The following is a 110,595-nucleotide window of genomic DNA, read 5'->3' on the forward strand; positions in this document are numbered from 1 at the left end:
AGTGCGATGAAAGCATCCTGGCGGAACAGATCGCGGAAGAAGGTGACCTCCAGCAGCTGGAACAGCGCCGCCCACAGCCACAGCAGCAGCCAGGTCAGCCCGGTGAACAGCGCCGCCAGGGCCAGGGTCAAGCCGTTCTGCCAGGCGCGCTCGAACAGCTCGGGGTAGCTGGCGCGCCACTGACCGTGCTGCAGCTGGAACTGCCACCATGGCAGGGCCACGAACACCGCCACCACCATTCCCAGGGTCAACGGAAGCTGCAACGCGCCCGATTCCAGTGCGGCCTCGCCATTGAGGTTCCAGCCGATCCAGGCGGCCAGTGCCAGCACCACCACCGAGCCGAGCGCCGCCTGCAGCCACAGGCGGCGTTGGCCCAGCTCGACCAGGCTCAGCGCCACCGCGCTGGGAATGGCCAGCACCCAGGCGTACCAGCAGTAGCGCCAGCCGATATCGCGGAACGGCCACGCATCGGACAATTCCTGCGCGGCATACAGCATCAGACCCTGCAGCAGGGCGATCAGGACGATGGCGCTGCGTGCCGGCAGGGTCAGGGGCGATGAAGACTGCATCGATGACCTTCCATGGCAAAGCACCATCCTAGCCCATCGCGGTTCGGCGCCATCGCGCGACCATCCCGCCCCCAGCAGGTAGAATGGACCCATGCCTGTAATGCCGACCTCCCTTGCCGATCACCTGCTCGTCGCGCTGCCGTCGCTGCTCGACGCGACCTTTGCCCGCAGCGTCGCGCTGATCTGCCAGCACGACGAGAACGGGGCGATGGGGGTGCTGGTCAACCAGCCGTCCGAGTACACCCTGGGCGAAGTGCTCGCGCAGATGGACATCGCCACCGGCGATGGCGAGCTGCAGGCGCGCATGGTGCTCAACGGTGGCCCGGTGCATCCCGAACGCGGCTTCGTCATCCATGACGACGCGCGGGCGTGGGATTCCAGCCTGACCGTGGGCGACGGCCTGTACCTGACCACCTCGCGCGACATCCTCGAAGCGATGGCGCGCGGCGAAGGCCCGGCCAATGCCGTGGTCACCCTTGGCTGTGCCGGTTGGGGTGCGGGGCAGCTGGAAACCGAGCTGTCCGAGAACAGCTGGCTGACCGTGCCGGCCGATGCCGAGCTGGTTTTCCAGCTGCCGCTGGAGCAGCGCTGGCAGGGCGCGGCTGCGCGCATCGGCGTGGATCTGTTCCGGCTGACCGACTACAGCGGCCATGTCTGAGCCGGCCGCGCCCGCACCGGTTCCTGCTGCCCCGGCGATCCGCCGTGACGGCACCGTTCTGGGTTTCGATGTCGGCTCGCGACGCATCGGCGTGGCCATCGGCAGTGCTTTCGCCGCCCATGCGCGCGCGGTGGCCGTGGTCGATGTGCACGGCAACGGCCCGGACTGGACCGCGATCGAGCGCCTGCTCAAGGAATGGAAGCCCGACGGCCTGGTGGTCGGCGATCCGCTTACGCTGGACGGCCAGGACCAGCCCAACCGCAAGCGCGCGCAGGGCTTCGCCCGCCAGCTGCGGGAACGTTTCAAGCTGCCCGTGGTGATGATCGACGAGCGTTCCAGCTCGGTCGAGGCCGCACGCCGCTTCGCCGTCGAGCGCGCCGAAGGACGCAAGCGCCGCCGCGATGCGGCCGCCCTCGATGCTGTGGCCGCGGCGGTGATCATCGACCGCTGGCTGTCCTCCCCCGACGACGCCACCCCCATTCCCTGACTGCACGACTCCCGCCATGACTGCCCAGCAAATCGATGCCTCCGGACGCCTGCGCCACCTGCTGACCCTGGAGGGCCTGCCGCGCGAAACACTGCTGCAGTTGCTGGACCGGGCAGGGCAGATCCGTGACGCCGCAGTCGGCCGTGTCGGCAACAAGCGCCACGTGCTGGCCGGTTCTGCGGTATGCACGCTGTTCTTCGAACCGTCCACGCGCACCCGCAGCTCGTTCCAGCTGGCCGCGCAGCGCCTGGGCGCCGATGTGCTGAACTTCGACGCGTCGACCTCGTCCACGCGCAAGGGCGAAACGGCCTGCGACACGTTGCGCAACCTGGAAGCAATGGGCGTGCGCGGCTTCGTGGTGCGTCACCCCGATGACGGCGCCGTGGCCGCGCTGGCCGAGGCGGCGGGCGAGGGCACCGCACTGATCAACGCCGGCGACGGCCGCAGTGCGCACCCGACCCAGGGCCTGCTGGACATGCTGACCCTGCGCCAGGCCAAGGGCCCGGATTTCTCGAAGCTGAAGGTGGTGATCGTCGGCGACGTGAAGCACTCGCGCGTGGCGCGCACCGACCTGCATGCGCTGCGCACGCTGGGGGTGGGCGAGATCCGCGTGTGCGGCCCGCAGTCACTGCTGCCGGACGACGAGACCCTGAAGGGCTGCGTGGTCGGCGATGATTTCGATGCGATGCTGGAAGGCGCCGACGCGCTGATGATGCTGCGCCTGCAGCGCGAGCGCATGGAAGAAGGCCTGGTGCCGTCGCTGGAGCAGTACCACGCCCAGTACGGCCTGACCAACGAACGCCTGGCCCGTGCCGGCAAGGACGCTGCGGTGCTGCATCCGGGCCCGATCAACCGTGGCGTGGAAATCACCGATGACGTGGCCGACGGCCCGCAGTCGTGGGTGCTGCGCCAGGTCGCCAACGGCGTCGCGGTGCGCATGGCCGTGCTGGAAACCTTGCTGGGCTGACCACTTTGGTGGGTGCCGACCGTTGGTCGGCACGGCTGATCTGTCCTCATCCGACCCGGTGGGTGCCGACCGTTGGTCGGCACGGCTGATCTGTTCTCAGCCGATCCGGTGGGTGCCGACCGTTGGTCGGCACCGAACCATCAGTGCGGTGAAGTGCGGGCCTGGCCATTGAATGGTTCCGGGCCTACCTGTACTGACGTGGTTGCCCGATAGAAGAGGGATACCGGCAGGCGCACGCTTGGGCCCATGAACCGCGCACGCCTACGCCTTGGCCGTCATTCCCGGATCGGGCAATCCTACATCCTGACCACCGTCACCCAGGAACGTCGACGCTACTTCGATGATGCCACTGCGGCACAGGAGGTGATGGATGTGTTCCGTCGCATTGATGATGATGGCCTGACGCACTCACTTGCCTATGTGGTCATGCCGGACCACATCCATTGGCTTGTGGAGATCCGTGCGTTCTCGCTGGACTACATCATGCAACGCTTCAAATCGAGCAGTGCATTGCGGATCAACCGCATGCTGGGTAAGACAGGACCATTTTGGCAATCGAGCTATCACGATCACGCCATGCGTTCTGAAGAATCACTGTTTCGCCATGCGATGTACATCGTCGCCAACCCGGTCAGGGCGAACTTGGCGAGCTGCGTGGGAGAGTATCCGTATGCCTGGTGCCGATGGGAGATCGATGGGAGGTACCAAGCAATGGATTACCCCGAAGCGGAGAGATAGTGCCGACCAACGGTCGGCACCCACCAATACCCAAGCCGACCAACGGTCGGCACCCACCAATACCCAAGCCGACCAACGGTTGGCATCCACCAATACCCAAGCCGACCAACGGTTGGCATCCACCCACAGATGTTTCCCAGCAGAAGCTATGGCTCAGCGCTTCTGCGCGAACATCCATTCCCACATCGCCGGGTCGGCGTAGGTGGCGTCCCAGGCATTGTGGTTGCCTTCCGGGTATTCGGTGTAGCGCACGTCACGCGCGTTGGCGTTCTGGAATGCGGCGTGCAGCCGGCGGTCGTCATTCGGCGGCACCACGTCATCCAGCGCGCCATGGAAGATCCAGATCGGCGTCTGCCGCAGGCGCTGGGCAATGGCCGCATACGGGTCGGTTTCACCGGCCACCTGTTCGACGAACAGGGTCGGACGTACCGCGCGCGGGGCCAGCACCGCGCCGCACACCGGCACGATCGCAGCAAATCGGTGCGGGTTGTCCAAGGCGATATTCCAGCTGCCGTAGCCACCCATCGACATGCCGGTCAGGTATTGCCGCGCCGGATCGGCACCGAACTCGGCGATCGCTGCATCCAGCGCGGCCAGGGCCACACGGTTGTTGCGCCCGCTCCATTCCCCGCGTCCCGGCGCCTGCGGAAATACGGCCAACGCAGGGAAATCGGCGGCCTGCTCGCGCAGGTACGGTCCCAGCCCCGCGTGGGTCTGCTTCACGCCATCGGCGCCGCGCTCGCCCGAACCGTGCAGGAACAGCACGACCGGCAGTGAGCCCGGTGTACGCGCCGATGCGGCCGGAATGAATACCTGGTAGTAGGCCGTCTCGCCATCCACCTTCACGGCGCGGGCTTCGAAGCGACCCCGCGCGCCATCCGGCAGCGACGTGCAGCCGCTCATCAACAGAAGGGCCAGCAGTGGCAGCCAGCGCGACAGCAAACGGACCATGGGGTTTCCCGAAGTGGCGAGATCGCCTGCATCGTAGTCCGCTGTCGCCAGCGCGGCATCGTGCGCCGCGTCACTGCGGGCGCGGGAAGCTGGCAATGATGTCCAGTTGTTCCTGCGCTTCGGCATTGCCTGCCGCCGCCGCAGCCTGCACCTGCGCCATATCCGGGTGCAGGACCACCAGCAGCGGGTTCTCGCAGACCGGGCAGTCATACTCGGTGGCGTCCTCGTCCAGTTCCATCTCCATGGCGCGCGAGCTGCCCTTCCACTCGCAGGCCGGGCAGGTGTGCTGCTGGTCGCGCCAGCCGGGCTGGAAATAGTTTTCGATCGTTGTTGCCATGGGTGTTCCGGTTGGGTGGAGTCAACGACCCGCGTGGCGGGGGCCGATCCTCGATGCGGTCAGTGCAGCAGCACCAGCGTGGCCAGGCCGAGGAAAGTGAAGAAGCCCATCGAGTCGGTCACTGCGGTCAGGAAGATACCGCTGGCCAGCGCTGGATCGAAGCCGAAGCGTTTCAGTGTGAGCGGCACCAGCACGCCGGCCAGCGCTGCGAACAGCAGGTTGCAGGTCAGTGCGATGGCGATCACCGCAGACAGCCCGGGTGAATGGAACCAGGCCAATACGATCAGGCCCAGCACCGAGCCGAGCATCACGCCGTTCAGCAGCGCAACACGCACTTCCTTCCACAGCAGGGTGCGCGCGTTGGAGGCGCCCACCTGGCCCAGCGCCAGGCCGCGCACCATCAGCGCCAGCACCTGGGTGCCGGCGTTGCCACCGAGGCCGGCCACGATCGGCATCAGCACCGCCAGCGCCACCAGCTTGTCGATGGTGCCCTCGAAGTGACCGACCACGCTGGAGGCCAGGAAGGCCGTGCACAGGTTGATCGACAGCCACATCAGGCGGCGGCGCATGGCGCGCCAGACCGGGCTGAACAGGTCCTCGTCCTCGTCCAGGCCGGCGGCGCCCAGCGCCTGGTGCTCGGCCTGGCCACGGATGATGTCGACCACGTCATCGATGGTGATGCGACCAACGAGGATGTTGTTCTCGTCCACCACCGGTGCGGAGATCCAGTCATGGTCGGAGAACTGCCGCGCGACTTCCTGGTCGCTCTCGCCGACGTCGATGGCCGGCTGCTCGTCGTCGATCAGGCGGTTGATCGGGGTGGTGTCCTCGTGGGTCACCAGTGCCGCCAGCGACACCCGGCCAAGGTACTGATGGCGCCGGCTGACCACGAACAGGTGGTCGGTGTGGTCCGGCAGTTCGCCGCGCAGGCGCAGGTAGCGCAGCACCACGTCCACGTTGACGTCGGCGCGCACGGTCACCACGTCCGGGTTCATCAGGCGGCCGGCACTGTCCTCGGGATAGGACAGCACCTGTTCCAGGCGCTCGCGGTTCTCGCGGTCCATCGACTTGAGGACTTCGTCGATGACCGTATCGGGCAGGTCTTCGACCAGGTCGGCCAGGTCGTCGATGTCCAGGTCTTCGACCGCGGCGATGATTTCGTCCGGGTCCATGTCCGCGAGCAGGCTCTCGCGCACGTCGTCGCCGACGTGGACCAGCACCTCGCCGTCATCTTCCGGATCGACCAGGCCCCACACCACCTCGCGCTTGCCCGGCGGCAGCGATTCAAGCAGGTTGCCGATCTCGGCCGGGGCCAGGGTGTTGACCAGGCGACGCACCGGGCCCAGCCGACCGCTGTCCAGTGCGTCGGACAGCATCCGCAGTTGGCGCGCAGTCTTGTCGTGGCGTACGGCTTCAGCCATCGCAGCTCCCGCGGGATAAGAAAAGCCGCGATCCCGGCAAGGATGCGGCAACAGGGGTGTTCAGCGCGTCATTATCGCAAGGGGATGTTTCAACGCATAGCCGAGGGCGGTGGTTGCGCCGGCCGCTGGCCCGCAATCGTCCCCATCGAAGTCCACGAGATTGCCGGCCAGCGACCAGCACTACCCTCGGCAGTCAGGCCGTTTCGGCCACCAGCGCCAGCCAGCGCTCGATCGCGCGGCGGTCGCGTGCGGCCAGCAGCTTCGGCGCGCGCGCGCGCAATGCGGCCAGATCGGCATCGCGGATCGCACGGCGCACTTCCAGCAGCGTGCCGGGGTGCAGGCTGAACTCGGTCAGGCCCAGCGCCAGCAGCAGCGGGGTCATCCGTGCGTCGCCGGCCATCTCGCCGCAGACCGCCACCGGGATGCGGTGACGCGCGCCCGTCTCGATCACCATCTGCAGCAGTCGCAGCACGGCCGGATGCAGTGGCGAATACAGTTCGCCCAGTGCCTCGTTGTTGCGGTCGGCGGCCAGCAGGTACTGCACCAGGTCATTGGTGCCGATCGACAGGAAGTCGACCAGGTCGATGAAGCTCTCCAGCGCCAGTGCTGCCGCAGGAACTTCGATCATCGCGCCCAGCGGCACGTGGTCGGACACCATGTGGCCCTCGCCGCGCAGCTGTTCGGTCAGCTTGAGCATGCGCCGGCGCACCGCCAGCAGTTCCTCGCGGGTGCTGACCATCGGCACCAGCACGCGCAGCTTGCCGTAGGCGGAGGCGCGCAGGATCGCGCGCAGCTGGGTATCGGCCACCTTCGGCCGTGCCAGCGACAGGCGTACGCCGCGCAGACCCAGGGCGGGGTTCTCTTCATTGCTGAGGGTCAGGCCGGTGCGGTCGGCCTTGTCCGCGCCCAGATCGAGCGTGCGGATGGTGACCGGTCGCCCGCTCATGCCCAACGCGGCATCCCGGTAGGTCTGGAACTGTTCTTCTTCATCCGGCAGCTCGTTGCGCTGCAGGAACAGGAACTCGGTGCGGTACAGGCCCAGTCCCTGCGCGCCCAGCGCGTGCGCTTGGGTGACGTCTTCCAGCGATTCGGCATTGGCCAGCAGGGCGATGTCGACCTGGTCGCGGGTGCGGCTGGGCTTGCTGCGCAGGCGGCCGAGCTCGCGCTGCTCGCGCGCATGCTCCTTCAGGCGCGCGCGATAGTCACGCAGGTTGTCGGCCTGCGGGTTGGCGGTGATGCTGCCGTCGGCGCCATCGATGATCAGCACGTCGCCATCGGCGATGCGGCTGAGCAGCTGCGGAACGTTCACGATCAACGGCAGATGCAGGCTGCGCGCCAGGATCGCGCTGTGCGACAGCGCGCTGCCGGCGGCGGTGACGATGCCAACCACGCCCTGGGCCTGCAGCTGGGCCAGTTCGGACGGGGCGATGTTGTCGCAGACCAGGATCTCGCCGGCCAGGCCCTTCATCACCGGCGCGCGTTCAGGCTGCAGGAACGCGTGGATGCGGCCGATGACATGGTCCAGGTCGTCCATGCGGCTCTTCAGGTAGGCATCGTCCATGCCATCGAAGACCTTGGCCAGGCGGTCACGCTGCAGGCGCAATGCGTAGCCGGCACTGTAGGGACCGCTGCGGATCAGCTCGTCCAGCCCGAACAACAGCTCGGGATCGTCCAGCAGCAGCGCGTGCAGGTCCAGGAACTCGCCCACTTCCTGGTTCAATGCGCCATGCAGGCGCTGGCGCAGTTCGTGCATTTCCGTGCGCGCGGCATCCACCGCACGATGCAGGCGGGCCAGCTCGGCCTCGACCTGGTGGGCGCCGATGCGTTGCTCGGCCACCTCCAGCGCATGCGGCAGGCGTACCCGTGCGCGGCCCATCGCCGCGCCACGGGCAGCACCGTGCCCAGCCAGCAGCTGGACCGGCCGCTGGCCGGAAGGAACCTGGCCGGCGCGCGCGCGCGGCACGCTCAGCTGTCCTCGTCGAAGCGGCGCTCGAACAGACCGACCACCGCTTCCATCGCGGCGGCTTCGTCCTCGCCGTTGATGCGCACCGTGACCGGAGTGCCCTGGCCGGCGGCCAGCAGCATCACGCCCATGATGCTCTTGGCGTTGATCTCACGGCCCTTGGCGGCCATGGTCACGTTGCAGCGGAACGGCGCCAGGGTCTGCACCAGCTTGGCGGTGGCCCGGGCGTGCAGGCCCAGGCGGTTGCTCACGGTGAGTTCTCGTTCAAGCATCGTCGACTATCGCTCCATTACGGGTGCCCGCCGCGGCTGTGGCGGGCAGTTGATCCAGTCCCTGTTCCGGATAATTCATCACCCGCAGCAACATCGGCAGGCTCAGCGCCGATACCCGGCGAACCGGGGTCCCCAACCGGGCCAGCTGCCCGGCTAGGTTGGCGGGGCTGGCGCCGTACAGGTCGGTCAGGATCAGCACGCCATCCCCTGCATCGACCCGCCGCAGGGCGGCCGAGGCGAGCGGGAGCAGGGCGTCCAGGTCTGCGTCGAACGGTACTTCGAAAGCTTCGGTTTTCAGCGGCAATTGCCGCAGGAGCCGGGTCGCCACCTCAAGCAGGGCGGGCCCGACCCCCGGATGTGTTACGAGGAGAATGCCACAGGTCATTACTGCACGTTAACAGGTCAAGGTGAATTGGCGATAGCAGCAGATGGGGGGCACTGTGTCCCGTATTCAGCGTTGCTCGCAAGGGGAGCCTTTCCGTTGAGAAAGAGATCCGACCCCATCCGTTTTTCGATGCCTGACAGCGATTCATCCACGCACGCGTGGATCCATCGTGTCGACCAGGGTCGACACCCACCAGCAGCAGAAATCTGTCAGAGGTGGGGCGGTGTGGGTCTGCAGGACCGTTGGCGCCATGGATGGCGCCATCGAGCCCCCAGGGGTGAGGGCGCTTTGCTTGCGAAGCACTGCTTCGCAAGCGCCCGAACGCCCAGCCGCCAGCGGCTGGGCCGGACCGCGGAGCGGGGTTTACGGCGTGTCCTGCAGATCCACACCGCCCCGTCATCCCACGGAATGCCGCTTCTGCTGTTGCTGTTGCTGTTGCCGGCCAGCGGCCGGCACTACCGGCGGGTGCCGGGCGCAGCCCGGCCGACTCTCTCAATCCTGTTCGCGGTGATACGTGGCCACATCTTCCCAGCCCATCTCGCGGGCATGCCGGGCCAGGCGCTCGGCCAGGAACACCGAGCGGTGCTTGCCGCCGGTGCAGCCGAACGCCACCGTCACGTAGCTGCGGGTGCCATCCCCCAGTTTCGGCAGCCACGTATCGAGGAAATCCATCAGCTGGGCCAGGTAACGCTGCACGTCCGGCTGTGCTTCCAGATAGTCGCGTACGCCCGGTTCGCGGCCGCTCAGCGCACGCAGATCGGGGTCCCAGTGTGGATTGGGCAGCACCCGCGCATCGAATACGAAGTCCGCCTCGGCCGGCACGCCGCGCTTGTACGCGAACGATTCGAACAGCAGGGACAGTCCGGTGGCATGGTCCAGCGTGAACTCGGTGATGATCCGCCGCCGCAGCTGATGCACGTTGAGGTTGCTGGTATCGATCACCGCATCGGCCTCGCGGCGCAGCGGTGCCGTCAATTCACGTTCGCGTGCGATCGCTTCGGGCAGCGACAGGCCCAGCTGGCTCAGCGGATGACGGCGCCGGGTGTCGGCGTAGCGCTTGAGCACAGCCTCATCGCTGGCCTCGAAGAACAGTACCTTCACTTCCACGCCGGCGTCAGTGGCCAGCTGCCGCCAGTTGCCCAGCTGGCTCAGATCGGCCTGTCCGCGAACGTCGATGCCCACGGCCAGGCGGCGCGGCGCGCTGCCGTCATGGTTGGCCAGCAGGCTGCGCACGAAGTCGGGCAGCAGATTGATCGGCAGGTTGTCCGAGCAGTAGTAGTCCTGGTCCTCGAAGGTCTTCAGGGCGACGGATTTACCCGAGCCGGACAGGCCGCTGACGATGATCAGGGTCGGGGCGGAGGGGGTGACGGTGCTCATGGACAGGCTCTTCGAGGGGCAGGGAAATCAGGGTGTTCGCCGTTCCAGCAGGTTGCTGTGGCGGGCGATGAACATAGCCGCCGGGTCGATGCCCTTGGTGCGCAGGATGTGCAGGCGGGTCGCGGCTTCGGTCAGTACGGCCAGGTTGCGGCCGGGCATCACCGGCAGGGTGATCAGCGGAACGTCCAGGTCCAGCACATGGCGGGTGCCCGAATCGCCGGTCAGGCGTTCGTAGCCATGTGGGGTGGGTTCGGTCATCGGCTTGGTCAGGTGGACGATCAGCCGAAGGTACTTGTTCTTCTTTACAGCCGTGTCGCCGAACATCTCGCGCACGTTGAGCACGCCCAGGCCGCGCACTTCCAGCAGGTCCTGCAGCAGTTCGGGGCAGGTGCCGTCGAGTACGTCCGGGGCGATCTGGGTGAACTCGGGGGCATCGTCGGCGACCAGGCGATGGCCGCGGGTGAGCAGCTCCAGCGCCAGCTCGCTCTTGCCCGATCCGGCCTCGCCGGTGATCAGCACGCCGATGGAATAGATCTCCATGAACACGCCGTGCAGGATCACCCGCGGCGCCAGCGTACGCGCCAGATGGTAGGACAGGTGGTTGAGCAGTTCGTGGCCGCGCTTGGGCGAGAGCCACAGCGGCGTGCCGGATTCGTCAGCAGCGGCGCGGAGGTCTTCCGGGCAGGGCTGGTTGCGCGTCAGCACCAGCGCCAGCGGGTGCGACTGCATGATCTTTTCGATGGTCTCCCAGCGCTGGCGTGGTTCCAGTGCATCCAGCCAGGACAGTTCCTCGGTGCCCAGGATCTGCACCTTGTTGGGATAGATCGCGTTGAGGTAGCCGGCCAGCGAGGGACGCCGCGAGACGGTATTGCCGGCCTCCAGCTCGCGCTTCTCACCGGACTTGCCGGCGGCCCAGCGCAACCCCAGCCGCTCGCGCTGCTGTTCGAACAGTTCACGGGCGGTGATGCTGGTATTCATGCGGCACTCGCAGGAGGGGTCATGTCCAGCGCCTCGCGCAGCGCCCGGGCATCGCCCGCTTCGCGCAGGGCCTGGCGGATGTCCGGCGCGGAAAACAGTTCGGCCAGCTCGGACAACAGCATCAGGTGCTGGTGGGTGTAGTGGGCGGGGACGGCCATGGCGAACACCAGGTCCACCGGTTCGTCGCCGCCGAAATCGACCGGGGCGGCCAATCGCAGCAGGGCGCCACGGGGGCGATCAAGGGTAGGCGCGCGGCCGTGGGGGATGGCGATGCCGTGGCCGATCGCGGTGCTGCCCAGGGCTTCGCGCTGGCACAGGTTCAGGTAGATCTGTTCGGCATTGGCCTGGCGGCAGGCCAGCAACCCGGCGGCGGCCTGCAGGACGCTGTCACGGTCGGTGGCCGTGCAGAGCTGGGTCTGCACGGCCGCCAGGAGGTCAGTCAGGGGCATGTCTGCGGGGAACGGTGGCGATCAGCCACCATTGTCGCCCACCGGCAGCGGCGCGTGCTGCTGTTTTTTCTCCTTGTGCTTGATCACCAGGCGGTCAAGCTTGTCCGCAAGCAGGTCGATCGCGGCATACATGGTCTGGGCATTGGCCTCCGCGTGCAGGGTCTGGCCCGGGATGTTGAGGCTGGCGTCGACATGGTGTTCGGTCTTCTGCAGCTTGAGGGTCACCCGCGCTTCGCAGTGCTGGTCGAAGTGCTTTCCGATCCGGGCCAGCTTTTCCTCCACATAGGACTGCAGGGCCGGGGTGACTTCGACATCTTTGCCAAACGTTTCGATGCGCATCGGGTTTCTCCTGTGTTCGGATGTGCCAATGAACCTCTCCGCCGGGCGCGGCGGCGCGTCAAGCGATTCTGACCCTTTCGTGCGAGGCGGAAATGTTCATGGCTTCACGATACTTCGCCACGGTGCGCCGCGCTACTGGGATTCCCGACGATTTGAGCAGGTCAGCCAGCTTGGCGTCAGAAAGCGGCTTGCGCGGATTCTCATCGTCGATCAGGCGCCGGATCATCGCCTGGATGGCGGTGCTGGACGCCTCGCCGCCGCCGTCGGTATCGATGCCGGAGGCGAAGAAGGCCCGCAGTGGCAGGGTGCCGCGAGGGGTGCGCACGTGCTTGCGGGCGATCGCACGCGACACCGTGGATTCGTGCAGGCCCAGTTCGGTGGCAATCTCGCGCAGGGTCAGTGGGCGCAGCGCCTGCTCGCCGAATTCAAGGAAGCCGGCCTGCTGCAGGATCAGGCTGCGCACGACGCGCAACAGCGTTTCGCCGCGCTGCTGCAGGCCTTTCAGCAGCCAGCGTGCTTCCTGCAGCTGGGCACGCAGGTAGCCGGCATCGGCGTCGCCGCAACGCCGGATAAGCTGTTCGTAGCCGCGGTGGATCACCACCTTCGGCCCGGCATGCGCGGCCAGTGCAGCGCGCCACACGCCGTTCTGCCGCCATACCACCACGTCCGGCACCACGTAAGTGTCCTGCGACAGCGGTGCGATCTGCGTGCCCGGGCGCGGGTCCAGCGAGCGCAGCAGCGCGACGGCAGTCTCGACCTCGTCCATCGGTTGCTTCAACTCATGAGCAAGCCCGGCGACGCCACTGCGTGGCAGCCGTTCCAGCGGGCCTGCGGCAATCTGTCGCGCCAGCGCCAGCCCGGGCGTTTCGCCGGGCAGCACATCCAGCTGCAGCAGCAGGCATTCGCCCAGCGTGCGTGCAGCCACACCCACCGGATCGAAGCGCTGGATGCGATGCAGCACGGCGAGGATCTCGTCCTCGCCGGCGTGGATCGCCGGCAACAGGGTGTCGGCGATGGTGCCCAGCGGTTCGCGCAGATAACCGTCATCGTCCAGTGCATCGATGAGCGCGGCACCGATGCTGCGATCACGTGGGGACAGATGCGACAGATGCAGCTGCCACAGCAGATGGTCGGCCAGCGTTTCGGTTTCGGCTACGCGCTCGGCGGCGCTGCCATTGTCGTCGTCATCGTCGAAGCTGCCGCCGCTGCCGGACGCGTTCCAGTCCAGTTCCGCCGGCGCCCAGTCGTCGCCGGCATCGGCGCGTTCTGCGGGCGCATCGTTGCCGTTGTCGTCGCCTTCGCCGGCAGGACTGCTGCTGTCACTGCTGTCGGCCCAGTCCAGCAGCGGATTGCTTTCCACCGCCTGCGCGATTTCCAGCTCCAGCTCGGTGGTGGACATCTGCAGCAGCTTGATCGCCTGCTGCAACTGGGGCGTAAGCACCAGTTGCTGTCCCAACGATGTCTGCAGCCGAGTCTTCATGCCTGTGCCGAAAGGAAGGAAAGGGACCCGGCGACTGCTTCACAGCTTGAAGGAATCCCCGAGGTAGACGCGGCGTACATCGGCGTTGTCCAGGATCGCTTCCGGCGAACCCTGGGCCAGCACGCTGCCCTCGGCGAGGATATACGCGCGGTCGCAGATACCCAAGGTCTCGCGCACGTTGTGGTCGGTGATCAGCACGCCGATGCCACGCTGCTTGAGATGGGTGACGATGCGCTGGATCTCGCCGACCGAAATCGGATCGACACCGGCGAACGGCTCGTCAAGCAGGATCAGGCGCGGCTGCGCTGCCAGGGCGCGGGCGATCTCGCAGCGGCGGCGTTCGCCACCGGACAGGCTGGCGCCAAGCTGGTCGGCAACATGGCCCAGCTGCAGTTCGTCGAGCAGGCTGTTCAATTCGCGCTCGCGGCCGGCCGCATCCAGGTCTTCGCGCAGCTCCAGCACCAGGCGGATGTTGTCGGCCACGGTCAGCTTGCGGAATACCGACGGTTCCTGCGGCAGATAGCCCACGCCCTGCTTGGCGCGGGTATACATCGGGTCGCCGGTGATGTCCTTGCCGTCGAGCACGATGCTGCCAGCGTCAGCCGCAACCAGGCCGACGATCATGTAGAAGCAGGTGGTCTTGCCGGCACCGTTGGGGCCCAGCAGGCCGACCACTTCGCCGGCGTCGAGGGTCAGCCCGAAATCCTTGACGACTTCGCGCTGCTTGTACTTCTTGCGCAGGCCCTTGGCGACGAGCATTACTTCCTGCTCCCGGCCGGCTGCGCCGGCGTGGTGGCCTTGGGCTGTGCCGCAGGCGCGGCCGGGGTCTTGTTCTTCGGCGGGATGACGGTACGCACACGGCTGCCGTCACCACCGGAGTTCATTTCGCCGGTGCGGGTGTTGTAGACCATGCGCTGGCCGGCATTGGTGCCGCGCGCGCTGGTGACCTTGTAGTTGCCGGTCAGGGTAATGATCTCGGTCTTGATGTCGTAGTCGATGCGGTCGGCAACGGCATCCATCCAGGTGCCGTCATCGAGCTGCTGCTTCATCTTGGCCTGCTTGCCAGTGAACACCGCGCGCACGGCTTCGCCATCCTTGAGGTAGATCTCGGCCTCGGACGAGCGCAGGTCCAGCGTGCCCTGGGTGATGATCACGCCCTGCGACAGCACGGTCTTGCCGTCGCCGGTGAGCGTGCCGGACTGGGCGCCGGAATCGATGTGCATGTCTTCGTTGCGGTCGGTGGACTTGGCGAAGGCGGCGCTGGGGACAAGAAGACCGAGCGCGAGTACGGCGGCAAAGGAAATCTTCATCGGGGTCCGTTCTACCGGTGGGGGCCTCCCGGGCGGGCCGGGGGCGGAGGGTGGGGCTGCCGGCCCTGCGCCTGTCCGGAGACGTCGCGGGCTGGCGGCGGAATCAGCGTTTGGGCGTGTAACGGCCCTTGGACTGGCTGAGGAAATGATACGTGTTGTTCTTCGAATCCACTTCGAAGCCGACGCCGGACTGTTCCATGCCCGGGCGGGTCATGGTCACCAGGGCGTCGGTGCGGGCGCGGTTCTCCTTCGGGAACACGTCCAGATGGTCGGTGCGGAAGGTGGTCGGCACCACGCCCGGATCGGCCGGGCTGTCGCCGGCCACATTGCCGCGCAGCTTCATCTGGTCGCCCTTGGCGCTGAGCCAGCCGGTCTCGGCACGCAGGGTCCAGTGCTTGCCATCCTTGTCCGGCATCTCGAACAGCGGTGTGGCGATGTTGATGGTCTGGTCGCCACGCTGGCGCTCCAGCCGCGGCGCACGCAGGGTGGTCGACTCCTTGCCGTGCTCATCCAGGGCCACGATCTGGAAGTCGTGCAGAACGTAGTCCACACCCGGCTCCTGGCTGTCGTTGGCCGGGCCCTTGTCGCGGTTGCGCAGGGCGGCCCAGCTGCTGAGCAGCGCCGCCAGCAGCAGGCCGACGCCCAGCAGGGTGCGCCAGTTCAGTGTCGGCAGGCTCATGCGCCGAACCTCGCCAGCACCGCATCTACGTGGCCCTGTGCGGCCAGCAGGATGTCGCACAGTTCGCGGGCGGCGCCACGTCCGCCGTCGGCGCGGGTCTGCCAGTGCACGCGCTCGGCGATCCACGGGTGGGCGTTGGCCGGGGCCACTGCCAGGCCGACCGCGCCCAGCGGCGCCAGGTCCGGCAGGTCGTCGCCCATGAAGGCCACCTGCTCCAGGCCGACGCCGTGCTGCGCGCACAGCGCCTGCACGCTGGCCAGCTTGTCGCCCACGGCGATCTGGGTGTCGATGCCGAGGTCGGCGCCGCGCTTGAGCGCGGACTGGCTGTTGCGCGCGGTGATCAGCACGGGGTGGATACCGTGCTGCTGCAGCAGTTTCAGGCCCAGGCCATCCTGCACGAAGTACGCCTTGCTCTCGTTCCCTTCCTTGTCGTAGTACAGCCGACCGTCAGTGAGGGTGCCGTCCACGTCGAAGCAGGCCAGGCGGACGCGGGCCGCAGCGGCATGCAGGTGGGCAGGGAAGGCGGGCAGCGGGGACCAGGGCATCAGGGCAGCAGGCTCGGTGGGGTCGGGTGGGGCATTACAGACTGAATGGGGTCTACGGACTGTCGGTTAAACCACCCGGGCCCGCAACAGGTCATGAATGTTCAGGGCGCCTACCGCACGGCCCTGGTCATCGACCACGATCAGGCCGTTGATTTTCTGGGTTTCCATCTGCCGCGCGGCCTCTACGGCCAGCTGGTCGGCCCCGATGGTGCGCGGGTTGCGGGTCATCACGTCGGCGATCTTCGCGGTGCGCACGTCCAGCGCGCTGTCCAGCGCGCGGCGCAGGTCGCCGTCGGTGAACAGGCCGATCAGCACGCCATCGGCGTCGACCACGGCGGTCATCCCGAGTCGCTTGCGGCTCATTTCCACCAGCGCCTCGCTGAGGCTGGCGTCGGCACCCACGCTGGGCAGGTCCTCGCCGCTATGCATGACGTCGGTGATGTGCAGCAGCAGGCGGCGGCCGAGGCTGCCGGCCGGGTGCGAGCGGGCGAAATCGTCGGCGGTGAAGCCGCGTGCGTCGAGCAGGGCCACGGCCAGCGCATCGCCCATCGCCAGCGAGGCGGTGGTGCTGGAGGTCGGCGCCAGCGCCAGCGGGCAGGCCTCGGCCGGCACGCTGACGTCCAGGTGGATATCGGCGGCGGTGGCCAGGCTGGACTGCGGGCGGCCGGTCATGGAGATCAGCAGGTTGCCCTGGCGCTTGAGCACCGGCAACAGCATGAGCAGCTCGTCCGACTCCCCCGAATAGGAAAGCGCCAGCACCACATCGTCCTCGGTGATCATGCCCAGGTCACCGTGTCCGGCCTCGCCAGGGTGCACGTAGAACGCCGGGGTGCCGGTGGAGGCGAGGGTGGCGGCGATCTTGCGGGCGATGTGCCCGGACTTTCCCATGCCGGTGGCGACCACACGCCCGCGGCTGGCCAGGATCGCCTGGCAGGCCTGCTGGAAGGCCTCGCCAAGGCGGTCGGCCACGGCATCCAGCGCCTGCCGCTCGATCTCGAACACGCGGCGGCCGCTGGCGACCAGGCCGGCAGGGTCGCCAGAACGGGGGGGCAACAGGGATTCGGCCATGCGGACGCCACGCAGCGGAAGTAGAATGGATGCACATTTTATTAGGAAAGCCCGTTGGACGCCGACACCATCCGCAATCTGATCGAAACCGGCCTGCCTGGCGCCCGCGCCGACGTGCAGGGCGACGATGGCGTGCATTTCGAAGCGACCGTGGTCTGCGAGGCCTTTGCCGGCAAGATGCCGCTGGCCCGCCACCGGATGGTCTATGCCACCCTCGGCGACCTGATGGGCGGCGCGATCCACGCGCTGGCGCTGAAAACCGTGACCCCGGCCGAAGCCGGCTGAACCGCAGAAGATCCCGAATACATGGCCAAGATCGTTGTGACCGGCGGCGCTGCGCTGCACGGTGAAGTGAGCATCTCCGGCGCCAAGAACGCCGTCCTCCCCATTCTCTGCGCGACCCTGCTGGCCGATGCGCCGGTGGAGATCACCAACGTGCCGCACCTGCACGACGTGGTCACCACGGTGAAGCTGCTGGGCGAACTGGGTGCCAAGGTCACCATCGACCAGGGCACGCTGTCGCGCGGCAGCGCGATCGTGGTCGACCCGCGTTCGGTCAACCAGCATGTTGCACCTTACGAGCTGGTCAAGACCATGCGCGCCTCGATCCTGGTGCTGGGCCCGCTGCTGGCCCGCTTCGGCGCGGCCGAAGTGTCGCTGCCGGGCGGCTGCGCGATCGGTTCGCGTCCGGTCGACCAGCACATCAAGGGCCTGCAGGCACTGGGTGCCGAGATCGTGGTCGAGAACGGCTTCATCAAGGCCAGCGCCAAGCGCCTGAAGGGCGGCCACTTCACCTTCGACATGGTCAGTGTCACCGGCACCGAGAACGTGCTGATGGGCGCGGTGCTGGCCGAAGGCACCACCATCCTCGACAACTGTGCGATGGAGCCGGAAGTGACCGATCTGGCGCATTGCCTGATCGCGCTGGGCGCGAAGATCGAAGGACTGGGCACCGCCCGCCTGGTGATCGAAGGCGTCGAGCGCCTGTCCGGTGGCCGCCACGAAGTGCTGCCCGACCGCATCGAGACCGGTACCTTCCTGGTCGCTGCGGCGATGACCGGCGGCAAGGTCACGGTCAACCGTGCGCGCCCGAACACCATGGACGCGGTGCTGTCCAAGCTGGTCGAGGCCGGTGCGAAGATCGAGACCACCGACGACACCATCACCCTGGACATGCAGGGCAAGCGGCCGAAGGCGGTCAACCTGACCACCGCGCCGTACCCGGCATTCCCGACCGACATGCAGGCCCAGTTCATGGCGCTCAACTGCGTGGCTGAGGGCGTGGGCGTGATCAACGAAACGATCTTCGAGAACCGTTTCATGCACGTCAACGAACTGCTGCGCCTGGGCGCGGACATCCAGGTTGAAGGCCACACCGCCATCGTGCGTGGCAGCGAGCACCTGAGCGGTGCGCCGGTGATGGCCACCGACCTGCGTGCGTCGGCCTCGCTGATCCTGGCCGGCCTGATGGCCAGCGGCGAGACCACCATCGACCGCATCTACCACCTTGATCGTGGCTACGAGAACATCGAAGAGAAGCTGTCTTCGCTCGGCGCCACCATCCGGCGCGTGCCATGATCCTGCGTGGCAAGTTCAGCCCGCGTCGCAAGGCACTGCTGGCTCTGGTGCTGATCGTGCTGGCGTGGCTGGGCTATGCCTGGTACGCCAACATCGCCATTACCCAGGGCATCGAGCAGAGGGACATGGACTGGAACGGCGATGGCACGGTCTCGCGCGACGAGATCATCGAGTCGTTCTACGCGGTCGCGGTGAACGACAGCCAGGACGGCAACCGTCATTGCCGCACCTTCGTCTGGCGCAGCACCGGCGAGCAGATCCGCGTGGACTGCCGCACCGAGTTCAAGCCCGCTGCGGCCGAGGAAAAGAAGTAAGAAAAACGCCCGCGAAAGCGGGCGTTTTTCCCGGGGCGTCCATCCACGCATGGCGTGGATCTACTCCAGGTTTCCAGTAGATCCACGCCATGCGTGGATGACGTGGATCTCCGGTCAGTTCAGCGCCTTGATGGTCAGGTCCAGCGCATCGCGTCCGCCCTCACGCTGCAGCATGCGCGCCGGCACCGGGAACTCCGGCACGATCCAGGCGATCAGCTCCTTGTTGCCGTCGGCGCGCGAGACCTTGGTGGCCTCGTAGCTCTTGCCGCCCACGGTGATCGATTCCTTGCCGACCACGCGGTAGGTCATGTTCTTGATGCGGCCTTCGTCGACCATGCGATAGGTCAGGGGCTTGCCGGCGGCCAGGTCACGGGTGATCGCCAGGTTGATCAGCAGCGCATCCATGTCACCGGCCTTCAGCGCGATGGGGCCGGCACGGTCCGGCTTGATGTCGCCGGTCCAGGTGGCCTGGTTGCTGGTCCAGTTGTAATTGGCCTGCACGTTGCGCTTCTTCACCAGCAGCGCCGAGCGGTCCTGGCTGCTCAGCGGGCGCAGTTGCCCACGCACTTCCTCGAACACGGTGCTCTGGCTCAGGTCGGCCAGCTGGTTCTTCACCTGCAGGCTGTAGCGCCACTTGTTGCTGCCTTCGTTGGACAGGGTCATCGTGCCGTTGGCCTGCATGCCCATGTAGCTGGCCAGGTAATCCGCCTTGAAAGGTTGCAGGGCCATGGCCGGCAGGCTGGCCACGGACAGGGCAGCGGCCGCGATCCAGGCGAGGGGGCGGGTCGGGATGCTCATGCTCAGACTCCTTGGTATTCGATCAGGCGCAGATCGACGCGGTCTTCGCCGTCTTCGCGTTGCAGGATGCGCACCGGGGTGGGGACCCCGTTGGCGATCCAGAGGATGGTTTCATTTTTGCCGCCGTTGGTCCGGTAGACCCGCAGCGCGTTGTAGGACAGGTCGCCGACCTCGACGTTCTCGGTCTGCGGCGCGGCCTGGTAGTCATGCTGGCGGACCTTGCCCATGTCCACGTAGCGGTAGTGCATCGCGGCGCCTGGGCGGGCGTCGCGCATGATTGCCAGATTGATCAGCAGCGCACTCTGGTCGCCCGGCTGCAGCGGAATCGGCTGTGCGCGCTTCTTCTCGACATCGCCGCTCCACTGCGCGGTACCGGCCTGCCAGTTGTACGTGCCGACCGCCTTCTTGCCGAGAAACAGGCCCTTGCGCACCGTGCTCTGGCTCAGCGGTGCATAGGTGCCAGCGCGCTCCTCGAAGACCGTGCTCTGCTCGATGTTCAGTCCCAGCACGCTGGCGAACCCGCGGCGGCCGACCACCTGCATGTCCACCCGCCACTGGTTGCCGCCGGTGTGGGTGACCTGCATGCTGGCGTCGCCGGCCTCCTTGCCCTTGTAGAAGGCCTGGTAGGTGGCGCTGAACGGCTGCAGCGGCGGCGGTTCCCACGCCAATGCCGGCAGGCCCGGGGCCGTCGTTTCGGCCGGCGGCTGCACCGCTGGCGCCGGAACCGGCGAGGCAGGCGCCTGTGCCTGGCCCCAACCCACGCCGGGAAGCACGACAAGCGACAGCAGCAATGAAGTGGACAGCAGGGTCGTGGTCTTCATGGAGGACAGGAGCTGCAGGAGGGGGGCAGGATGCCAGCCCCGCAGTCAGCGGGGCGTGTGCGTGGGCGTTACCGGTTCAGGTTCCCGGCGGAATCTAGGACCAGTGGGCTAAACAGGGGGTGACCATCCAGCAGTGGCTGGCCCTCCCGTTCAGCCAGGCGGCCGGCGCACAGCAGCTGCAGGGTGGCGATCAGCAGCGGATGCTCCACCGCCAGCACACGCGCCGCCAGGCTGTCGGCGTCATCGCCGCGCATTACCGGCACCCGCGCCTGGGCCAGCACGGCGCCGGCATCCAGCTCGGGCACCACCAGGTGCACGCTGGCCCCATGCTCCGCATCGCCGGCGTGCAGCGCCCGCGCATGCGTGTCCAGCCCCTTGTGCAGCGGTAGCAAGGAGGGGTGGATGTTGACCAGCCGGCCATTGAAGCGCTGCACGAAGTCGGCGCCGAGAATGCGCATGTAGCCGGCGCAGACGATCAGATCCGGCGCGACCGCGGCCAGTGCATCGCCCAAGGCCTGCTCGTAGGCGGCGCGGTCACCGAATTCTTTCGGTGCATGCGCCCAGCGCAGGCTGTCGCCGACCCGTTGCAGCGCGGCTGCGGCTGGGCGGTCGGAGAACACGCCGACAACCTCGGCGGGCAGGCGGCCGTCAGCAATTGCGTCAAGGATGGCCTGCAGGTTGCTGCCGCGGCCGGAGGCGAGCACGGCAATGCGGGTGGGCGTGCTCATTGCCGGGCACTCCGGCGGATCAACGGCCAGGTCAGCAGACTGCCCAAGGTCGCCAGCAGCATGTCGGCATGAGCGTCCCACATGTCGCCCTGCTGCCCGTTGTAGGCCTCGGCGGCGTCGGGCGACAGGGCAAGCGCGATGGCCCACTCGAACCACTCGTAGACCAGGCTGGCGCACATCACCGTCATCACCGCCAGGCTGAAGGCCTGGCCCAGGCGCAGCGCCGGCCAGGCATGCCGGGCCAGCTGCAGCAGCGCGGGGGTGAAGCAGACGCCGAACAACAAGTGGATGAGACGGTCGAAGTGGTTGCGCTGCCAGCCGAAGGCGGCATTCGGCGACCAGCCGGCCAGCGCCTGTGCCCAAGCGTCGTAGGGCACGTTGGAGTACAGCCAGCGCGCGCCCACGCAATGCAGTGCGATGAAGCCACAGATCGCGATGAAGGCGCCATTGCCCAGCCAGCCACGCCGGTCCACCCAGAGCAGGGCAGCCAGGCCGACGACGGTCAGCGAGCTGTGCAGGGCCTGTTCGACGGGCCACAGCGGATCGATCCAGCTGACCAGGAACACGGCCAGTACGGCGGCGAAGGCCAGCTTCTTGGGCAGTGAAACACGATAGCCGCGGGCAGTGGCGTTTGCGGCGGTGGCGGGCGCGGACATGTCGGATCGGTCAGGAGGGAGCGATGGGTTGCCTGCGGGCTCAGGCACTGAGGTGGTCGCCGCGGTCGAACAATGCGGCCATGTCAGGCTTGGACAGGAACACCCGGGCATAGGCCGTCAGCGCCATGCCCAACGGGCCGGCAAGCACTGCCAGCCATGCCGCGCGCTGGCACCAGGCCAGCCCGGTGCGGCGCGACAGCAGGCGCGCGGTGTGCAGCTGTAAGAAGCCAAGCGCCGCCGCCAACAACGAAATGACCCCGTAGACCGTGGCCAGCGCCGTGCCTTCGTCCACCCCCCGGGAACTGGCGACCAGGCCGATGAAACCGAGGAAGGCCAACGCGGCCAGCCAGTGGAAACCTGCCAGCGCGTAGAACAGCACCTTCAGCGTCTGCAGGTGGCTGGCCAACTGCAGCTGCGCCAGGGTCTGCTGTGGCAATGGCGGAGGCGCGCCCGGCATCGTCATGCAGCCGTGCCAGCTGCATCGAAGGCGGCCTTCACCTGCGGGCGCAGCAGTGTGACCAGGGTGAAAACCCCTAGAACGGTGCCCAGCGGCGCGAACAGGCAGAGCAGGCCGGCCACGATCAGGCACAGCAGGTAACGACGCCGCCGGGCCACGCAGCGGCCGGCATGGATGACGAATGCGGCCATGCCCAGGCCGCCGGCGACGAACACGGTCCCCAGGACCGTGAACACCCAGCCGAACAGGCGCTGTTCGGCCGGCGACGAGGGCTGGCCCCCGGAGTTCATCGGCAGATGGCCGCTCAGCGCACTGATGCCGAGCACGATGTACAGAATGAAAAACAGCGAGAGCAGCGCAATCAGGCCACCGAACACATAGTGGGCGATGGACAGCGCGCGCAGGTGGTCAGCGTCCTGCCTGCTGAAGACCGGCACCGCCGCCAACGGCGGTGGTACCGGGGTGGGTGCCAGGGGGGGCGTTGCGTCCATGCGGGCTCCTGGTTGCCGGGCTCAGCCGATGTGGACGCGCTCGGCGCCTTCGGCGGTGACCACCTGGCCGATGGTCCAGTGCTCCAGGCCCTGCGCCCTGACCGCCTCGGACACGGCAGCCTCCTGGTCCGGCGCGACGATCAGCACGAAGCCGATGCCGCAGTTGAAGGTGCGCCACATCTCGCTGTCGGCAACGGCGCCTTCCTTCTGCAGCCACTGGAATACCGGCGGCAGGGTCCAGGACGAGGCCTGGATGTCCAGGCCGAGGCCGTCGGGCACCACGCGGATGATGTTCTCGGTCAGCCCGCCACCGGTGATGTGGGCCATGCCGTGAATGGCCTCGCCGTGTGACTTCAGCAGCGCCAGGATCGGCTTGACGTACAGGCGGGTCGGCGCCATCAGCGCATCGACCAGCTTCACGCCGCCTTCCAGCTCCAGCTCGGCCGGGCGGCCGGCACGGTCGTAGATGCGGCGCACCAGCGAGTAGCCGTTGGAGTGCGGGCCGGACGAGGCGATGCCGATCAGCACGTCGCCGGCAGCCACGCTGGCGCCGTCCTTCAGCTCGCTCTTCTCGACCGCGGCCACCGTGAAGCCGGCCAGGTCGTATTCGCCCGGGGCATACATGTCGGGCATTTCAGCGGTTTCACCACCGATCAGCGCGCAGCCGGCCTCGGTGCAGCCGTTGGCGATGCCGCCCACGACCGCCGCGGCGGTGTCGATGTCCAGCTTGCCGGTCGCGAAGTAGTCCAGGAAGAACAGCGGCTCGGCACCCTGTACCAGCACGTCGTTCACGCACATGGCGACCAGGTCGATGCCGATCGTATCGTGGCGGTTCAGCTGGTGCGCCAGCTTCAGCTTGGTGCCCACGCCGTCGGTACCCGACACCAGCACCGGCTCGCGGTACTTGTTGGACAGGTCGAACAGGGCGCCGAAGCCGCCCAGGCCGCCCATCACTTCCGGCCGGAAGCTGCGCTTGACCAGGGGCTTGATCCGCTCGACCAGCTCGTTGCCGGCGTCGATGTCGACACCCGCGTCACGATAGGTAAGGGGGGAGGGGGCGGAAGACGGGGTGTTGGTCACGGGCGTCGGCGCTGGCAGGGGTTGAACGGGCGATTTTAACAGGCCGCATTGGCGCAAAGGCCGTATTCGGGCAACAATTCCCCCGGATACGTCGAGCCAATGGATGTCCTGATGCGCCGCAGCCTGATTCTGACCCTGCTCCTTGCGCTGAGCCTGCCGGTGGCCACGATGGCCCAGAGCGGCCTTCGCACCGAGGGTGATGTCGCCACCGCCAGTGGCGCGTACGAGGCCGAAGTGCCCGTCAACAGCCAAGCCGAAGCCGATCGCAACGGCGCCCTGGCCCGCGCCCTGAGCGTGGTACTGGGCAAGCTGTCCGGTGATCGCAACGTGATGTCGCGCCCGGGTGTGGTGCAGGCACTGCGCAATGCCAAGGACTACGTGGCCAGCTACGACTACAAGCAGGACCAGAGCGTAGGTGCCAGCGGCGCGCCGAGCTTCCGGACCCTGCTGGTGGCCCGTTTTCGCGAGGACGACGTCGATTCGCTGGTCTCGGCGCTGGGCCTGCCGCTGTGGCCGCAGCCGCGACCGAAGCCGGTGGTGTGGCTGGCCGTGGATGACGGCAGCGGCCCGCGCCTGGTCAGCGTGCAGCAGGCCAATGCCGCCCGCCCACTGCTGAACCGCGCCATCGAGCGCGGCTACAAGCTCGGCCTGCCCAGCGGTGGTGCCGCCGAGCAGGCGCTGGCCGGTGCCATCTGGCGCCAGGACAGTGCCGCCGTGGCCCGCGCCTCCTCGCGCTACTCACCGCCGATGCAGCTGATCGGCAAGCTCTACCGCGCCAACGGCGGCTGGCAGGCGGACTGGGTGTTCGTCGACAACGGCCGTGAGCTGAACAAGTGGACCAGCAAGGACGCCAACGCCATGCGGGCGATGGCGGCCGGCGCCGATGGCGCCGCCGATGCGCTGGTCAGGCGCTATGCGAAGGCCGGCGCCGCCGTCGGCCAGGCCGGAACCTACCGCGTGGTGGTCACCGGCATCAACAGTGCCGACGACTACCTGCGCCTTGCCGCCGGCCTGCGCGAGGTGCCGGTGGTGCGCAACGTCACCCCGCTGCATGCTTCGGCCGGCCAGCTGGAGCTGAGCCTGGAGATGACCACCGGCCTGGCCGGCTTCAACCGCATGCTGGGCGACAACGGTGTACTGGTGCCGAGCGCGCCGCTGCCGGCCCTGCCGACGCCGATCGACGACACCACCGGTGCCCCGGTCGCAGCACCGGTCAGCAATGAGTACCGCCTGCGATGACCCTGACCCCGGAAGCGGAAATCGCGCAGTTCCTGCGCCGGCTGAAGTACATCCTGTTCGCCGGCCTGGTCGGCTGGGTGGTGTGGCTGCTGGCCCCGATCCTGACCCCGTTCGTGCTGGCGCTGGCGCTGGCCTGGCTGGGCGACCCGCTGGTGGACCGCATCGAGGCCACCGGCCGCTCGCGCATGACCGGCGTGGTGCTGGTGTTCGCGGCGATGGTGCTGGTGATCGTGGCGCTGCTGCTGGTGCTGGTGCCGATGATCGAGCGCCAGATCACCACCCTGATCGCGGTCGCGCCGCAGGCGCAGGCGTGGCTGATGGAAAAGGGGATTCCCTGGTTCGAGCAGAAGACCGGCCTGGAAGTGATGCAGTGGCTGGATCCGGACCGCCTGATCGAGTGGGTGCGCAGCCACTGGCAGCAGGCCGGCGGCGTCGCCACCACGTTCATGGGCTACGTCTCGCGTTCGGGTTTTGCGATGGTGACCTGGGTGGTCAACATCCTGCTGCTGCCGATCCTGGCGTTCTACTTCCTGCGCGACTGGGACAAGCTGGTCGAGCGGGTGGCCTCGGTGATTCCGCGCAACCACATCGGCACCATCACTGCGCTGGCGCGTGAGTCCAACGAGGTGCTGGGGGCGTTCATCCGCGGCCAGTTCCTGGTGATGCTGGCGTTGGGCGTGATCTACGCCGGCGGCCTGTCGCTGGTAGGCCTCAAGCTGGGCCTGCTGATTGGCCTGATTGCCGGCCTGATCAGCTTCATCCCCTACCTGGGCGCGACCACCGGCGTGCTGATGGCGGTGATTGCCGCGCTGGTGCAGGCACAGGGCTTCGACCTGAAGCTGCTGATCCTGGTCGGCGTGGTGTTCACCGTGGGCCAGCTGCTGGAGAGCTACGTACTGACCCCGCGCATTGTCGGCGACAAGATCGGCCTGCATCCGGTGGCGGTGATCTTCGCGGTGATGGCCGGCGGCCAGCTGTTCGGCTTCCTCGGCATGCTGCTGGCGCTGCCGGTGGCGGCGGTGACGAACGTGCTGCTGCGCTATGCCCACCAGCGTTACCGCCAGAGCGAGCTGTACGTGGGCGAGAAGCCGGCGATCGTGCTTGATGGCGTGGTCGACGCCCCCCATATCATCGTTCCGACCGACAAGGGCCCCGACCTGAAGTGATGGGCGTGCCGCAACTGCCGCTGGCCCTGCATTACCCGCGGGACCAGCGCCTGGAGACCTTCATCGGCGCGCCGGATGGCGCGCTGGCGCAGCTGCGTGCGATCGCGGTCGGCGCCAGCCACGATTGGGTCTACCTGGAAGGCGCGGCGGGCACCGGCAAGACCCACCAGGCGCTGGCGACGTGCTCCAGCGCCGAGCAGGCCGGGCGCCTGCCGACGTACGTGCCACTGGCCAGCGCCGCCGGCCGCGTTCGTGCAGCGCTCGACGGGCTGGACGCACGTGAACTGGTGGCGCTGGACGGGCTGGACGAGGTTGCCGGCAACCGCGAGGACGAGATCGCGCTGTTTGATTTCCACAACCGCGCGCGTGCAGCAGGCGTGACCGTGCTCTACACCGCGCAGAAGGCACCGGGCGAGCTGGGCCTGGTGCTGCCGGACCTGCGTTCGCGGCTGGGCCAGTGCGTGCGCGTGCTGCTGCAGCCGCTGGATGAGGAAGGTCGTGCTGCGGTGCTGCGCGAGCGCGCGCTGCGACGCGGCCTGGCCATCGACGAAGCGGCCATCGAGTGGCTGCTGTCGCACACCGGGCGCGAGCTGGGTGGGTTGATCACGCTGCTGGACTGGCTGGACCGCGAATCGCTGGCGGCGAAGCGGCGGATCACCGTGCCGTTCCTGCGCCAGGTGCTGGAAGAAGGCCGGCCTCGTTACTGAGGGTGGGGTTTGTTTGCAGGGCTGCGCCCTGCACCCGCCGAAGCCGAAGCAACGTCAACGTCAACTTCAAAGGCTGGCTTCCTGAGGGGAGGCGGGGTGGCTCAGGTTGCGGGGGACGGCGCAAGTACGTCCATGTAGCCTCGATCGCGCCATCCATGGCGCTCACGCCCCCGCAACCGGACCCACCCCGCCTTCGACAGGTTCCCGCGATCTGCCGGGACTGCGCACTGCACTCCTGACTACTGACTGCTGTTGGTGGGTGACGACCGTTGGCCGTCACCAGAGCGAGCGCAGCGAAGCGATCCGCTTTTGATTTTCTTTTTCTTTTCCGTGGCTGGACGCGCACGGAAACTGTCAGAGGCCGGTCGGCGTGGGCTGCGCAGGGGCGTGAGCCGCATGGATGCGGCGACCGAGCTTACATGGACGTACTTGCAGCGTCCCCTGCGCAGCCCACCCCGACCGGCCAAGCACGGCTTCTGCTTTCAATGAGTCCAGCCACGAGGGGCTCAGCCGTTCGCCGCCAACTCAGCATCCAGCGCGCGCAGCCGATCCACGGTCCCGACATCGGTCCAGCGCCCGCGATGGTGCTGCCCGGTCATCAACCCCCGCGCCATGAAATGCTTCTGCAGCGGCACCACCGAGAACTTCGGCGGCAGCCGCTCGCTGCCCGGCGCATCGCCGATCACCGCGCGCCAGTCGGCCACGATGGAGGGGCGATACACGCCGATGCCGGCATAGGTCAGGCACGGCCCTGCGCGGTCGTGGTGCAGCAGGCCCTGCGCATCGAGTCGGTAGTCACCGTCGGGGTGTTGCGCCGGATTGTCGACCAGCACCAGGTGTGCCTGGCCCTGCGGCTCGCGCGGCAGCGTGGCGAAATCGAAATCGGTCCAGATATCGCCGTTCACCACCAGGAACGGGGCATCGCCCAGCACCGGCAATGCGTTGAGGATGCCGCCGCCGGTTTCCAGCGGGGTCTGCCCTTCGTAAAGGAAATGCAGGCGCAGGCCCCATTGGCTGCCATCGCCCAGCGTTGCAGGGAACTGCTCGGCCAGCCACGCGGTGTTGACCACCACCTCGCGCACGCCGAGTGCGGCCAGGCGTTCCAGGTGCCAGACGATCAGCGGCTTGCCAGCCACTTCCAGCAGCGGCTTGGGCGTGTGCAGGGTCAGCGGGCGCATGCGCTCGCCGAGGCCGGCGGCAAAGACCAGCGCCTTCATCGGGCCACGCGCATCGGTGCACCCAGCTCGGCCAGCGCCGGCTTGATGCGCTCGTCCAGCAGCTGCTGCAGCGGTGCCAGCTCGCGGTAGCGCGGCAGTACTTCATCCAGGTAGCCGATGAAGCGCGGCGCGTCGTCCAGGTAATGGCCCTTGTTGTCGCGGTAGCGCAGGCGGCAGAACAGGCCAAGGATCTTCACGTGGCGCTGGATACCCATCCAGTCGGCATCGCGCAGGAAGGTGGCGCGGTCGGGTACCGGCAGGCCGGCGTCGCGTGCGCGCTCGTGGTACTGCGCCAGCCACTCGTCCACGCGCTGCAGCGGCCAGCTCAGGAAGGCGTCCTTGAACAGGCTCACCGCATCGTAGGCGATCGGGCCACGCACCAGGTCCTGGAAATCCAGCACCGCGGGGCCGTCGTCGACCGGCATCAGGTTGCGCGGCATGTAGTCGCGGTGGGTCATCAGCTGGGCCTGGCCCAATGCGTTGTCCATCAACCGGCGGTGTACCAGCTGCAGCCCTTCGATCTCGCCGCAGTCCAGTTCCAGCTGCAGGTGGCGTTGCAGGAACCATTCGTCGAACAGGCCGGCATCGCGCTGCAGCAGCGCTTCGCCGAACTGGCCGAAGTCGGCCGGTACCGGGATCGCCTGCAGGCGCAGCAGCTGTTCGATCGAACGGCCGAACCATTCATCGGCGTTGCGCTCGTCGAGGATCCTGGCCAGGGTCGGGCCGCCGAGATCTTCCAGCAGCAGGAAGCCGGCTTCCAGGTCCTGCGCCAGCAATGCAGGCACGCGCAGGCCGTTGTCGTGCAGCAGGCCGCGCATGCGCAGCCACGGCCGCGGATCTTCCAGCCCCGGCGGAGCGTCCATCACGATGTGGCTGCCGCGCGTGCTGGTGGTACGCCAGTAGCTGCGCATGCCGGCATCCACCGAAGCGCGTTCGACTACCGCGTTGGCGTCATCGAGCTGGGTACGGGCCCACTGCAGGCGCTGCGCGCTGCGCTGGGGATCGGAGGCGGGTTCGGTCATGCGGGCATATCCGGGCGCGCCGGGCGCGCCAACGTCGGGAGCAGGGGGAAGGAGGGACGGGGTCAGCGGCGGCCGCTGAACAGGCGCAGGACGGCCAGCACGGCCACCGCGCCCACTACCGCACCGAGGAAACCGGCCGGTTCGCCGGGAGCGTACCAGCCCATGTACTGGCCGAACCAACCGGCCACCAGCGCGCCAATGATGCCCAGCACGATGGTCAGCAGGCAGCCCATGCGGTTGTTGCCGGGCATGAAGAAGCGCCCGAGTAGGCCGACGACGAAGCCGACCAGCAGGATGTACAGCCAGCTGCTGCTGCCGAACAGACCATTCATGTGCATGTGTTCCGCTTTGGGTGGACGCAGCCTAGCAAGGCCAGGCTGCGTCCGTCACGGTGTGCCGTAATCAGCAGCAGCCGTGGTCGCCGTGGCGGGTGCCGCTGTCGGCAGCCACCGGCGAACCGCTGGTCTCGCCGCGCAGGCTGGCGGCATAGTGCTCGCTGATCACCTTGGACACGCAGGCGGTGACCTTCTTGCCCATCGGGATGTGCAGGAACTCGTTGGGGCCATGTGCATTGGAATGCGGGCCGAGCACGCCGGTGATCATGAACTGCGCGCCCGGGAACTTCTCGCCCAGCATGCCCATGAACGGGATCGAGCCGCCTTCGCCCATGTACATCGCCGGCTTGCCGAAGAAAGCCTGGCTGGCGTCGTCAATGGCCTGGGTCAGCCACGGCGCCATGGCCGGTGCGTTCCAGCCGGTGGAGGCCTTTTCCAGGTCCAGGGTGACCTGCGCGCCGTTCGGCGGGTCGCGCAGCAGTGCTTCCTTCAACAGTTCGCCGCAGGTCTTGCCATCGGCAGTCGGCGGCAGGCGCAGCGAGAGCTTCACCGAGGTCTGCGGACGCAGCACGTTGCCGGCCGATTCCAGCGGCGGCATGCCACCGACGCCGGTGACCGACAGCGCCGGGCGCCAGGTGCGATTGAGCACCAGCTCGGTCAGGTCCTCGTTCATGGGGCGCAGGCCGTCGACCATCGGGAACTTCTCGAAGATCTCGGTATCCACCACTTCGGCCGCGCGCTTGGCCTGTTCCAGGCGTTCGGCCGGGATTTCCACGTTCATGCCGTCGATCAGGATGCGGCCGGTGTCCTGGTCCTCGATGCGCGACAGCAGCTGGCGCAGCAGGCGGAAGCTGGACGGCACCACGCCGGAGGCATCGCCGGAATGCACGCCTTCGTTGAGCACCTTCACGGTGAAGTTGCCGCCGGTCAGGCCGCGCAGCGAGGTGGTGCACCACAGCTGGTCGTAGTTGGCGCAGCCCGAATCCAGGCAGACCACCAGCGACGGCTTGCCGATGCGGTCGGCCAGGTGGTCGACGTAGGCCGGCAGGTCGTAGCTGCCCGATTCTTCACAGGCTTCGATCAGCACCACGCAGCGGGCGTGCGGCAGGCCCTGGGCCTGCAGCGCCAGCACCGCGGCCAGCGAGCCGAAGATGGCGTAGCCGTCATCCGCACCGCCGCGGCCATACAGTTTGTCGCCGCGCAGGACCGGGGTCCACGGGCCGAGATCGTCGTCCCAGCCGGTCATTTCCGGCTGCTTGTCCAGATGGCCGTACAGCAGGATGGTGTCGTCGCCGGTTTCCGGGCCGGAGGCCGGAATTTCCAGGAAGATCAGCGGGGTGCGGCCTTCCAGGCGCACCACTTCAACCTTCAGGCCGGGCAGCTGCTGGGCCTTGGCCCAGTTCTCCATCAGCGTGACCGCCTGTTCCATGTAGCCGTTCTGCACCCAATTGGCGTCGAACATCGGCGACTTGTTGGGAATGCGGATGTAGTCGACCAACTGCGGGACGATTTCACTGTCCCACTTGTCATTGACGAATTGGCCGAGCTTGGCGCTGTCCATCTGAAACTCCGGTTGCATGGGCTGATCCCGCCATTCTACGCCTGTGCCACGGGTAGGGTTTTTCCTACATCACGTCGGGTATTTGGCTGGCTTTTAGAAATCCAGGAAACCGATAGGCTGTGTGCATGTGGTGACGGACACTGTTCCTACCGACGGGATTGCCGGTCGGGACGTCCAGAATCACAAGGAGATACACGTCGTGCCTTGGAGTGTCGTGTTGAGGGCACTGGTGCTGGTCGTGTGGATCGCTGGGGCGCATGCCGCCGAACCGATCGACATCAACCGCGCCGATGCCCAGGCGCTGCAGCAGGGATTGACGATGGTCGGAGCCGCCAAGGCCGAGGCGATCGTCGAGCACCGGCGCAGACACGGCCCGTTTCATCGCGTCGAGGACTTGGCGCAGGTGAAGGGGATAGGGAAAGCCATCGTCGAACGGAATCGACAGCGGATCACCGTAGGCAACAGGTTGTTGCCGGCGGATCCGGTACCTGGATCGGTACCGGTGCGAACCGTACCGAGGCGCTGACAGCAGGAATCGTCGGAACCGGCAGGACGCTGGTTCACCGGTCACGGACAGGACGCCCGTGACCACCGACCGCCGCAGGACGCGGCACCACTCACCAGGATGGTGGCATCACAGACCTGTGGAAGGGGCTGAGATACAAACAGGACAGACGCGGCCGCGTGCAGGATGCAACGCTACCCCCACAGCGCAGGATGCGAGGGGGCGGCAGCAGGCCGACAAGGACGTAACGATTGCCCGGTACGACACATGGCTGTGTCGCCGGGCAGTTTCATTTCCGGCGCCTGGTTTTGCCGCGGCCACCACGGGCCGATGGTGTACGGTGGCCGCTCCGCATGGAAAGGACCCCGCTGGATGCTTGTGCACCGCCCCACCACCCTGATGCTCGCCTTGGCACTGACCCTGCCACTGCAGGCCCACGCCGCTGCGCCTACGCCGGCCGCCAAGCCTGCAGCTGCCGCTGCGGCCACCGCCGAGGTACGCGGACCGACCGACCTCAAGCCGGGCGAATACCTGTGGCATCCGGAAATCTCGCCGACCGGCCCGATCGTGCTGGTGGTCAGCCTCGATGAGCAGCGCGCCTATGTCTACCGCAACGGTATTGCCATCGGCCTGACCACGATCAGCTCGGGCAAGGCCGGGCACGAGACGCCGACCGGCGTGTTCACCATCCTGCAGAAGGACAAGGACCACAGGTCCAACCTCTACAACAGCGCGCCGATGCCGTACATGCAGCGGCTGACCTGGGACGGTATCGCTCTGCATGGCGGCAGCCTGCCCGGGCATCCCGCCTCGCACGGCTGCGTGCGCCTGCCGCAGGCCTTCGCGCAGAAGCTGTTCAGCGAAACCCAGCGTGGCGATACCGTGGTCGTGGCCGATGCCAAGAGCTCGCCGATGACCCTGGCCTATCCGTCGGTACTGGCACCCGTGAATGCGCGTGGGCAGGCCCTGCCGGAGGCAGAGGGCGGAGCGCCGGCGCAGGCGTGGTGGAACGACAGCGCAGCCCCGGCCGGGCAGGTCGGCATCCTGGTCAGCCTGCACGACCAGCGCCTGTACGTGCTGCGCGATGGGGTGATGATCGGCGAGTCGCCGTTGAAGGCGGACGCGCTGCCGGCCTTCCAGGGGACCACGCTGTTCGTGATGGGGCAGGGTTACAGCGACACCCCCAGCCCGCTGGACGTGAACCAGCGCCTGCACCAGTGGACGGCCTACCCGTTGCTGGGCCAGGACCGCGCCCAGGCCACGCCGGACCTGCTGGCCACGCCCTCGCTGCCGATGGCGCTGCCGGCCGATTTCGCCCGCCAGCTGTACCAGGTGCTGGTGCCGGGCACGACCCTGCTGGTGACCTCGCTGCCGGCGGTCCGCCCAAGCCCGGCTGAATCCGGAATGCAGCCGGTCTTGGAATCCGAGCCGCCAGGGTCCACCCTCAAGGGCAACTGAGACCCCTCGTTGTGCCCATGACTGCATCCCGCCTGTGCCGGCTGGCCGCGTTCGGCCTGCTGGCGACCTCGGCCAGCGCCCCGGCGCTGGCACAGACGCCCGCCCTCGCCACCTCTGCCGATGATCTGGCTGCCCTGCTGTCGCGCAGTGCGCCCAAGGCCGACCGCCACGTGTTGCAGCTGGCGGCGCGCGCCATGCGCTGCGCGCTGCAGCGGCCGGAGCTGGGCATCAACGGTGATCGGCTCAGCGTGATCGATTACTCGCGCCCGTCCACCGAGCCGCGCCTGTGGGTGTTCGACCTGGCCCACCAGCGCCTGCTGTTCGAGGAATGGGTGGCACATGGCCGCAACAGCGGCGAGAACCGCACCGAGCACTTCTCCAACCGCGATGGCAGTTTCATGTCCAGCCTCGGCGCGTTCACCGCGCAGGAAACCTACATGGGCGGCAACGGCTATTCGCTGCGCCTGGCCGGGCTGGAACCGGGCTTCAATGACCGCGCGCGCGATCGCGCGATCGTCATCCACGGCGCACCGTATGTGAACCCGGCCACCGCTCAGCTGCAGGGGCGCTTGGGTCGCAGCCTGGGTTGCCCGGCGGTGCGCCTGTCGGTGGCCAAGCCTCTCATCGACGCATTGCGCGGCGGCACGATGGTGTTTGCTTACTACCCCGACCAGGATTGGCTGAAGCACTCGCAGCTGCTGGCCGGCGGGTGCGGTGGCCAGGGCACGCTCGCCACGCGGTGATGCACGACGGCGCGCGGCATGATGCAATGCGCCGATGAACATCGACTCCCTGCTGCACACTCCGAGCCAGTTGATCTCCAGCCTGGACTACCGCCGCGAACGTTGGCGCAACGGCCTGGGCTGGACCCGCGAGATCCTGCGCCTGCCCGCGCAGGGGGATGACTGGGCGCTGCGCCTGTCCGTGGCCGAAATCGAACAGGACGCCGCGTTCTCCGCCTTCCCCGGCGTGGAGCGCGAACTGGTACTGCTGCAGGGCAATGGCGTGCGTCTTCGCTTCGAGGATGGCCGTGTGGCCCAGGTGCTGCCGCCGCACGGGCGCGTGCGCTTTGCGGGAGAGGAAAGGCTGCACGGCGAACTGGTGGATGGCACCACCCACGATTTCAACCTGATGTGGAAACGCGATCTGCTGCAGGCGGAACTGCTGCATCGGCCGCTGGTGGGCGCGATGTTCTTCTTCTGCGAACCGGGCGTGGCCTGGGCGTTGCATCTGTTGGCCGGTCAGGCGGCGTTCGGTGCCGACAGTGGCCTGCCGCAGCTGCAGGCCGGCGATACCGCGTGGTTGTCAGCGGGTGAACGGCAGCGGCACGCTTTGCAGGGCGGGGGCGAGTTGTTGGTGATCCGGGTCAGTGCGGCGGCGGGATGATGCCTCGGCGCCGGTGGGCGCTATCCACGCCATGCGTGGATGCGGCGACCTCAATACACATCGCGCCGGTAACGACCGGCCAGCAGCAGCGCTTCCTTGTCCGCAGTCCCCAGCACCTGCTCGATCACCGCATCCACCGCCGGGGCCATGCCCTGCAGGCTGCCGCAGACCAGGATCGTGGCGCCCTCATCCACCCACCGCCGCAGTGTTGCCGCTTCGGCCAGCAACCGGTCCTGCACGTAGCGATGCGCGCCGCCGTCGCGGCTGAACACGGCATCCAACCGCGCCAGTGAGCCGTCGGCCAGCATTGCCTGCAGTTCTTCACCGAAGTGGAAGTCGTGCGCGGCGGTGCGCTCACCGAACAGCAGCCAGGTCCGTCGTGCGCCACTGCGGATACGTTCGAGCAGATGCGCGCGCAGGCCGGCGATGCCGGTGCCGTTGCCGATCAGCAGCAGCGGTACATCGGCGGGCACGCCATGGAAATTGTCGTTGCGGCGCAGGCGCAGCTGCACCGGTTCGCCGATGGCCGCGTGGTCGCACAGCCAGCCGCTGCCGATGCCAGGCGTGCCGTCCGCGCGCAGCTGTCGGCGCAGCAGCAGCTCGACCGCACCGTCGGCCATCACCGAGGCGATCGAGTACTCGCGATGCGGGAGCGGTTGCAGGGTCGCCAGCAATGCGGGCAGATCACCCGGAGCAACCAATGAGGGCAGGTGTGAGCGCGCAACGCGTGCCAGCAACGTCTGCCCGTCATCAAGCGCGATGTCCGCATCAAAGCCTTGTGCGTCCAGCCAGGCACGCACGGTGTGCGGTGCATGCTGCGGGCCGATTTCGGCGATGTCACCGGCCTGCCACTGCGCATCTGCATCGGCCGGGGGCTGCAGGCGCAGCCAATACACCGCGCCGCCGGGGCTGCCCGGGTTCAGATGCTCACGTTGCAGCAGCGTCCACGGCTGGTATTCGGCCGGGCTCCAGTCGGGCAGTTCGCTGGCGTCGCCGCTGAGCTGGCCCAGCAATTGCTGCCAATGGCGCAGCGCGGCCGGATCGGCGTTGTCGACCTCGATCGCATCGAACAGCGGATGCGCACCGTGCTGGCGCAGCCATTGGTCGAGCTGGTGGCCGAATCCGCAGAAGTGGCCGTAACTGCGGTCGCCCAGTGCGAGCACGCCGTACTGCAGGTGCTGCAGCGCAGGCGGTGAGGTCATCACGCCGCGCAGGAACGGCAGCGCATGATCGGGTGGGTCGCCTTCGCCAGTGGTGCTGGCGATGAACAATGCACGCTGGCTGACGGCCAGCAGTGTGGCGTCGACCTCATGCAGGCCGCGCACACGCACCGGCACGCCGGCACCGCGCAATGCCTCGGCACTGCGTTCGGCCAGTTCGCGGGCAAAACCGGTCTGGCTGGACCAGACCATCAGGATCGGTGCGACGTCGCCAGAGGCAGCATCGTCGCGCGGTCGCCCACGCCACCGCAGTGCGGCGCAGGCCAGCGCATACAGTGCGGTGGCGATGATCGCGATCTGCGTTTGCCGTGCCGGCGGCGCGCCCTGCCACCAGGCTTCGCCGAGATGCAGTCGCAGCAGCGCCCAGGCGATCAGCGCCAGCAGGAGCAGGACCAGTGCGTTGCCAAGCCACGCGCGCGATGGACGTGCGCTCATGCGTCCTGCTCGTCGAGCAGGCGCTGGAAGGCGCTGCTGAGAAATTCCCGCGGGCCGTCTGCTGCACGCTGCAGGTAGCGTGCAGCCAAGCCTTCGCGTTCGGCCAGCGCCATGCCCTGTTCGTGGCCGAGCACGGTCAGTGCGGTAGCCCAGGCATCGGCGTGCATGGCATCGTCGGCGACCACGGTGACCGCTGCGGCGACCTGGCGTACCGGCATGCCGGTGCGCGGGTCGAGACTATGGCTGAAGGCCTGGCCATCGGCCTGGTACTGGTGCCAGCGATCACCGGAGGTGGCCACCGCCTTGTCCTCCAGCGCCAGCACCCGCGGTGGTGTTTCGGTGTGCGCGTCTTCTTCCGGTGCGGATTCCACCAGTACGCGCCAGGGGTGGCCGTCCGGTTTTCGGCCGTAGCCGGCCAGTTCGCCACCGACCTCGATCAGTGCAGCAGCGATACCCTGATCGCGCAGCCAGGCGGCCACGTGATCGACGCCGAACCCCTTGGCGATCGCAGAGAGATCCAGTTCCAGTCCGCCCGGTTGCAGCAGCGCATCGCTGCGCCATTGCAGGCGCTGCCAACCGCAGCGCTCGCGCGTGGCCTGCACGGTGGCGGCGTCGGGTTGGCGGCGTTCGCCGGCATGTGCACCGAAACCCCACAGTGCCACCAACGGGCCGACGGTGGGATCGAATGCACCATCGCTGGCGGCGGCGATGGCCTGTGCGCAGGCCAGCACCTGGCGGGTTTCAGCCGGCAGCACGCACCATTGGCCCGCGTCGGCGCGGTTGTAGCGACTCAGGTCCGAGCCGGGCTCCCAGGTGCTCATCTGCGCGACCACCGCATCCAGCCGCGCCTGGATGCCGGCATGCAGCGGGTGCAGGTCGCGCTGGTGCGGCGCGACCAGCGACACGCTCCAGGTGGTGCCCATGGTAGTGCCACCGAGGCGGGCGATGTCGAGCAGGGGATCGGTCATGGTGGTGTGCTGCAGATGCGATGCCGGGGCTGCCCGGCATCGCGGTCCACATTACTGCGGCAGCACTTCCAGCGTGGCCACGTAGCTGAGGCGGCGCTTGGCGGCCTGCTTCACCGAGGTCTTGTTGTCCTCGGTGCCGGTCTCCAGCCAGTACATGCCGGCTTCCGGCCAGGTCACCTTGATCTCGCCCTTGGCATCGCTGGTCAACTTCAGTTCGTCCTGTGCGTTGCGGTAGCGGGTGGCACCACGCACGATCTCGAATTCCAGGCCGGCGGCCGGCTTGCCATCGACCAGCACGCGGAAGGTGGCTTCCTCGCCGGCGAACAGGTCATTCGGGTGGCCGACGGCGACCAGCTCGATGCCGCGGTTGGTCGGCTTCAGCGCGGTGTCGTTCGGCGCACCGTTGGTGACGAAGGTCTCCACGCGGCCGACCGACTGGCTCACTTCCAGCTTCTTCGCATCCTTCGGCAGTTCACCGAAAGTGGCAACGCTGCCACGCCAGCGCTTGCGCTCGCCGTTCTGCTCGTAGGTGGCGAACAGGCCGTCATTGACCGACGCGATGCGGTAGGTGCCGGGCTGCTTCAGTTCGATGTCGAACACGCTGCGGTACTTGCCGGTGGAGGCGTTCTGCGGCTGCACGGTGCTGCCGTCCGGCGCGGTGATCACCAGCGATTCCAGGCGCAGCGGCACGTGGTTGAAATAGAACAGGTCGTTGGAGACCGCACCGTCGACAGTGATCCACGGCGCGTTGCCGGCGATCACGGTCTGCGAGGGCAGCAGCCAGGCCTTGTGGGCCAGGGCGGAGAAGGGAAGGGCAGCGGCCAGGGCGGCGGCGAGGACGAGCGTGCGCTTCATGCGGAGGACTCCAGTGGATGCGGGTGATGCGGCAAGGAAGAGGGGGCTACGACTTGATCCCCTCCGTCCCCTCTCAGGGTTTGACGGACAGGGTGACCTGGCCCAGTTCGGTGGCGCCCTGCGCCTTGCCGTTCTGCGCGGCGGTGGCCGGCCAGGTAAAGGGGATCTTCAGCAGTTCACGGCCGCCGACTTCGCGCACCGCCTCGACCACCAGGGTGTAGTTGCCGGGGGCCAGCTGCTTCAGTGCCGGCTGCTTGTCGTTGAACGACAGCGCGTGCTTGCCGGCCGGGCGGGTCGGGCCGGTCACGCCGTCCACCGGCACCTGCAGGGTGCGGCCGCTCTTGCGCCACCACTGGCGCAGGTCGGGCAGCCACTTGGTGCCGTGGCCTTCGCTGTTGCTGGTCTGCTGGTACCAGACCGACAGATTGGCCGCGACCTTCTGGTCGGCGCCTTCCAGCCACACTGCCACGTACGGGCGGTGGTACTCGGCCACGTTGAGCTTGGGCACTTCGACGTTGATGTCGAGGGTGGTGGCATAGGCCGGCGAGGTGGCCAGCAGGCCGCTGAGGGCGATGGTCAGGGTGACGCGCATGGGGCGGCTCCGGAAACGAAGGAAAGTCAGTGGATCAGCAGCAGGGCGATCAGCAGCGGGATCATCAGACCGAGGCCGACCAGCGGCCAGGTCATGCGCCGCTGCCGCGCATGCAGGTGCAGCAGGAACAGGCCGGTGATGCAGAACACCAGGCAGGCCACGGCGAACAGGTCCAGGAACCAGCCCCACGCCGGGCCCGCGTTACGGCCCTTGTGCAGGTCGTTGAGGTAGGACACCGCGCCGCGCGAGGTCGATTCGTATTCCACCGCGCCGGTCTCGCGGTCGATGCTCAGCCAGGCGTCGCCACCGGGGCGCGGCAGCGACAGGTAGATCTCCTCGGTCGACCACTCGGCCGGGCGTCCACCAATGGCGATGCCCAGCTGCGTGTCCAGCCATTGCCGGGCCGGGCGCGGAATCGGTGCGTTGCCGTCCTCGCGCGTGCCCAGTTGGCCCAGCAGTTCGGCCGGCAGCTCCAGATGCTGGTTCTGCACCTCGGGCTTGGCCTCGATCTTCGCTGCATGGTTGAGGGTCAGGCCGGTCACCGCGAACAGCAGCATGCCGATCAGGCACACCGCCGAGCTGATCCAGTGCCACTGGTGCAGCGTCCGCAGCCAGAAGCCACGGTTCTGTTGCTGCTGCACGGTGGAAGTGGCAGGACGGCTCACGGCACGGTTCGAGGCGGACGGGGACTGCCCATTACATCATTGATGAGAATAGCTCGCAATTGCGTGTCGTTCTGTATCCCTGGAGGGCGATTGCCGGCCAGCGGCCGGCACTACCGGTGCGTGGCGGTCAGAACTTCGCGTTCAACGAAATCCAGTAGCTGCGGCGCTGGTCCTTGGTCGCGTAGTCGTCCACGCAGTTGAATTCGCTCTGGCTGATCAACAGGCACGACTGCGAGACGAAATCCTTGTCGAGCAGGTTGTTGACCCGTGCGTTCACCGTCAGCCAGGGCGTGGCCTTCCAGCTGCCACCGAGATGGAAGATGGTGTAGTCCTCGTAGTAGCGGGTGTGGCTGGCGCCGTTGGCGTCCAGCAGCGTGTCGCGGTAGCGGTCGTAGCGGCCCTCGCCGATCAGCGACAGGCTGAGCGCTTCGTTGATCTGCCAGTTGAGGCTGGCGTTGGCCATGTGTTTTGCCGGCATGGTGCCGCTGATCGGCAGCCCCTTCTGTGCGCCACTGGTCTGCTCGCTCCTGGTCCAGGTGTAGTTGCCGCGCAGCTGCAGGGTGTCGAGCAGGTCGACGTGGGCGGCCAGTTCGGCACCCCGCGTTTCAGCCTTGTCGATGTTCACGCTCTGGGTGAAGGTGCTGTAGCCCAGCGCGGCCCAACCCGGACCGATGTCCACGCAGTAACCGCTGCCGGCCGGCGCCACTTCGCAGTTGGGGAAGGTGCCGCCGCTGGCGATCTTGTCCTCGAATTTGTTGAAGAAGCCGGTCACGTTGAAGCCCCAGCGCTGGCCCTCGTAGTAGGCGGCCAACTCGTAGTTGGTGCTGGTTTCAGGCTTCAGGTTCGGCGAACCCACCAGCGGCAGCACGCCCTGGCCACCGAAGCCGGTGATGCCCGGGAACAGCTGGTCCGGACGCGGGGTCTTGTAGCCGGTGCTGACGCCGCCCTTGAAGGTCCACGCGTCGCTGGCGTTCCACACAAGGTAGCCGCGCGGGCTGACATGGCTGCCGAACACGTTGTGGTCGTCGTAGCGCAGGCCGAAGGTAGCGGTGAGGGTATCGGTCAGCGCCCAGTTGTCCTCGGCGAACAGCGCCCACATGCGGTGCTTCTGCTTGGTGTTGCTGCGGTAGCCGGCGCCATCCATGCCGAACACGCCATCGATCATGTCGGTGTCGTTGTACTGGCCGCCAACGGTCAGCGTGTGCGCGCCGAAGTCCAGGTCGAGCATCGTGTCAAGCACGTAGCCTTCCAGTTCCATGGTGCGCAGCGGACGCGGCAGGAACGCCTGCAGGCGCGCCATCTCGCTGGGATTGAGCGCAGTCAGCGCATTGCCACGGCCGGCCGCGCAGTTGTTGGCGGCACCGGTACGACGGCAGACGTCATTCCACAGCGTCTGCAGGTTGGCGCGCTCGTCCAGGGTCAGCGGCAGCGAACGACCCAGGTTGCTGCTCTTGCTGTGGGTCAGTGAGGTCTGCCAGGTGCCGAAGCTGTAGCGGCCCTGGTGGGTCAGCGATACCTGGTCACGCTCATAGCGCTGGTAGGCGGTGTAGCCCACGCGCGGCTGCACCACGCGGCGGGTGACGGTGCCGCTGCCGTTCGGGTTGGGGATGACCGCATTGCCGACGCGCCACAGGCTGGCCAGGCTGTCCAGCGTGCCGGTCTGGCCTTCGCTGTTGTCGTACTTCTGCCGCGACACGTCGTATTCCAGCCACAGTTCGTGGTCATCGTTGACCCGGAAGTCCAGGCGCACGCCAGTATTCCAGTTGGTGTTGGCCACCGACTTGCCACCGCCGCCGAAGCCGATGCTGCGCTCCCACAGGCTGCCGTCGGGCAGGGTCAGTGCATCCCACTCCGGGTTGGAGGCCTTGGCGTCGTAGTAGCTGCCGCGCACCGCCAGGCTGAGGCGGTCCTTCAGCAGCGGGCCGCTCAAGTAAAGGTCGGTGGTGCGCGCATCACCGAACTGGTCATCCTGCTGCACGGTGAAGCCCTGGGTCACGGCGCCGTGCCAGCGGTCCTGGTTGCGTCGGGTGATGATGTTGATCACGCCGCCCATCGCGTCCGAGCCGTACAGCGTGGACATCGGGCCGCGCACCACTTCGATGCGTTCGATCGCGTCCAGCGGCGGCAGGTAGGCGAACTGGCCGCCACCGAAGTTGTTCGGGTACAGCTGGCCGACATTGCTCTGGCGGCGGCCGTCGATCAGCACCAGGGTGTATTCGGACGGCAGGCCGCGCATGGAGATGGTGGCGCGGCCGTTCTTGTCGGTGGCCTCCAGGCCGACGTCGATGCCTTCGACGTCGCGCAGCGCGTCGACCAGGTTGGTGTAGGGGCGCTTGCTGAGTTCCTCGCGGCTGACCACGCTGATGCTGGCCGGTGCATCGACCACCTTCTGCTCGAAGCCGGAGGCGGTGACCACCACCTTGTCCAGCGTCTGTGGCGTGCCGGAAGCGTCACCGTGGGCGAAGGCAGGGGCGGTCATGGCCACCAGCACGGCGCTGGTCAGCAGGGTACGGGACAGGGACGAACGGACACGATGGCGCTGGGCCATGGCAGTAACCTCGAAGGATGCAGGGTGGTGCGATGCCAGGCGCGAACGGTCGGCATGCACGGGGAGGCCCGGTCAGGGGCGGCAGGGATGAAGCAGGCAGCGGCGCGCTGACGCGACCGTGCAGGTGGTCACGCGGGGCCGTGAATCAGGCGAGCGGCGGCGCCTGGCCGCGTTGCTGGCGGCGTCCGGGCGCGTCGGCCCAGGGCGTGTCCGGAGCGGCCAGCGGCCAGTCCGGGCGCACGCCGGGCATGGCCGGCGTAGCGGGTACGAGTTCAAGCTCGGTGCGCAGCCATTGGCTGGCCAGCAGCAACGGCGGGCGTGCCTTCTCGGCTGATTTCACCGGGGCGGCAGCACAGCGGCGCAGCTTGGCCGGTGCCTCTTCCAGCAGGGGGGCTTCGCCACCGCGCTCTTCCAGCGGCGGCTGCACTGCCTGCGCGGCGTTGCCGGCGTGGGCCTGGGGGAGCAGCGGCAGAGTACCCATCAGCAGTACCAGCATCGCCACCCACGCCAGCAGGCTGGCCAGCGCAGGACGCTGGCCGCGCATGGCGGTGCCCATCTTGCGATGGATGAGTGGGCGAGGGCGAAGCGGGCGCAGCAAGCAGGGGTCCCCAAGGGTCTGCCGGCAGTGGCCGGCATCAACGGGGCGTGATTGTAATGAGAGCTGTTAGCTGTTGCAAATGAGAATGATTGCCAAAATGTCGCAGACTGGTCGGATGGGGCTCAGACTTCGCTCCAGCGCCGCAGCAGGTTGTGGTACACGCCGGTCAGCTGCAGCACCGCTTCGGCGTCGCCGCCGGTCTGCCGCAGGCGCTCGATCGAACCGTCCATTTCCCACAGCAGGCGGCGCTGCACATCGTCGCGGACCATGCTCTGCACCCAGAAGAACGAGGCCACGCGCGCACCTCGGGTCACCGGCCGCACCTGGTGCAGGCTGCTGGACGGATACACGATCAGGTCGCCCGCCGGCAGCTTCACTTCATGCTCGCCGTAGGTGTCGCTGATGATCAGTTCGCCGCCCTCGTACTCGTCCGGCGCCGAGAGGAACAGGGTGCAGGAGATGTCCGAACGCAGCTGTTCGCCGTTGGCCAGGTTCATCACCGCGCCGTCGACGTGGAAACCATAGGTGCCGCCGCCGCTGTAGCGATTGAAGCGCGGTGGCAGGTACTTCAGTGGCAGCGCGGCGCTGAAGAACAGCGGGTGCCGGGCCAGTGCGACGAGGATGATCTCGCCCAGTTCGCGGCGCAGCGGTGAGGCCTCGGGCAGCTGCTGGTTGTGCTTGGCCTGTGCGCCCAGATGGCCGACGGTCTCGCGGCCATCGGTCCAGTCGGCGGCATCCAGCCGGCGGCGGAAGTCGGCCACTTGGTCGGCGCTGAGAATGTCGGGGATGTGCAGCAGCATGCGGGACTCCTCAGAGGGACGGCGGTGCGACCAGGGCGCGCACCTGTGGATGCGGCGATGCGGCCAGTTCCGGCACGAGGTGCGCCATGAACGCCGGGCTGCCGTGGGCCAGTGCAAGCCGCAGCCAGTGCACGGCCTGCTCGACCTGGCCGGCCTGCAGCAGGATCGAGGCGTAGTTGGCCTGGCCGCGGAAATCACCGGCCTCGGCCGCGCGCTGGTACCAGTCCAGCGCCGCCTGCGGATCGCGCTCGATCTCCAGTCCGTCTTCGAGGTGGCGGGCCAGCAGGTTCATCGATTTGGCGTGGCCCAGGTGCGCGGCGCGCGTGTACAGCACCAGCGCCTGCGCGCGGTCCAGCGGCACGCCGCGGCCGGTGGCCAGCAGGTTGGCCAGGTTGTACAGGCCCCAGTCCAGCCCGGTGTCGGCCGCGCGGCGGTACCACACTGCGGCCAGTGCCGGATTGGCCGTGGTGCCTTGGCCCAGCTCATGGCAGCGGCCAAGCATGTTCATCGCCATCGGCGCGCCGTTGTTGGCGGCGGTTTCGTACCAGAGTAGCGCGGCCGAGGCGTCCTGCGCGGTGCCTTTGCCTTCCATGTGCATCTGCGCGAGCAGCAGTTGTGCGTCGACCTGGCCGGCCTGCGCAGCGTCGCGCACGCGTGCGAACGCGGCTGCCGGGTCGTGCTGCAGCAGTTCGGCCAGGGCGTCGCTGTCGATGGGGGTAAGGGTCGCCATGGGGTGAGTATCGCCGGAAACAAAAACGGCGGCAGGAGAGCCTGCCGCCGTGGTGGAGCGAAGTTACATCAGAACTTCACGTTCAGTGCCAGGGTGGCCGAGCGACCCGGGGCGATGCTCGCGTAGTGCGAGGCATAGGCCTTGGTGAAGTAGGTCTTGTCGGTCAGGTTCTGCACGTTGAGCTGCAGGCTGATGTTGTCCTGGATCGCGTAGCTGGCCATCGCGTCGAAGCGGGTGTAGCTGGCAATCCACTTGGTGTTGGCCACATCACCGTACTGCTTGTCCGAGTAGAACGCGCCAGCGCCGATGGTCAGGCCGATCGGGAAGCGGTAGGTGGTCCACAGGTTGGCGCTGTGCTTGGCGGTGTTCGGGAACACGTTGCCGTTGTTCGGCGACGGCACGTAGACGTTGGACGGGCAGGTGCGGCCCACCGGTGCGCCACAGACAAAGCCGTTGTCCTTCAGTTCCGAGTCCAGGTAGGTGTAGCCGCCGTACAGGCTCCAGGCATCGGTCAGCTGGCCGTTGAAGCCCAGCTCGAAACCGTTGATCTCTTTCTTGCCGGCGTTCTGGCTGGTGCCGTTGTCGACGGTCACGCGCGCGTTGTTCATCACGGTGTGGAAGATCGCAGCAGTCAGGTTCAGGCGGTTGTCCAGCAGGTCCCACTTGGTGCCCAGTTCGAGGTTCTTCGTGTCCTGCGGCTTGAGGTCGGCAACGGCCGCGCTCAGGCCGTCCGAACCGTCACCACCGTCCATGCCCGGCGGGGTCGAGGAGGTGCCCCAGGACAGGTAGATGCTGCCGTTGGTGGCCGGCTTGAACACGACGCCGGCCTGGTAGTTCAGGAAGTCGTTGCTGTTGCGCACGCGGGTCGGTGCCTTGCCGGCCACCGGCGTGGTCAGGGTGGTACGGAAGTCGTCGTAGCGCAGGCCGAGGTTGATCATCCACTGCTCATTGAGCTCGATGGTGTCGAACACGTAGGCCGAGGTGGTCCTGGTGCGCTGCTCGACGTCCAGCGCCTTGTCGCTGCGATAGACGATCTGACCGGCCGCCCACGGATCGTTCGGGTTCGGATTGTTGAAGTCGGTGCAGTTGTAGCCGGTGGCCGCGCCGGACACCTGGCAGCGAGTGCTGTTGGCGCTGTTTTCAAGGGGATTGGCGGTGCCCGGCGACATCAGGTAGCTGCCACGGGTCATCTTCTCGTCGCTGTACTCCAGGCCCGCGCTGTAGCTGTGCTTGAGCGCGCCGGTCTGGAACGCACCGGTCAGGCCCAGCTGGTCGGCGAAGCTCTTGACGTCGACCGCACGGGTGTTGGTGCGACGCCACAAGGTGCCGTACAGGTTGGGGTTGCCCTTGCTGTCGTCCGGCTGGGTCCACAGGTAGTCGTTGCTGGTGTTGCCCAGGCGCGCGATGTTGCGCAGCTTGTGGCCGCCGAAATCGTAGCTGGCGTCCAGGGTGCTGATATCGGCGCGGGTACGCTGGAAATCACGGTCGACCAGGCCGTAGTAGTTGTTGCGGTCCGGCACCATCGGGCGGCCGTCGCCGTTCTTGGCCACGTTCGGGCCGCTGGTGAACGGGTTGTTGTACGGGAAACCACCCGCGTCCGGCAGGTCATCGCTCTGCATGTGGTAGTGGCTGGCGATCAGCTGCGCCGGGCCGTTCAGGCCGAACGCGATCGACGGCGCGATGCCCCAACGGCTGACATTGGCCGCATCACGACCGGCGATGTCCGACGCGTGCTTCATCAGGTTCAGGCGGGCGGCGATGCCGTCGCCCAGCACGTAGTTGGCGTCCACGGTGCCGCGTGCGTAGCTGTCGGTACCGATGCCCATGCTGGCGCTGGTCTCGTTCTTCAGCTTCGGCGTCTTGCTCACCAGGTTCAGGCTGCCACCACCGGAGTCACGGCCGCCGTAGGCCGAACTCGGTCCCTTGACCACTTCCACCTGCTCCAGGTCGAAGATCTCGCGGGTCTGCGAGCCGACGTCGCGCAGGCCGTCGACGAAGACGTTGCTCTGCGAATCGAAGCCACGGATGAAGGGGCGGTCACCGGTCGGGTTGCCGCCTTCGCCGGCACCGAAGGTGATACCCGGGACCATGCGCAGCGCATCCTGCAGGTTGGTCGCACCGGTTTCGGCGATCAGCTTTTCCGACACGATCGACACCGACTTCGGGGTGTCCAGCAGCTCGGCGGTGAACTTCGGCGAGGACGGATTGAACCAGCTGCCGCGCACCTGCACCTTGTCCAGGTCGGTGGCGTTGCGGGAGCTGGCATCGGCGCTGTCGGCGGCCTGTGCGGCCAGCGGTGCGAAGCCGGCGGCCAGGGTGGCGGTAGCGAGCAGGGAAACGCGCGGGGCGTGCTTGCGGGACGTGATGTGGGTCATGGTCTGGGTGGCGGTGGCTTGGATCAGAAAAGGGCGCGGGCCGAAGCGCAGGCAGCGCGACGGCATGTAGAAGGCGGTATCTGTAGAGCCGAGCCGACGCTCGGCTGGCAGGAAACGTAAACAGGCGCACGGCAAAAGCCGCAGGGCGCCTCAGCTGGCGTGCGGTGCGGGCGGTGCGTGGCCGGGGTTCAACCGCAGTGCGGGATCGTGCAGCTGCCAGCGCAGGGCGTTGGAGCGCCATAGCGGAACATGCGCGACCAGGACGGCGCGCGGGGGAGCCAGTCCGGTACAGGGCGTGGTGCCCTCGCCATCCAGCGGCGGCTCCGGTGCTGGCGCGGCATGGTGCGGGCACTCGTCCGCCGGCGGGGCCGGCATCGGCATGACCTGCTGCAGATCTTCAGCGTGTGCCTGCCAGCCGTAGGCAGCAGGGCCGTTGCCGCGCCCTTCGTGCAATGCCGACCAGCCCAGCAGCAGCGTCAGCAGCGCGGCCACGAGCAGCGGCCACCCTTGACGGGCAAGCTGGCATAGCGTGGCGGTGGGCGCGGGCGAAGCCATGGCGCGGGAGCGGAGTCGTTACGAAGATGTTACGTAGAATAACATCAACGATAATGATTCGCATGTACGGGCGTCGCGGGCCGCTGGGTCGGCCCCGGAACGGCCTGGGAAGGCCCTCATGGCCTTCCGATACATCCACCCCATGGGGTGTGAATGCTCTCTGGCGGGGCGCTCCGTGGATGATCTCTCCGGGCGGAGCGCAGACTCAATCCCGGTCGTCGCGCGTCCAGACCGCGTCATGTTCCCGCTTCACCGGGAACTTGGGCACCGGGCTGTAGGCCGGGGCGCACAGGGCGCGCCCGTCACGCACGTCGAAGCGCGCGCCGTGCAGTACGCACTCCACACTGCCCTCGGTGGTGTTGAACTCGCCCGAGGACAGCTCGAACTCTTCATGCGTGCACTGGTCTTCCAGGGCGTACAGCTCGCCGTCGAGGTTGAACACCACGATCGGCGTGCCGGTCACCTCGTCGAACACACTCTTCATTTCACCCGGCAACAGCTCGGCGCCGGCACAGACAAAGGTCCAGGCCTCGCTCACGCTGCGGCTCCGGCCAGCTGCTTTTCCAGGATCTCGAAGCGCAGGTCGTCGCGCTTGGGAATGCCGAAACGCTCGTCGCCATACGGGAACGGCTTCTTGATGCCGGTGCGGCTGTAGCCGCGACGCTCGTAGAAGGCGATCAGCTCGTCGCGCACGTCGATCACCGTCATCTGCATCACCGGCACGTTCCATTCGCGTGCGGCGTGCGCTTCGGCAGCGTCCATCAGCTGCTTGCCAACGCCGCCACCCTGCTGGGCCGGGTCGACCGAGAACATGCCGAAGTAGCCCTTGCCGTCGACATCGGCGACGTGGGCGCAGGCCACCAGCTGGTCCCCGCGCTCGGCCAGCAGGATGGTGGAGCGCGGGCGGTCCAGGTCGGCCTGGATGCCCTCGGCGTCGATGCGGGCACCGTCCAGCAGGTCGGCTTCGGTGGTCCAGCCGACGCGGCTGGCGTCACCCCGGTAGGCCGAGGTGACGAGGGCAATGAGGGCGGGGATGTCGGCCGGCGTGGCGGCGCGGTAGGTCAGGGTGGTCATGGGGACATTCTATGTGGGGCGGGGAAGGGCGCGGGAGGCTGCTGGTTGACGTGATTTTGCCGAGTTTGGCCAATACGTGGACTTGACGCCATCTTCATTATTCGTTCATATCTGTGACCAGCACCCGCCCACCGTGAAGCAACGCGTGGCTGTCTGCCGGCGTGGGTGCCGCCTGGTCGAAGGCCAACTGCCGTTCGGCGCAGGTGGGGCACACAGGGACGTCGATCCAGGGAGGATCTGCATGCAGTCTGGCCTCATTTCTCATCCGCGCGCCGCAATGGCTGCCAAGGGTCTGCTTCTCGGTGTCGTTGCCCTGTGCGTGCTGGCACCGGTCGGCGTTTCCGCCCAGATCGTTCCCACCTGGCGGCAGGAGTACGACAAGCGACTGAAGTACGGGGACCTTGTCGAGCCGCTGAAGGGCGAGATCTTCGGCGAGCAGGTCAACCTCTATGACGGTTCGATCAGCTTCAAGGCCACGGATGTTTCGATTCCGGGCAATGGCAGCCTGGCGATGACCTTGGGCCGCAGCTACCGCGATGGCGATGGTAGTAGTGAGAGCCCATTCTCGGATTGGGATCTTGATATTCCGTCCATGTCCGGCGTCTATGGTGATCTGCCGGAGACCGCTGCTGTCGGCTACTGGGCGCCTGCTGCGCGCTGCAGTACGGTGGCGGCGCCCCCAGCGCTGGAGGTCTGGAACCGTCGCCAAACCCAGACCGTCAATTTCAGTCCCACTACATTCTGGGATGGCGTGCGCCTTTCCCTGCCAGGCGGTGGCGGTGAGCCGGTGCTGGGAGGCAGCGGTGATGCGCGCCAGCCGCAGCCACAGTTTGGCGAACCGGCGCCTTGGAATACCAAGGGCGGCTGGACGTTCAGTTGCCTGACCGCCCTGAAGAGCGGACAGCCGGGACAAGGCTTCCTTGGTCATGCGCCCGACGGTACCAAGTACTACTTCGACTGGATGGTCGCCAAGCCCCACAACGGTGCAACGCTGCAACCCTACGGGCCAGAAAGCAATGCACTGCTGAATCGAAAGCGTGTGTTCCTGTACCCATCGCAGGTTGTGGATCGCTTCGGCAACTGGGTGCGCTACGAGTGGAGTGGCGACCGGCTGTTGCGCATGGTTGCCAACGATGGCCGCGAGATCAGCCTGGGCTACAACGCGAAAGGACTGATCGCGTCCGCAACCGCTGCAGGGCGCACCTGGACTTATGGGTACACGGAGGCCGATATCCTGCGGACAGTGACGCTGCCGGACGGAACCCAATGGGTCTACAACCTGCCGCCGCTGTCAGTCACCCACAAGTATGCCGACTACATCGGGCAGAGCATCTGGGAGTACATGGACTACCCGGCCACATGCTCGCGCGTCAACAAGATCGTGCCCAGCGAGATCACCCTGAGCATCCAGCATCCGTCGGGCGCGCTGGGAACGTTCCTGTTCCGTCCGTTCCGCCACGGGCGCAAGAATGTAAAGCTGGATTGCCAGACTTCTGGCGACAATCACCTGTTTGCCGATGGCTGGAACTACACGCCGGTCTACCGTGACGCAATGTCGCTGGTGACCAAGACCATCAGCGGTCCGGGCATGCCCACTGCACAGTGGACTTATCAATACACCAATCTCAATGGTGCTTTCGCCCAGGACCTTGGCGGTCCAGTAATCCCCGTAGGCCAGGCGGAACCGAAGATCACCACCGAGACCTTGCCCGACGGTGTCGTTCGCGTCTACGAGTTCGGCAAGGAGGTTGCCTACAACGACGGCCTGTTGCTGTCCACGACAACGCGATCGGGTGGCTCGGTCGTGCGCGTTGACCGCAACAACTACTATCCGGATGCCCAGCTGGATGCGGCGCCCTTCCCGAAGGAGGCCGGCAAGGACTTCAAGTACGGTGCGAACGATCTCAAGGCCCATTACAACCGCCCCGTCCAATCCACCGTTGTGGAACAGGATGGCGTGCAGTTCACCCGCACCGTGCAGGCCTTTGATGCATTTGCGCGCGAAGTCACCGTCCTCGAAGCGAATTCCGCTGGCCAGAGTCGCACCAGCAGCACCAGCTACTACGACAATCCCGCGCTATGGGTGAACGGCCAGGTGGCGCGCAGTGTGCTCAATGGCATCGAGCAGTCGCGCACCGAATTCGATACGGCCAAAGCACTGCCGTTACGCGCCTATGCATTCGGCCGCCTGGCGCAGCAGGTGACCTACGCAGCCGACGGCACGGTTGCCTCGGTGGCCGATGGCCGCGGCAATACCAGCCATCTGTCGGGATGGAAGCGTGGCGTTCCGCAGCAGCTGCGCATGCCGGCCACGCCCGAAGCGCCCAATGGCGCGGTGCGCACGGTTGCCGTCGACGACAACGGTTGGATCACCTCGCTGACCGACGAAACCGGCGCAACCACCAGCTTCAGCTACGACAGCATGGGCAGGCTGCGCAGCCAGCAGTTCCCTGGCGGCGACAGCGTGAACTGGAATGGCGTAACCATGGACCTGCAGCGGCTGGGTGGCGCGCAGCTGGGGGTGCCCGCCGGTGCGTGGAAGCACTCCCGCACGCAGGGCGGGCGGCGCACGGATACCTACCTGGATGCGATGTTCCGCCCGGTGCTGGTGACCGAAAACGCCAACAACGTGCTGGACAGCGCCGTGGTGACCCGCTACGACACCAGCGGCAAGACCGTGTTTGCCTCGTATCCCACGCGGCAGCTCTCCGATATCAATGCCGCCCTGACCGGCACCACGACGCAGTACGACGCGTTGGGCCGCCCCACCGTGGTCAGTCAATCGTCCGAGCTGGGGGCACTGGTTACCCGCACCGAGTACGTGGGCAATCTGTCGGTGAAGGTGACCAACCCGCGAGGCCAGGCGACGACGACACGCCATCTTGCCTACGACCAGCCCAGCTACGAGATGCCGCTGACGCTGCAGCACCCGGAAGGCGTGGTGACCGAGATCCAGCGAGATACGCTGGGCAAGCCGCTGGCGATCACCCGCCGCAGTGCAGACGGCAGCCAGTCGCTCACCCGCCGCTACGTCTATGACGGCTACCAGCAGCTGTGCAAGACCATCGAACCGGAAACCGGTGCGACCGTGCAGGACTACGACGCGGCAGGCAACGTGCTGTGGTCGGCGGCCGGCACGGGTTTGACCAGCACCACCGACTGCAACCGCAGTGACGCCCTGGCCAGCGGACGTGCGGTGAAGCGCAGTTACGATGCCGCCAACCGCTTGTCGACCCTGATCTTCCCGGATGGGCGTGGAAATCAGAACTGGTCCTACGCGCCTGATGGTCTGCCTGCCGAGATCAGTACGCAGAACGACCCGGCCCGGCCGATGGTCGTCAACCGCTACCAGTACAACCGCCGCCGCCTGCTCAGCGGCGAAACCCTGCAGCATCCGGATCTGGGAAGCCTGAGCCTGGCCTACGGCTACGATGCCAACGGCACACTGGCCAGCAATACCTATCCGGGTGGGCGTGTCGTCAGCTATACGCCGGACGCACTGGGTCGGGCGACGACGGTCGGCGGCTATGCGAAAGAGGCCAGTTACTTTGCCAACGGCGCATTGGCCCGCTTCGTCTATGGCAACGGGATCGTGCACACGTTGACCCAGAATGCCCGCGGGCTGCCCGACCGCAGCCGCGATGCCACCGCAGCGGCCGCAGTGCTGGATGACAGCTACGACTACGATGCCGGCGGCAATGTGATGGCCATTTCCGATGGCCTGCCCGGGGCGCCCGGTAACCGGGACATGACCTATGACGGCCTGGACCGGTTGCGGACGGTCACTGCACCGGGCTTCGGCAACGCATTGTATGAGTATGATGCGCTGGACAACCTGCGCCGTGCCAAGGTCGGCAGCCGCGATCGTACGCACTATTTCGATCCGACCAATCGGCTGGTCAACGTGATCGAAACCGGAACCGGGGCAACCGTGACCGGTCTTGGCTATGACGTGCAGGGCAATCTTTCGGTGCGCAATGGCCAGGCTTTCGCGTTTGATTACGGCAACCGACTGCGTGCGGCGGGTACAGCAGAGAGCTACGAGTACGACGCTCACGGTCGCCGGGTGAAGGCCAGCGCCAGTGGCAAGGGGGCGATCTATTCGTTCTACGACAACGGCGGTGTGCTGCGATTCCAGCGCAACGAACGTACCGGCAAGCAGACCGACTATCTCTACCTGTCAGGCAGCCTGGTGTCCCAGGTGCATGGTGAAGCCGCACCCGGCGTTCCCGCGCTGAGTGCGCCGGGCTACATCACACAGGGCAGCGTGAACCTGACCTGGAGCCCGGCCGGTGGTGCCAACCGCTATGAGCTGCAGCGTGCCCTTGCGGGCACCTGGAGCACGGTCTTTGATGGCGCGGCGCAATCGTTCACCAGCACCGGCCTGATCACGGGAACCTATCAGTTCCGCGTGCGCGGCTGCCGGGCGGTGTGCGGCGGATGGAGCAATGTCGCATCAGTGGCCGTGGCATTGGCGCCATCCACCGTGCCGACCTTGAACGTGCCTGCCACGGCCTTCAATGGCAGCTACAGCGTGGGCTGGTCTGCGTCCTCCGGTGCCGAGCGCTATGAGTTGGAGGAAAGCGCCAACGGTGGCGCTTGGGCCCAGGTGCACAACGCCATCAGTCAATCCAAGGCCTTCAGTGGCAAGGCAGCGGGAAGCTACAACTACCGGGTTCGCGCATGCAATCCGGTGGGATGCACGGGATACAGCGCCACGGCTGCAGTGACGGTGGTGTATCCGCCTGCTACTGCGCCAGGTCTCTCTGCGCCGGCACGCGCTGCGCCGGGCAGTATCGGCATTGGCTGGAACGGGGTGGCTGGTGCCACGCGCTACACCCTGCAGGAAAGCAGCAATGGTGGCGGATGGGTCACGCTGTTCGACGGCAACGCGGGTTCCTATGCCACCGCTGCGCGCGGTGTGGGCAGCTATGGCTATCGGGTTGCCGCCTGCAATGGTGCAGGCTGCGGACCGTGGTCGGCCACGGTGACGGTAGCGGTGATCGGGCCGCCGACGATCGAGCCGGTGATTAGCGCGCCGAGCCTGGTGAACGTGCCGCAGTACAGCCTGAGCTGGTCGGTGCCGGCCAACAGCGAGAGCTTCGTGCTGGAGGAGAGTGCCAACGGTGGTGGCTGGACGGTGGTGCATAACGGCGGCGGGAACAGCTTTGGTGCCAGCCGTGGCAATGGCAGCTACGCCTATCGCGTGAGGGCATGCAATTTCGCGGGGTGCAGTCCCTACTCGGGCATCGCCAATGTCTCCGTGGTGCTTCCTCCCGCGGCCACTCAGATCTACGTGGCCGAGTGGCTCAGCACGCGCAAGGCGCCTTATCAGGTGCAATGCAGCGTCGGCTGGCGCGCGGTTCCGGGGGCAACGGAGTATCAGCTTGAGCCTTCCGGAGCTGGACGGCGCCTGTACACCGGCCCCAATACCTACGTGCAGTCGAGCGGCGGGACCTACTGCGCCAGTCTCTACATTGTCAGGGCCTGCAACGCCGGTGGCTGTTCGGCATGGTCCGCAGACTTCCCCGTCACCCGCGGCGTATTGAATTGGGACTAAGCCATGAATGGACTCTGTTCGCTGTTGATTCGGGCGGTGCTCACGCTGGTGGTGCTGGCGGCCTGTGTGGCTCCGGCGGTCGCACAGGAAGTCGTCGAGTACATCCACACTGATGCACTGGGTTCACCGGTGGCGATCACCGATGCCAGCGGAAACGTCATCGAGCGTACGGTGTATGAGCCGTATGGGGCGGTGGTGAATCGGCCGTTGAAGGATGGGCCGGGATATACGGGACATGTGACGGACTCGGGGACCGGGCTGAGTTATATGCAGCAGCGGTACTATGATGTGGAGACTGGGGCATTTCTATCCGCCGATCCAATAGCTTCATCAGTGGCTGCTTTTGGGCGCTACGCGTATGCGCTGGGGAACCCGTATCGGTTCCTTGATCCGGATGGAAGGCAGCCCAAGGATGCTCGGCAGGCTATTACTGGGAGCAAAATAAAAAACAATGGCATTGCGGCCGGGGTAAGAGTGGCCGCAATCGGAGGGGCTCTCCCGTCGGGCTTTACAAAGGAAAATGCACAGGCTCGATATGATGCTATGAAGGGTGTTGTTGATGCTACGAAGGAAAAGATGGAGTCAATTCCGAACGCGAATTCAGACAACGCTGCCAAGATTTTTTCAAAGGTTTATCAGAAGTACTCTGTTAGATTCGGATGGGAAGTGAGTGCGGAAATCGTGATGAAGAATAGCGGTGCCTTTCACCTTTCCGATATTGGGATATCCAGTCATGTTCGTGACGTGGACTGGCTGGGTGGGACTGCCGGTAGGCCTCTCGTAGGGGGGATCAATATCCACACGCATCCAGCATTGGACGGATACAATCGTGCCTACTCGCCATTCTCATATTGGGATGTTGAAACGTACAAGACAACAAATTCGATCAATTACGTTTCGGATCCGTCGGGGGTCTATAGGCTGAACAAGGATGGTGTGTCGGAGGTTGTGAAATGAGAATAAATTATCAGCTTTTCGTGACCTTCTTCTTGGCGATTTCCGTGGTCGGTTGCGGTGATCAAGAAGGACGGCAGACGCCGCCCGCAAAGGATTGTGGGATCGGTCAGAATCCAGTTTGCCGAGTCAGCTTCCGGGCGCTGGCTGCGACCCCCCGTCTATTCGATGGGAAATCGATACGCGTGGAAGGCTATCTCGGAGTTAGTCGAGGGCTCTTTGTATTGAACTCCAGCAAGGAGCTGTTCGAAGCTGGAGTGACTGATGAGACCCAAGTTCGCATCAGGGGCCCAATAGATCTCCAGCGTGACGTTTTTAATCGGTATGCTTATTCGTGGGTATCAGTGACTGGGGAGTTCAGGCTTAGGAGGACGGACGGGTCGACGGATGATCTTCTTCTCGGCGAAATGCATGCCCCACTTGACGTTCAGTCGTTGAGAGTCCCAGGTCCGATTCCAAGAGCGACTTTCGGAGACGTGTCCGTTGATCTCGAAGATCTGAAGTGAGTTTCAAGTATCAATCGCGGCTCCCATGAAGCGGTTCGTGATAACAGGGATTTTTCTGATGGTATCCGAGGCGGGTGCCGACAGGTCACTGCATACCTCTGCAGATGCCGGTCGACGTGCAGTGAGGCAGCATTGGCAACCACGGGAAAGACAGCGCCACGGCCTCCATTGCGAACTGATCGATCACGCCGATAGGCTTTGGGGGAATTTCCCCTTGGTTGAATAATATGAGGTATCGCATTGAGCGCTATCGATGAAGAGAATCTCGTTTTAGCCTGTCTGTGGAGGCTGTTGGAATCCGAGCCTGCTTCCGAGGAACAGGTGTCTGGCTGGTACCAGAGGGCGCAATTTATCAAGAACGTGATTCGGTCAAGTTCGTATGAAATCGGGGTTCCTCACGTGATATGGCACTATCTTGATGATGCTGATATCCGTATTCGCGATCCCCGCTATGCCGAAGCACAAGTGTTGGCCGTTAGGCGGAGTATTGATGAGTGGGCTTGAGTGCACTCAGAGAAGCCATGAGCATTACATGTTGCTGGCCAGATTTCATTGCGGCATCCCTCTCGGATGCTAACCCTCCGGATCTCCCTCTCCTCCGGGAGGACTGGGCAGGGATGGCGTTTGATCGCAACCTGTATGAGGATTTTGCTCCGAACGATGTTTGGGTGGCGTGGCTGAGCGCACTTTCGGAGCACTTTGCAGATATCGCGATGTGCGCGGTTCGATGTTCAGAGTGCTCCGACAGGGGAAGCCCCGTGGAAATTGAGCGAGGCCTGGATGGCCTGCGCTCCTACTGGCTGGAAGATGGGAACTTCATGCGTGATCATTTCTTGTTTTCGCGTGCTGGTCGCTGGGTTGTAAAGCTGGATCAGGACGTGACGTTATTTGCGGGGGATGTCACTTTCCTTGCGGATGTTGTCGCGCGACTTGGTGGTGTAGAGCATGTCGAGAAGATGATGCGACGGGACCTGATTGGTACAGCTGAGGACGTTGTTGGCCTCGGTGGATACGTCAAGGGGCTTCTTGCGCCCTTGAACGCAACGACTCCATAGCAGATTGCTGCGTAGATGATTGGGTGTGCAGGTGCTATGTGATGGAGTAGCTTCAAAAGGAGGAGCTGAGTGCCAGGGTTTGTTGAGAGCTTCCCCATTTGGGCTTCCATCATTCTAGGTGCCATGTGGATAAACGCATTTGCGGCTCACAGGATGTTGCTGAAAATCGAGCGTGAACGACCGGAAGTACTCGCTGCAGTCGGAATCATCAAGGTTGATTGGTGGCTTAGGTGCTTGCGCGGTATTGCAGTGCTTGCCCTTACTTCCAAAGGGCAGGCGCTCCATCAGGGGGAACGGTGGGTGCTGAGGGGCGTCGTGATGATGTACGTCTTCTTGATTGCATCCGGGGTATCCATGCTTGTTGGCATGTAGGAGACGGTGCCTCAAGGCCGTTGATGGTGGACGGATCGGCATTACGGTGAGATTGCCCGTTCCTGGCATCACTCGGTGCTTCCCGGTCACGCCTCTGCTTGGTTGCGTTCAGTGCGCAATAAAAAACGCCGCAGTTTCCTGCGGCGTTCTCATACTTCCTCGATTCTGGCGAATCTTCAGCCCAGCAGCTTTCGCACCTTCGTCAACGCCGTCATGAACCGCTCGATCTCGGCATGCGTGTTGTAGAACGCCAGCGAGGCACGGCAGGTAGCCGCGACGCCGAAGTACTGCAGCAGCGGGTGTGCGCAGTGCTGACCCGAGCGCACGGCCACGCCTTCCAGATCCAGAAGGGTGGCCAGATCGTGCGCGTGCGCGCCATCGATCAGGAACGAGACCACCGCAGCCTTCTCCGGCGCTTCGCCGATGATGCGCAGGCCGTCGACGCGGCGCAGCTCTTCGGTGAAGTGCGCCAGCAGTTCGGCTTCGCGTGCTTCCACGTTCTCCTGCCCAAGCTGCTGCAGGTAGTCGGCAGCCACACCCAGGCCGATGAAACCGGCGATATTCGGGGTGCCGGCTTCGAACTTGTGCGGGGCATCGTTGAACACGGTGCCGTCGAAGCTGACTTCCTTGATCATCTCGCCGCCACCGAGGAACGGCGGCATCGCATCCAGATGCTCGCGGCGCGCCCACAAGGCGCCGGTGCCGGTCGGGCCGCACATCTTGTGGCCGGTGATGGCGTAGAAGTCGCAGCCGATCGCGGCGACGTCGACCTTGCGGTGCGGCACCGCCTGCGAGCCATCGACCACGGTGATGATGCCGCGCTTGCGCGCTTCGCGGCAGATCTCGCGCACCGGGTTGACCGTGCCCAGCACGTTGGAGACGTGGGTGACGGCCAGCAGCTTGACCTCCGGGGTCATCGCCGCGCGCAGCGCATCCAGGTCCAGCGCGCCATCGGGGGTGATCTCGGCCACGCGGATGGTGGCACCGGTACGCTGCGCGACCAGCTGCCACGGCACGATGTTGGCGTGGTGCTCCATGCGCGTGATCAGGATCACGTCACCGGCCTTCAGCCGCGGCAGCGCCCACGAGTAGGCCACCAGGTTGATGGCGAAGGTGGTGCCACTGCACAGCACCAGGTCGCTGGGCCGCACGTTGAGGAAGCGCGCCAGCGTGTTGCGTGCGCCTTCGTAGGCGTCGGTGGCTTCGCTGCCCAGTGCATGCACCGCGCGGCTGACGTTGGCGTTGTAGCGGCGGTAGAACTCGTCCACCGCGCCGATCACCTGCACCGGCTTCTGGCCGGTGTTGGCATTGTCGAAATAGACCAGCGGCTTGCCATGCACTTCACGCATCAGCAGCGGGAAGTCGAGGCGGACGCGGTCCCAGTCGGGGGCGCCGGTGCGTTCTTCGATCGGTCGCGGCGTGGATAGGTTCATGCCACACCTGCCTCGGCCAGCGCCTTGTCCAGGCGGCGTGCCAGCTGCGCACGCAGTGCGTCCGGCAGGATCTTCAACGGCTCGTGGCAGAACGCGGCGCTCAGCAGTGCCTGCGCCTGTGCCTGCGGCAGGCCGCGCGAGCGCAGGTAGAACAGCGCATTGGCGTCGAGCTGGCCGACGGTCGCGCCATGCGCGGCCTTCACTTCATCGGCGTCGATCACCAGCGTCGGCTGGGTGTCGATCTCGGCATCGGCCGACAGCAGCAGGTTCTTGTTGGACAGGTTCGCGTCGGTGCCATCGGCGCCTTCGCGGATCTGGATGCCACCATGGAACACTACGCGGCTGCGGTTGGCGGCGACGCCGCGCCACAGCAGTTCGCAGCTGGTATCGCGTGCGATGTGGTCGATGCCCAAGCGGGTTTCGACGTGGCGGCGGCCATTGCCAAGCAGCACGCCGTTGGCGGTCAGCTGGGCATTGTCGCCTTCCAGGCGCACGTTCAGTTCATGGCGGCTGAGCGCGGCGCCCAGTTCCAGGTCCACGCGGTGGTACTGCGCGTCGCGGGCCAGCACGGCGTCGGTGCGCAGGAAGCTGGTCTGGCGCGCGCTGCCGGCCTGCACGCGGGCGTGCTTGAGCACGGCATCGCGAGCGACGTGGGCATGCAGCACGGTGTTGTCCAGGTGGGCGGAGTCACCCACGCTGAAGCGGTGCTCGACCACGCCCAGGCTGGCGCCGGCACGCAGTTCGATCAGGTGGCGGTGATGCCAGGCCAGGTCGGTGTCGCCGGCGACGCTGGCGAATACCAGCTGCAGCGGCGTTTCGACCTGCACGCCTTCATCCACGCGCAGCACCACGCCTTCATCGGCCAGCGCGGCATTCAGGCGGGCGAAGATCTCCTCGCTGCGCTCGTAGCGGCGGCCAAGGAAACGCACGGCGTCTTCGCCAGCGGCCAGTGCGGCCGACAGTGGCTGTAGCTGCACGCCGGCCGGCAGGGCCTGCACGTCGCTCAGCGCGGCATCCAGACGGCCGTTGACGAACACCAGGCGCGGCGCCGGGATGTCGTCCAGCAGGGCGGCGTCCAGCGCCGGGCCCTGCAGCGGTGCGGCAGCGAATGCACGGCGCTCCAGCTGGCGCAGCGAGGTGTACTTCCAGGCTTCGTTGCGGGCGGCCGGCAGGCCGTCACGCAGGGCCGCATCCAGCACTTCGCGGCGCGCATCGCTGCCGCAGAAGGCCTGGGCCATCGAATCAAGCAGGGCGCTCATCAGACCGCCGCCTCGGGCACGACCCGGTCCTTCAGGAAATCATAGCCGTGCGCTTCCAGCTCCAGTGCCAGCTCCGGGCCGCCACTTTTGACGATGCGGCCATCGGCCAGCACGTGCACCACGTCCGGCTTGATGTAGTCCAGCAGGCGCTGGTAGTGGGTGATGACCAGGAACGAGCGATCAGCAGCGCGCAGTGCGTTGACACCATCGGCCACGCTCTTCAGTGCATCGATGTCCAGGCCCGAGTCGGTTTCGTCCAGGATCGCCAGCTTCGGTTCCAGCACGGCCAGCTGGAAGATCTCGTTGCGCTTCTTCTCGCCACCGGAGAAGCCTTCGTTGACGCCACGGTGCAGCAGTTCGTCCTTCAGGTGCAGCACGGCCAGCTTCTGGCGCACCAGCTTGAGGAACTGCATGGAATCGAGTTCCTCCTCACCGCGTGCCTTGCGCTGGGCGTTCAGTGCCGCGCGCAGGAAGTAGGTGTTGTTCACGCCCGGGATCTCCACCGGGTACTGGAACGCCAGGAACAGGCCGGCAGCGGCGCGCGCTTCCGGGTCCTGCTCCAGCAGGTCGACGCCGTCGAACTGCACGCTGCCTTCGGTCACTTCGTAGCCGTCGCGGCCGGCCAGGACATTGCCCAGGGTGGACTTGCCGGCGCCGTTCGGGCCCATGATGGCGTGCACCTGGCCCGGCTGGACGTCCAGCGACAGGCCCTTGAGGATTTCCTTGTCGCCGATGCGGGCGTGGAGGTTTTCGATCTTCAGCATGGTGGGGATTTCCGTGGGGCGGGCCGCGGCCCGCCGGTAAAGAGAATGCGTTTGCGAGGGGCAGGGGCGGGCGGTCAGCCCACCGAACCTTCCAGCGAGACTTCCAGCAGCTTCTTGGCTTCCACCGCGAACTCCATCGGCAGTTCGCGGAACACCTGCTTGCAGAAGCCGTCGACGATCATCGACACCGCGTCTTCCTGGCTGATGCCACGGGCGCGGCAGTAGAACAGCTGGTCGTCGGAGATCTTGGAGGTGGTGGCCTCGTGCTCGACGGTGGCGCCCGGGTTCTTCACCTCGATGTAGGGGAAGGTGTGCGCGCCGCACTGCTTGCCGATCAGCAGCGAATCGCACTGGGTGTAGTTGCGCGCGCCATCGGCATTGCGGTCCACACGCACCAGGCCGCGGTAGGTGTTCTGGCCGCGGCCGGCGCTGATGCCCTTGCTGACGATCTTGCTCTTGGTGCGCTTGCCGACGTGGATCATCTTGGTGCCGGTGTCGGCCTGCTGGCGGTGATGGGTCAGCGCCACGGAGTGGAACTCACCCACCGAGTCGTCGCCCAGCAGCACGCAGGACGGGTACTTCCAGGTGATCGCCGAGCCGGTCTCGACCTGGGTCCAGGTGACCTTGCTGCGCGCGCCACGGCATTCGGCACGCTTGGTGACGAAGTTGTAGATGCCGCCGACGCCGTTCTCGTCGCCCGGGTACCAGTTCTGCACGGTGGAGTACTTGATCTCCGCGTCTTCCAGCGCGACCAGCTCGACCACGGCGGCGTGCAGCTGGTTCTCGTCGCGCATCGGCGCGGTGCAGCCTTCCAGGTAGGACACGTAGGCCTTGTCCTCACACACGATCAGGGTGCGCTCGAACTGGCCGGTGTGGCCGGCGTTGATGCGGAAGTAGGTGCTCAGCTCCATCGGGCAGCGCACGCCCTTGGGAATGAACACGAAGCTGCCATCGGAAAACACCGCCGAATTGAGCGCGGCGAAGTAGTTGTCGCCCACCGGCACCACGGTGCCCAGGTACTGGCGGACCAGCTCCGGGTGCTCCTTGATGGCCTCGGACATCGAGCAGAAGATGATGCCCTTCTCGGCCAGTTCCTTGCGGAAGGTGGTACCGACGGACACCGAGTCGAACACCGCGTCCACCGCCACGCCTGCCAGCTTGGCGCGCTCGTGCAGCGGCACGCCCAGCTTGTCGTAGGTGTCCAGAAGCTCCTTGGGCACGTCATCCAGCGAGGCGTACTTCGGGCCCTTGGGCGCGGAGTAGTAGCTGAGCGCCTGCAGGTCGATCGGGGCGATCTCCAGCTTGGCCCAGTCCGGCATCGGCAGGGTCAGGAAGTGGCGGTAGGCGTCCAGGCGCCACTGCGTCATCCACTCCGGCTCTTCCTTCTTGGCCGACAGGGCACGGATGGTGTCCTCGTCCAGGCCCGGCGGCAGGGAGTCCGACTCGATCTCGGTGATGAAGCCGGCCGAATACTTGCGGCCGAGCTGCTCGTGGATCTCGCGGTTGGGGGTGTCGTCGTGGGCGACGTTTTCGATGGTTTCGGTGGCCATGGAGGGCTGCCTGTGGATCAGGAGACGACGTCGACAGCGATGGTGCGGCGCTGTTCGTCATCGGCAAGGGGAAGAGGGGGCAGGATCTGGGCGAGGGTGACATCGCGCAGGGCCTCGGAGACCACGTCGTTGATCAGCCGCCAGCTGCTGCGCGCGCCGCACTTGGGCGCCATGCCGCACTGGTGGTGGTCGTGGCTGCATTCGGTCAGGGCCAGCGGCCCTTCCATCGCTTCGACCACTTCGAACAGCGAGATCTCGATGGCCGGGCGGGTCAGGCGGTAGCCGCCACGGACACCGCGCAGGCCTTCGACCAGGCCGGCCTGGGCCAGTGGCTTGAGCACCTTGCTGACGGTGGGCGGCTCCAGGCCGGTGAATTCGGCCAGCTCGGTGGCACTGAGCACCTCGCCCGGACGGGCGGCAAGCACGGTCAGTACCACGGTGGCGTAATCGGTGAGCTTGGTGACACGCAACATGGGGATGCGAGTGGTTCTTAAAGCGGACTGAAATTGTACGCTTTTATTCGCCGCCATCCAACCCGGGCATTCAGCCGGCGCTGGGCCGGGGGGAGGACGCGCCGGGCCGTTGCCGGGGCGCCATGCTGCGCTACCGGGGTGATTTTCGCAATCACCCGGAATGGGCGAGAATCCAGATTCCATCCGCTGCAAACAGCCCGTGCCGATGCCGAAGAAGATCCAAGCCCGCAAGTCCGCCATCCATGGCAACGGCGTGTTCGCCGTGGCCCCGATCAAGCAGGGCGAGCGCGTGATCCAGTACAAGGGCCTGCTGCGCAGCCACGGCGATGTTGATGCCGATGACAGCGGCGACGTCGAAAGCGGCCACACCTTCCTGTTCACCCTGAACGACGACTGGGTGATCGATGCCAACTACAAAGGCAATGACGCGCGCTGGATCAACCACAGCTGCGAGCCGAACTGCGAGGCCGTGATCGAGGAAGACGAGGACGGCGACAGCCGCGGTGACAAGGTGTTCATCGAGGCGCTGCGTGACATCAAGGCCGGCGAAGAGCTGACCTACAACTACGGCATCACCCTGGCCGAGCGTCACACCGCCAAGCTGAAGAAGATCTGGGAGTGCCGCTGCGGCTCGCCCAAGTGCACCGGCACCATGCTGCAGCCCAAGCGCTGACCGGTACCGGGTAGGGCCGGCCGCTGGCCGGCATGGCGCGATGCAGGTGTCGGCCAGCGGCCGGCACCACCTGGAGCTCTCCACCTGCCGTGCACGGCAGGGTCACTGCCCTGCAAGGGCCGTTCTTCCATTCTGTCGGCACCCCCAACCGGAGTGCACCCATGGCAGAACGATTGAAGGGCAAGCAGATTGCCATCCTTGCCACCCACGGCTTTGAACAGTCCGAACTGACCGAACCCAAGCGGCTGCTGGAAGCCGAAGGCGCGCGCGTCAGCGTCGTGTCGCCTGCAAAGGAGGCGACGATCAAGGGCTGGAAAGAGAAGAACTGGGGCGACGCCGTTGCAGTGGATATTCCGCTGGATGAGGCCGATCCGGCCAGCTTCGATGCCCTGGTACTGCCGGGAGGGGTCATCAATCCGGACACGCTGCGTACCGACGAGGCTGTACTCGGCTTCGTCCGCGCAGTAGACGAAGCAGGCAAGCCTGTGGCGGCGATCTGCCATGGCCCGTGGCTGCTGATCAACAGTGGCCTCGCCGATGGCCGCGAGCTGACGTCCTGGCCGTCCCTGCAGCAGGATCTGACCAATGCGGGGGCGAACTGGCGCGATGCCGAGGTGGTGGTCGACGGCAACGTGATCACCAGCCGCAAGCCGGATGACATTCCGGCCTTCAGCGAGGCGGTGGTAAAAGCACTTGCCGCGTGATGCCTTGCCGGTAGTGCCGGCCCCTTGGCCGGCACGCAAGTGAGACGCGTGCCGGCCAGCGGCCGGCACTACCTTATTTGCCCAGCAGGCCCGCTGGCACCAGGTTGCCCAGGTTCTGGTTGAAGGTGACCACCAGCTTGCCGTTCTTCACCTGTGCCGACTGCACCTGCAGGGCGCCGAGCATCCCGGCCACGGCCGGGTCCAGCTTGTAGATCGGTTCGCGCTGGGCGTAGTCGCTCAGCCAGGCGTTGAGCAGGCCGCGGGTACGGGAGTCGAGACGACCGCCCTGGTTGGCCGGGGTGAAGTCATCCACGCTCGGCTGCTGCAGGTGGAACCCCTGGGTCTGCGCGTCGTAGCGCAGGCCGCTGCTCAGCTTCACCGTACCAAGTTTGGCCGGGCTACCACCGGCGGTGGCCAGCGCCACGTCCATGCCCAGGTTCAAGCGCTCGCCGGCCGGAAGGCTCAGCTGCGGGTGGCTCATCGTCAGGGCGATCAGGCCGCCGAGCGCGTCCTGCGTGCGCGGGAAGCTGCCATCAAGGTACTGCTGTACGTCGCTGGCACCGACCGACAGTTCCCGGCCGGAAATGGAAGGCGCAGCCTGGGCGCCGATTGCAGCGGCGATCAGCACGGTGGAGGCCGCGAGGCGGGTCATCAGGGAACGCAGGCGCATGGCAGAGACCGATGGATGCGGAATGGATGGTTCAAAGAGTAGCCTTGCCGGCTGAATCGCGCGTGCATGCCGCCGCAACGGTTCAGTCCAGCGATGGCCGCAGTTGTGCCGACTGGATCTGCCAGGCGCTGCCGTCGGCGCTGGGTTGCACCCGGTACCAGCCGCCGAAGCGGAAGGTGCCCTCAGGAGTCACCGCGCGGATCCGCACCGGAACCTCCAGCAGCTGCGGCGGCTGGTGGCCGTCGCGCGCGATCGGCAGCTCGCTGGTCAGGCGCAGGCTGCGTACGTCCGTCAGCTGGCGCAATGCGGCATCGTCAGCGCGCCGGGCATCGCTGGGCGGGAAAGTCCACGCGGCGTCGGCGGCGTTGCGATCGCGATTGAGCAGGGCCATGACATACGCGTTGAGCATGGCCGCGGGCAGCTCGGCGTCGGCCGCGACGGCGGCAAACAGGGGATCGACATCGATGGCCCGCGCAGCCGCTGCATCGCTTGCTGCGGCGGTCTGTGGCTTCGTGCTGGCAGTCGTCCTGGCCGCTACCGGCGGTGCGGCATCCGCTGCGTCGGATTGCGATGGCGGCCTGGAGCAGGCCAGCAGCACCAGTGGTGTGATCAGTATCAGGACCCTGCGCATGCCAGCCTCCTCCCCGAGGCGAACGGAAGGAGGCAGTGTATCGGCTGTGCGGCGATCAGCGGGAGGAGGGCAGCTGTTCCAGTGCATCCAGCGCCGGTAGCACCTGCGCGGCGATGGCGGCCAGGGCATGGCCTTCTGTTTCGGCGTGGCGCTGCACGATGTCGCGCAGCAGCTGGGTGGCGATCACCAGGGTCGCGCGCTCGTCGCCGCTGACGCCAGCGGTGCGCGGCGCCGCTTCCAGCAGGCGCATGAGGTCTCGGCTGGCGCGATGTTCCAGTTCGATGGTGCAGCGCCCGGTGCACTGCAACCCGTCCTTTTCGATGGGGGTCACCGAGATCCGGTAGCGGGTGGAGGGGCTGGCCATGGGGGTGCTCGCCGTAGCTGTGGAGGATGTGCTCACCATAGGCAAGGCCACGGCCGGCTGCGACGGCTGGCGCCGCACGCAGTGTTCCACCCGGTACGTTCCGGGGCCTGCACAGGGCGCGCCCTGCCAGTGACGGCGGGCCTGAGCGGTCGTTTCCCGATATGCGGCAACGCTGTGTTGCGGATGGCCCCGGGGCGGCGCATCCACGCATGGCGCGGGAAGCGCGCAAAAAAAAACGGGACGGCCAGAGCCGTCCCGTTGCAATCCGCGTTGGGGCGCGCGCTTACAGCGCGGCGTCCTTCAGCTTCTTCAGCGGACGCACCTTCAGCTTGGTGGTGGCCGGCTTGGCAGCGAACCACTGCTCTTCCTTGGTGAACGGGTTGATGCCCTTGCGCTTCGGCTTGGCCGGCACATTGACGGTGGTGATCTTCAGCAGGCCCGGCAGGGTGAACGAGCCAGCGCCCTTCTTGTGCACCGAGGAGGCGACGGCGCTTTCCAGCGAGGCCAGCACAGCGCGGACGTCCTTGGCGACGACGCCGGAGGCTTCAGCGATGTGTGCAACCAGGCCGGACTTGGTCAGCACTTCCTTGATCGGCTTCGGAGCGGCCGGCTTGGCGGCTGCCTTCGTCGCGACTTTCTTCACTGCCTTCTTCGGGGCAGCCTTCTTAGCGGTCTTTGCCATGGTTTCCTGTTCCGTGAACGGTTGGTTGTTTGGTCGGCGCCGAACCCCGTCGGCAAGCGCAATGTAGGGCAACTCTTGGGCGCCGCCAATAGCCCGAAGCGCGGAAAGTGCATGTTTTTTCATATCCAGGCCGATTCAGTACATGGCCGGCGGTGGGGGCTGGGGGCGTGTCAGCGTGCTCGAAGCCCGCCGCCTGCCCATTGGTGCACTGCGCGAAACCACTGAAAACAAGAGGAAAATGCGTTGCGCGCTGGCGAGGAAGTGTCCATCTTCCGGGGTCGGGGGCGACGTGGGGCGTGCGGCGGAGCGACGCAGGGCTAACGCGTGGCATGCGAGGGTGGCCGTTCATCACCGCCACGCAGGAGCAGCACAATGGGAATCTCGCGACACGCCACCGCGCACTGGGAAGGCGATCTGAAGTCGGGCAAGGGGCAGCTGAGCACGCCGCAGAGTGGACTGCTGGACAAGACCCGCTACGGCTTCAACAGCCGCTTCGGCGACGAAAAGGGCACCAATCCGGAAGAGCTGATTGCCGCCGCACATGCCGGCTGTTTCACCATGGCGCTGTCGGCCAAGCTCGGCGAGGCTGGCTTTACCCCGACCTCGCTGGACACCGAAGCCAAGGTCGACCTGTCGATGGAAGGCGGCCCGCAGCTGTCGCAGATCCGGCTGAAGGTAAAGGCGGTGGTGCCTGGCATCGACGCGACGCAGTTCCGCGCCATTGCCGATGACGCCAAGCAGAACTGCCCGGTGTCCAAGGCGCTCAGTGCGGTGCCGATCAGCCTGGAAGCCGAACTGGGCTGAGCCGACGCATCTGTAGAGCCGAGCCCATGCTCGGCTTCTGCAGCTCCCGTGATCTGGCCGGAGAGCAGCCGAGCGCGGGCTCGGCTCTACAGTGTCCCTTTACCAGTCGATGGTGCCGGTGATGACGGTCTGCACCTGGCCGCCTGACCATACCTCGCCATCCTCATCGACCAGCAGGGTCAGGCGCGCGTCATGGCCGACTTCGCGGCCCTGGCTGACTTCGAACGGCGTCCGCCCACGCGGCAGCGCGTCGCGCAGGTCCAGCCATGCGGCAAGCACCGCATTGGCCGCACCCGAGGCGGCGTCCTCGAAGCGGCGACCGTTGCCGACGAAGGCACGCACGGCCAGATCGAATCCCTCACCGCCATCGCTGAAGGCATAGGCGAACACGCCCATGCTGTCGGTGGACTCGGCCAGTGCGGCCACCGCATCCCAGTCGGGTTGCAGGGCGCGCAACGCGGCTTCATCGGCCACCTGCACCACCCACCAGCTACGCCCGCCCTGCATGCGCGCCGGCGGCAACGAACCCAGCGGCCAGCCCCTCAGTGCAGCCTGCAGGCGTGGATCGCAGGCCTCGGCAGTTTCGGCCAGCTGCGCGCGCGGGGTGCGGATGGCGATGCGCTGTTGCGTACCCTCACCGCTGACGCGCAGCGGCAGCGCGCCGGCAATGCCGTCCTGCACCAGCACACCGTCAACCGCTCCGGCCAGGCCCACCTGCAGCACCGCATGCGCGGTGCCGACGCTGGGGTGGCCGGCGAACGGCACTTCCTTCTGCGGGCTGAACATGCGCAGCCGGTAGCTGGCACCGGCTGCCTGGGGCGGGAACACGAAGGTGGTCTCGGGCAGACGCGTCCAGCGCGCGATCGCCTGCATGCTGGCGTCGTCCAGGCCCTCGGCATCGAGCACCACGGCCAGCGGATTGCCAGCGCCGGCGCGCGGGGAGAACACATCCAGCTGCAGGAAACGGCGGGTGGTCATAGGGGCGAAACTCCAGGATCGGTTGGCGCGCAGCTTAACGCGCGGTTGTAGAGCCGAGCCCATGCTCGGCTGTGTCGGGGTGTGAGAAGAAGCAGCCGAGCGTGGGCTCGGCTCTACGGCCAACGGATCTGGCCGTCGATGACCGGCTGCACCTGGCCGCCGATCCACACCGTGCCCTGCGCGTCGACCTGCACCTGCACGCGGCCATCGCGGCCCACTTCGCGGCCCTGGCTGGCCACGTAGCGGCCCTCGCGGCCGGGCAGGGCATTCCGCTGCCGCAGCCAGGCGCCTATCAGCGCATTGGCACTGCCGGTCACCGGGTCTTCGGGCACGGCGGGCGCATCAGCGGGGCAGAAGGCACGCACCACGCGGGTGTGGTCGGAGCTGGCCTCGTCGGCGAAGACGGCCAGGCCTGTAGCGTCGGTGGCGAGACTCCAGGCGGCCAGCGCGGCCATGTCCGGTGCCAGCCCGCGTACGGCGGCGGCGTCGCGTAGCGGCAACAGCCACCAGCGCGCGCCGTTGTCCCAGAGTTCGGGCACGTGCCCGTTGGCGGCGAGGGCCAGCAGTGTTTCGGGTGCTCCGTCCGCGGCCGTGTCCAGTTGCCGTGCCGGCGGGCTGGCCAGCTGGATCTCCAGTGCCTCGGCCGGGCCGCTCACCCGTACTGGCAGCAACCCTGCCACGCATTGCTGCAGCAGGGCGCCGTCGCGAGGCTGGGCCAAGCCGCAGCTCACCGCCGCCCAGGCCGCGCCGACGCTGGGGTGGCCGGCAAACGCCAGCTCGCGGGTCGGAGTGAAGATGCGGATGTGGTAATCGGCGCCGGGCGCGGTGGGGCGCAGGAAGAACACCGTCTCGGAGAGGTTCAGCCAGGTAGCCAGGGCCTGCATCTGGCTGCTGGAGAGCCCGTCGGCGTCCAGGATGGCGCCCAGCGGGTTGCCGGTGCCGGGGCGGGCGGCGAAGACATCGAGCTGCAGGTAACGGAGGACGGCCATCTACGGGGATATTGCGCTTAGAATCAAAGGTTCCGCCCTCGAGGGCGGCTTCCCCACATTTTACATAGCCAATCCATGTCAGCTTCCCCCCTTGTCGATCGTTGGATCGTACTGAAGTTCGGCGGCACTTCGGTGTCGCGTCGTCACCGCTGGGACACGATCGGGAAGCTGGCGAAAAAACGCGCGGAAGAGACCGGCTCGCGCGTGCTGGTGGTGGTATCGGCGCTGTCCGGGGTCACCAACGAACTGACCGCGATTGCCGACGGCGCGCCCGATAGCCGGGACCGCGTGGCAGCGCTGGTCGAACGCCATGAAGGCTTCCTGGCCGAACTCGGCCTGGGTCGCGAGGTGCTGGCCGAACGGCTGGCCGCGCTGCAGGGCCTGCTCGACGATGCGCGTGCAGCCACCCGTCCGCTCGACTGGCAGGCCGAAGTGCTGGGCCAGGGCGAGCTGCTGTCCTCCACCCTGGGCGCGGCCTACCTGCGCGCCTCGGGCCTGGACATGGGCTGGATGGATGCTCGCCAGTGGCTGGACGCGATGCCGCCGCAGCCGAACCAGAGCGACTGGTCGCAGCGGCTGTCGGTGAACTGCCAGTGGCGCGCAGACGCGGAGTGGGTGCAGCGCTTCCGCGCGCAGCCGACCCGCCTGCTGATCACCCAGGGCTTCATTTCGCGGCATGCCGATGGCGGTACCGCCATCCTCGGCCGTGGTGGCTCGGATACCTCGGCGGCGTACTTCGGTGCGCTGCTCGGCGCCAGCCGGGTGGAGATCTGGACCGATGTGCCGGGCATGTTCAGTGCCAACCCGAAGGATGTGCCGGACGCGCGCCTGCTGACCCGCCTGGACTATTACGAAGCGCAGGAAATCGCCACCACCGGCGCCAAGGTGCTTCACCCGCGCTCGATCAAGCCGTGCCGCGATGCCGGCGTGCCGATGGCCATCCTCGATACCGAGCGCCCGGAACTGCCGGGCACCAGCATCGATGGCAGCGCCGCACCGGTGCCGGGGGTGAAGGCGATCAGCCGCCGCAACGGCATCGTGCTGGTGTCGATGGAAGGCATCGGCATGTGGCAGCAGGTCGGCTTCCTGGCCGATGTGTTCAACCTGTTCAAGAAGCACGGCCTGTCGGTGGACCTGATCGGTTCGGCCGAGACCAACGTCACCGTGTCGCTGGACCCGTCCGAGAACCTGGTCAACACCGATGTGCTGGCCGCGCTGTCGGCCGACCTGTCGCAGATCTGCAAGGTGAAGGTGATCGTGCCGTGCGCGGCGATCACCCTGGTGGGCCGTGGCATGCGCTCGCTGCTGCACAAGCTGTCGGACGTGTGGGCCACCTTCGGCCGCGAGCGCGTGCATATGATCTCGCAGTCGTCCAACGACCTGAACCTGACCTTCGTCATCGACGAGGCCGATGCCGATGGCCTGCTGCCGATCCTGCACGCCGAGCTGATCGACAGCGGCGCGATGCCGGTGGAAGAGACCGAAGTGTTCGGCCCGCGCTGGCGCGAGATTGCCGGCACCGTGCGCCCGCGCGGCACGCCGTGGTGGCGCGGCCAGCGTGCGCACCTGCTGCAGCTGGCCGATGCCGGTACGCCACGCTACGTCTACCACCTGCCGACGGTGCGCGCCCGCGCCCGTGCACTGGCCGCAATCAAGCCGATCGACCAGCGCTACTATGCGATCAAGGCCAACAGCCACCCGGCCATCCTGCAGCTGCTGGAAGCCGAAGGCTTCGGCCTGGAGTGCGTGTCGCACGGCGAGCTGAAGCATGTGTTCCAGCACCTGCCGGAACTGTCGCCCAGGCGCGTGCTGTTCACCCCCAGCTTCTGCCCGCGCAGCGAGTACGAGGCGGCGTTCGCGCTGGGCGTGACCGTGACCGTCGACAACGTGGAAGCGCTGCAGCGCTGGCCGGACCTGTTCCGCAACCGCGAGCTGTGGCTGCGCGTCGATCTGGGCCGGGGCGAGGGCCACCACGCCAAGGTCCGTACCGGTGGCAAGGAGTCCAAGTTCGGCCTGCCGATCGCCCGCGTCGACGAGTTCGTGCGAGCGGCCACCGAACTGGGCAGCCGCGTGGTGGGCCTGCATGCGCACCTGGGCAGCGGCGTGGAAACCGCGCAGCACTGGCGCCTGATGTGCGATGAGCTGGCCGGTTTCGCCCGCCGCATCGGCAGCGTGCAGACCATTGATATCGGTGGCGGCCTGCCAATTCCGTACAGCGACGAAGACGAACCCTTCGACCTGGACGCCTGGGCCGAGGGCCTGGCCGAGGTCAAGGCGCTGCACCCGGCATTCCGCCTGGCGATCGAGCCGGGCCGCTACCTGGTGGCCGAATCGGGCGTGCTGCTGACCCATGCCACCCAGGTGGTGGAAAAGGACGGCGTGCGCCGTGTCGGCCTGGACGCCGGCATGAACGCACTGATGCGCCCGGCGCTGTACGACGCCTGGCATGACATCGAGAACCTCAGCCGCCAGGGCGGTTATGCCGAAGCGGCGTTCGATGTGGTCGGCCCGATCTGCGAATCCAGCGATGTGTTCGGCAAGCGCCGCAAGCTGCCGGTGTCCACCGCGCCGGACGACGTGATGCTGATCGCAGATGCCGGTGCCTACGGCTATGTGATGGCCAACACCTACAACCAGCGGATGCTGCCGCGCGAAGACGTGATCGAATGACCACCGCGCGCGCCCTGCACCCGCCCACCGACACGCCCCACGCCCTCGCGCGGGCCCGTGCCTGACCGGATACACCATGACTGCTTTCGACAAACACCAGGTTTCCCGCTTCCGCTTCGTCCGCTGCGACTTCGCAGCGGATACCGGCGTGGCCCGGCTGGTCTACGCCTTCGACGACGGCCCGGAGATGGTGGAAACCATCACCGTGCCCGGTGCTCCGTTCGTGTTGGACGAGGCGCGCGCCGCCGCCGTGCAGCGCGCGCTGCAGCTGCTGCACCTGATCGCCGGCGTCAGCTACTACAAGGCCGGCGTACCGGATACGGTCAGCATCGACAGCTACAGCATCGATGCCGATACCGCCGCGCTGGTGGAAACCATTTACCTCAACGGCCTGGGCGAATTCGCCTACCGCAACGGTCTGAACCTGCGCGGCCGCTTCCGGTTGCCGGTGCAGGGCGAGGCCGTGCAGGCGCCGGCGCTGGGTCTGCGGCCGCACGCGCTGGTGGCCATCGGCGGCGGCAAGGATTCGCTGGTGAGCATCGAAGCGCTGCGCCGTGCCGGCGTGGACGAGACCGTGACCTGGATCGGTGGCTCGCAGCTGATCCGTGCGTGCGCTGAGCGCACCGGCCTGCCGACATTGAACCTGGGCCGCACGCTGGCGCCGGAACTGTTCGAGTTGAACCGCCAAGGCGCCTGGAACGGCCATATCCCGGTGACGGTGGTGAACTCGGCAATCATGGTGCTGGCCGCGTTGCTGCACGGCGTGGACCAGGTCGTGTTCTCCAACGAGCGTTCGGCCAGCTACGGCAGCCAGATTCCGGGCACCGGCGAAGTGAATCACCAGTGGTCCAAGGGCTGGGCCTGCGAGCAGGCGTTCGGCAGCCATGTGCGGAAGTACGTGGCGGCGGACCTGCAGTACTACTCGCTGCTGCGCCCGATGTCCGAGCTGGCGGTGGCCCGCCAGTTCGCCAAGACCGATTTCTACGACGCGCACTTCTCCAGCTGCAACCGCAATTTCCACATCCTCGGCGAGCGCCCGGTGAACCGCTGGTGCGGCGTCTGCCCGAAGTGCCATTTCGTCTTCCTGGCGCTGGCCCCGTTCATGCCCAAGACGCGCCTGGTGCGCATCTTTGGCCGCAACCTGCTGGACGATGCCGAACAGGCCGGTGGCTTCGACGCGCTGCTGGAATTCCAGGACCACAAGCCGTTCGAGTGCGTGGGCGAAGGCCGCGAATCGCGTGCGGCGATGGCGACCTTGGCGCAGCGCCCGGAATGGAAGGAAGACCTGTTGGTGAAGCGCTTCTGCAACGAGATCCAGCCGCAGCTGGATGCCGCCGAACTGGAACTGGCACCGCTGCTGCAGCTGCAGGGCGAGCACCGCGTTCCGGCTGCGCTGTGGGAACGGGTGCGTGAAGATTTCGAAGCTTGAAGGAAAGCGCGTCGCGCTGTGGGGCTGGGGCCGTGAGGGCCGCGCCGCGTTTGCGGTGCTGCGTGAGCGCCTGCCAACGCTTGGCCTGAGCCTGTTCTGCCCGGCCGCTGAAGCCGAAGCCGCGCGTGCGGAAACGCAGGGCGCACTGCAGGTACTTGGCGAACCCTCGGCCGAAGCGCTGGCCGCGTTCGATGTGGTGATCAAGTCGCCCGGCATCAGCCCTTACCAGCCGATCGCGCTGGCGGCGGCAGAGCAGGGCACCACCTTCATCGGCGGCACCGCGCTGTGGTTTGCGGAGCACGCGGCTGACGATGGCATCGTGCACGACACCGTGTGCGTGACCGGCACCAAGGGCAAGAGCACCACCACCGCGCTGGTCGCGCACCTGCTGCGGGCCGCCGGGCATCGCACCGGACTGGTCGGCAACATCGGCCTGCCGCTGCTTGAAGTGCTGGATCCGCAGCCCGCGCCCGAGTACTGGGCGGTGGAACTGTCCAGCTACCAGACCGGTGAGGTGGCGCGCAGTGGCGCCCGCCCGCAGGTGGCCGTGGTGCTGAACCTGTTCCCGGAACACCTGGACTGGCACGGCAGCGAACAGCGTTACATCGAGGACAAGCTGCGGCTGGTGACTGAAGCCGCACCGCGCATCGTCGTGCTCAATGCCGCAGATCCGCACCTGGCGGCACTGTCGCTGCCCGAGAGTGAGGTGGTCTGGTTCAACCAGCCGCAGGGCTGGCACATGCGGGGCGACATCGTGCATCACGGTGAGCAGGCCGTGTTCGATACCCGCAACACGCCGCTGCCGGGCCGTCACAACCGCGGCAACCTGTGCGCGGTGCTGGCCGCGCTGGAGGCACTGGGCCTGGACGCGGTGGCGCTGGCACCGGCGGTGCAGGATTTCCGCCCGCTGCCGAACCGCCTGCAGCGCATCGGCGTGGCCGATGGCCTGACCTACGTCAACGATTCGATCAGCACCACGCCCCACGCCAGCCTGGCCGCGCTGGAGTGCTTCGCCGGGCAGCGCATCGCGCTGCTGGTGGGCGGGCACGACCGTGGCCTGGACTGGACCGATTTCATGCAGCACATGGCCCACGACGTGCCACCGGTGGAGATCGTGACCATGGGCAGCAACGGCCCGCGCATCCATGCCATGCTGCAGCCGCTGGCCGATGCCGGTCGCTTCGGCCTGCACGCGGCGGGCGATCTTGCGGAGGCGATGGCGCTGGCACGTACCGCGCTGGGCGAGCAGGGCGGGGTCGTGCTGCTGTCACCGGGCGCGCCGAGCTTCGGGGCCTACCGCGACTACGTGGCCCGTGGCCGTCATTTCGCCGAACTGGCCGGGTTCGATCCGGACAGCATCAGCGCGATTCCGGGGTTGGGCATCGCCTGATCCGCCGGATCGGGGTCGAATCCCTTTCCGCAGGAAAGGGCTCTGACCCCGGCGAGTTACCATCGGCGCATCCCCGGACGGACCCGGATACCCGCATGTGCACCTTCGTCACACTGTTCCTGCCCACCTCGTTTGCGCACGTGAAAGCCGCCACGATCATGGAGCGCAGCGGCCGACGCCTGTTCGTACAGGATTCTCCCAGTCTGCAGGCGGCCGTCGGGCCCGGCTGGCAGCCGTGGCTGAGCGCAGCGCACTGCGATTGTGGCACCGCGCTGGCCTCGGCGCAGGCGGAGCCGGAATGGCAGGGCGATGCCGAGCGCTGGCGGAAGAAGGGCTGGAGCGAAGCCAAGATCGCCCGCGCGCTGGCCGCGCAGTTGGCGCGGCATGAACAGGATCAGCAGGCACGCCGCGATGAAGCGCTGGACGATGCCGGCCAGTGGTTGCAGCGTATCGACGCGCTGTTGCGGGCCGGAGCCGCGCGCATCGGCCTGCTGGTGCGCGACTACGACGGTTCGGTGGGTGCCCGGCAGCCGAAGCCGCCGGAACGCCACTGGCCGCGGAATCAGCTGGCCGCAGCGGACCTGCTGGCGCTCATGCCGGGCACGTTGCATTGGATCGAGCGCGGGTGAACCCGCCATCCACGCATGGAGTGGATCTACTGTAGAGCCGAGCCCATGCTCGGCTGGATTTCAGTCCTCATGCAGGATGAACGCGTAATCGCGATCAATCAGTTGCTGCAGGTACGCATCGAAGCTGGGTGCGATGACCGTGTAGCTATCCGGGTCATGCAGGTAGCGCACCACCTGGCCGACGGTGCCGCCTGGCGCGGGATCGAAATCCAGGTACAGCATCGAGGTGCCGCCGTTGTTCATGCAGTGCGAGAAACACAGCCGGCGGCTCATCGGCAGATCCGCGTCGATGCCCTCGCCGAGAATCTCCGGTTCGTCATCCAGCCACTCTTCGTAGATGGAACGGATGCTGTCGTCCCACCGCTGCTGGTCCTCGAAGATCTGGGCGACCGATCGCAGGTAGTACGGGTAGCCACCGTCCTCCACGTCCGAGCCCAGCATCAGTACGCAGACCTTGCCGCCGGGGTACTCCCGGTAGTGCGTGCCATCCACGCGCGATAGGAGTTCCACCAGGCTGTCCGGCACCTGCGGCCACTGCACACGCAGGCGCTGCAGGTCTTCAGCGCTGGCGCCCTGCACGTGGACCCACTGCGGGGCATCCTCGGCAGGCAAACGCGGGATCAGGCCAGACAGAAAGCGATCAACAAGAGTCATGCGAAAAAAGGGGACGGAGGGGATCAAGTCGTATCCAACCACACCTGCGTCACGCCGCCAATGCAGAATGCGACGCGGGAGGGGCGAATACGGCTTAATCCCCTCCGTCCCCTTTTTCTTGCGGAGCAGGCGCATGAATCGTTGGCGATGCGGTGTGGCGGTGATGCTGGGGCTGGCGGCGATGCCGGCGTGGGCGGCGATGAAGACGCAGCCGGTGGAGTGGAAACACCAGGGCACGACCTTCAGTGGTGTGCTGGTCTATGACGATGGGGACAACGACAAGCGCCCGGGCCTGGTGATGGTGCCGAACTGGAAGGGTGTGAACGAGTCGGCAGTCGAGAAGGCCAAGCAGCTGGCCGGCGATGACTACGTGGTGCTGGTGGCCGATGTCTATGGCAAGGAGGTGCGGCCGAGGACCGATGCGGAGGCGGGGCCGGTGGCCAGCAAGCTGCGCAACGACCGGCCGCTGCTGCGCGCGCGTGCACTGGAAGCGGTGAACGTGCTCAAGGCGCAGGCCGGCAAGGTACCGCTGGATGCCAGCCGGATCGGTGCGGTCGGTTTCTGTTTCGGTGGCACCACGGTGCTGGAGCTGGCTCGCGCCGGTGCGCCGCTGGCCGCTGTGGTCAGCCTGCACGGCGGGCTGGGTTCACCGCTGCCGGCGCAGGCCGGTGGCAGCCATCCGTCGGTGCTGGTGCTCAACGGCGCCGACGACAGGAGCGTGACCGCCGAGGACATCGCTGGCTTCCAGAAGGAAATGGACGCGGCCAAGGTCGATTGGGAGTTCACCAACTACAGCGGTGCGGTGCACTGCTTCGCCGAGCGCGACGCCAACAGCCCGCCGGGGTGCCAGTACAACGAGCGGGCGGCCAAGCGCGCGTGGAAGGCGCTGGATGAGTTCTTCGAGGAGCGCTTCGAGAAACGTTGATTCGTGCAGTGGTAGTGCCGGCCGCTGGCCGACAACCTCATGATGCTGCGGATGTCATCGGGAATGCCGGCCAGCGGCCGGCACTACCGATGCTTCAGTGCCGACCAACGGTCGGCACCTACCGATGCTTCAATGCCGGCCAGCGGCCGGCACTACCAGATGCGGTCAATGCGACCGTTTCAGTGCCGACCAACGGTCGGCACCCACCGGAATGCCGGTTTGGTAGGTGCCGACCGTTGGTCGGCACTACAGGTCAATGCGAGCGCTGCACCGCGTAGCGGGCCAGGCCACGCAGGGCGGCCACGGCATCGTTGTCGCCCAGGCCATCGAGCGCGCGCTCGGCGGCCTCAGCGTATTCCTCTGCACGCGCGCGGCTGTACTCCAGGCCGCCGGTGGCACGGATCGCGGCCAGCACTTCCGGCATCGCCGAGGCGTCGCCGTCCTGCACGATGGTGCGCAGGCGTTCGCGGGTAGCGTCGTCGGAGTGGGCCATCGCGTGGATCAGCGGCAGCGTGGCCTTGCCCTCGGCGAGGTCGTCGCCCAGGTTCTTGCCCAGCTCCTCGGCGTTGGCCGAGTAGTCCAGCACGTCGTCGGCAATCTGGAACGCGTAGCCCAGGTGCATGCCGTAGTCGAACAGGGCCTGTTGCTTGGCTTCGTCCACGCCGCTGGCCAGCGCGCCCAGGCGGGTGCCGGCGGCGAACAGCACCGCGGTCTTGCGCTCGATCACGCGGAGGTACGCGGCTTCGTCGGTATCGGGGTTGTGCACGTGCAGCAGCTGCAACACCTCACCCTCGGCGATGCGGTTGGTGGCATCGGCCAGGATCTGCATCACCGACATGCGCTCCAGCTCGACCATCAGCTGGAAGCTGCGCGAGTACAGGAAGTCGCCGACCAGCACGCTCGGCGCGTTGCCCCACAGCGCGTTGGCGGTGCTGCGGCCGCGGCGCAGGCTGGATTCGTCCACCACGTCATCGTGCAGCAGGGTGGAGGTGTGGATGAACTCGATGATCGCCGCCAGCTGGTGGTGTTCCGGGCCGGCCTGGCCCACCGCGTGGCCGGCCAGCATCACCAGCATCGGGCGCAGGCGTTTGCCGCCGGCGGAAATGATGTGGTCGGCGATCTGGTTGATCAGCACGACGTCCGAAGACAGCCGGCGCCGGATCAGGGCGTCGACGGCGGCCATGTCGGCCGCGGCAAGCGACTGGATCTGGGGCAGGCCCAGGGCGGGACGGGTGTCTTCGGTGATGGTCATGCGATCAGGCTTTCAGGCTCACCACCGATTATAGGCGCTGGCCGTGAATTCGGGCGCAAACCGGTCCGCGCGGCAATTCCAGCCCGGCCTGCGCGGCCCTCCGCGTGAATACGTATGCAGGTTGCGCCATGCCCGGGAGCCCGCCGCTAAGCTTGCCGGATCAGGATTTCGGCCCGCTGCCGGCGGGTCCCGCATGCCCGGAGGGGGGCTGTCGATGTCGCACTATCCATGGTGGCGCGGAGCCGTCATCTATCAGATCTACCCGCGCAGTTACCTCGATGCCAACGGCGATGGCGTGGGCGATCTGCCCGGCATCATCCAGCGCCTGGACCACATTGCCGCGCTGGGCGTGGATGCAATCTGGATCTCGCCGTTCTTCAAGTCGCCGATGGCCGACTTCGGCTACGACATCGCCGATTACCGCGACGTTGATCCGCTGTTCGGCAGCCTGGACGACTTCGACCGCCTGTTGGCCAAGGCCCACGGCCTGGGCCTGAAGGTGATGATCGACCAGGTGCTGAGCCACACCTCGATCGAGCATGCGTGGTTCCGCGAGAGCCGCCAGGACCGCAGCAATCCGAAGGCCGACTGGTACGTCTGGGCCGACCCGCGCGAGGATGGCACCCCGCCCAACAACTGGCTGTCGCTGTTCGGTGGCTGCGCTTGGCAGTGGGAGCCGCGCCGTGAGCAGTACTACCTGCACAACTTCCTGGTCGACCAGCCGGACCTGAACTTCCATCACCCGGATGTGCAGCAGGCCACACTGGACAATGTGCGCTTCTGGCTGGACCGCGGCGTGGATGGCTTCCGCCTGGATGCGATCAACTTCTGCTTCCACGACGCACAGCTGCGTGACAACCCGGCCAAGCCCGCCGACAAGCGGGTGGGGCGCGGCTTCAGCCCGGACAACCCGTACGCCTACCAGTACCACTACTACAACAACACGCAGCCGGAGAACCTGCCGTTCCTGGAGCGCCTGCGCGCGCTGCTGGACGAATACCCGGGGGCGGTCAGCCTGGGCGAGATCTCTTCGGAAGACTCGCTGGCCACCACGGCCGAGTACACCCGCGATGGCCGCCTGCACATGGGCTACAGCTTCGAGCTGCTGGTGGACGACTACAGCGCGGCCTACATCCGCGATACGGTCTCGCGGCTGGAAGCGGCGATGACCGAAGGCTGGCCGTGCTGGGCGGTGTCCAATCACGACGTGGAGCGTGCGGTCAGCCGCTGGGGCGGTCACCCGGCCGATCCGCGCCTGGCGCGGATGCTGGTGGCGATGCTGTGCTCGCTGCGCGGCTCGGTCTGCCTGTACCAGGGCGAGGAGCTGGGCCTGGCCGAGGCCGAGGTCCCGTTCGAGGCCCTGCAGGACCCGTATGGCATCACCTTCTGGCCGAATTTCAAGGGCCGTGACGGCTGCCGTACCCCGCTGCCATGGACCGATGCGCCGTTAGCGGGTTTCACCACCGGGCAGCCCTGGCTGCCGATCCCGGCCGAGCACCGCGCGGCGGCGGTGGCCGTGCAGGAACGCGACCCGCACTCGGTGCTGGCGGCGTTCCGGGCGTTCCTGGCCTGGCGCCATACCCAGCCGGCGCTTCTGCATGGCAGCATCAGATTCCTTGAAAGTGCCGAGCCTGTGCTGCTGTTCGAGCGTATGCTTGCAGATGAAACCCTCCTGCTGGCCTTCAACCTGTCGGCCGAGGCGGTGACCCATCCGCTGCCGCCGGGGAACTGGCAGCAGGTGGCGGTACCGGGCCCGGATGCGGGCACGGTGCAGGGTGATGAACTCCAGCTGCCGCCGCGCGCGGTGTATTGCGCCCGACGCAGCTGACCGTTTTCTCCGGTGGCGGTACTTGTGGGGACGGGGCCGAAGCGCCCCGTCCCTTTTTTGTGGGTGGGCCTTGCCGACCAACGGCCGACATCCGCGCAAAGGAAAACCCGCTGCCTGCGCAGCGGGTTTCCGGTCCTGCTCCTGGCTACCGTCGCCGGGCATGGCCCGGCGCTACCGATGGGGTGGTTGCCGGCCAGCGGCCGGCACTACCCGGCTGTGGTCAGAACTTGTAGTTCACGCCCAGCATGTAGGTGCGGCCCCACTCGATGTACTCCAGCGGGCGGTCCTTGCTGCCGGCGTAGGTGCGGTACGGCTCGTTGGTCAGGTTGCTGCCCTGCAGAAGCAGGGTCAGGCCACGCAGGGCGCTGCTGTCGCTGAAGGTGTAGCTGACCTGCGCATCGGTCACGTTCTCGCCAACCACGTAGCGCAGGCTACGGTTGCCGTTGAAGTTGCCGATCTCACCGATGAAGTCCGATCGGCGGCGCTGGCTGACGCGTGCTTCAAAACCGCTGCGCTCGTAATAGGCAGTGAAGTTGTACACGCGCTTGGACAGGCCCGGCAGGCTGATCGGGTCACTGCCCACGCTGGAGGCGCTCTCCGGATCCAGGATGGTGATGTCGCTCTTGTTGAAGGTCGCGCTGGCCTGCACGCCGAAGCCGCGCAGGCTGTCGGTCAGCATCTCCAGCGGGAACGATGCGGTCAGCTCCAGGCCCTTCAGCGTGCCGCCCTTGCCGTTCTGCGGCGCGGAGAAGGTGCCGGTGGTCAGCACCGGTGCGGTCATGCCCGGCGGCGGCACGTAGCTGCCCAGCAGCGCGGTGAAGTCGTAGTTATCGACCGACTGGGTGTAGACGTAGCTCTTCAGGTCCTTGTAGAAGATCGCGGCGGCCACGTAGGCCTTCTCGCCGAAGTACTTCTCATAGGACAGGTCCAGCGCGGTGGCACGCCATGGGTCCAGCAGCGGATTGCCGCCGCTGCCGCCGGGGCGGCCGGTGCCGGTGTCCACGCCGAACTCCAGGCCGGCGCGCATCTGGTCCACACGTGGGCGTGCGACCTGCTTGGCGACGGCGAAGCGCAGCGTCTGCTGGTGCGGGAACAGGAAGGCCAGGTTCAGGCTCGGCAGCCAATCGTTGTAGGTGCGGCCGTTCGAGTACGGCTGCACGTTATTGCCGGCCGACTGCGAGCTGTCCCAGTAGCGCGAATCCGAGCTCTGGTCGGTGTGCTGCATCTGCACGCCGATGTTGCCGCGCACGCCGACGTCGCCGATGTCGGCGTTGATGTTCAGGCGTGCCCAGGCGGTGGTGATCTTCTCCTGCACCGTCCACGACTTGGGAATCAGGTAGTCCAGGTTGTCGACCGGGTTGAAGGTCATGTAGCGGCCGACCGCGGCCGGGACGTTCCAGGCCGGGATGGTGCCGAGGCCGGCGAAGCCGAGGTTGACCGGGCGATACTGCAGGTCCGAGGCGATGTTGGCATCGCCCTGCGCACCCAGCAGGATGTTGCCTTCGGACTGGGTCTTCACCTTGCGGCGGTCGGCGTAGTTCACGCCGATGTCGATGTCCGGCGCCCACGACGCGATGGCATCGGGCAGCGCGATGGTGGCGGCCAGCTTGCCACCCTTCAGGCGGTCTTCCACCTGCGGCACCTTGCCGTAGCCGGAGCCGTAGATGGTGTTGGTCAGGAACAGCGCATCGGGATTGGAGTAGTTCAGGCCCGGGCTGATCTGCGAGAAGCCGTTCTGGCGGATCGACACGCCGACCGTATCCAGCTGTGGCATCGGGGTCAGCTGCAGGTTGTTTTCCAGGTTCAGCTCATCGCGCGTGGCCTTGGAGTAGTTCAGGTCGGCGACCAGCTTGACGCCGCCGAAGTTGAACTCGTTGTTCCAGCCGAACGCATCGATCTTGTCCTTGCGCTTGTTGTACATGCCGCGCACCAGCGGATACACGCCGCTGGCGGTGCCGCCGGTGAACGAACCATTGGCGTTGACCTGCGGGTTGCTGACCAGCAGGCCCGGGGTGTAGTTGCCGTTGTAGTTGCTGAGGTTCAGCTCGAACTGGTTGGCGGTGTCGATCTGCTCGGCTTCGGTGTGGAATGCATCGAAGGTGCTGGTCCAGCTGTTGTTCGGCCGGAACTGGATCGTCGCCATCACGCCGTCGCGCTTGTTGTTGCCGGTGCGGCGCAGCGCCTTGATGCCATCGGAGAAGTAGGTGCCGACGCCCACGCCCGGACGGTCGCCCTTGTCGGTGTGCTCGGTGGTCCACGGCTCGTACAGGCCGACCTGGTTCTCCTGGATCGGCATGTCGCTGTGCGCGTAGCCGATGGCGATGCCCAGGGTCTTGTCCAGGAACTGGTCGATGTAGCTGGCGCTGAAGCGGTTGCCGTATGGATCGACGTTGGCGGCGCGGCCCAGCGAACTCTTCTGGTAGCGGCCACTGACCGCGATCACGCGCTCGCCGAAGCTGAGCGGGCGCGCGGTCTGCATGTCGATGGTGCCCGACAGGCCCTGGCCGACCAGCGCCGCGTCCGGGGTCTTGTACACCGTCACGCCGTTGACCAGCTCGGACGGGTACTGGTCGAACTCGACGCCGCGGTTGTCGCCGGTGCTGACCACTTCGCGGCCGTTGAGCAGGGTGGTGGCGAAGTCCGGCGACAGGCCGCGCACGCTGATCACCTGCGCACGGCCCGCCACGCGCTGCGCGGCCAGGCCGGGCAGGCGCGAGATGGACTCGGCGATGCTGACGTCGGGCAGCTTGCCGATGTCTTCGGCGGAGATCGCTTCGACCACCGAGGTGGCGTCCTGCTTGACCGCGATCGCGCTCTCGATGCCGCGGCGGATGCCGGTGACCTGCACCGTATCGAGGTTGGTGGCGGCGGTGCCGGCCGGCGTGGTGACGCTCTGCGTGGACTGTGCCGACGCCAGCGTCGGCGCCAGGACAACGGCCAGCGCGATGCTCAGCGCGCTGCGCTTGTGGTTCAACATTTTCCCCTCCCAGGCAATGTTGCAGATCGATTTGTGAGCGTTCCGGCGGGGCCGTGAACGTGCGACGCGGTGGCCGCTGTCGTCGCCGCTATGGTAGGCAGCGCGTTCTTCGCGGGAATCACCCTGCATACGTATTCAATGGCGTGTGCAGGGATGTAATCGCTTTCAAGTATCTCGTTCTGTAGAGCCGAGCCCATGCTCGGCTGCATTTCGGTGCTACGCACCGCCGCCCGAGCGTGGGCTCGGGCGCTACGGGGGCGCAGGCAGGAAAACGTTCAGCGGACCGGCGTGAAGCGAATGGCCTGGCCACCGCCCGGTGCCAGTACCAGCGTCAGTGCATCGGCGCTGGTCACCTCGCGGGTTTCGCGTGCGAACGCGAACGGGTTGCTGCGGAAATCAGCGCCTTCACCATCACGGTAGATCTCGGCTCGATAACGCACGCCCGGCTCCAGGAAGCCCAGCGATACCGGCAGCACGCGTCCGTGTTCATCCGTGATGCTGCCGAGGAACCAGTCGCGGCTGTTGCGGTCGCGGCGCACGATCGTCACGTAGTCGCCCACTTCGCCATCGAGCACGCGGCTCTGCTCCCAGTCCACCGCCACGTCCTCGATGAAACGGAACGCCTCGCGATGCTGCAGGTAGTGTTCGGGCAGGTCGGCGGCCATCTGGATCGGGCTGTACAGCACCACGTACAGGGCCAGCTGCCGCGCCAGCGTGCTGGGAATGGCCTGGCCGTGGCGGCCCTTCAGGCTGAGGATGCCGGGGGTGTAATCCATCGGCCCGGCCAGCATGCGGGTGAACACCAGGTTGACCTCATGCTCCGGCGGGTTCGGCGGCTGGCCCCAGGCGTTGTACTCCATGCCGCGTGCGCCTTCGCGCGAGATCCAGTTGGGATAGGTGCGGCGCAGGCCGGTGTCCTTGATCGGCTCATGCGGGTTCACCGACAGGTGCCGGCGCGCGGCTTCCTCCACCACCTTCAGATGGTGGCGGGCCATGAACTGCCCGTCATGCCACTCGCGCCACAGTGGGCCCCCCGTCGAATTGCGGCGGTCGACCTGGCCGTCGTCACAGACGTAGCCGGTCTTGAACTGGTCCACGCCCAGCCGTGCATACAGGTCCAGCGCGGCGCCCAGCTGGTCCTCGTAGTGCTCGATGGCGCAGCCGGTTTCATGGTGGCCGATCAGGTGTACGCCCTTCTTCAGGCCATATGCCGACAGCGCTTCAATGTCGAAATCGGGCGTGGCCCGGGTGAAATCGAAGTCATAACCATTGCCCACCCACATGCCGTCCCAGCCCGGGTTCCAGCCTTCCACCAGCACGCCACGGAAGCCGTGCGCGGCGGCGAAGTCGATGACTTTTTTCGTCTTGGCGGTGGTAGCCGCATGCTTCCGCCCGGTCGCCCAGCTCTCGTTGTCCAGGTGCATCGACCACCACACGCCCAGGTACTTGGCTGGCTTCACCCAGCTCACATCGCCCAGCGCGTTGGGTTCGTTGAGGTTGAGGATCAGGTCCGATTCGACCAGGCCACCGGCACGGTCGGCGATCTGCAGCGTGCGCCACGGCGTGGCGAAGGGCAGGGCGCGGCGTACCTTCCAGCCTTCGGCCGAGGGCGAGAGCTGCGCGCGCAGGCGCTGCGCCTCGGTGCGCCGCAGCCACATGCCGGCATAGTCCACCAGCGCGGCCTCGTGGATCGCCACGTGCAGGCCATCGCGGCTGCGCAGGGTCATCGGCGTGTGCACCAGCGGTACTTCGCGTAGCGGCGTGCGCTGGTAGAGGTATTCGTAGTGGATCGGTTCGCCGGCGGGGATCCACCAAGCGGTGGATTCAGGCGCGATGGCGAACTCGGTCAGTTCGTCATCGATGATCGCCTCGCGCAGGTTCGGTTGCTCAGGGAACACATAGCGGAAGCCGAGGCCATCGTCGTAGACGCGGAACACCACATCCAGCCGGCGCTTGCTGCCGGTGGCTTCGGTCAGCTGGACGGTCAGCTCGTTGAAGTGGTTGCGGGTGAGCCGGCGTTCGCCCCACGGCTGTTCCCAGGTGTCATCAACGCTGCGCCGCTGCTGGCCCAGCAGGGCGAAATCGCGGTCCAGGCGACCGTCGCGCAGGGCGAAGCCGAGCTTCGAATCCTCCACCACAGTGTCGCCCAGGCGCTCGACGCGGTAGCGCGCGGTGCCGCCGTCCAGCACCAGGCTGACCTTCAGCACCTTGCCCGGCGATTCGACGCTGGCCACCTGCGGCGCGGCTTGTACCAGCGTGGCCCATCCGATCAGGGCCAGGCCCAGCATGTGCGCGAACAGCGCGCGTACAACCGTGTGTGGCATCGGCATTTCCCCTCCCAAGGCGCCGTTGGCAGACCCGGACCATAAGCCAGCGCGGCGGGTGCGCTACCGCGTGACGCCATGAATACGTATGCAGCTGGACGCAGCCGACAGCCCCGCGTCTACCATGGGGCCAGGGCACCTTGAGGGAGGGGCCGCGCCCGCCCGCCTGCAACGACGGTGCGGACCTACAACGCGTGCAGAGAGGGAGGGAGGCCGACGGGCGCAAGCCGGTCCGCCGCTTCGATGCTGAAGATCATTTGCCTGACCGCTGCCCTGGGGGCAGCGCTGGGGACGACCGCGCAGGCGGCCGACCTGCAATTCGACGGCCGCCATGCGCGCGCCGAAGCCGCTGCCAATGGCAGCTTCGTGCTGCATGCGCCGAAGGGCGCAGTGCAGATCGCAGCCGCACCGATGCGCAGCCAGACCGGCAGCGTGATGTTCGATGCACTGTTCGCGCTGGCCCAGCAGGAGATGGACCAGGACCGCGTGGATGCGATCCGCGATCCGGCCTTCGACGAGGGCCGGCCGGTGCCGTGCGAGTGCTTCCAGACCGGCGCGCGCTGGCCCTATGTGTGGACCCGCGATGTCAGCTTCGCCGCCGATCTGGCGCTGGCGCGGCTGGACCCGCAACGCACCCGGCAGTCGCTGCAGTTCAAGCTGTCGGCGGCGCGCGACGGGCACACGCCCGGCCTGTTCGTGGCGCAGGACACCGGTTCCGGCGGCAGCTGGCCGATCAGCAGCGACCGCGTGGTGTGGTTCCTGGCGGCACGCCACCTGCTGGAGGACCGAGCGTTTGCCGATCAGGTCTGGCAGGCGCTGCAGGGCACGCTGGCGCAGGACCGCGCGATGGTGTTCGACGCGCAGATGGGCCTGTACCGCGGCGAGACCTCGTTCCTGGACTGGCGCGAGCAGACCTATCCGGACTGGACCCGCGAGGACGTGCGCTTCATCGGTGATTCCTACGCACTGTCCACCAACGTGCTGCACTACCAAGCACTGCGCCTGGCCGAACGCCTGGCCGGGCAGCACGGCGATGCCCGCGCGGCCGAGTACAAGGCGTGGGCCGATGCGTTGGCGCAGCAGATCGATACGCGCTTCTGGCGCGAAGACATCGGCCAGTACATGAGTTACATCGGTGAAGCCGCGCACCCGGTGCCGTACGCCAAGGTGGATCTGCTCGGCCTTTCGCTGGGCATCCTGGCCGGGGTGCTGCCGCCGGAGCGCGCGCGGCGTGCGCTGGCGGCGTATCCGATGGGCCCGGCCGGCAGCCCGGTGGTGTGGCCGCAGGAGGCGCAGCAGCCGATCTACCACAATCGCGCGATCTGGCCGTTCGTCAGTGCGTACTCGCTGCGCGCGGCGCGGCAGCTGGATGATGCGCCGCGCATCGCCGCCGAAATCCGCTCGTTGATGCAGGGCGCCGCGCTGGCCGGCTCCAACATGGAAAACTACGAGCTGGTCAGCCAGGCCGTGCATGTCGAGGAAGGCGCACTGAGCGGCCCGGTGGTCAATTCCGAACGCCAGCTGTGGTCGGTGGCCGGCTATCTGTCGATGGTGGTCGAAGGCGTATTCGGCGTGCAGGACGATGGCCGCGTGCAGCCCAAGCTGCCGGCCGTGCTGGTGCCCGAACTGTTCGGCACGCAACGCCGCATCTCCCTGGAGGCCAACGGCAAGCGTTATGTGCTGGAGCGGCCGAAGCAGCTGGCCGATGGATTGCTGGTAGCGGGCAAGGTGAAGATGCGTGGTGCCACCACCACCGTGCAGCTGGTCCCCGCAGCAGCGGCGCCGCGCAGCGCAGCAATGACGGCCGACGCCAATGCGCGCGCACCGGCCACGCCGGCCGCACCGCAGGCGCGGCGCAAGGGTAGGGGCTGGAACGTTGAGGTCGCTACCGGCCAGGTGCTGTGGCAGGACGGTCGCGCGCTCACCGCCAGCAACGGCCAGGCGCACATCAGTGACGATGGCCTGCAGCATTGCCTCAGCCTGACCCGGCGCGACAACGCATTGGAATCGCTGCACAGCCCGACGGTCTGCGTCGGTCCGCAGCAGGTGCTGAAGGGCGAGGATCGCTGGCAGTTCACCTCGGCCAAGGCCGGGCAGGTGCGTCTTCGCCTGCAGTACCGCAACCCGAACGGGCCGATCAACACCGGCGTCACCGCTGCGGTGAAGCAGCTGGTGCTGCAGTGCCCGGGCCAGCCGTTGCAGCGGCACACGGTTACGCTGCCGCACAGCGTGGCGGTGCAGGACTCGACTTCGGCAACGTTCGTTGTGGCCAAGGGGCAGTGCACCGTCGCGCTCGAAGAAGGCTTCAACATGAGCGCGCTTGAACATTTCGCGCACTACACCGGGGGCAAGGGTGGCCGCGAAGGCGTGCTCAACCAGGCCCAGGTGCAGGCGCTGACGGTGGCGCCGGTGGCGATGGAAGAGGGTGCACGATGAATCGCACGGCAAAACCGCAGCTGTCGTTCTGGCAGATCTGGAACATGTGTTTCGGCTTCCTCGGCATCCAGTTCGGATTCGCCCTGCAGAACGCCAATGCCAGCCGCATCTTCGAGACGCTGGGCGCGGATATCGACGCGGTGCCAGGGCTGTGGATTGCCGCGCCGCTGACCGGCCTGCTGGTGCAGCCGGTAATCGGCTACCTGTCCGACCGCACCTGGACGCGCTGGGGGCGCCGTCGTCCGTACTTCATGATCGGTGCGGTGTTGACCACGCTGGCGCTGCTGGTGATGCCGAACTCGCCGACGCTGTGGATCGCGGCCGGCACGCTGTGGGTACTGGATGCCTCGATCAACGTATCGATGGAGCCGTTCCGTGCCTTCGTCGGTGACCAGCTGGCGCCACGCCAGCGTCCGGCCGGCTATGCCATGCAGAGCTTCTTCATCGGCGTGGGTGCCATCGTCGCCAGCTTTCTGCCGTTCATCCTGGCCCACTTCGGCGTTGCCAACACCGCGTCCGCCGGGGAAGTGCCCGACACTGTGCGCTATGCGTTCTACTTCGGCGCGGTGGTGCTGCTGGCGGCGATCACCTGGACGGTGGTCAGCACCCGCGAATATTCACCGGCGGAGCTGGCCGGGTTCGATGATGCCGAGCCACCGGAACATCACGCGGCGGCCGCGATCAACGGCCCGGCTTCATGGACGCGGGTCACCCTGTGGCTTGGGCTGGGTGTGCTGTTGGCGCTGCTGATCGCCTGGCGGCAAGGCGACCGGATGCTGTACGTGCTGGCCGGCCTGTGCGCCGGCTACGGCCTGCTGCTGGCGGCCGCGCGCGCGCTGCCGGCCACGCATATGCTGGCCGCCATCGTCGGCGACCTGCGCGCGATGCCGGTCACCATGCGCCGCCTGGCGTGGGTGCAGTTCTTCTCGTGGTTCGCGCTGTTCGCCATGTGGATCTACACCACCGCTGCGGTGGCCGGTACCCACTTCGGTTCGACCGATCCACAGTCGGCCGCCTACAACGAAGGTGCCAACTGGGTGGGCGTGCTGTTTGGCGCCTACAACGGCTTCGCTGCGCTGGCGGCGGTGCTGATTCCGCCGATGGTGCGTGCGATCGGCCTGCGCTGGAGCCACCTGGTCAACCTGTGGCTGGGCGGCGCCGGCTTGGTCTCGCTGATGTTCATCCGCGACCCGCACTGGCTGCTGCTGTCGATGGTGGGTGTGGGCTTTGCCTGGGCCTCGATCCTGTCGTTGCCGTATGCACTGCTGTCCGACAGCGTGCCGGCGTCGAAGATGGGCGTGTACATGGGCATCTTCAATTTCTTCATCGTGATCCCGCAGCTGGTGGCGGCCAGTGCGCTCGGCTTTGCCCTGCGCGCATGGCTGGGTGGCCAGCCGATGCATGTGCTGGTGCTGGGCGGCTGCAGCCTGTTCCTGGCCGGCCTGTGCGTGCTGCGGGTTCCGTCCCGTCCGGAGGTGGTGTGATGCGTGGTGTCCTGGCTGTTGCTGTTTCCCTTGCCCTGTTCGCCGGCCAGGCCGTGGCCACGCCGCGCCCGGACTACGTCGGCACCACCGAGCCGTTCGCCAGCGATGCGGTGTACTTCGTGGTCACCGACCGCTTCGTCAATGGTGACCCGGCCAATGACCATCGTGACCAGGGTGGCGCGCACCGCACCTTCGATATCCCGGTGCCGTGCCCGGACAAGGTGGACGGCAACATCGGCTACCTCGGTGGTGATTTCCGCGGTGTGCTCGACAACGCGCAGTACATCCGCAACCTCGGTTTCGGCGCGGTATGGATCACGCCCATCGTCGACAACCCGGACGAGGCGTTCACCGGCAGCAAGCCGATCAGCTGCACCAGCACGCTGACCGACCGCGGCAAGACCGGCTACCACGGGTACTGGGGCATCAACTTCTACAAGCTCGATGAGCACCTGCCCAGCAAGAACCTGGATTTCGCCGGGCTGACCAAGGGCCTGCACGGTGCTGGCTTGAAGGTGGTGCTGGATATCGTGGGCAACCACGGCTCGCCGGCCTGGACCATGCCGACGCGACAGCCGCAGTTCGGCCAGATCTTCGACAAGGACGGAAAACTGATCGCCGACCACCAGAACCTGCCGCCGCAGAAACTGGATCCGAAGCACAACCCGCTGCACGCGTTCTACAACAACATTGGACCGGTCGACAGCAAGGATGGCTCGATCTTCGATGGCAACCTGGCTGAGCTGTCCGACTTCAACCAGGACAATCCGGCGGTGATGGACTACCTGGTCGGTGCCTACCTGCAATGGACCGCGCAGGGCGTGGACGCATTGCGCATCGACACCATCGGCTGGCTGCCGCACCCGTGGTGGCATGCCTTCGTCAAGCGCATCCGTGCCGAGCACCCGGGCATGTTCATGTTTGGCGAAGCCTTCGACTACAACGCGGCGACCATTGCCGAGCACACCTGGCCATCCAATGCCAACGTGAGCGTGCTCGATTTCCCGTTGCGCGGCGCACTGGAGCAGACCTTCGGCACCGCCAACAAGGGCTTCGAGACCCTGGCTGAGCCACTGCACCTGAGCGGTGGCCCGTATGCCAATCCGTACGAGCTGATGAGCTTCTACGACAACCACGACATGCCGCGCCTTCAGGCCAGCGACACCGGCTTCATCGATGCGCACAACTGGCTGTTCACCGCGCGCGGTATTCCGGTGGTCTACTACGGCTCGGAAACCGGCTTCATGCGCGGCCGCGCCGAGCATGCAGGCAACCGTGCCTACTTCGGCCAGCCGCGCGTGGACGCTGCACCGCAGAGCCCGATCTTCGCGCCGCTGCAGCGTATCGCCCGGTTGCGTGAAGCCACCCCGGCGCTGCAGCGGGGCCTGCAGGTGAACGAGCGCCTGCAGGGCGATGAGGCGGTGTTCTTCCGCGTGCTGCAGCACGGTGACGTGGCGCAGACTGCGCTGGTGCTGCTGAACAAGGGCGACAGGGCAAAGAGCTTCACTGTGGCGCGTTACGTGCAGGCGGGCCGCTGGCGTGATGCGCTGGACGGCGGTTCGTTGCAGGTGGATGCCTCCCTGAAGGCCGAAGTGCCCGCACACGGCGTGAAGGTGTATGTGCTGGATGCCGCCGTGCAGCAGCCAGCGCTGCAGGCCGAGCTGGACAAGGCGATGACCGACCAGCAGGCGCGGGACTTGCGTCTAGGGCGCTGACGGGCCTGGGTTGGGCGGCTGTAGAGCCGAGCCTATGCTCGGCTGCGCTTCTACGGAACGCAGACAGGGGCAGCCGAGCGTGGGCTCGGCTCTACAATAGACCCCCCCACCTCCTGCCGTACCGCCATGACCGACCTCGCCCCGCAGACCCCGATCGAAACCCTGTTGAAGGCGGCGATGGACGGGGCGGTGCCGATCCGCGCCTTCATGGAGGCCTTCGTCGCTTCCGAGGTAGTGCTGCTGACCGGCAGCCTGGTCACGCCCGACGGCAGCGGCTTCGACCCGCTGCTGTTCGACAAGCAGGGCATCCTGCACGTGGCCGTGTTCACCGATCCGTCGCGGGTGGGCATCTACAGCCAGCAGGCCGAACACCAGATCCGCTGGCTGATGCTGGACGTGCTGCGCCGCGTGCCGGGTGGCTACGGCGTGGTGATCAACCCGGGCACCCAGCTGGGTTTCGAGATCTCGCCCAGCGGCGTCGGCGAGATCCTGAAGGACTTCGCCCAGGGTTGATTGTCATGTAGAGCCGAGCCCATGCTCGGCTGCCGTTCGCGCAATGCCGGATCAGTCGAGCACGGCGCGACTCTACAGAAGGCTTCCCTTCGAGCGCCGTCCGTGATCCTCTTGGGCAATATCGGGATCAAGGCATTGCCATGGAATTCAGGGTATTACCCGCTGGCGCACCGGAACGGCAGCAACTGGCCGAGTGGTACCACGCACAATGGGGCCAGGACGCGGGCCTGTCGCTGGAACAGGAACTGCAGCGGCTCAATCCGCCGCAGGACGCCGGAGGTTTCCCGCACCTGATCGCCGCCTTCGATGGAGACCAGTTGGTTGGTGCCGTGCAGCTCAAGCGCAGGGAGATGCAGGCATTCCCGCAGTATGAACACTGGCTGGGCAGCGTGTTCGTGGCCGACAGCCATCGGGGCCGCGGGCTGGCCAGTGGGCTGGTCGAGCAGGCAGCGGCGCAGGCGGTTCGGATGGGCGTTTCCGCGTTGTATCTACAGACCGAAGCGCTGGATGGCGGCCTGTACGCTCGGCTGGGCTGGAAGCCGCTGCAGGAAGCCGACAACTGCAGCTATCGCGTGCTGGTGATGGTGCGCAGGTTGGCCGCATGAACGCATCTGCATCGCGTCATTCCCGCTCTGCGCTGATCTTCCTGATCGCGGCGATCGTTGCCGCGCTGGTGTCCATGCCCCTGCTGCGCGCGGTGGGCATGGTGCTGTGGCCGGTGTTCGTGGTTGCCTGGCTGATCAACCTGGGCGCGGCCTGGCATCTGGCCCAGTGGGCACGCCAGCAGGGCCGTTCGGCGTGGGCGTTCGGGTTACCGGCGGTGCTCGGCACCGTCGCCTCGGTCGTGGTCTTCGTGCTGCTGGCGTTGCTGGGGCCGAAGGCCGGGCCTCAGCCGGAAATCACCGGCTGAGTGCTTCGTTCCACTCGTTCCACAGGACACCGTCCACGGCGGTGAGCAATGTCTGCTGGACCTCGATCAGCGTGTTCATCTCATCCAGCACCGCCTCCAGGTCGGTGATTGAGATCTCGAATCTGGCCATGCACTGGCTCATGGCATGTACGTGTTCGGTGCCATGCGCTAGCTCGATGGCTTCCTGGAGGACATGGGGCGCGTCGTTGAGAGAGAGCCCCAGACGAACGTCTTCATCGCCCGTAATGAGAACGCTGTTCTCACCCAGCTCCAATTCGAGCTCAAGACCACAGTCAGCCAGTACCTTGGCTGCCCAGTTCAGTGATGCGGAAATCCTGTGTGCATCGAAGTAGATATGGCTGGATGTCATCGCGGCTTCTCGAAGGTTCGCGGAGAGTATCGCTTGCCTTCAAATGGATCCTGTTGGTGCTCCCGCATCTCTGGTCAACCAGGTCTTCAAATGACGCAATTGGTCGCGGCATGTCGCTTTTGTCTGCAGTAGTGATGCCAGCCATTTGACTGGCACCACCGCATACCTCACATCGTTACCTTGCGCCGATTGTCATCGCTCACCCGGTCGATCAGCTTGTTGTAGGGATCGAAGCCTGCTTCGTCGGGCTTTTCATCCACCGTCACCGTGATCTTCGGCGCGGCGCTGGTGATGTGGTGGCGCTGCAGGTACAGCACCTTCTGGTCGCGCTCCTTGCCCGACGGCCCATTGGCGAACACGCCGATCTCCACCCAGTCATCCATCTTGCCGGCGGTCTCCTTGCCCTTGCCATCGGCATACTGCTTGCTGGCATGCAGGTCCAGGGTCACGTCGTAACGACCGTCATCGCGCTTGCGGGCGCTGGCGGCCATCACGCGGTTGTCGTAGAAGCTGATCTTCTCGAACAGGTCAGTGACCAGCTGCTGGCGGTCGGCCGGGGTCTCGGCACGGATGTAGCTCAGCAGTTCGCGTGAGGTGGTGTACGGCGGCTGCTGGTAGCCCTTGTCCTGCAGGAAGCGCTTCAACGCGCGGTTCAGGGCCACTTCGCCGATCTCTTCACGCAGCCGGTAGAACACCAGCGAACCCTTCTGGTAGTGGATGTACTGCTGGTTTTCCACGCGCTCCAGCGGCTGTTCCTCGATGGCCTCGCCGCCGCGGCCGGACAGGTAACCGTCCAGTTCGCGCTTGAGGAACTGGCGCATGTGCTGGCGGCCGTACTCCTGCTCCATCACCATCAGTGCCGAATACTGCGACAACGATTCGGACAGCACCGTGGCGCCCTGCACGTTGGCACCGATCACCTGGTGCGCCCACCACTGGTGTGCGATTTCGTGCGCGGTCACGTAGAACACGTAGTCCACCTTGTCCGGGTCACGCAGGTCAGCGATGAAACCGATGGCTTCGGAGTAGGGGATGGTGTTGGCGAACGACTGCGCGAAGCGGGCATAACCCGGGAACTCGATGATGCGCACCTGGCGATGCTGGTACGGGGTGAAGTTCGCCTCGTAGTAGGCCAGCGATTTGTGCACCGCTTCGATCATCCGCTCCACGTTGTAGCCGTGCGCCGGGTCGAAGTAGACCTCGATCGGTATGTCCTTGTACTTTGCCTTGCGCACCTCCCAGCGCGCCGACAGATAGGCGTAAAAGTTCAGCATCGGTCGATCCATGGCATAGCTGAAGCAGCGCCGGCCATTGACCGTGCTCTCATGCTGCAGATAGCCCGGGGCCAGCGCCACCTGGTCTGGTGCCGTGCAGATCGTGGTGCGGAAGTCGAGCCAGTCGGCATCGTTGGCTATGTACGTGTTGGCACGCGCGGCTTCGTCTTCCAGCTTGGGCATGCGCCGCGGCTCACCCAGGTCGCGCTTGCGCCGCTCGTTGCGGTCGGTGATCTCCGCGCCCTCGTTGTAGCCGAACGACGGCAACACGCGGCTGTTGAAGAACGTGCCGTTGTCCACGATGTTGCTCGGCGCCTGGCCGGCGGTGATGCCATTGGGCTTCTGCACCACCCGGAAATGGACACGGCGGCTTTCGCCCGGTTGCAGAGGCTTGTCCAGCCGATAGATGCGATACCCCAGGTCCTTGGCATGGAAGGCCATCGTCTGTCCGCCAAGATCGGCGGCTACCAGCTGTTTGTCATCGCCCATCGAGACATGCAGTTCCGGGATCGGCTGCGCGTGGAGATTGCGGATCGTCCAGTTCGCATCGATCACCATCGACTGCGATTCCGGGAACAGGTCCACGCGGTTGTCCACGGCGACAATGCGTGGTTGCGGCAGGTTGCGGTATTTCGACAGCTCGCGCTCGTAGCGGGCCTGCAGATCCAGCTGCTGGTCCGGAGAAAGGAACTCGTTGCGGATGTTGGTGCTCCAGTACAGCCAGCTCCCCACGCCGACGAACGCCAGCGCGGCCACCGCGGCGAAGGCGCCGGTCGGACCACGCAAGCGGCGGCCGGCCAGGGCCAGGCGCTGGCGCAGGCCCTGGCTGACACCCCGTACCCAGAAGGCCGACGCCAGGCACATCAAGGTCAGCAGGAACAGGGCCCAGTAGCCCTGGAATGCCAGCTGCCCGGTCAGGAAGTGGCCGTAGCCGTTCATGTCCGAATAGGGTGCGTTGGGCCAGCTGCCGAAGTTGTACAGGTTCTGCGTGTAGTCGAGCATGCCCAGCACACCCTGACCGATCATCACCACGATCAGCAATGCGTAACCGACGAACTTGTTGTTGGTGAGCACCTGCAGCACCAGCGCCAGGCCCCCCATGAGGATGTAGACCACCGAATCCAGCGCCAGGCTGCGCAGGTACAGCAGCGGCTCCAGATGCGTGTAGCCCTTGGCCAGCTGCACGCCCATCGCCGCCAGCGCGCCGGAGGCCTGGAAACAGACGATCACGGCCAGAAGTGCGGTGAACTTGGCCAGCAGCGGCACCCAGTTCGGCACCGGCATGGCATCGGTCACTTCATTGATGCGCGCGCTGCGTTCCTTCCAGACCAGCTCACCGGCGAAGAACAACACGATGATCACCAGCAGCCAGCTGAAGGCGCCCTGCAGCCCCATGATCATCTGCGACGTGACCGGCCAGATCGAGGTGCCGTACAGGGTCTGCCGGAACATCGCGCTGGGCAGGAAGTTGGCCAGGCCCAGTACCAGCAGCACGATGAACGGCACGCTGCGCAGGACGCCGCGTGTATCGAAGCGGACCTGGCGCAGGAACTGCTGCCACGCGGTGGTGGCAGTGAACGCCGGTACCACGCGCGGCAGTGTTGCGCGGGTGGGGCGGGCCATGGCGGCTTCGGCAACCGTTTGCGCGTGCCTGCGGCCCCAGCGCCGACGGCCACTGCCGCTGCGTTCGGTGCGGAACAGCGCGAAGGTGGCGGCGAACAGCGCGGCAGCCACGCCCAACCACAGGGCGCGATTGGCCAGCAGGTAGCCGGCCAGCTCGGGGACCCCGCTGTTGCGTTCGGCGGTGGACCAGTAGCGGATGGTACGGCCGAGTGCGCGCATGCCCAGCGGTTCGCTCAGCACCGCGATCCACGTATTGTCGATGTCGCGCAGCAGGGCCGCGCTGGCGCCGTACAAGACCAGGTAGGCCACCAGGCCGATGTAGACCCAGAGGATCGAGCGGGTCAGCGCTGCCAGCAGCGACAGCAGCGCGGTGGTGAACAACAGGTTGGGAATGACGATGACTGCGAACGTCCACGCATAGCCCTGCCAGCTGATCGGGCCCATGCGTTCGGGATCGACCCACGGCATGAATGGTGCCAGCCATAGGCCGAACGCGATCAGCACGTAGACCAGCAGGCCTGCCGCCAGGGCGGCGGCGATGCGCCCGGCCAGATAGTCGCGGCGTTTCACCGGGCTGGCGAAGATCAGTTCAGCGGTACCGAGTTCGAAGTCACGCAACAGCGCGTTGCTGACGAACAGCGCGGTGACCAGCATGCCGAGCAGGGTGAAGATGCCCAGCATCTGTGCGATCACGGTGGGCGCGTTGCTGTGCACGTTGCCGGCGCCACCGCCGATCTGCACCGCGTCGCTGGACGCGGCGGCGAAGGCAAGCAGGGCGAACAGCCCGGCCAGCAGCCACAGCAGCGGGGAGCGCAGCTGCTCGCGCAGCTCGAAGCGGAAGAAGTTGAGGATCATGGCGTGCTCCGCTCAGGCTGCGACGCGGCTACGGGCCTGAAGGCGCAGGCGCTGGAAGTACACGTCCTCGAGGTCGGGAGCCACGGCCGCGAAGCCGTCGCCAGGGTCGTTGGCGCTGTGCACGTGGATCACCGGGCGGCCACCGACCAGGCGGGTGGACAGCACCACGTAGCGTGCCTCGTGGTCGGCCAGTTCCGAAGGATCAACCTGCTTGCGCCAGACCTGCTGCTGCAGGGCGTCGATGGCATCGGCCGGGCGCCCGGTCAGCAGCACCTGGCCCTTGTTCATGATCGCCATCGTCGGGCACAGATCGGTCACGTCCTCGACGATGTGGGTGGAGAGGATCACCGCCACGTTCTCGCCGATCGCCGCCAACAGGTTGAGGAAGCGGTTGCGCTCTTCCGGGTCGAGGCCGGCGGTGGGTTCATCGACGATCACCAACCGCGGGTCACCCAGCAGCGCCTGGGCAATGCCGAAGCGCTGGCGCATGCCGCCGGAGTAGGTGCCCAGCTTGCGCTTGCGCGCGTCCCACAGGTTCACCTGCTGCAGCAGCCCATCGACCACCTCGCGGCGCTGCGCGCGCTGGGTCAGGCCCTTGAGCACCGCGAAATGCTCCAGCAGGTCCAGCGCGCTGACTTTCGGGTACACGCCGAAATCCTGCGGCAGGTAACCCAGCCGGCGGCGCACCGCATCCTTGTCGCGCAGCACGTCGATCGGCGCCTCGCCTGGAATGCTGAGCGTCGCCGTGCCGCTGTCGGCTTCCTGCAGGGTGGACAGCGTGCGCATCAGCGAGGACTTGCCGGCGCCGTTGGGGCCGAGTAGGCCGAACATGCCCCGCGGGATGTCCAGGTTGACGTTGTTGAGGGCATGCACGCCGTTGGCGTACGTCTTGGACAGCGAATCGATCTTCAGCATGCGACGTACACCTTTCCATGGGCGATGTCTGCGCGTTATCCGCGCATCAGCCTCCGTGCGCATCCGCCGTTGGTCATGGGGGAAGAATTCCGCCGTCGCACGTTGAGGCGTGGCGTAAGGCCTGGTGGCGCTTACCGGCGCAGCGACGATTCCCGCACCACCAGCTTCACCGGGATGCTCTGGCTCTGCACCGGCTGTCGGCCGATCAACGCCAGCAGGCGCTCCACCAGCAGCTGGCCGGCCTGCTTGGTGTCCTGCTGGACCGTGGTCAGCGCCGGGGACACCGAGGCCGCCAGCGGGATGTCGTCGAAGCCGGTCACCGCCACGTCCTGCGGCACCCGTAGCCCGGCCTCGCGCAGGGCGCGCATCGCACCGATGGCGATCAGGTCGCTGGCGGCGCAGATCGCATCGATCGGCTCGCCACGCGCCAGCAGCGCCTGGCAGGCCTCCTGGCCGGAAGCCTCGGTGGTGATCGCATCGTGCTGCAGCGCCGGTTCGGCGGCCAGGCCGTGGTCCTGCAGGGCCGCGACGTGGCCGCGGTAGCGTTCCTGGAATTCGGGGTAATGGCTGGAGGCATGGCCGAGGAAGGCGATGCGGCGGCAGCCCTGCTGCAGCAGGTGGGTGGTGATGTCATGCCCGCCCTGGAAGTTGTCGCTGCCGATCGACACGCCCGGCTGGCCGGGCAGGGCGGCGCCCCAGCGCACGAAGTGCGTGCCCTGTTCGACCAGCCGCTGCAGGCGGTCGCGCGATTCGTGGTAGTCGCCGTAGCCGAGCAGGATGATGCCGTCGGCCTTGTTGCTGTCCTCGTAATCGGCCTGCCAGTCGGTGGACAGCTGCTGGAACGAGACCAGCAGGTCCTGCCCGTGCAGCGCGCAGGCGCGGGTGATCGAGCCCAGCATCGAATGGAAGAACGGATTGATCAGCGAATCGTCGTTGGTCGGGTCTTCGAAGAACAGCAGGGCCAGCGTGCCGGCGTTGCGCAGGCGCAGGCTGGAGGCGTTCTTGTCGACCTTGTAGTTCAGCTCGCGGGCGATGCGCAGGATGCGCTCGCGGGTCTCGGCGTTGACCATCGGGCTGCCGCGCAGGGCCCGCGACACGGTTGGCTGGGAGACCCCGGCCAGATGGGCGATGTCCAGGGAGGTGGCTTTGCCTTTGATGGTCATGGGAACGCGGGAGGGGGCAGGGGGAAGGGTGCCCGGGCATGATGCCATGGGGTGGCTGCCGGCCGTCCTGGCCGTCACTGCTTGTGGCCACGGTCGCGGTCGTGCGACGGTCAACACCATAGCCTGATGGAGCCAAGCGGTGACCTTTCGCCTGTACCCGGGTGTCCCCGACGATTTCGAGGCGCGGATCCGCATCCTTGCGCCAGAGGAGGGTGGGCGTCGCAGCCCGGCCCGGAACGGTATCCGCTGGGACTTCGCCTACGCCGATGACGCCGGGGCGCCAGAGCTGTTCATGATCTGGCCCGACTTCCGTCACGCCGAGGGCGACAGCTGGGCGACCGAGCTGCCGCTGCCGGTGGGCGAGCCCCTGTTGGCCGGCCTGACCGTGGTCAATGAGGTGCTCAGGGTGGGGCTGCACCGGGAGCGTATCCGGCCCGGCGTGCGCTTCCACTGCCATGAAGGGCCCAGGGTGGTGGCGGTGGGGGAGGTCACACGGGTCACCGGCTTGCTGCTGGATCGCCCCCTGCTTCGTTGAGGTCGGTTCCGACCCGGATCGGCCGGATTCCCGACGGGCCGGGGGCGAAGGGAATGGTAAGATGCCTCGTTCCGATATCCCCCCATTCGCAACCGCGGGAGGTCCAGCGTATCGGCACCCCGTCGGGTGTGCTATCACTGGTCCAGCCCCGGACAACGGAAGAATCCATCTATGGCGCGCGGCATCAACAAAGTCATCCTGGTCGGCAATCTCGGCAACGACCCGGACGTGAAGTACACCCAGAGCGGCATGGCGATCACCCGCATCAGCCTGGCCACCACCAGCGTCCGCAAGGACAAGGATGGCAACCAGCAGGAGCGCACCGAATGGCACCGCGTGGTGTTCTTCGGCAAGCTCGGCGAGATCGCCGGCGAGTACCTGCGCAAGGGCAGCTCGGTCTACGTCGAAGGCAGCCTGCGCTACGACAAGTACACCGGCCAGGACGGCGTGGAGAAGTACTCCACGGACATCATCGCCGATGAAATGCAGATGCTGGGCGGCCGCGGTGAAGGCGGCGGCGGTGGCGGTGGCGGCAACTACGGCGGCGATCGTCCGCAGCGCCAGCAGGCGCCGCGCCAGGAGTACGGCGGCGGCGGTGGCCAGCGCGGCGGCCAGGGCGGTGGCTATGGCAACCAGGGCGGCAACCAGGGCGGCAACCAGCGCCCGCAGCCGCAGCAGGCGCCGCCGATGGACGACTTCGCTGACGACGATATTCCGTTCTGATCGGACGCTCGCCTGCAGCAGAAAAGAAAGCCCCGCTCATGCGGGGCTTTTCTTTGTCCGCGATTGCTACGGAGTTGTGCCCCGCAGCATTGAATTTTCGTGCACCGCAACTTGCAAGCATCCAATTTCCTCCCCTATGGTGCAATCGATTGCATTGCTGTGAATCGTTGCGTTTGATACCGGTTGGGAGGCCGGAAGGTGGATGTCCATCCATTCGATCAGACCGGCTCCTTCGAGGGGGCTCACGCGGCGCGATGCGCTGCGCATGGCGGTTGCTGGAGGCGTAGCTCTGGGTACTGCGGGAGCGTTGCCTGCATTCGCCACCACTGCACCGCTGAAGGGCAACCTGAAGCAGGCCGTGGCCCGCTGGACCTTCCCGCAGCTGTCAGTTGCCCAGCTCTGCGCGACGGTGAAGGACATCGGCTTTGCCGCGATCGACCTGGTCGGCCCCGAAGACTGGCCCACGCTGAAGGCCCATGGCGTCTACAGCTCGATGTGCAACGGCGCGGAGCTGGGCCTTACCAAGGGCTTTGCCGGCCGTGAGTTCCACGACCAGCTGGTAGAGCGCTACACGCGGCACATCGATCTGGTGGCCGATGCCGGTTACCGGAATCTCATCTGCTTCTCCGGCAACCGCAACGGTATGGACCCGCATGACGGCATGGCCAATGCCGAGGCTGGCCTCAAGCGCATCCTCGGGCATGCCGAGAAGCGCGGTGTGGTGCTGGTGATGGAGCTGCTCAACTCCAAGGTCGATCACCGCGATTACCTGTGCGACCACTCGGCCTGGGGCGTGGAGCTGTGCCAGCGGCTCGGCTCGGACAACTTCGGCCTGCTGTACGACATCTACCACATGCAGATCATGGAGGGCGACATCATCGCCACCATCGGCAAGCATCACGCCTGCTTCAAGCACTACCACACCGCAGGCGTGCCTGGCCGGCATGAGATCGGAGGCCAGCAGGAGCTGAACTATGCAGCGATCTGCCGCGCGATCCGCGACACCGGTTTCAAGGGGTATCTGGCGCAGGAGTTCACGCCTGCCGCGCCCGATCCCGTTGCCTCATTGCGCGAGGCGATCCGCCTCTGCGACGTCTGAAACGATATCCACCCAGGTGAGAGACCCATGGCAGATAATCACTACGACGCCATTGTTGTTGGCTCGGGAATCAGTGGCGGCTGGGCAGCGAAGGAGCTGACCGAGAAGGGCCTGAAGGTCCTGATGCTGGAACGCGGGCGCAACATCGAGCACGTCAAGGACTACGTCAACGCGATGAAGGAGGCGTGGGATTTCCCGCACCGCAACCGGCCAACGCAGGCAATGAAGGCCGCGTTCCCGGTGCTGATGCGCGACTACGGGCTGGCTGAGAACCTGGAAGGGATGTGGGCCAACGAGCAGGACTCGCCCTACATCGAGACCAAGCGTTTCGACTGGTTCCGCGGCTATCACGTGGGTGGCCGTTCGCTGTTGTGGGGCCGTCAGAGCTACCGCTTCTCCGACCTGGATTTCGAGGCGAACCTCAAGGACGGCATCGCCACCGATTGGCCAATCCGCTATGCCGACATCGCGCCGTGGTACGACCATGTAGAGAGGTTCGCCGGCATTGCCGGCACGCGCGAAGGACTGGACGTGTTGCCGGACGGCGAATTCCTGCCGCCGATTCCCTTGAACATCGTCGAGAAGGATGTGGCCGCGCGGATCAAGAAGGCCTTCGGCGGAACACGGCACATGATCCACTCGCGCACTGCCAACATCACCCAGCCGATGCCCGAGCAGGGCCGCGTCAACTGCCAGTACCGCAACAAGTGCATCCTGGGCTGTCCCTTCGGTGCCTATTTCTCGACCCAGTCGGCGACGCTGCCGGCGGCGATGAAGACCGGCAACCTGACGCTGCGGCCGTTCTCGATCGTCAAGGAAGTGCTCTACGACAAGGACCGCAAGCGTGCGCGTGGCGTGGAGGTGATCGACGCCGAAACCGGGCAGACCTACCAGTACACCGCCAAGGTCATCTTCCTCAACGCGTCGTCGTTCAACTCCACCTGGCTGCTGATGAATTCGGCGACCGACGTCTGGGACGGGGGACTGGGTTCTTCGTCGGGTGAGCTGGGGCACAACGTGATGGACCATCATTTCGGTGCGGGCGCCTCGGGCCGGGTCGAGGGCTACGAAGACAAGTACTACTTCGGCCGCCGGCCCTGCGGCTTCTACATTCCGCGTTTCCGCAATGTCGCGTCCGACAAGCGCGGCTACCTGCGCGGGTTCGGTTACCAGGGCGGTGCCAGCCGCACCGGCTGGTCGCGCGAGATCGCCGAGCTGAACATCGGTGCCGACCTGAAGGAGGCGCTGACCGTGCCGGGCGACTGGCGCATCGGCATGACCGGGTTCGGTGAAATGCTGCCGCACCACGACAATGCGATCCGCCTGGACCGCAACCGCAAGGACAAGTGGGGGCTGCCGGTGCTGGCGATGGATGTGTCCATGCGTGCCAACGAACTGGCGATGCGCAAGGACATGGCCGCCGATGCCGCCGAGATGCTGGAGGCGGCCGGGGTCAAGGACGTGAAGATGCACGACAACGACTATGCCCCGGGCAAGGGCATCCATGAGATGGGGACCGCGCGCATGGGACGTGATCGGAAGAGCTCGGTGTTGAATGCACACAACCAGGTCTGGGATGCGCCCAATGTCTATGTGACCGACGGTGCCTGCATGACTTCCAGCGCCTGCGTGAATCCCTCGCTGACGTACATGGCGTTGACGGCCCGTGCGGCCGACCATGCGGTGCGCGAACTGAAAGCGGGGAACTTCTGATGGATCGCCGCGAACTGCTGAAGATGATCGTCGCCGCCACCGGTGCGGCCATGGTTGGCCTGCCGGCGCTGGTGCAAGGGCAGGCGCCGGCCGCGGGGGCGATGCCCGCGTTCACCGATGCCGATATCGGCACGCTGGACGAGATCGCCGAGACCATCCTGCCGCGGACCCGGACACCCGGGGCGAAGGACGCGGGCGCCGGTGCCTTTATGGCGACGTTCGTCAGCGACTGCTACACCGCTCGCCAGCAGGCGGTGTTCCGTGCCGGCCTGGCCGACATCGACAAGCGTGCCGGTGGCCGCTTCCTGTCGCTCACGCCGGAGGCACGCACCGCGTTGCTGCGTACCCTGGATGCCGAAGCCAAGGCGCGCAATGCCGATGTGACCGAGACCGGTACGCCAGAAGAAGGCGAGGCGATGCCGCATTACTTCACGATGATCAAGCAACTGGCCATCTTCGGCTTCTTCACCTCCAAGGTCGGTGCGACCGGGGTGCTGCAATACGTCGCCGTGCCGGGACGTTACGACGGCGACCTTGCCTACGTTCCCGGTACGCCTGCATGGGGGACCAGCTGATGGACGACACCTGGATGATCCGCGCTCTGCTGGGCACCGCCGGCCTGCTTGCCGCTGCGACGGCATTCGCACAGGACGGTGCCGATGCTGCGCGTGACCCGAAGAAGACCGAGGTGTGGACGCCGGTGCCTGCGGTGGTGGCCACGCCACCGGGCAAGGCACCGTCGGACGCCATCGTGCTGTTCGATGGCAAGGATGTCTCGGCCTGGGAGGCGGAGCAGGGAGGGCGTGTACCCTGGAAGGTTGCCGATGGCGCCATGACCGTCGTTCCGGGCAGCAAGGGCATCCGCACCAGGCAACGCTTCTGCGATATCCAGCTGCATGTCGAATGGCGTACCCCCACCGAGACGAAAGGCTTCGACGGCCAGAACCGGGGCAACAGCGGCATCTTCCTGCAGGAACTGTATGAGTTGCAGGTGCTCGACAGCTACAACAACCCGACGTATGCCAACGGCCAGGCGGGGTCGATCTACAAGCAGGCGATGCCGTTGGTGAACGCCTCGCGCGCACCGGGGCAGTGGCAGGCCTACGACATCATCTGGAAGGGACCGCGCTTCTCTCCGGGCGGTGGGCTGCTCTCGCCGGCGCGCATCACGGTGCTGCACAACGGTGTTCTGGTGCAGGACGATACGGCTGTGGCGGGCAGGACCGAGTACCTCGGTCCTCCCTCCTACTCACCGCACGGATGTGCGCCGCTCTACCTGCAGGAGCATGACTCGAAGGTCAGTTACCGCAACATCTGGGTGCGCGAACTGTAGCTGCACGACTACTTCACCAGGTAACTGGCGAGGTCGTCGATCTCCTGCTGCGACAGCTGGGCAAAGGGCGGCATCAACCCGCCGCCCTTCCTGATTCTGTCCTTGACCTGGGCGGGCTGAAGCCGCTTGCCGACGTCGGTAAGCGCCGGGAAGGTCGGCGGTACGCCGGCGCGTTCCGCACCGTGGCAGGCAGTGCAGTGCTGGGCGTAGAGTTTCGCGCCAGCGGCGGGATCGTCCTTGGCCCAGGCTGCGGCTGCATGGCTCACGCCGCCCAGGGCTACGGCCACTGCCAGGATCATTTTCATGGGGAACTCCTTCATGCGTCAGTGCCGTGCACGGGCGGGCACGTTGGGCAGGTGTTCACGCAGGTAGTCCGCGCCGGCCTGGATGACCTTGGCCGGATCGCGTGGCTGGTCGTGTTCGACGATGTACCACTGCACGCCAGTGGTGGCGGCGGCCGGCAGGATCGCGTTCCAGTCCAGCACGCCCTGGCCGACCGCAGCGAAACCACCTTCGTCTTCGGCCTGGCCCTTGGGTGCATTGTCCTTGGCGTGTACCGCAAAAACGTGACCGCGGAACTTGCCAAGCATCACCGCCGGGTCCAGTCCCGCTCGCGCGACCCAGGCCAGGTCCAGTTCGGTCTTCAGATCGGGTCCGGCCGCTGCGAACAGCAGCTCCAGCCCGGTCTGACCGTCGAAGTCGGCCAGCTCGAAATCGTGGTTGTGATAGGCCAGCTGCATGCCCTTGACGCGCACCTGTCTGGCGATCCGGCCCAGCTCCTGGCCCAATGCGGTCCAGCCGGCGGCATCGCGCGGACGGTCCTTCTGGTCCAGGTAGGGCACCACAAGTGTGGTGTTGCCGATCGAGCGGTTGAAGGCCACCACGCCATCGAGGTTGTCGCGCAGCTCGGCCAGCTGCACGTGCGACGAAACCGCCCTGATCGAGTACCGGTCCAGCAGTCGCTTCAGTTCCGGAGCGCTGACGTTCTGCGTTCCGACGGTCTCCACCGCGCGCACGCCCGCGTCGTGGACGATTTTCAGCTGCTGGTCGAGCGAGCCTGCATTGCGCAGGGTGTACATCTGCACCGCGATCGGCTTCTGCGTGGTGGCCGCTTCGTCTGCGAAGGCGGGCAGGGCAGCGAGCAGCAGGATGAGACCTGCACTTCTACGGAAAAGAGCTTTCATCAACAGTTCCTCCCGGGATTCAACCGATGGCGGTCCAGGCGCGTGACCTGGCCGATGCAATGACGCGATCGACGATCCGCGCCGAGCGCAGGCCGTCTTCGAAGGTGGGCAGGCCTTCGAAGCGCTCGCCGTCAACGGCACGATAGGTGTCGGCGACGAACGCTTCGAAGCAGTGGCCGTAGCCCTGGGCATGCCCCGCTGGCAGCGGCGACAACCGGCGCTGTTCGGCACTGCCGGCACCCGGGCCGCGCACGAAGATTTCCTCGCGCTGCTCGGGCCGGCCGATCCACAGCCGCTCGGCATCCTCCTGGTTGAACGCCACGCTCGCATTGGCGCCATCGATCTCGAACCAGAGCCGGTTGTGGCGTCCGGCCGAGACCTGGCTGACCGTCAATGACGCCAGCGTGCCGGCGCCGGTCCTGAACATCGCTGCGGCCACGTCCTCGCTCTCGACCGCCTGCCTTGCGCCGCCTGTCGCCGGCGTGCTGAAGCTCTGGCCAGTGGTGGCGCTGCGCTCGGCGATGACCGTGGCGAACGCCGCGCTCGCTTCGGTGAAGCGTTCGCCACTGACCCATTCCACCAGGTCACACCAGTGCGAGCCGATGTCGGCGAACACGCGCGACGCGCCGCCCAGCGCCGGGTCAACCCGCCAGTTGTTGCTGGCCGGGTCCAGCAGCCAGTCCTGCAGGTAGCTGCCATGGATCAGGTGCAACGGCCCAAGTTCACCCTGCGCGATGCGTGCACGCGCCTCGCGGACCACCGGGTGGTAGCGGTAGACGAAGGGGACGGTGGCAACCAATCCGGTCGAGGCAGCCAGCGCCGCGAGCGCCCGTGCATCGTCCAGCGTCGTCGCCAACGGTTTCTCGCAGATCACGTGCTTGCCGGCTTCCAGCGCGGCCTGCGCCATCGCGCGGTGCAGGTGGTTGGGCGTGCAGATGTGCACGACCTGCACCTGGGGGTCAGCGACGACGTCATTGATATCGCGATAGGCGCGCGGGACATTCCACGCGTGTGCCACCTCGCTCGCGCGCTGTGGCGACGAGGCCAGTACGCCGCGTACCGCGGCGCCCGCCAGCAGTGCCGCGCGGCGATGCACCGCGCCGATCATGCCGGTACCAACGATGGCGATTCCAAGGTGGGGCATCGGCCGGTCTCCTCAGGGTGTGTACGGCGCTGCAGCAGCTGCCGGGCGGTCGCGGAACAACAGCAGGAAGGCGATCAGCACCACCAGTGCAACACCGGCCGGGAACAACCAGATCTGTTGCCAGTCCGGGCCTGCTGCGGTGGTGAAGTGCTCCACAACGGCACCGGACAGGAAGGTGCCGATCAGCATGCCCACGCCGTAGGTGGCCAGGGTGATGAAGCCCTGTGCGCTGCTGCGCGCGGCGGGGCCGGCATGGGCGTCGGTGTAGATCTGGCCGGTGACGAAGAAGAAGTCATAGCAGATGCCGTGCAGCACGATGCCGATCACCAGTAGCGGGAAACCGCCACCGGCATCGCCGAAGGCGAACAGGGCGTAGCGCACCACCCAGGCGGCCATGCCGACCGCCAGCATGGTCTTCACCCCCAGCCGCATGAACAGGAAGGGCATGGCCAGCATCAGCAGCACTTCGGACACCTGGCCCAGCGACTGCAGGCCGGCGGCGCCCTGCACGCCCAGGTCGTTGAGATACGGATTGGTGAAGTTGTAGTAGAACGACAGCGGAATGCAGATGGCGATGGAAGCCAGGAAGAACACCAGGTAGGCACGCGATTTCAGCAGCCGCAACGAATCCAGCCCCAGGATCTGTCCCAGCCCGGCCTCGCGCTGCTGCGCCAGTGGTGGCGTGTGCGGCAGGGTGAACGCATACAGGCCCAGCACCAGCGATGCCGCCGCCGCCATCCGGAACGTCAGTTCAAGCCGATGCGCCTGTTCCCAGCCCAGCCAGCCGATCAGCACGCCTGCGACGATCCAGCCGACGCTGCCGGCCACGCGTACCAGCGGGAACTGCTTCTCCGGCGATTGCATGTGCCGCATCGCCACGCTGTTGGCCAGGGCCAGCGTCGGCATGAACAGCAGCATGTAGCCCATGACGCACGCGGAAAACACGCTGAAACTGGTGGCGGTGGAAGCCAGCCACATCAGCACCGCGCCGGCCAGGTGCAGTACTGCCAGGATGCGCTGCGCCGCGAAATAGCGGTCCGCGATCAGGCCGACCAGGAAGGGTGCCACGATGGCGCCGATGGACTGGCTGAGGAACGCGGTTGCCACCTGGCTCGCGCTGGCCTGCAAGGGGCCCTGCACAAGGTACGTCCCCAGGGTGACGAACCACGCCCCCCAGATGAAGAACTGCAGAAACATCATCGCGCCCAGGCGCGACATCGCGTGCGTCATGGCTTGCCCTCCCGGGGCGGAAATGGTTCAGATTCCCAGCATGCGGTGAAGTGATTCCAGATCCGTGCCGCTCCCGGCAAAATCGTCGAAGGCGCGTTCGGTTACATGGATGATGTGATCGCGGATGAAGGCGGCGCCCTCGCGTGCACCGTCTTCCGGGTGCTTCAGGCAGCACTCCCATTCCAGTACCGCCCAGCCCGGGAAGTCGTACTGCGCGAATCTGGAGAAGATCGCCTTGAAGTCGATCTGGCCATCACCGAGTGAACGGAACCGGCCCGGGCGATCGATCCAGTCCTGGTAGCCGCCATACACGCCGCTGCGCGCGCTGGGCCGGTACTCCGCGTCCTTCACGTGGAAGACGCCGATGCGCGCGTGGTAGCGATCGATGAAACCGAGGTAGTCCATCTGCTGCAGCAGCAGGTGGCTGGGGTCGTACAGGATCTTCGCGCGCGGGTGGTGATCGACCACGTCAAGGAAGCGCTCGAAGGTTGCGCCATCGTGCAGGTCCTCGCCCGGGTGGAGCTCGAAGCACAGGTCCACGCCACAGGTGTCGAAGACATCCAGGATCGGTCGCCAGCGGCGGCCGAGTTCGGCGAAGGCTTCTTCCACCAGGCCCGGCGGGCGCTGCGGCCACGGATAGAAATAGGGCCAGGCCAGTGCGCCGGAGAAGGTGGCATGCGCGGCCAGCCCCAGGCGCTGGCTGGCCTGAGCCGCCAGCCGCAGCTGCTCCACCGCCCACGCCTGGCGCGCCGGCGGGTTGCCGCGCACGTTCGCCGGTGCGAATCCGTCGAACAGGCTGTCGTAGGCAGGATGGACCGCGACCAGTTGCCCCTGCAGATGGGTAGACAATTCGGTGATCTGAAGGCCGTAACCGGCCAGCATGCCGGCAATATCGTCGCAGTACGCCTGGCTGCGTGCCGCCTCGGACAGATCGAACAGGCGGGGCGCGGAGGTGGGAACTTGTACGCCAGAATAGCCCAGACCCGCGGCCCATCCGGCCAGCGTGTCCAGCCGATCAAAAGGAGCTGTGTCGCCGATGAACTGCGCCAGGAACAGCGCTGGACCCTTGAGCGTCTTCAACGTGATTCGCCCTCGATGCAATCGATTGCATTATCCTAGCAGGGGCGCACGCAGGACCTGTTGTGCACTGCACAGCGGACGGGAGAACTAACGCCATGGCCACCATCTACGACATCGCAAAGCACGTCGGCGTCTCCGCCGGCACGGTGTCGCGGGCACTGTCCCGGCCGGACAAGGTCCTGCCGGCCACCCGTGCGCGCATCGAGCAGGCGGCCGCCGCGCTGGGCTATGTGCCCAACACGGTGGCGCGCACGCTCAAGACCCACCGCAGCGGCAAGATCCTGGTCACCGTCCCGGACATTGCCAATCCGTTCTTCGCCCAGATCCTGCAGGGCGCGGAGGACGCAGCGCAGGCGGTCGGCTACGCGGTCCTGCTGGGGGATACCCAGCATCAACCGGACCGCGAGGAGCGCTACGCGCAGATGCTCCGGCGCAACGAGGCCGACGGCATGATCGTGCTGGGGCATCGCCTGCCACCTACGGCGCGTGACATCGTTGAGCAACGCGGTTCCGCCGCACCGGTGGTCAACGGCTGTGAATTCGATCCCGCACTGGGGATTCCCAGCGTCCACATTGACAATGCCGCCGCCGCGCGCACGGTGATGGAACACCTGTATGGACTGGGACACGAACGGATCGCGGTGGTGGGAGGACCACCCGACAATCCGCTGCACCAGCAACGGATGGAAGGGGTCCGGGCGGCGAGCAAGGCGCGTGGGCGCCTGCGCCAGCTGAACATCATGCCGGGTGACTTTTCGGTGGAGTCCGGCCATGCAGCTGCGATGTCGATGTTGGCCGTCGCGCCGGTGCCGACTGCGGTCTTCTGTTTCAGCGACCAGATGGCGCTGGGCACTCTCGCTGCCTGCCGGGAGCTGGGCATCCGCGTGCCGGAGGACCTGTCCATCGTCGGCTTTGACGACCTGGCCTCCTCGCGCTACCTCACGCCGCCGCTGACGACGATCAGGCAGCCGATGCGGCAGATTGGCGAGCGCGCGGTCAACCTGCTGCTCGCCATCATCGAACAGGTTGATGTGCCGCTGCAGCAGACGCTGGAGTTCAGCTTCATGCTGCGCGGTTCCACGGCGGCCCCCAGGGGCGGGTGAACACCGCGCCACGGGGCGCCGCCTTGATCCCGAATTGACGCGAACCTGTCAGACTCACCGGCAGCCAGCCCGGCAAGGGCCGTAGCAGTAGGTGCGATCGCGCAGGAGGGGGCAATGCCATTCTTCACCGATTCGGCGGAAGGCGCGGTCGAAGGCATTGGCGCGGCACGTCGCATCGGCTGGATGCGTTTTGTCGGCAATGGACTGGGGGCGATCCCCATCGCGTCGATCATCCTCGAACGGCAGAATGGCGGATGGGCGTGGGTCCTGCTGCTGCTCAACGCGCTGGCGTGGCCCGCGCTGGCGCTGCTGCTGACCCGGCGCTCCCGCCAGCCGGCGCGCGTCCAGTTCCGCTGCATGGTGGCCGATTCCCTGTTCGGCGGCGGCTGGATCGCATTCATGGCGCTCAGTGCCGTGCCCAGCGCGCTGTTTGCCGCGCTGCTGGTGGCCGACAAGATCGCAGCCGGTGGCGTGCGCCTGGCGACGCGCGCCACGTTGGCGCTGCTGCTGGGCTTCGCACTCACCTGGTGGGCGCTCGGCTTCCCATTCCAGCCGGTGACCTCGCAACGCACGATCATGCTGAGCATCCCGTTCCTGTTCGTGTATGGCATCGGGCTGAGCATTCTCAGCTGGCAGCTGGCCCGTCGGGTGAAATCGCAGAACCGCCAGTTGAAGCGGCTGAGCCGGATGGACCCGCTGGTGGAGCTGGCCAACCGCGGCTTCCTGATCGTCCGCGCGCAGCAGGCACTGGACAAGGCGCAGGGTCAGGGTGGTTTCGCCTGCCTGCTGATGCTTGATGTGGATGACTTCAAGCGCATCAATGACTCGCATGGTCATCGTGCCGGGGACGAAGTGCTGCGCCATATCGCGTCCACCTTGCGCGCCTTCGCCCGGCCCGGTGATACCCCTGCGCGGCTGGGAGGCGACGAGTTCGTGGTGCTGCTGCACGACTGTGCGCCCATCGATGCGATGCAGGTGGCCGAGCGGGTCCGCCTGCACCTGCTGGAAGCAGCACGGCAGGCAACACCGGGTATCGAGTTCAGCGTCAGCATCGGCATCGCGGCAACGCCGCGCGGTGGCAGCGTCGAGGACTGGCTGGCACTGGCCGACCGTGCGCTCTACCACGCCAAGCGCCAGGGCAAGAACAACGCCAGCTATGGCGAATAGTGGGCCGGGGGCGGTGGGCATACCGCAGAACGAGGGCGTAGCGCTCGTCCATGCTGTACCCGGAATCATCGCCACCAATCCTCTACCATGGGCCACCCCGCCCGGACGCACCGCCCATGCAAGACGCCCTCGTTGCACAGCCCAAGCCCCCCGTTGCGCGGATCGCGGCGTGGTTGATGATGTTGCTGGGCATGTGGCTGGCGTTGAAGCTGGGCCTGGTGGTGACCCTGCTGTCGGGGCTGCTGGTGTTCCAGCTGACCCACGTGCTGGCCTCCACCGTGGAAGGCAAGCTGCCGCCGGGACGAGCGCGGGCGATCGCGGTGATCGTATTGTCGGCCATCATCATCAGCGCGCTGGTATTGGCCGGCATCGGCGTGGCCTCGTTCTTCCGCAATGAGACCGGCGGCCCGGACGCGCTGCTGGCGCGCCTGATGGAGATCCTCAACACCTCGCGGCACCAGGTGCCGGCGCTGCTGCAACCCTACATTCCCGAAGACATGCCGGCGCTGCGCGCGGCGCTGAACGACTGGGCCGCCGAGCACCAGCGCCAGCTTGGCGTGGCCGGTACCTCGGTGGTGCAGGTGGGCGTGCGCGTGCTGATCGGCATGGTGCTGGGTGCG

General features: G+C 66.6%; 106 protein-coding genes (2 of these 106 only partly in view). 41 read left to right on the forward strand and 65 right to left on the reverse strand.

What is annotated here, in order from left to right; all coding sequences use genetic code 11:
- Positions 1 to 569: the 5' end (the start) of a DUF4153 domain-containing protein gene (locus AC5P8C_RS18350; protein ID WP_019659462.1), read on the reverse strand. 1,237 nt of this gene lie to the left of the window's left edge; only the first 569 of its 1,806 coding nucleotides appear in the window; its start codon is at positions 567 to 569; its stop codon lies off the left edge, out of view.
- A gap of 91 nt (positions 570 to 660) precedes the next feature.
- Here AC5P8C_RS18350 and AC5P8C_RS18355 point away from each other — a divergent pair, with 91 nt between their 5' ends.
- The 4 genes from AC5P8C_RS18355 (at position 661) to AC5P8C_RS18370 (ending at position 3,419) form a co-directional block, all read left to right on the forward strand.
- Positions 661 to 1,227, forward strand: coding sequence for a YqgE/AlgH family protein (locus AC5P8C_RS18355; protein ID WP_019659461.1), 567 nt, complete (start codon positions 661 to 663; stop codon positions 1,225 to 1,227).
- Positions 1,220 to 1,714: a Holliday junction resolvase RuvX gene (gene ruvX, locus AC5P8C_RS18360; protein ID WP_005415547.1), complete on the forward strand. Its 495-nt coding sequence runs from the start codon at positions 1,220 to 1,222 to the stop codon at positions 1,712 to 1,714. Before AC5P8C_RS18355 ends, ruvX begins: the two co-directional genes overlap by 8 nt.
- A 16-nt stretch (positions 1,715 to 1,730) precedes the next feature.
- Positions 1,731 to 2,681 (forward strand): aspartate carbamoyltransferase catalytic subunit, encoded by a 951-nt coding sequence (locus AC5P8C_RS18365; protein ID WP_019659460.1) that lies wholly within the window; start codon positions 1,731 to 1,733, stop codon positions 2,679 to 2,681.
- A 246-nt stretch (positions 2,682 to 2,927) separates the two neighbouring features.
- Positions 2,928 to 3,419 carry an REP-associated tyrosine transposase gene (locus tag AC5P8C_RS18370; protein WP_019659459.1) on the forward strand — a complete coding sequence of 164 codons (492 nt, stop codon included), beginning with the start codon at positions 2,928 to 2,930 and terminating at the stop codon, positions 3,417 to 3,419.
- 153 nt (positions 3,420 to 3,572) lie between these two features.
- Here the strand turns inward: AC5P8C_RS18370 and AC5P8C_RS18375 are convergent, their stop codons facing one another.
- The 16 genes from AC5P8C_RS18375 to AC5P8C_RS18450 form a co-directional block, all read right to left on the reverse strand.
- Positions 3,573 to 4,370 (reverse strand): carboxylesterase family protein, encoded by a 798-nt coding sequence (locus tag AC5P8C_RS18375; RefSeq protein WP_019659458.1) that lies wholly within the window; start codon positions 4,368 to 4,370, stop codon positions 3,573 to 3,575.
- Between the two features lie 70 nt (positions 4,371 to 4,440).
- A complete protein-coding gene (locus tag AC5P8C_RS18380) occupies positions 4,441 to 4,707 on the reverse strand; it encodes a hypothetical protein (protein ID WP_019659457.1) in 267 nt (88 codons plus the stop codon).
- Between the two features lie 59 nt (positions 4,708 to 4,766).
- Positions 4,767 to 6,128 carry a magnesium transporter gene (gene mgtE, locus AC5P8C_RS18385; protein WP_019659456.1) on the reverse strand — a complete coding sequence of 454 codons (1,362 nt, stop codon included), beginning with the start codon at positions 6,126 to 6,128 and terminating at the stop codon, positions 4,767 to 4,769.
- A gap of 193 nt (positions 6,129 to 6,321) precedes the next feature.
- Positions 6,322 to 8,091: a phosphoenolpyruvate--protein phosphotransferase gene (gene ptsP, locus AC5P8C_RS18390; RefSeq protein ID WP_019659455.1), complete on the reverse strand. Its 1,770-nt coding sequence runs from the start codon at positions 8,089 to 8,091 to the stop codon at positions 6,322 to 6,324.
- A gap of 2 nt (positions 8,092 to 8,093) precedes the next feature.
- Positions 8,094 to 8,363 (reverse strand): HPr family phosphocarrier protein, encoded by a 270-nt coding sequence (locus AC5P8C_RS18395; RefSeq protein WP_005408385.1) that lies wholly within the window; start codon positions 8,361 to 8,363, stop codon positions 8,094 to 8,096.
- Positions 8,356 to 8,748 carry a PTS sugar transporter subunit IIA gene (locus AC5P8C_RS18400; protein WP_019659454.1) on the reverse strand — a complete coding sequence of 131 codons (393 nt, stop codon included), beginning with the start codon at positions 8,746 to 8,748 and terminating at the stop codon, positions 8,356 to 8,358. Before AC5P8C_RS18400 ends, AC5P8C_RS18395 begins: the two co-directional genes overlap by 8 nt.
- A 492-nt stretch (positions 8,749 to 9,240) precedes the next feature.
- Positions 9,241 to 10,125, reverse strand: coding sequence for an RNase adapter RapZ (gene rapZ / locus AC5P8C_RS18405; protein WP_019659453.1), 885 nt, complete (start codon positions 10,123 to 10,125; stop codon positions 9,241 to 9,243).
- 27 nt (positions 10,126 to 10,152) lie between these two features.
- The gene (gene hprK / locus AC5P8C_RS18410) at positions 10,153 to 11,103 is read right to left on the reverse strand and encodes an HPr(Ser) kinase/phosphatase (protein WP_019659452.1); all 951 of its coding nucleotides are present in this window, start codon (positions 11,101 to 11,103) and stop codon (positions 10,153 to 10,155) included.
- A complete protein-coding gene (locus AC5P8C_RS18415) occupies positions 11,100 to 11,552 on the reverse strand; it encodes a PTS sugar transporter subunit IIA (RefSeq protein ID WP_019659451.1) in 453 nt (150 codons plus the stop codon). The genes hprK and AC5P8C_RS18415 overlap by 4 nt, the downstream gene beginning before the upstream one ends.
- Positions 11,553 to 11,573: 21 nt before the next feature.
- Positions 11,574 to 11,891 carry a ribosome hibernation-promoting factor, HPF/YfiA family gene (gene hpf / locus AC5P8C_RS18420; RefSeq protein WP_004147311.1) on the reverse strand — a complete coding sequence of 106 codons (318 nt, stop codon included), beginning with the start codon at positions 11,889 to 11,891 and terminating at the stop codon, positions 11,574 to 11,576.
- A gap of 58 nt (positions 11,892 to 11,949) precedes the next feature.
- Entirely contained in the window at positions 11,950 to 13,371 is a 1,422-nt protein-coding gene (locus AC5P8C_RS18425) for an RNA polymerase factor sigma-54 (protein WP_233653164.1), read from the reverse strand.
- A gap of 39 nt (positions 13,372 to 13,410) precedes the next feature.
- Positions 13,411 to 14,130 carry an LPS export ABC transporter ATP-binding protein gene (gene lptB, locus AC5P8C_RS18430; protein WP_019659449.1) on the reverse strand — a complete coding sequence of 240 codons (720 nt, stop codon included), beginning with the start codon at positions 14,128 to 14,130 and terminating at the stop codon, positions 13,411 to 13,413.
- The gene (gene lptA / locus AC5P8C_RS18435) at positions 14,130 to 14,681 is read right to left on the reverse strand and encodes a lipopolysaccharide transport periplasmic protein LptA (RefSeq protein WP_019659448.1); all 552 of its coding nucleotides are present in this window, start codon (positions 14,679 to 14,681) and stop codon (positions 14,130 to 14,132) included. Before lptA ends, lptB begins: the two co-directional genes overlap by 1 nt.
- Positions 14,682 to 14,784: 103 nt before the next feature.
- Positions 14,785 to 15,360: an LPS export ABC transporter periplasmic protein LptC gene (lptC, locus tag AC5P8C_RS18440; protein ID WP_019659447.1), complete on the reverse strand. Its 576-nt coding sequence runs from the start codon at positions 15,358 to 15,360 to the stop codon at positions 14,785 to 14,787.
- Positions 15,357 to 15,905 carry a KdsC family phosphatase gene (locus tag AC5P8C_RS18445; RefSeq protein ID WP_019659446.1) on the reverse strand — a complete coding sequence of 183 codons (549 nt, stop codon included), beginning with the start codon at positions 15,903 to 15,905 and terminating at the stop codon, positions 15,357 to 15,359. The genes lptC and AC5P8C_RS18445 overlap by 4 nt, the downstream gene beginning before the upstream one ends.
- Positions 15,906 to 15,971: 66 nt before the next feature.
- Positions 15,972 to 16,973: a KpsF/GutQ family sugar-phosphate isomerase gene (locus AC5P8C_RS18450; protein WP_495219201.1), complete on the reverse strand. Its 1,002-nt coding sequence runs from the start codon at positions 16,971 to 16,973 to the stop codon at positions 15,972 to 15,974.
- 54 nt (positions 16,974 to 17,027) lie between these two features.
- Here AC5P8C_RS18450 and AC5P8C_RS18455 point away from each other — a divergent pair, with 54 nt between their 5' ends.
- From AC5P8C_RS18455 to AC5P8C_RS18465, 3 genes are read left to right on the forward strand one after another with little or no spacing between them, the layout of a single operon-like run.
- Positions 17,028 to 17,258 (forward strand): BolA family protein, encoded by a 231-nt coding sequence (locus AC5P8C_RS18455; RefSeq protein WP_005408396.1) that lies wholly within the window; start codon positions 17,028 to 17,030, stop codon positions 17,256 to 17,258.
- 21 nt (positions 17,259 to 17,279) lie between these two features.
- On the forward strand, positions 17,280 to 18,551 hold the full coding sequence (gene murA / locus AC5P8C_RS18460) for a UDP-N-acetylglucosamine 1-carboxyvinyltransferase (RefSeq protein WP_495219202.1): 1,272 nt from the start codon (positions 17,280 to 17,282) through the stop codon (positions 18,549 to 18,551).
- Positions 18,548 to 18,865, forward strand: a complete 318-nt coding sequence (locus AC5P8C_RS18465; RefSeq protein ID WP_019659443.1) for a hypothetical protein — start codon at positions 18,548 to 18,550, stop codon at positions 18,863 to 18,865. Before murA ends, AC5P8C_RS18465 begins: the two co-directional genes overlap by 4 nt.
- Before the next feature lie 114 nt (positions 18,866 to 18,979).
- Here the strand turns inward: AC5P8C_RS18465 and AC5P8C_RS18470 are convergent, their stop codons facing one another.
- The 7 genes from AC5P8C_RS18470 to purM all read right to left on the reverse strand — a co-directional run bounded on the left by AC5P8C_RS18470 (position 18,980) and on the right by purM (position 23,896).
- Positions 18,980 to 19,663, reverse strand: coding sequence for a DUF3108 domain-containing protein (locus AC5P8C_RS18470; RefSeq protein WP_019659442.1), 684 nt, complete (start codon positions 19,661 to 19,663; stop codon positions 18,980 to 18,982).
- Positions 19,664 to 19,665: 2 nt separating this feature from the next.
- A complete protein-coding gene (locus tag AC5P8C_RS18475) occupies positions 19,666 to 20,484 on the reverse strand; it encodes a DUF3108 domain-containing protein (protein WP_495219203.1) in 819 nt (272 codons plus the stop codon).
- Positions 20,485 to 20,552: 68 nt separating this feature from the next.
- Positions 20,553 to 21,212, reverse strand: coding sequence for a phosphoribosylglycinamide formyltransferase (purN, locus tag AC5P8C_RS18480; protein WP_134735833.1), 660 nt, complete (start codon positions 21,210 to 21,212; stop codon positions 20,553 to 20,555).
- Entirely contained in the window at positions 21,209 to 21,868 is a 660-nt protein-coding gene (locus AC5P8C_RS18485) for a DUF2238 domain-containing protein (protein ID WP_019659439.1), read from the reverse strand. Before AC5P8C_RS18485 ends, purN begins: the two co-directional genes overlap by 4 nt.
- A 40-nt stretch (positions 21,869 to 21,908) precedes the next feature.
- Positions 21,909 to 22,331: a hypothetical protein gene (locus AC5P8C_RS18490; protein WP_495219204.1), complete on the reverse strand. Its 423-nt coding sequence runs from the start codon at positions 22,329 to 22,331 to the stop codon at positions 21,909 to 21,911.
- Positions 22,328 to 22,816 carry a hypothetical protein gene (locus tag AC5P8C_RS18495; RefSeq protein WP_019659437.1) on the reverse strand — a complete coding sequence of 163 codons (489 nt, stop codon included), beginning with the start codon at positions 22,814 to 22,816 and terminating at the stop codon, positions 22,328 to 22,330. The genes AC5P8C_RS18490 and AC5P8C_RS18495 overlap by 4 nt, the downstream gene beginning before the upstream one ends.
- A gap of 21 nt (positions 22,817 to 22,837) precedes the next feature.
- Positions 22,838 to 23,896, reverse strand: a complete 1,059-nt coding sequence (gene purM / locus AC5P8C_RS18500; RefSeq protein ID WP_019659436.1) for a phosphoribosylformylglycinamidine cyclo-ligase — start codon at positions 23,894 to 23,896, stop codon at positions 22,838 to 22,840.
- A 99-nt stretch (positions 23,897 to 23,995) separates the two neighbouring features.
- Between purM and AC5P8C_RS18505 the strand changes: the two genes are divergently transcribed.
- The 3 genes from AC5P8C_RS18505 to hda are packed head-to-tail and all read left to right on the forward strand — an operon-like array spanning position 23,996 to position 27,008.
- Positions 23,996 to 25,135 (forward strand): DUF2066 domain-containing protein, encoded by a 1,140-nt coding sequence (locus AC5P8C_RS18505; protein ID WP_019659435.1) that lies wholly within the window; start codon positions 23,996 to 23,998, stop codon positions 25,133 to 25,135.
- Complete coding sequence (locus AC5P8C_RS18510) at positions 25,132 to 26,301, forward strand: AI-2E family transporter (RefSeq protein WP_111099197.1); 1,170 nt, start codon at positions 25,132 to 25,134, stop codon at positions 26,299 to 26,301. The genes AC5P8C_RS18505 and AC5P8C_RS18510 overlap by 4 nt, the downstream gene beginning before the upstream one ends.
- On the forward strand, positions 26,301 to 27,008 hold the full coding sequence (gene hda, locus AC5P8C_RS18515) for a DnaA regulatory inactivator Hda (protein WP_019659433.1): 708 nt from the start codon (positions 26,301 to 26,303) through the stop codon (positions 27,006 to 27,008). The genes AC5P8C_RS18510 and hda overlap by 1 nt, the downstream gene beginning before the upstream one ends.
- Positions 27,009 to 27,514: 506 nt before the next feature.
- Here the strand turns inward: hda and murU are convergent.
- From murU to AC5P8C_RS18535, 4 genes are all read right to left on the reverse strand, one after another.
- Entirely contained in the window at positions 27,515 to 28,225 is a 711-nt protein-coding gene (gene murU, locus AC5P8C_RS18520) for an N-acetylmuramate alpha-1-phosphate uridylyltransferase MurU (RefSeq protein WP_019659432.1), read from the reverse strand.
- Positions 28,222 to 29,247, reverse strand: a complete 1,026-nt coding sequence (locus AC5P8C_RS18525; protein ID WP_019659431.1) for an aminoglycoside phosphotransferase family protein — start codon at positions 29,245 to 29,247, stop codon at positions 28,222 to 28,224. Before AC5P8C_RS18525 ends, murU begins: the two co-directional genes overlap by 4 nt.
- Positions 29,248 to 29,309: 62 nt before the next feature.
- Complete coding sequence (locus tag AC5P8C_RS18530) at positions 29,310 to 29,579, reverse strand: GlsB/YeaQ/YmgE family stress response membrane protein (protein ID WP_019659430.1); 270 nt, start codon at positions 29,577 to 29,579, stop codon at positions 29,310 to 29,312.
- 70 nt (positions 29,580 to 29,649) lie between these two features.
- Complete coding sequence (locus AC5P8C_RS18535) at positions 29,650 to 31,143, reverse strand: M20 family metallopeptidase (protein WP_233653161.1); 1,494 nt, start codon at positions 31,141 to 31,143, stop codon at positions 29,650 to 29,652.
- A gap of 214 nt (positions 31,144 to 31,357) precedes the next feature.
- On the opposite strand from AC5P8C_RS18535, the gene AC5P8C_RS18540 reads away from it, so the two are divergent.
- The 4 genes from AC5P8C_RS18540 to AC5P8C_RS18555 all read left to right on the forward strand — a co-directional run bounded on the left by AC5P8C_RS18540 (position 31,358) and on the right by AC5P8C_RS18555 (position 34,492).
- Complete coding sequence (locus AC5P8C_RS18540; protein WP_224329378.1) at positions 31,358 to 31,669, forward strand: ComEA family DNA-binding protein; 312 nt, start codon at positions 31,358 to 31,360, stop codon at positions 31,667 to 31,669.
- Positions 31,670 to 32,020: 351 nt separating this feature from the next.
- A complete protein-coding gene (locus AC5P8C_RS18545; RefSeq protein WP_019659427.1) occupies positions 32,021 to 33,106 on the forward strand; it encodes a L,D-transpeptidase in 1,086 nt (361 codons plus the stop codon).
- 17 nt (positions 33,107 to 33,123) lie between these two features.
- Entirely contained in the window at positions 33,124 to 33,849 is a 726-nt protein-coding gene (locus tag AC5P8C_RS18550; RefSeq protein ID WP_019659426.1) for a murein L,D-transpeptidase catalytic domain family protein, read from the forward strand.
- A gap of 34 nt (positions 33,850 to 33,883) precedes the next feature.
- Positions 33,884 to 34,492, forward strand: a complete 609-nt coding sequence (locus AC5P8C_RS18555; RefSeq protein WP_495219205.1) for a HutD/Ves family protein — start codon at positions 33,884 to 33,886, stop codon at positions 34,490 to 34,492.
- 50 nt (positions 34,493 to 34,542) lie between these two features.
- Here the strand turns inward: AC5P8C_RS18555 and AC5P8C_RS18560 are convergent, their stop codons facing one another.
- From AC5P8C_RS18560 to AC5P8C_RS18620, 13 genes are all read right to left on the reverse strand, one after another.
- Positions 34,543 to 36,147 carry a sulfite reductase subunit alpha gene (locus tag AC5P8C_RS18560; RefSeq protein WP_495219206.1) on the reverse strand — a complete coding sequence of 535 codons (1,605 nt, stop codon included), beginning with the start codon at positions 36,145 to 36,147 and terminating at the stop codon, positions 34,543 to 34,545.
- Entirely contained in the window at positions 36,144 to 37,115 is a 972-nt protein-coding gene (locus AC5P8C_RS18565; RefSeq protein WP_495219208.1) for an FAD:protein FMN transferase, read from the reverse strand. Before AC5P8C_RS18565 ends, AC5P8C_RS18560 begins: the two co-directional genes overlap by 4 nt.
- A gap of 51 nt (positions 37,116 to 37,166) precedes the next feature.
- Positions 37,167 to 37,970 (reverse strand): DUF4198 domain-containing protein, encoded by an 804-nt coding sequence (locus AC5P8C_RS18570; protein ID WP_019659422.1) that lies wholly within the window; start codon positions 37,968 to 37,970, stop codon positions 37,167 to 37,169.
- 73 nt (positions 37,971 to 38,043) lie between these two features.
- Positions 38,044 to 38,562 carry a DUF2271 domain-containing protein gene (locus AC5P8C_RS18575; RefSeq protein WP_021202573.1) on the reverse strand — a complete coding sequence of 173 codons (519 nt, stop codon included), beginning with the start codon at positions 38,560 to 38,562 and terminating at the stop codon, positions 38,044 to 38,046.
- A gap of 26 nt (positions 38,563 to 38,588) precedes the next feature.
- Positions 38,589 to 39,227, reverse strand: coding sequence for a PepSY-associated TM helix domain-containing protein (locus AC5P8C_RS18580; RefSeq protein WP_495219210.1), 639 nt, complete (start codon positions 39,225 to 39,227; stop codon positions 38,589 to 38,591).
- Between the two features lie 127 nt (positions 39,228 to 39,354).
- On the reverse strand, positions 39,355 to 41,775 hold the full coding sequence (locus AC5P8C_RS18585; RefSeq protein WP_495219211.1) for a TonB-dependent receptor domain-containing protein: 2,421 nt from the start codon (positions 41,773 to 41,775) through the stop codon (positions 39,355 to 39,357).
- A 145-nt stretch (positions 41,776 to 41,920) separates the two neighbouring features.
- Entirely contained in the window at positions 41,921 to 42,331 is a 411-nt protein-coding gene (locus AC5P8C_RS18590; protein ID WP_495219213.1) for a hypothetical protein, read from the reverse strand.
- A gap of 164 nt (positions 42,332 to 42,495) precedes the next feature.
- Entirely contained in the window at positions 42,496 to 43,173 is a 678-nt protein-coding gene (locus AC5P8C_RS18595; protein WP_019336499.1) for a Fe2+-dependent dioxygenase, read from the reverse strand.
- 10 nt (positions 43,174 to 43,183) lie between these two features.
- Positions 43,184 to 43,903: a tetratricopeptide repeat protein gene (locus AC5P8C_RS18600; RefSeq protein ID WP_241876932.1), complete on the reverse strand. Its 720-nt coding sequence runs from the start codon at positions 43,901 to 43,903 to the stop codon at positions 43,184 to 43,186.
- Between the two features lie 68 nt (positions 43,904 to 43,971).
- Positions 43,972 to 46,278, reverse strand: coding sequence for a TonB-dependent receptor (locus tag AC5P8C_RS18605; protein WP_495219215.1), 2,307 nt, complete (start codon positions 46,276 to 46,278; stop codon positions 43,972 to 43,974).
- A gap of 150 nt (positions 46,279 to 46,428) precedes the next feature.
- Complete coding sequence (locus AC5P8C_RS18610) at positions 46,429 to 46,833, reverse strand: hypothetical protein (protein ID WP_495219217.1); 405 nt, start codon at positions 46,831 to 46,833, stop codon at positions 46,429 to 46,431.
- 205 nt (positions 46,834 to 47,038) lie between these two features.
- Complete coding sequence (locus AC5P8C_RS18615) at positions 47,039 to 47,371, reverse strand: non-heme iron oxygenase ferredoxin subunit (RefSeq protein ID WP_043398428.1); 333 nt, start codon at positions 47,369 to 47,371, stop codon at positions 47,039 to 47,041.
- Positions 47,368 to 47,907 (reverse strand): GNAT family N-acetyltransferase, encoded by a 540-nt coding sequence (locus AC5P8C_RS18620; protein WP_495219218.1) that lies wholly within the window; start codon positions 47,905 to 47,907, stop codon positions 47,368 to 47,370. Before AC5P8C_RS18620 ends, AC5P8C_RS18615 begins: the two co-directional genes overlap by 4 nt.
- Before the next feature lie 241 nt (positions 47,908 to 48,148).
- Between AC5P8C_RS18620 and AC5P8C_RS18625 the strand changes: the two genes are divergently transcribed.
- The 3 genes from AC5P8C_RS18625 to AC5P8C_RS18635 all read left to right on the forward strand — a co-directional run bounded on the left by AC5P8C_RS18625 (position 48,149) and on the right by AC5P8C_RS18635 (position 55,982).
- Entirely contained in the window at positions 48,149 to 53,467 is a 5,319-nt protein-coding gene (locus tag AC5P8C_RS18625) for a wall-associated protein (protein WP_495219220.1), read from the forward strand.
- A 3-nt stretch (positions 53,468 to 53,470) separates the two neighbouring features.
- Complete coding sequence (locus AC5P8C_RS18630) at positions 53,471 to 54,424, forward strand: RHS repeat-associated core domain-containing protein (protein ID WP_053092152.1); 954 nt, start codon at positions 53,471 to 53,473, stop codon at positions 54,422 to 54,424.
- Between the two features lie 1,120 nt (positions 54,425 to 55,544).
- Complete coding sequence (locus tag AC5P8C_RS18635; RefSeq protein WP_495219221.1) at positions 55,545 to 55,982, forward strand: hypothetical protein; 438 nt, start codon at positions 55,545 to 55,547, stop codon at positions 55,980 to 55,982.
- A 548-nt stretch (positions 55,983 to 56,530) separates the two neighbouring features.
- Here AC5P8C_RS18635 and AC5P8C_RS18640 read toward each other — a convergent pair.
- The 5 genes from AC5P8C_RS18640 to AC5P8C_RS18660 all read right to left on the reverse strand — a co-directional run bounded on the left by AC5P8C_RS18640 (position 56,531) and on the right by AC5P8C_RS18660 (position 61,833).
- On the reverse strand, positions 56,531 to 57,787 hold the full coding sequence (locus tag AC5P8C_RS18640) for a cysteine desulfurase (protein ID WP_010483557.1): 1,257 nt from the start codon (positions 57,785 to 57,787) through the stop codon (positions 56,531 to 56,533).
- On the reverse strand, positions 57,784 to 59,046 hold the full coding sequence (gene sufD, locus AC5P8C_RS18645) for a Fe-S cluster assembly protein SufD (RefSeq protein ID WP_100447946.1): 1,263 nt from the start codon (positions 59,044 to 59,046) through the stop codon (positions 57,784 to 57,786). Before sufD ends, AC5P8C_RS18640 begins: the two co-directional genes overlap by 4 nt.
- Positions 59,046 to 59,810: a Fe-S cluster assembly ATPase SufC gene (gene sufC, locus AC5P8C_RS18650; protein WP_019337095.1), complete on the reverse strand. Its 765-nt coding sequence runs from the start codon at positions 59,808 to 59,810 to the stop codon at positions 59,046 to 59,048. The genes sufD and sufC overlap by 1 nt, the downstream gene beginning before the upstream one ends.
- Positions 59,811 to 59,884: 74 nt before the next feature.
- The gene (gene sufB / locus AC5P8C_RS18655; protein ID WP_021203136.1) at positions 59,885 to 61,360 is read right to left on the reverse strand and encodes a Fe-S cluster assembly protein SufB; all 1,476 of its coding nucleotides are present in this window, start codon (positions 61,358 to 61,360) and stop codon (positions 59,885 to 59,887) included.
- A 17-nt stretch (positions 61,361 to 61,377) separates the two neighbouring features.
- Entirely contained in the window at positions 61,378 to 61,833 is a 456-nt protein-coding gene (locus AC5P8C_RS18660; protein WP_005408436.1) for an SUF system Fe-S cluster assembly regulator, read from the reverse strand.
- Between the two features lie 205 nt (positions 61,834 to 62,038).
- On the opposite strand from AC5P8C_RS18660, the gene AC5P8C_RS18665 reads away from it, so the two are divergent.
- Together AC5P8C_RS18665 and AC5P8C_RS18670 are read left to right on the forward strand one after the other, a co-directional pair.
- Positions 62,039 to 62,506 (forward strand): SET domain-containing protein, encoded by a 468-nt coding sequence (locus AC5P8C_RS18665; RefSeq protein ID WP_478429057.1) that lies wholly within the window; start codon positions 62,039 to 62,041, stop codon positions 62,504 to 62,506.
- Between the two features lie 161 nt (positions 62,507 to 62,667).
- Positions 62,668 to 63,210, forward strand: coding sequence for a type 1 glutamine amidotransferase domain-containing protein (locus tag AC5P8C_RS18670; protein WP_024956948.1), 543 nt, complete (start codon positions 62,668 to 62,670; stop codon positions 63,208 to 63,210).
- A 73-nt stretch (positions 63,211 to 63,283) separates the two neighbouring features.
- Here AC5P8C_RS18670 and AC5P8C_RS18675 read toward each other — a convergent pair whose 3' ends face one another.
- The 4 genes from AC5P8C_RS18675 to AC5P8C_RS18690 all read right to left on the reverse strand — a co-directional run bounded on the left by AC5P8C_RS18675 (position 63,284) and on the right by AC5P8C_RS18690 (position 65,557).
- Positions 63,284 to 63,880 carry a YceB family lipoprotein gene (locus AC5P8C_RS18675; protein WP_019659399.1) on the reverse strand — a complete coding sequence of 199 codons (597 nt, stop codon included), beginning with the start codon at positions 63,878 to 63,880 and terminating at the stop codon, positions 63,284 to 63,286.
- A gap of 82 nt (positions 63,881 to 63,962) precedes the next feature.
- Positions 63,963 to 64,511, reverse strand: a complete 549-nt coding sequence (locus AC5P8C_RS18680; RefSeq protein ID WP_233653145.1) for a hypothetical protein — start codon at positions 64,509 to 64,511, stop codon at positions 63,963 to 63,965.
- Positions 64,512 to 64,566: 55 nt separating this feature from the next.
- A complete protein-coding gene (locus AC5P8C_RS18685) occupies positions 64,567 to 64,875 on the reverse strand; it encodes a DUF3861 family protein (RefSeq protein WP_019659397.1) in 309 nt (102 codons plus the stop codon).
- 283 nt (positions 64,876 to 65,158) lie between these two features.
- The gene (locus AC5P8C_RS18690; protein WP_005408442.1) at positions 65,159 to 65,557 is read right to left on the reverse strand and encodes an HU family DNA-binding protein; all 399 of its coding nucleotides are present in this window, start codon (positions 65,555 to 65,557) and stop codon (positions 65,159 to 65,161) included.
- Between the two features lie 372 nt (positions 65,558 to 65,929).
- On the opposite strand from AC5P8C_RS18690, the gene AC5P8C_RS18695 reads away from it, so the two are divergent.
- Positions 65,930 to 66,361, forward strand: a complete 432-nt coding sequence (locus AC5P8C_RS18695) for an OsmC family protein (RefSeq protein WP_019659396.1) — start codon at positions 65,930 to 65,932, stop codon at positions 66,359 to 66,361.
- 99 nt (positions 66,362 to 66,460) lie between these two features.
- Here the strand turns inward: AC5P8C_RS18695 and AC5P8C_RS18700 are convergent, their stop codons facing one another.
- Both AC5P8C_RS18700 and AC5P8C_RS18705 read right to left on the reverse strand, forming a co-directional pair.
- Positions 66,461 to 67,339, reverse strand: coding sequence for a PhzF family phenazine biosynthesis protein (locus AC5P8C_RS18700; protein WP_019659395.1), 879 nt, complete (start codon positions 67,337 to 67,339; stop codon positions 66,461 to 66,463).
- 113 nt (positions 67,340 to 67,452) lie between these two features.
- Positions 67,453 to 68,328 carry a PhzF family phenazine biosynthesis protein gene (locus tag AC5P8C_RS18705; RefSeq protein WP_495219223.1) on the reverse strand — a complete coding sequence of 292 codons (876 nt, stop codon included), beginning with the start codon at positions 68,326 to 68,328 and terminating at the stop codon, positions 67,453 to 67,455.
- 75 nt (positions 68,329 to 68,403) lie between these two features.
- On the opposite strand from AC5P8C_RS18705, the gene AC5P8C_RS18710 reads away from it, so the two are divergent.
- From AC5P8C_RS18710 to AC5P8C_RS18725, 4 genes are all read left to right on the forward strand, one after another.
- A complete protein-coding gene (locus tag AC5P8C_RS18710; RefSeq protein ID WP_021203041.1) occupies positions 68,404 to 70,998 on the forward strand; it encodes a bifunctional aspartate kinase/diaminopimelate decarboxylase in 2,595 nt (864 codons plus the stop codon).
- A gap of 76 nt (positions 70,999 to 71,074) precedes the next feature.
- Positions 71,075 to 72,427 carry a UDP-N-acetyl-alpha-D-muramoyl-L-alanyl-L-glutamate epimerase gene (gene murL / locus AC5P8C_RS18715; RefSeq protein WP_019659392.1) on the forward strand — a complete coding sequence of 451 codons (1,353 nt, stop codon included), beginning with the start codon at positions 71,075 to 71,077 and terminating at the stop codon, positions 72,425 to 72,427.
- Positions 72,408 to 73,817, forward strand: a complete 1,410-nt coding sequence (gene murD / locus AC5P8C_RS18720) for a UDP-N-acetylmuramoyl-L-alanine--D-glutamate ligase (RefSeq protein ID WP_019659391.1) — start codon at positions 72,408 to 72,410, stop codon at positions 73,815 to 73,817. The genes murL and murD overlap by 20 nt, the downstream gene beginning before the upstream one ends.
- A gap of 95 nt (positions 73,818 to 73,912) precedes the next feature.
- A complete protein-coding gene (locus AC5P8C_RS18725; protein WP_019659390.1) occupies positions 73,913 to 74,446 on the forward strand; it encodes a hypothetical protein in 534 nt (177 codons plus the stop codon).
- A 60-nt stretch (positions 74,447 to 74,506) separates the two neighbouring features.
- Here the strand turns inward: AC5P8C_RS18725 and AC5P8C_RS18730 are convergent, their stop codons facing one another.
- Positions 74,507 to 75,100, reverse strand: coding sequence for an SMI1/KNR4 family protein (locus AC5P8C_RS18730; protein WP_495219225.1), 594 nt, complete (start codon positions 75,098 to 75,100; stop codon positions 74,507 to 74,509).
- 133 nt (positions 75,101 to 75,233) lie between these two features.
- On the opposite strand from AC5P8C_RS18730, the gene AC5P8C_RS18735 reads away from it, so the two are divergent.
- Positions 75,234 to 76,025 carry a dienelactone hydrolase family protein gene (locus AC5P8C_RS18735; protein ID WP_495219226.1) on the forward strand — a complete coding sequence of 264 codons (792 nt, stop codon included), beginning with the start codon at positions 75,234 to 75,236 and terminating at the stop codon, positions 76,023 to 76,025.
- A 253-nt stretch (positions 76,026 to 76,278) separates the two neighbouring features.
- Here the strand turns inward: AC5P8C_RS18735 and AC5P8C_RS18740 are convergent, their stop codons facing one another.
- Complete coding sequence (locus AC5P8C_RS18740; protein ID WP_019659387.1) at positions 76,279 to 77,277, reverse strand: polyprenyl synthetase family protein; 999 nt, start codon at positions 77,275 to 77,277, stop codon at positions 76,279 to 76,281.
- 214 nt (positions 77,278 to 77,491) lie between these two features.
- Between AC5P8C_RS18740 and AC5P8C_RS18745 the strand changes: the two genes are divergently transcribed.
- Positions 77,492 to 79,105 carry an alpha-glucosidase family protein gene (locus AC5P8C_RS18745; protein ID WP_495219227.1) on the forward strand — a complete coding sequence of 538 codons (1,614 nt, stop codon included), beginning with the start codon at positions 77,492 to 77,494 and terminating at the stop codon, positions 79,103 to 79,105.
- A 220-nt stretch (positions 79,106 to 79,325) separates the two neighbouring features.
- Here the strand turns inward: AC5P8C_RS18745 and AC5P8C_RS18750 are convergent, their stop codons facing one another.
- Entirely contained in the window at positions 79,326 to 82,082 is a 2,757-nt protein-coding gene (locus AC5P8C_RS18750) for a TonB-dependent receptor (protein WP_338713369.1), read from the reverse strand.
- Between the two features lie 275 nt (positions 82,083 to 82,357).
- Entirely contained in the window at positions 82,358 to 84,412 is a 2,055-nt protein-coding gene (locus AC5P8C_RS18755) for a glycoside hydrolase family 97 protein (RefSeq protein WP_495219228.1), read from the reverse strand.
- Positions 84,413 to 84,649: 237 nt separating this feature from the next.
- On the opposite strand from AC5P8C_RS18755, the gene AC5P8C_RS18760 reads away from it, so the two are divergent.
- The 6 genes from AC5P8C_RS18760 to AC5P8C_RS18785 all read left to right on the forward strand — a co-directional run bounded on the left by AC5P8C_RS18760 (position 84,650) and on the right by AC5P8C_RS18785 (position 91,464).
- Complete coding sequence (locus AC5P8C_RS18760) at positions 84,650 to 86,842, forward strand: MGH1-like glycoside hydrolase domain-containing protein (protein ID WP_495219230.1); 2,193 nt, start codon at positions 84,650 to 84,652, stop codon at positions 86,840 to 86,842.
- Positions 86,839 to 88,326, forward strand: coding sequence for an MFS transporter (locus AC5P8C_RS18765; RefSeq protein ID WP_171952356.1), 1,488 nt, complete (start codon positions 86,839 to 86,841; stop codon positions 88,324 to 88,326). The genes AC5P8C_RS18760 and AC5P8C_RS18765 overlap by 4 nt, the downstream gene beginning before the upstream one ends.
- Positions 88,326 to 90,041 carry an alpha-amylase family glycosyl hydrolase gene (locus tag AC5P8C_RS18770; RefSeq protein WP_495219231.1) on the forward strand — a complete coding sequence of 572 codons (1,716 nt, stop codon included), beginning with the start codon at positions 88,326 to 88,328 and terminating at the stop codon, positions 90,039 to 90,041. Before AC5P8C_RS18765 ends, AC5P8C_RS18770 begins: the two co-directional genes overlap by 1 nt.
- Before the next feature lie 126 nt (positions 90,042 to 90,167).
- On the forward strand, positions 90,168 to 90,554 hold the full coding sequence (locus AC5P8C_RS18775) for an SseB family protein (RefSeq protein WP_134730436.1): 387 nt from the start codon (positions 90,168 to 90,170) through the stop codon (positions 90,552 to 90,554).
- A gap of 140 nt (positions 90,555 to 90,694) precedes the next feature.
- Complete coding sequence (locus AC5P8C_RS18780) at positions 90,695 to 91,159, forward strand: GNAT family N-acetyltransferase (protein WP_019659379.1); 465 nt, start codon at positions 90,695 to 90,697, stop codon at positions 91,157 to 91,159.
- Complete coding sequence (locus AC5P8C_RS18785; protein WP_019659378.1) at positions 91,156 to 91,464, forward strand: hypothetical protein; 309 nt, start codon at positions 91,156 to 91,158, stop codon at positions 91,462 to 91,464. The genes AC5P8C_RS18780 and AC5P8C_RS18785 overlap by 4 nt, the downstream gene beginning before the upstream one ends.
- On the opposite strand, the gene AC5P8C_RS18790 is transcribed toward AC5P8C_RS18785, so the two are convergent.
- From AC5P8C_RS18790 to AC5P8C_RS18805, 4 genes are all read right to left on the reverse strand, one after another.
- Positions 91,454 to 91,834 carry a hypothetical protein gene (locus tag AC5P8C_RS18790; RefSeq protein WP_019659377.1) on the reverse strand — a complete coding sequence of 127 codons (381 nt, stop codon included), beginning with the start codon at positions 91,832 to 91,834 and terminating at the stop codon, positions 91,454 to 91,456. The genes AC5P8C_RS18785 and AC5P8C_RS18790 overlap by 11 nt on opposite strands.
- 167 nt (positions 91,835 to 92,001) lie before the next feature.
- Positions 92,002 to 95,586: an ABC transporter permease/M1 family aminopeptidase gene (locus AC5P8C_RS18795; protein ID WP_495219233.1), complete on the reverse strand. Its 3,585-nt coding sequence runs from the start codon at positions 95,584 to 95,586 to the stop codon at positions 92,002 to 92,004.
- A 12-nt stretch (positions 95,587 to 95,598) separates the two neighbouring features.
- Positions 95,599 to 96,501 carry an ABC transporter ATP-binding protein gene (locus AC5P8C_RS18800; protein WP_019659375.1) on the reverse strand — a complete coding sequence of 301 codons (903 nt, stop codon included), beginning with the start codon at positions 96,499 to 96,501 and terminating at the stop codon, positions 95,599 to 95,601.
- 131 nt (positions 96,502 to 96,632) lie between these two features.
- Positions 96,633 to 97,664 carry a LacI family DNA-binding transcriptional regulator gene (locus AC5P8C_RS18805; RefSeq protein ID WP_019659374.1) on the reverse strand — a complete coding sequence of 344 codons (1,032 nt, stop codon included), beginning with the start codon at positions 97,662 to 97,664 and terminating at the stop codon, positions 96,633 to 96,635.
- A gap of 139 nt (positions 97,665 to 97,803) precedes the next feature.
- On the opposite strand from AC5P8C_RS18805, the gene AC5P8C_RS18810 reads away from it, so the two are divergent.
- The 6 genes from AC5P8C_RS18810 to AC5P8C_RS18835 all read left to right on the forward strand — a co-directional run bounded on the left by AC5P8C_RS18810 (position 97,804) and on the right by AC5P8C_RS18835 (position 103,067).
- Positions 97,804 to 98,199, forward strand: coding sequence for a hypothetical protein (locus tag AC5P8C_RS18810; RefSeq protein ID WP_019659373.1), 396 nt, complete (start codon positions 97,804 to 97,806; stop codon positions 98,197 to 98,199).
- 171 nt (positions 98,200 to 98,370) lie between these two features.
- Complete coding sequence (locus tag AC5P8C_RS18815; protein WP_495219234.1) at positions 98,371 to 98,922, forward strand: single-stranded DNA-binding protein; 552 nt, start codon at positions 98,371 to 98,373, stop codon at positions 98,920 to 98,922.
- A gap of 202 nt (positions 98,923 to 99,124) precedes the next feature.
- Positions 99,125 to 100,021 carry a hydroxypyruvate isomerase family protein gene (locus AC5P8C_RS18820; RefSeq protein WP_019659371.1) on the forward strand — a complete coding sequence of 299 codons (897 nt, stop codon included), beginning with the start codon at positions 99,125 to 99,127 and terminating at the stop codon, positions 100,019 to 100,021.
- A gap of 27 nt (positions 100,022 to 100,048) precedes the next feature.
- A complete protein-coding gene (locus AC5P8C_RS18825; RefSeq protein ID WP_019659370.1) occupies positions 100,049 to 101,734 on the forward strand; it encodes a GMC oxidoreductase in 1,686 nt (561 codons plus the stop codon).
- Entirely contained in the window at positions 101,734 to 102,309 is a 576-nt protein-coding gene (locus AC5P8C_RS18830; protein ID WP_019659369.1) for a gluconate 2-dehydrogenase subunit 3 family protein, read from the forward strand. Before AC5P8C_RS18825 ends, AC5P8C_RS18830 begins: the two co-directional genes overlap by 1 nt.
- The gene (locus tag AC5P8C_RS18835; RefSeq protein WP_233653129.1) at positions 102,294 to 103,067 is read left to right on the forward strand and encodes a 3-keto-disaccharide hydrolase; all 774 of its coding nucleotides are present in this window, start codon (positions 102,294 to 102,296) and stop codon (positions 103,065 to 103,067) included. The genes AC5P8C_RS18830 and AC5P8C_RS18835 overlap by 16 nt, the downstream gene beginning before the upstream one ends.
- Before the next feature lie 8 nt (positions 103,068 to 103,075).
- On the opposite strand, the gene AC5P8C_RS18840 is transcribed toward AC5P8C_RS18835, so the two are convergent.
- The 5 genes from AC5P8C_RS18840 to AC5P8C_RS18860 are packed head-to-tail and all read right to left on the reverse strand — an operon-like array spanning position 103,076 to position 107,705.
- The gene (locus AC5P8C_RS18840; protein ID WP_233653128.1) at positions 103,076 to 103,372 is read right to left on the reverse strand and encodes a c-type cytochrome; all 297 of its coding nucleotides are present in this window, start codon (positions 103,370 to 103,372) and stop codon (positions 103,076 to 103,078) included.
- Between the two features lie 18 nt (positions 103,373 to 103,390).
- Positions 103,391 to 104,251 (reverse strand): sugar phosphate isomerase/epimerase family protein, encoded by an 861-nt coding sequence (locus tag AC5P8C_RS18845; protein WP_233653127.1) that lies wholly within the window; start codon positions 104,249 to 104,251, stop codon positions 103,391 to 103,393.
- Between the two features lie 19 nt (positions 104,252 to 104,270).
- Positions 104,271 to 105,395 (reverse strand): Gfo/Idh/MocA family protein, encoded by a 1,125-nt coding sequence (locus tag AC5P8C_RS18850; protein ID WP_155029107.1) that lies wholly within the window; start codon positions 105,393 to 105,395, stop codon positions 104,271 to 104,273.
- A gap of 12 nt (positions 105,396 to 105,407) precedes the next feature.
- Positions 105,408 to 106,625, reverse strand: coding sequence for a nucleoside permease (locus tag AC5P8C_RS18855; protein ID WP_233653126.1), 1,218 nt, complete (start codon positions 106,623 to 106,625; stop codon positions 105,408 to 105,410).
- Between the two features lie 27 nt (positions 106,626 to 106,652).
- Positions 106,653 to 107,705 carry a sugar phosphate isomerase/epimerase family protein gene (locus tag AC5P8C_RS18860; protein WP_308304954.1) on the reverse strand — a complete coding sequence of 351 codons (1,053 nt, stop codon included), beginning with the start codon at positions 107,703 to 107,705 and terminating at the stop codon, positions 106,653 to 106,655.
- Between the two features lie 95 nt (positions 107,706 to 107,800).
- Between AC5P8C_RS18860 and AC5P8C_RS18865 the strand changes: the two genes are divergently transcribed.
- From AC5P8C_RS18865 to AC5P8C_RS18875, 3 genes are all read left to right on the forward strand, one after another.
- Positions 107,801 to 108,808: a LacI family DNA-binding transcriptional regulator gene (locus AC5P8C_RS18865; RefSeq protein WP_233654157.1), complete on the forward strand. Its 1,008-nt coding sequence runs from the start codon at positions 107,801 to 107,803 to the stop codon at positions 108,806 to 108,808.
- 114 nt (positions 108,809 to 108,922) lie between these two features.
- Positions 108,923 to 109,975: a sensor domain-containing diguanylate cyclase gene (locus AC5P8C_RS18870; protein ID WP_019659361.1), complete on the forward strand. Its 1,053-nt coding sequence runs from the start codon at positions 108,923 to 108,925 to the stop codon at positions 109,973 to 109,975.
- 116 nt (positions 109,976 to 110,091) lie between these two features.
- Positions 110,092 to 110,595 carry the start of an AI-2E family transporter gene (locus AC5P8C_RS18875; protein ID WP_019659360.1) on the forward strand. 522 nt of this gene lie beyond the right edge of the window, so the window shows 504 of its 1,026 coding nt (coding positions 1–504); it begins with the start codon at positions 110,092 to 110,094; the stop codon falls past the right edge of the window.

It is taken from the genome of Stenotrophomonas sp. YJH_SMC_46, assembly GCF_059370315.1.

What these genes read in the sequence shown, in the direction of transcription:
- AC5P8C_RS18550 (WP_019659426.1), top strand. Translation starts at nt 33,124, where the DNA reads ATGACTGCATCCCGCCTGTGCCGGCTGGCCGCGTTCGGCCTGCTGGCG.
- AC5P8C_RS18620 (WP_495219218.1), bottom strand. Translation starts at nt 47,907, where the DNA reads ATGACCACCCTGACCTACCGCGCCGCCACGCCGGCCGACATCCCCGCC.
- purN (WP_134735833.1), bottom strand. Translation starts at nt 21,212, where the DNA reads ATGAGCACGCCCACCCGCATTGCCGTGCTCGCCTCCGGCCGCGGCAGC.
- AC5P8C_RS18845 (WP_233653127.1), bottom strand. Translation starts at nt 104,251, where the DNA reads ATGAAAGCTCTTTTCCGTAGAAGTGCAGGTCTCATCCTGCTGCTCGCT.
- AC5P8C_RS18850 (WP_155029107.1), bottom strand. Translation starts at nt 105,395, where the DNA reads ATGCCCCACCTTGGAATCGCCATCGTTGGTACCGGCATGATCGGCGCG.
- AC5P8C_RS18585 (WP_495219211.1), bottom strand. Translation starts at nt 41,775, where the DNA reads ATGGCCCAGCGCCATCGTGTCCGTTCGTCCCTGTCCCGTACCCTGCTG.
- AC5P8C_RS18600 (WP_241876932.1), bottom strand. Translation starts at nt 43,903, where the DNA reads ATGGCGACCCTTACCCCCATCGACAGCGACGCCCTGGCCGAACTGCTG.
- AC5P8C_RS18705 (WP_495219223.1), bottom strand. Translation starts at nt 68,328, where the DNA reads ATGGCCGTCCTCCGTTACCTGCAGCTCGATGTCTTCGCCGCCCGCCCC.
- AC5P8C_RS18590 (WP_495219213.1), bottom strand. Translation starts at nt 42,331, where the DNA reads ATGGGCACCGCCATGCGCGGCCAGCGTCCTGCGCTGGCCAGCCTGCTG.
- AC5P8C_RS18755 (WP_495219228.1), bottom strand. Translation starts at nt 84,412, where the DNA reads ATGCCGATGCCACACACGGTTGTACGCGCGCTGTTCGCGCACATGCTG.
- AC5P8C_RS18415 (WP_019659451.1), bottom strand. Translation starts at nt 11,552, where the DNA reads ATGCCCCTGACTGACCTCCTGGCGGCCGTGCAGACCCAGCTCTGCACG.
- murU (WP_019659432.1), bottom strand. Translation starts at nt 28,225, where the DNA reads ATGAAGGCGCTGGTCTTTGCCGCCGGCCTCGGCGAGCGCATGCGCCCG.
- lptB (WP_019659449.1), bottom strand. Translation starts at nt 14,130, where the DNA reads ATGCTCGTCGCCAAGGGCCTGCGCAAGAAGTACAAGCAGCGCGAAGTC.
- AC5P8C_RS18475 (WP_495219203.1), bottom strand. Translation starts at nt 20,484, where the DNA reads ATGAAGACCACGACCCTGCTGTCCACTTCATTGCTGCTGTCGCTTGTC.
- AC5P8C_RS18375 (WP_019659458.1), bottom strand. Translation starts at nt 4,370, where the DNA reads ATGGTCCGTTTGCTGTCGCGCTGGCTGCCACTGCTGGCCCTTCTGTTG.
- AC5P8C_RS18730 (WP_495219225.1), bottom strand. Translation starts at nt 75,100, where the DNA reads ATGACTCTTGTTGATCGCTTTCTGTCTGGCCTGATCCCGCGTTTGCCT.
- hprK (WP_019659452.1), bottom strand. Translation starts at nt 11,103, where the DNA reads ATGAATACCAGCATCACCGCCCGTGAACTGTTCGAACAGCAGCGCGAG.
- AC5P8C_RS18470 (WP_019659442.1), bottom strand. Translation starts at nt 19,663, where the DNA reads ATGAGCATCCCGACCCGCCCCCTCGCCTGGATCGCGGCCGCTGCCCTG.
- AC5P8C_RS18565 (WP_495219208.1), bottom strand. Translation starts at nt 37,115, where the DNA reads ATGACCGATCCCCTGCTCGACATCGCCCGCCTCGGTGGCACTACCATG.
- AC5P8C_RS18495 (WP_019659437.1), bottom strand. Translation starts at nt 22,816, where the DNA reads ATGGACGCAACGCCCCCCCTGGCACCCACCCCGGTACCACCGCCGTTG.
- AC5P8C_RS18630 (WP_053092152.1), top strand. Translation starts at nt 53,471, where the DNA reads ATGAATGGACTCTGTTCGCTGTTGATTCGGGCGGTGCTCACGCTGGTG.
- mgtE (WP_019659456.1), bottom strand. Translation starts at nt 6,128, where the DNA reads ATGGCTGAAGCCGTACGCCACGACAAGACTGCGCGCCAACTGCGGATG.
- sufC (WP_019337095.1), bottom strand. Translation starts at nt 59,810, where the DNA reads ATGCTGAAGATCGAAAACCTCCACGCCCGCATCGGCGACAAGGAAATC.
- AC5P8C_RS18800 (WP_019659375.1), bottom strand. Translation starts at nt 96,501, where the DNA reads ATGCTGAAGATCGATTCGCTGTCCAAGACGTACGCCAACGGCGTGCAT.
- AC5P8C_RS18790 (WP_019659377.1), bottom strand. Translation starts at nt 91,834, where the DNA reads ATGACATCCAGCCATATCTACTTCGATGCACACAGGATTTCCGCATCA.
- rapZ (WP_019659453.1), bottom strand. Translation starts at nt 10,125, where the DNA reads ATGAGCACCGTCACCCCCTCCGCCCCGACCCTGATCATCGTCAGCGGC.
- AC5P8C_RS18380 (WP_019659457.1), bottom strand. Translation starts at nt 4,707, where the DNA reads ATGGCAACAACGATCGAAAACTATTTCCAGCCCGGCTGGCGCGACCAG.
- AC5P8C_RS18765 (WP_171952356.1), top strand. Translation starts at nt 86,839, where the DNA reads ATGAATCGCACGGCAAAACCGCAGCTGTCGTTCTGGCAGATCTGGAAC.
- AC5P8C_RS18805 (WP_019659374.1), bottom strand. Translation starts at nt 97,664, where the DNA reads ATGACCATCAAAGGCAAAGCCACCTCCCTGGACATCGCCCATCTGGCC.
- AC5P8C_RS18450 (WP_495219201.1), bottom strand. Translation starts at nt 16,973, where the DNA reads ATGGCCGAATCCCTGTTGCCCCCCCGTTCTGGCGACCCTGCCGGCCTG.
- AC5P8C_RS18660 (WP_005408436.1), bottom strand. Translation starts at nt 61,833, where the DNA reads ATGTTGCGTGTCACCAAGCTCACCGATTACGCCACCGTGGTACTGACC.
- AC5P8C_RS18735 (WP_495219226.1), top strand. Translation starts at nt 75,234, where the DNA reads ATGAATCGTTGGCGATGCGGTGTGGCGGTGATGCTGGGGCTGGCGGCG.
- sufB (WP_021203136.1), bottom strand. Translation starts at nt 61,360, where the DNA reads ATGGCCACCGAAACCATCGAAAACGTCGCCCACGACGACACCCCCAAC.
- AC5P8C_RS18760 (WP_495219230.1), top strand. Translation starts at nt 84,650, where the DNA reads ATGCTGAAGATCATTTGCCTGACCGCTGCCCTGGGGGCAGCGCTGGGG.
- AC5P8C_RS18695 (WP_019659396.1), top strand. Translation starts at nt 65,930, where the DNA reads ATGGGAATCTCGCGACACGCCACCGCGCACTGGGAAGGCGATCTGAAG.
- AC5P8C_RS18400 (WP_019659454.1), bottom strand. Translation starts at nt 8,748, where the DNA reads ATGACCTGTGGCATTCTCCTCGTAACACATCCGGGGGTCGGGCCCGCC.
- AC5P8C_RS18555 (WP_495219205.1), top strand. Translation starts at nt 33,884, where the DNA reads ATGAACATCGACTCCCTGCTGCACACTCCGAGCCAGTTGATCTCCAGC.
- AC5P8C_RS18700 (WP_019659395.1), bottom strand. Translation starts at nt 67,339, where the DNA reads ATGACCACCCGCCGTTTCCTGCAGCTGGATGTGTTCTCCCCGCGCGCC.
- hda (WP_019659433.1), top strand. Translation starts at nt 26,301, where the DNA reads ATGGGCGTGCCGCAACTGCCGCTGGCCCTGCATTACCCGCGGGACCAG.
- AC5P8C_RS18830 (WP_019659369.1), top strand. Translation starts at nt 101,734, where the DNA reads ATGGATCGCCGCGAACTGCTGAAGATGATCGTCGCCGCCACCGGTGCG.
- AC5P8C_RS18750 (WP_338713369.1), bottom strand. Translation starts at nt 82,082, where the DNA reads ATGTTGAACCACAAGCGCAGCGCGCTGAGCATCGCGCTGGCCGTTGTC.
- AC5P8C_RS18710 (WP_021203041.1), top strand. Translation starts at nt 68,404, where the DNA reads ATGTCAGCTTCCCCCCTTGTCGATCGTTGGATCGTACTGAAGTTCGGC.
- AC5P8C_RS18835 (WP_233653129.1), top strand. Translation starts at nt 102,294, where the DNA reads ATGGGGGACCAGCTGATGGACGACACCTGGATGATCCGCGCTCTGCTG.
- AC5P8C_RS18725 (WP_019659390.1), top strand. Translation starts at nt 73,913, where the DNA reads ATGTGCACCTTCGTCACACTGTTCCTGCCCACCTCGTTTGCGCACGTG.
- AC5P8C_RS18815 (WP_495219234.1), top strand. Translation starts at nt 98,371, where the DNA reads ATGGCGCGCGGCATCAACAAAGTCATCCTGGTCGGCAATCTCGGCAAC.
- AC5P8C_RS18675 (WP_019659399.1), bottom strand. Translation starts at nt 63,880, where the DNA reads ATGCGCCTGCGTTCCCTGATGACCCGCCTCGCGGCCTCCACCGTGCTG.
- AC5P8C_RS18560 (WP_495219206.1), bottom strand. Translation starts at nt 36,147, where the DNA reads ATGAGCGCACGTCCATCGCGCGCGTGGCTTGGCAACGCACTGGTCCTG.
- AC5P8C_RS18685 (WP_019659397.1), bottom strand. Translation starts at nt 64,875, where the DNA reads ATGGCCAGCCCCTCCACCCGCTACCGGATCTCGGTGACCCCCATCGAA.
- ruvX (WP_005415547.1), top strand. Translation starts at nt 1,220, where the DNA reads ATGTCTGAGCCGGCCGCGCCCGCACCGGTTCCTGCTGCCCCGGCGATC.
- AC5P8C_RS18465 (WP_019659443.1), top strand. Translation starts at nt 18,548, where the DNA reads ATGATCCTGCGTGGCAAGTTCAGCCCGCGTCGCAAGGCACTGCTGGCT.
- AC5P8C_RS18505 (WP_019659435.1), top strand. Translation starts at nt 23,996, where the DNA reads ATGGATGTCCTGATGCGCCGCAGCCTGATTCTGACCCTGCTCCTTGCG.
- murL (WP_019659392.1), top strand. Translation starts at nt 71,075, where the DNA reads ATGACTGCTTTCGACAAACACCAGGTTTCCCGCTTCCGCTTCGTCCGC.
- AC5P8C_RS18785 (WP_019659378.1), top strand. Translation starts at nt 91,156, where the DNA reads ATGAACGCATCTGCATCGCGTCATTCCCGCTCTGCGCTGATCTTCCTG.
- AC5P8C_RS18595 (WP_019336499.1), bottom strand. Translation starts at nt 43,173, where the DNA reads ATGCTGCTGCACATCCCCGACATTCTCAGCGCCGACCAAGTGGCCGAC.
- AC5P8C_RS18485 (WP_019659439.1), bottom strand. Translation starts at nt 21,868, where the DNA reads ATGTCCGCGCCCGCCACCGCCGCAAACGCCACTGCCCGCGGCTATCGT.
- murA (WP_495219202.1), top strand. Translation starts at nt 17,280, where the DNA reads ATGGCCAAGATCGTTGTGACCGGCGGCGCTGCGCTGCACGGTGAAGTG.
- AC5P8C_RS18545 (WP_019659427.1), top strand. Translation starts at nt 32,021, where the DNA reads ATGCTTGTGCACCGCCCCACCACCCTGATGCTCGCCTTGGCACTGACC.
- AC5P8C_RS18525 (WP_019659431.1), bottom strand. Translation starts at nt 29,247, where the DNA reads ATGACCGAACCCGCCTCCGATCCCCAGCGCAGCGCGCAGCGCCTGCAG.
- AC5P8C_RS18690 (WP_005408442.1), bottom strand. Translation starts at nt 65,557, where the DNA reads ATGGCAAAGACCGCTAAGAAGGCTGCCCCGAAGAAGGCAGTGAAGAAA.
- AC5P8C_RS18605 (WP_495219215.1), bottom strand. Translation starts at nt 46,278, where the DNA reads ATGACCCACATCACGTCCCGCAAGCACGCCCCGCGCGTTTCCCTGCTC.
- AC5P8C_RS18610 (WP_495219217.1), bottom strand. Translation starts at nt 46,833, where the DNA reads ATGGCTTCGCCCGCGCCCACCGCCACGCTATGCCAGCTTGCCCGTCAA.
- AC5P8C_RS18445 (WP_019659446.1), bottom strand. Translation starts at nt 15,905, where the DNA reads ATGCCCTGGTCCCCGCTGCCCGCCTTCCCTGCCCACCTGCATGCCGCT.
- AC5P8C_RS18855 (WP_233653126.1), bottom strand. Translation starts at nt 106,625, where the DNA reads ATGACGCACGCGATGTCGCGCCTGGGCGCGATGATGTTTCTGCAGTTC.
- AC5P8C_RS18780 (WP_019659379.1), top strand. Translation starts at nt 90,695, where the DNA reads ATGGAATTCAGGGTATTACCCGCTGGCGCACCGGAACGGCAGCAACTG.
- AC5P8C_RS18370 (WP_019659459.1), top strand. Translation starts at nt 2,928, where the DNA reads ATGAACCGCGCACGCCTACGCCTTGGCCGTCATTCCCGGATCGGGCAA.
- lptC (WP_019659447.1), bottom strand. Translation starts at nt 15,360, where the DNA reads ATGAGCCTGCCGACACTGAACTGGCGCACCCTGCTGGGCGTCGGCCTG.
- AC5P8C_RS18575 (WP_021202573.1), bottom strand. Translation starts at nt 38,562, where the DNA reads ATGCGCGTCACCCTGACCATCGCCCTCAGCGGCCTGCTGGCCACCTCG.
- AC5P8C_RS18670 (WP_024956948.1), top strand. Translation starts at nt 62,668, where the DNA reads ATGGCAGAACGATTGAAGGGCAAGCAGATTGCCATCCTTGCCACCCAC.
- AC5P8C_RS18625 (WP_495219220.1), top strand. Translation starts at nt 48,149, where the DNA reads ATGCAGTCTGGCCTCATTTCTCATCCGCGCGCCGCAATGGCTGCCAAG.
- hpf (WP_004147311.1), bottom strand. Translation starts at nt 11,891, where the DNA reads ATGCGCATCGAAACGTTTGGCAAAGATGTCGAAGTCACCCCGGCCCTG.
- AC5P8C_RS18510 (WP_111099197.1), top strand. Translation starts at nt 25,132, where the DNA reads ATGACCCTGACCCCGGAAGCGGAAATCGCGCAGTTCCTGCGCCGGCTG.
- AC5P8C_RS18795 (WP_495219233.1), bottom strand. Translation starts at nt 95,586, where the DNA reads ATGATCCTCAACTTCTTCCGCTTCGAGCTGCGCGAGCAGCTGCGCTCC.
- AC5P8C_RS18355 (WP_019659461.1), top strand. Translation starts at nt 661, where the DNA reads ATGCCTGTAATGCCGACCTCCCTTGCCGATCACCTGCTCGTCGCGCTG.
- AC5P8C_RS18640 (WP_010483557.1), bottom strand. Translation starts at nt 57,787, where the DNA reads ATGAACCTATCCACGCCGCGACCGATCGAAGAACGCACCGGCGCCCCC.
- AC5P8C_RS18825 (WP_019659370.1), top strand. Translation starts at nt 100,049, where the DNA reads ATGGCAGATAATCACTACGACGCCATTGTTGTTGGCTCGGGAATCAGT.
- AC5P8C_RS18820 (WP_019659371.1), top strand. Translation starts at nt 99,125, where the DNA reads ATGTCCATCCATTCGATCAGACCGGCTCCTTCGAGGGGGCTCACGCGG.
- AC5P8C_RS18535 (WP_233653161.1), bottom strand. Translation starts at nt 31,143, where the DNA reads ATGGACAGCGCCAAGCTCGGCCAATTCGTCAATGACAAGTGGGACAGT.
- AC5P8C_RS18395 (WP_005408385.1), bottom strand. Translation starts at nt 8,363, where the DNA reads ATGCTTGAACGAGAACTCACCGTGAGCAACCGCCTGGGCCTGCACGCC.
- AC5P8C_RS18365 (WP_019659460.1), top strand. Translation starts at nt 1,731, where the DNA reads ATGACTGCCCAGCAAATCGATGCCTCCGGACGCCTGCGCCACCTGCTG.
- AC5P8C_RS18680 (WP_233653145.1), bottom strand. Translation starts at nt 64,511, where the DNA reads ATGCGCAGGGTCCTGATACTGATCACACCACTGGTGCTGCTGGCCTGC.
- AC5P8C_RS18570 (WP_019659422.1), bottom strand. Translation starts at nt 37,970, where the DNA reads ATGAAGCGCACGCTCGTCCTCGCCGCCGCCCTGGCCGCTGCCCTTCCC.
- AC5P8C_RS18775 (WP_134730436.1), top strand. Translation starts at nt 90,168, where the DNA reads ATGACCGACCTCGCCCCGCAGACCCCGATCGAAACCCTGTTGAAGGCG.
- AC5P8C_RS18425 (WP_233653164.1), bottom strand. Translation starts at nt 13,371, where the DNA reads ATGAAGACTCGGCTGCAGACATCGTTGGGACAGCAACTGGTGCTTACG.
- AC5P8C_RS18840 (WP_233653128.1), bottom strand. Translation starts at nt 103,372, where the DNA reads ATGAAAATGATCCTGGCAGTGGCCGTAGCCCTGGGCGGCGTGAGCCAT.
- AC5P8C_RS18865 (WP_233654157.1), top strand. Translation starts at nt 107,801, where the DNA reads ATGGCCACCATCTACGACATCGCAAAGCACGTCGGCGTCTCCGCCGGC.
- lptA (WP_019659448.1), bottom strand. Translation starts at nt 14,681, where the DNA reads ATGAAGATTTCCTTTGCCGCCGTACTCGCGCTCGGTCTTCTTGTCCCC.
- AC5P8C_RS18490 (WP_495219204.1), bottom strand. Translation starts at nt 22,331, where the DNA reads ATGACGATGCCGGGCGCGCCTCCGCCATTGCCACAGCAGACCCTGGCG.
- AC5P8C_RS18665 (WP_478429057.1), top strand. Translation starts at nt 62,039, where the DNA reads ATGCCGAAGAAGATCCAAGCCCGCAAGTCCGCCATCCATGGCAACGGC.
- sufD (WP_100447946.1), bottom strand. Translation starts at nt 59,046, where the DNA reads ATGAGCGCCCTGCTTGATTCGATGGCCCAGGCCTTCTGCGGCAGCGAT.
- AC5P8C_RS18770 (WP_495219231.1), top strand. Translation starts at nt 88,326, where the DNA reads ATGCGTGGTGTCCTGGCTGTTGCTGTTTCCCTTGCCCTGTTCGCCGGC.
- AC5P8C_RS18635 (WP_495219221.1), top strand. Translation starts at nt 55,545, where the DNA reads ATGGCGTTTGATCGCAACCTGTATGAGGATTTTGCTCCGAACGATGTT.
- AC5P8C_RS18870 (WP_019659361.1), top strand. Translation starts at nt 108,923, where the DNA reads ATGCCATTCTTCACCGATTCGGCGGAAGGCGCGGTCGAAGGCATTGGC.
- AC5P8C_RS18740 (WP_019659387.1), bottom strand. Translation starts at nt 77,277, where the DNA reads ATGACCATCACCGAAGACACCCGTCCCGCCCTGGGCCTGCCCCAGATC.
- AC5P8C_RS18745 (WP_495219227.1), top strand. Translation starts at nt 77,492, where the DNA reads ATGTCGCACTATCCATGGTGGCGCGGAGCCGTCATCTATCAGATCTAC.
- AC5P8C_RS18530 (WP_019659430.1), bottom strand. Translation starts at nt 29,579, where the DNA reads ATGAATGGTCTGTTCGGCAGCAGCAGCTGGCTGTACATCCTGCTGGTC.